A 113,719-nucleotide genomic window follows, 5' to 3' on the forward strand; every position below is an offset into this window, starting at 1 on the left:
TTGCAGGTCGCGTAGCCGCCGGAGACCCGGTAGCCGAGGCCCGTCGCCCGCGCGGCCAGGCCGAACCGGCTCGCGAAGACGCCGCCCGCGTAATCCCGTACCTCGGTGGCGGTGGCCGCCAGCCCGTCGGGCTTCTCCCAGGTGGGCCGGTGAATCTGCTCGACGCGCTGCACGATGCCGAGTTCGGCCGCGAAGTCCCGTACGTCGTCCAGGTCGGGCAGCAGCACCGGGTGCGGCAGGGTCACCGTGCGCGGGGAGAGCCGTACGGTCTCACCGTCGAGGTTGACCACCTTCAGCTCCCCGGACGCGGTGGCGTCCCGCAGGAAGCCCACCTCGTCCGGGTCCTCGCCGACGACGGCCATGTCGCGCAGGGCGCTCTGCCAGGCCTCGTCCGGCCAGACCCGGGCGAGCAGCGCCGTCGGCACGGGCAGCGAGGAGACCATCCAGGTGTCCACCTGGGCGATGCAGGCGGCCTCGTGCCGGTCCAGCCATTCGGCGAGCCGGCGCAGCCGGTCCACCTCGGGATGGTCGCGCAGGGCCTTGGGCAGCGTCTTCAACTGCCGTCCCGCCGAGCGGCCGGTGGCGGACCGCGCCGCCACCTTCCCTTCCACCAGGGCGATCTCGTACCCCTCGCCCGCCGCCAGCCATGCCATCAGTACGTGCCCCTCCGCCTGCCCGATCCCGGATGCGCGCAGCGTCGACCAGGGGGACGAAGCCCCCTGAGCTGCGGTATGTCGGGAGACTAGCGAGAGCCACTGACAACGCCCGCCGAGGGGGCCCCGCTCGGCGGCCGGTCCGGCGGCCCGCGCCGCGCCCGGCTCGACGGTGGCGTGTCCGCGGCGGGTCGACTGTCCGGTTGAATGTCCGGTTCTGGGTAGTCTTTCCGGGACAGCGTGCGGTGCGGGACCGGCTCGGGGTGGGTTCATGGGACGTCAGATACGTGTCCGGGATGCGGTCCTGGCGGCGGCGGTGCTGCTGGCCGTGGCCGGGTGCTCGGGTACCGGCACCGCGCCGGGCAAGGACGCGAAGCCCTCGGCGGCCGGTACGTCGCCCTCCGCTCCGGGGGGCGCGGACGCCAAACCGGCCTCGGGGGACGTACTGCCCGGCATGGTCGGCGTGCAGGCGGCCCGTACCCAGCTGGCCGCGCTGAAGGTCGCCCCGCCCGGGACCATGGCCGGTTACAGCCGGGCCAAGTTCACCCACTGGGCGGAGCAGGGCAACAAGTGCGACACCCGCGAGGTCGTCCTCAAGCGGGACGGCAAGGACGTCGCCCAGGACGCCGAGTGCAAGGCCGTCTCCGGCACCTGGAAGAGCCTGTACGACGGGGTCGTGGTCACCGAGGCGTCGAAGATGGACATCGACCACATCGTGCCGCTCGCCGAGGGCTGGCGCTCGGGCGCGGCCGGCTGGGACGCCGCGCGGCGCAAGGCATTCGCGAACGACCTGACCCACCCTCAGCTGCTGTCGGTGACGGCGGCCACGAACCGCTCGAAGGGCGACCAGAGCCCCGACCTGTGGCAGCCGCCGGACAAATCGAGCTGGTGCCAGTACGGGCGGGCCTGGACCACCGTGAAATCCACGTACGGACTGACCGTGACCGAACCGGAGAAGAAGATGCTCGGGACGATGCTGGACAGCTGCGTGGCATGAGCGGCATGAGAGGCATGAGAGGACGACAGATCATGGCCGGACGGCAGCAGTGGTGCGACGAGGTCCTGGCCGGGCCCGGCGGGGCGATGACGGACGAGGTCGGCGTCATCACGGGCCCGCTGACGCTGCGCACGACGGCGCTGCCGGACGGCGGATCGGTCCGGATCGAGGTCCAGTACAAGGACGCGGAGGAGTGGTACACGCTGACCGGCAGCCCGGTCCCCCACCACGGCGACCCGGCGGCCGTCCACACCGCCGCCCTCGCCGCGATCCGCGCGGGCCACGCCGCCGAAGCCCCGGCCCTGCCACCGCCCACGCCCCCGGGCCCGCCCCCGGCCTGACCCGCTGCGGCAGGCCCGGCCGGTGATCAGCATCATGATCCCCATGACACCGATATCCACACCGACACCGATCACGGGCATGGACCTCACCGGCTTCACCGAGCGCGAGCAAGGTCTCTGGACCGACGAGAACGGCCTCGTCCTCTCCGTCCACTTCTTCCCCCTGGTCCCGGACCTGCCGGCGCCGCTGCACGAGACCGACCGGCTCCGGCACGGCCTCGCCCGGTCCGTGGCCCGGGCGGGCGGAGGGCTGATCGAGGCCGTGCCCGGCGAGGTGGACTCCGTCCCGGCCGTACGGCAACTGGTCAAGATCCGGCGGCCGAACACCGAGCACGGGCTGGTGTTCCTCGCCTCCTGGACCGTGCCGAAGGCGGGCTGCAGCACGGTGATCAAGGTGCAGGCGGGTGAACAGGGCACGACCGGGATGCGGGAGGCCCTCGTCGGCGCCCGCGTGGGCCACGAGAACTACTTCCGCCCGCACCCGTACGGGCCGGACGTCTCGGGCGGCCTGCCGTACCACGTCGCCGACCTCGAGGAGTGGGACGCGGAGTTCCCCGAGCACCCGCTGACGCTGGCCCGCGGCGCGCTGCGGCGCATCGCCCCGACGGTGACCCTGGACGAGCGCTTCAAGGCCCTCCCGCCGTTCGGCCCGCCGGCCGCCCCGCGGCGCCGCTGGTTCCGCCGGCCCTGAGGCACGGGCTGCGGAAGGCGCCCTCGGGGCGGGCCTCGTGTCAGGCCTCGTATTCCGTCAGGTCGATGCTGTGGACCTGGAGCAGGTGGCCGTGCTCCGGGTCCGTGGTGTCGAGGTCCAGCACCATGCCCAGCTTGCGGATCACGTTCTCGGACTCCTCGTGGCCCGACCGGTTGACCGCGATCACCCGGTCGAGGCCGCGGTCCTGGAGGGCGAACTCCAGCGTGGCCTGCGCGGCCTCGGAGGCGTAGCCCTGGCCCCAGTACGGGCGGCCGAGCCGCCAGCTGACCGCCACGAAGTCCCGTACCTCCGACGGGGACTGCGCCACGGTCAGCCCGACCGCCCCGATCAGCTCGCCCGAAGCCAGGAGCTCGACGGCGAAGAGGCCGAAGCCCTCCTCATCCCACTCCTCCTCCCAGCGCTCGATCTCCTCGGCGGTCTCCTCCAGGTCGAGGGTGGAGCCGTCGCCGATCCAGCGCATCACGTCCGGGTCGGCATTGATCTCCGACAGGGGGACGAGGTCGTCGTCGGTCCAGCGGCGCAGGAGCAGGCGGGGGGTGCGGATCTCGGTCATGCCCCCATCCTGCCGAACACCGCCGACCAGCGGTAATCGGGTCCGCCCGGGCGGACGCCGCGGACCCGGTCACCGCCCCGGCCGCGGGTCACGGGGTGTGGAAGCGGACCTCCGGAGCCTGGGGGTCCGGGCCGTCGAGCAGCGGCTGCGGGACGCCCTTCAGGTGCTGGTCGAAGAAGGCACCGACGTAGCGCCGGGTCAGGTCGACCGAACGGGCGCCGGGCAGCGGCGTCAGCGGGGGCAGCCCCAGCTGGTCGCTCATGGTCGGCCAGTCGGTGAAGGTGAAGTGGTGGGAGGCGTCGAGGGTGATCCAGCGCTTCCAGCCGTCGAGCCGCTTCCAGTTGGGGTCCCAGCTCGCCGCTCCGGTCCCGGTGTTGCCGGGGCGGGACTCCTCCGCGCCGAGCAGCATGAAGGGCCTGCCGCCGAGTCCGCCCTCCGGGACCGGCGAGAACACCCCGCCGTCCATGTCGATCCCGGCGCGGATCCGCGGGTCGGCCGCCATGGCGGCGACCGCGGCGGAGCCTCCGATGGAGTGCCCGGCCATGCCGATCCGGCCCGGGTCGATGAGGCCGGCGTTGCGCCAGGCCGGGTGGCGGCCGGTGAGCCGGTCCAGCAGGAAGGACACGTCGCGGGCCCGGTTGTCGGTGACCAGCTTGGCGCCCTCCTCACTGTTGGCCTTGTCACAGGCCAGGCAGGTCAGGACGCGCCCGCCGGGGAAGGCCGTACCGGAGGTCTCGTACGCGTGGTCCACGGCGGCGACCACATGGCCGCGGGAGGCGAGCTCCTCGGCGAGGGAGGTGAGGGTGGCGCGCGGGACGGTGAATCCGGGCGACAGGACGATCAGGGGGTACCGGCCGGCCACGGGACGGGCGTCCGAGCGGGCGTGGGCCTTGGTTCCCACCAGGCTCTCGACCGCGACGGCCTCGCCCAGGTCGCGGTCGGCCAGCAGCAGCCGGGCCTCCTCGTGGGTGAGCCAGGGCGGGGCGGGCTTCCCGGTGCCGCGGTGGGCCGGGTAGCGCATGGTCACCATCAGCTCGCGCGGTCCGGACCCCGCCCAGGGGTCGGTCCGGCTGCGGTCCACCAGGTGCAGGGTCTCCTGGCCGACCGCGAACGGGCCGGTGGGGCGCGGCAGTTGCGGCAGCACCACGCGGGTGTCCGAGGCGGCCGGGGCGCCCGCCGGCGGCGGGGCGGCCGCGGCGGGGCCTGCGACCGCCACCGGCAGCAGGAGGACGAGTAACGCGAGGGATGCGGCGGTCATGCGTCGATTCATGACGTCGAACGTATGCGACGAACCGTCCGTGATCGTCACCTCGCAGGAGGAGCGGGCCTCCCCCTGCGGGTCATCCCCGGCTCACCCTCCAGGAGGAGGATCAGGACACGGTGATCGCGTCCAGCTTCGCCCGCAGGTAGGCGTGGGAGTCCACCGGGGCGTGGACCACCCGGCCGACCGGGGCCGGGAGGGACTCGACCCGGGTGTGCGGGTCGCATTCGTAGAAGTAGACCAGTGAGACGAGCTCCTCGGCCGGTGCGTCCGCGGGTGGCGGCAGCACGCGGTGGCGGCCGGCGCGCCAGCGGTCCCCGGTCCAGCGGGCCATCAGGTCGCCGATGTTCACGGTGAGCGCGGCCGGGTCGTACGGGGCGTCCTGCCAGCCGTCGGCGTCGGTGTGGATCTGGAGCCCGCCCGAGCCCGGCTCGCGGTCGAGGACCGTGACCGTCCCGAAGTCCGTGTGCGCCCCGATGCGGAACTGGCCCGGCAGGGGTTCGCCGAGCACCTCCGTGCCCGGGTACCAGTTGAGGTTGAACCCCCAGGTGGGGTGCCCGGTGTGGCGGGTGAAGTGGTCGGCGGCGAGGCCGAGTGCGGTGGCGAGGAGCTCCAGCAGTTCGTCGGACAGGGCCCGCATCCGGGCGATGTACTCGACGGCCAGTGGCGCCAGCGCCGGTACCTCGGCCGGCCAGGCGTTCGGCCGGAACCACTCGGCGTCCACGGACGGGTTCCCGGTGGGCTCGTCCGCCGCGCAGGACCAGGACTCCTTGAGGTCGGGCGGCGAGGCCGCCCCCTCCGCGTAGCTGTTGGCCTCGGCGCCCGGTCCGAGCCAGCCGCGGCCGCCGACCGCGACCGCGTACGGCTCCTTCGCCTCGGCCGGCAGCCGGAAGAACTCCTTGGCGGCCTCCCGGATCCGCGCGGGCAGCCCGGGATCCACCCCGTGCCCGGTGATCAGCAGGAATCCGGCGGCCTGGAGGGCCTCGTCGACGCGGGCGGCGATCCGCTCCCGCGCCCCGGCCTCACCGGACCGCCACGGACCGAGGTCGATCACGGGAACCCGGGACCGGGCGGAGGCGGAGGAAGTCGGAGAAGGAGAAGAACTCGGTACATCGGCTGAACTCGCCATCGGGACCTGCCTTCCGAGCCGGTGTCGGGCGTCCACCCGAGGCTATCGCCACCGGTCCCCACCCCGCCCTGACGACGCTGCTCCAGCCCGCTGCACGGCGGCGAGTACGCGACGTACGGCAGGTGCGCGGACCACTGGGCGCGGGTGATCCGGGGTCCGGTGTGCGCGCAGGCGTCGGCGATGACCCGCGCCTCGTCGGTCCCCGCCAGCCGGACGGTGGCGTCGAAACCCCCGGAGGCCAGCACCGTGCCGTCGGGGCTGAAGGCGACCGAGCTGACGGCGGTGAGGTGGCCGGTGAGCGTGCTCAGCAGACCGGGGTGGGCCGGGCGGGCCACGCTCCACACCCGCACCGTGCGGTCGTCGCTCGCGCTGGCCAGGGTCCGCCCGTCGGGGCTGAACACCACCGAGCCGACGACGTCGGTGTGGCCGGTGAGGACGGCGAGCGGGGCGGGACGGCGCAGGTCGGTGATGTTCCACAGGCGGATCGCCGTACGTCCGCCGCTGGCTGCGGCGAGCGTGTGCCCGTCGGGTCCGAAGGCCACCGAGAACACGGCGCTGTCGTGGCCCTCCAGGACGGCCAGCGGCTGCGGCCGCCGCGGGTCCGCCACGTCGGTGAGCCGTACGGTCCGGTCCTCGCCGGCGCTGGCGAGCGTACGGCCGTCCGGGCTGAAGGCGACGGAGCGGACGGCGTCCCGGTGTCCGTCGAGCCGGGCGAGCGGGGCGGGGCGGGCGGCGTCGGCCACGTCCCACAGCCCGACGCTGCCGTCGGTCCCGGAGGTGGCGAGCGTACGGCCGTCCGGACTGTAGGCCAGGGAGCGGACGTCGCCGCCCTGCCCGGTCAGCGAGGCCAGCACGGCCGGCCGGGACGGGTCCGCCGTGTCCCACAGCCGGACGCTCCCGTCGGCGGACCCGGTGGCGAGGGTGCGGCCGTCCGGACGGTAGGACACGGTGCGGACGTCGCCGCCGTGACCGCTCAGCGTGGCCTCGGCGACGGGACCGTCGGTGCCGTGCATCCGCCACAGCCGGGCGGTGTGGTCGCCGCTCGCGGTGGCCAGCTGGCCACCGTCGGGGCGGTAGGCGAGCGCGAGGACCTCCTTGGCGTGCGCGGGTGTGGCGGTCATCAGGGTGCTGGCCAGGCCGTCGCGCGTTTTGGCGGTGGGCGAGAGGCGGTACGCCGTCAGGCCCAGCTGTACGGCCAGCCCCGGCTCGGTGTTGGCGAGGTCCGTCGCGCTGTCGGCGAGGTTCTGCGCGACGGCGTCGTTGCGCTGCCGGGTGACCTCGTCCTCGGCGCGCACCGCGTTGGAGGTGGCGACCCCGGCCACCACCACGAGGGCGGCGAGCAGCGCCACGAGGATGCGCAGCCGGCGGGCGCGGCGCCGGGCGGTGTTCCCGGCGGCGGCTTCGGCCGCCGTGCTCGCTTCGAGGAAGGCCCGTTCGCCGGCGGTGAGTCCGATCGGCCGGCCGGCGGCCAGGTCGCGGGCGAGGTCGAGCCGGGTGCCGCGGTAGAGGGCTCCGGAGTCCCGGCCGAGGGCCTCCCAGGTGCGGGCGGCGTCGGTGAGGCGGCGGTGCAGGCGTAAGCGCTCGCGGTCGTCGGTGAGCCAGCCGCGCAGCCGCGGCCAGGCGCGGATGAGGGCTTCGTGGGTGACTTCGACCCGTCCGTCGTCGAGGGTGAGCAGGCGCAGCCGCGCGGCCCGGGCGAGGACGGTCGCGGTGTCGGCGTCCTGGTTCAGCTCTTCGCGGGCCACGGGGCGTTTGGTGTCCTCCGTGCCCTCGCCGAGGGCGATGAGGTGGACGAAGATCTGCTGGGCGAGCCGCTGCTGAGGTGCGGAGAGCGAGGCGTGGAGGGTTTCCGCGGACTGGGCGAGCGCTCCCTCGAAGCCGCCCGCCGCGTGGAAGCCGTCCAGGGTCAGGGCAGCGCCGCGGCGGCGCCGCCAGGTCTCCAGGAGCGCGTGGGACAGCAGGGGCAGGACGCCGACCTGTCCGTGGGCGTGGGCGACGAGCGTCGCCTGGAGTGCGCCTTCGACGGTGAGGCCGGCCCGGCGGGCCGGTTCGACGACGGCGCGGCGCAGTTCGGCCGCGCTCATCGGTCCGACGAGGACCTGGGCGTCGCGCAGGACCTCGACGAGGGCGTCGTAGCGGGTGCAGTGGGCGTAGAAGTCGGCGCGTACGCCGAGGACGACGCGGCAGCGGGAACCGGGCCGCCGGGCCTCCTCGACGAGCGCGGTGATGCAGCGGGCGCGCTCGTCGGGGTCGGCGCAGACCGTGAAGACCTCCTCGAACTGGTCGACCACGAGGACGAGTTCGCCGCCGTCGGCCGGGTGTGCGGCGAAGGCCTGCCGTACGCGGCCGAGCGGGTGCGGCCCGGGGGTCAGGACGTGCACCGCCCGGGGCGGGGCCTGCGCGCACAGCCGGGGCAGCAGACCGGCGTGCAGGAGGGAGGACTTGCCGGCTCCGGAGGCGCCGACGAGTGCGACGACGCGCTGCCGGGTGAGGGTGGCGAGGAGGTCCTCGACCAGCCGCTCCCGGCCGAAGAACAGGCCCGCGTCCTCGGTCCGGAAGGCCGCGAGGCCGACGTACGGGGTCCCGTGCGCCCCGGTCTCCCCCGGATCCTCCTCGGGATCCGGCTCCGGCGCCTGCGCCGACAGCTGCGCGGCGACGCCGTGCCAGCGGCGTTCCCACTCCTGCGCCTCGCCGCCGCAGGCGCGGACGTAGGACAGCGTCACGTCGAGGCTCGGCAGCCTCCGGCCGGACGCGGCCCCGGACAACGTCGCCACCGAGTAGTGGGCGCGCGCCGCCAGGTCCCGGTACGGCGGGGATCCGGCCTCGTGGCGCAGGCGGCGCAAGGCGGCGGCGAACTGCCGCAGCGGTCCGTCCTCCCCCTCCAGCGGACGCTCCTTGCGAGCCATGGCCTCCCCTTTCCCACCTGGTGAGTTTGCCGCCCTCTGGGGTGGATTGTTCAGCAATTGTTTGTTCACTGCCACCACGCCGACGCCGAACAACGGATCGCCGCTAGACCTGAGTTCGCCGCACCACCGCCGCCGTCGCCGTGAGAGGAGGGAGCACACCGATGCAACGACACGACCCCGGCCGGGCCACGGCCGCCGCCCTGGCGGCCTTCCTGCTCCTGGGAGGATGCGGATCGGCCACCGGGACCCCGGCCGGCCCGGCGCCCGAGGCCACAGCGGGTCCGGCCGCAGCGGCCGCGCCGGCCGCCCCGCCCGCCCCCGCCCGCGAGCCGAGCCCCGCGGACACCCGCCTGCTGGAGCGGGCCGAGCAGATCCTGATCAGCCGCTGCATGGACGGGCGGGGCTTCCCGTACGCGGTCACCGAGGCCCCGGACGACACCGCGCGGTCCTTCCCGTACGGGGTGGACGACATCGAGTGGGCGCGGGCCCACGGCTACGGCGGCCGGGACCAGCGCGCCGCCGCGCAGGCGCGGGAGGCCGACCCCAACCAGCGGTACTTCCGCGGCCTTTCGGCATCCGGGCGGGCGGCCGCCCGTACCGCGCTCATGGGTTCCACACCCGTGGGGCTCTCGGCCACCGCCCCCACCGGGATGACGATCACCGCCTCCGCCGAGGGCTGCATCGCGGACGCCGAGCGCACACTCTACGGGGATCTGGCGACCTGGTTCCGCGTCAAAGTCGTCACGATGAACCTGGGGCCGGTGCGGGAGGCGCGCGTACACGAGGACGGGCAGTACGCGCAGGCCGTCGGGCAGTGGGCCGCGTGCATGCGGGCGGCGGGCCGCCCGTACGCGAACCCCGACGCCTCCCGGCAGGCCGCGGCCCGGTTCGGCGAGAGCATGCCGCCGGCCGAGGCGGACGCGGCCGAGGCCGAACTGGCCGTCGTCGAAGCGACCTGCGCGGCCGGCACTCCGCTGGCCCGGGTCTCCCAGGCTCTGGACCACACCTACGGCGAACGACTCCGTGCCCAGCACCAGGAGGAGATCGCGCTCAGGTGGCGGCTCCAGAACGGCGCGCTGCCGAAGGCGCGCCAAGTATCCGAAAAACACAGTTCCGAACAACACGACACGGCACCGAACTCACGACCCTCCGGAGGATCCCATGCGTAAGTTCCGCACCCTGCTGCTCGCCGGCGCGCTCGCCGTACCGCTGCTGGCCGTTCCCGCGACCGTGACCGCCGCCGGCGCCGCCACGGCCGACGCCTCCGGCGCGGCCGCGGACGGCAACTACTGGGTCTGGGAGGACACCAACCGCGGCGGCCACGCCTGCGGCTGGAGCGGCAACGACTCCGACTGGCGCACCTGTGGGGCCGGCGGCAACTTCAACATGAACGACCGGGCCTCGTCCTGGTGGAACAACGGGTACGCCGGCTCTTTCGGGGACGTGCGCGTCTACGAGAACATCGGCTACGGCGGTGCGTCGACCTGCGCCCCGAACGGCTCGGCCGGCAACATCCCGTGGGAGTGGAACGACCGCATCTCCTCCCACAAGTGGGTCACCAACTGCGGTTACTGAGCGGCGGCTACCGGCCGGCCGCCCGCAGGGTGTAACGGGCTCCGCCGTCCTCGGTGGAGCCCGTCCGCTCGAAGCCCGCCCGGACGAGCACGCCGTGGGAGGGCGCGTTGTCCGCGTCCACCCTGGCGTGCAACGCGGTCACGCCGGGCTGCTCGAAGGCCCAGGCGACCAGGCCCTTCAGCGCCTCGGTGACGTAGCCGTTGCCGCGGGCCGACGGTACGAGGTCGTAGCCGACCTCCGCGTTCCCCTCGGCGTCGGGGGCGCCGTGGAAGCCGATCCCGCCGATCGCGCGCCGGTCCTGCGTACGGACGACGGCGTACGCGCCCCACCCCGGGCGGAACGTACCCTCCTCCCGCGCCTTGGCCACCATCCCGGAGGCGACCCGGGTGCCCTCGCCGGGGCCGTCCTCGGCCCAGGCGAAGCCGCCGGTGCCGCCGTCGCGGAGGTCGCCGGCGACGAGCGGGGAGATCTCGCAGAGCACGACGCGTTCCGCGATGATGGGTTCGGCGTACCAGCGCCACGCCGTGCGGCGCGGCAGGCCCGGGAGTTCATCCCGGCCGGTCACCCACAGCAGCGTCGGCCACGGGGCGGCGATGTCGCGCGGCACCTGTGGGAAGAGCCGGTCGAGGACCTGCTCGCAGAGGTCCGCGTCGGGTTCCCAGTCGTGGACGCCGAGAGCGGTCAGGATGTCGTGGGTGTGCAGCAGCGTCTCGACGACGCCCATCGCGGCGAATCCGTCCGGGCCCGCCATGCCGTACGGGTGCCAGGCCCGGACCTCCGGGTCGGTCACGGCCACGGCGGCGGACAGCAGGCCTCCGGTGGCCTCGATGACCTGGATCAGGCCGTCGGGGGTGGTGCCGGGGGCGGCGCTGATGGCGAAGGGGGCGTACCCGCTGGTCGAGCGCCCGGTGAGCTGGGTGGCGTACCCGGCGAAATCGCTCGCCACGTGGACGGCGGTGTCGTAACAGCTCCACTCCAGGCCGGCGGCGGGGACGGACCAGTCCAGGTGCGCCACCCTGCGCAGGGCCTGTGCGGTGAGGGACACGGATCGGTCTACGGCTTCGGAGCCCATGATCGTCATGGCTCGCACCCTAGGACCGCCGGCCGGGCCCGGGCCACCGGATATCGGGTGGCCCGAGCGCGTCCGGCCGCGCGTCCGGCCGATGAATGCGCGGCGCTGCGGGAGTCTGTGGGAGGCAGGCATCCGGAGCGGGATCGGGAGAGGTGGAGTGATGAGCGACCTGCGCGACATCCTGGAACGGCACGTGAGCAGCGGATCGCTGCCCGGGGCGGTGGGCCTGGTGGCCCGCGGCGACCGGGTGGAGGTGGAGGCCGTCGGCTCGGCCGACATCGAGGGCACGGCTCCGATGGTCCGGGACTCAATCTTCCGGATCGCCTCGATGACCAAACCCGTGACGGCCGCGGCCGCCATGACACTGGTCGAGGAGCGCCTGCTGGCCCTGGAGGACGAGATCGCGCCGTGGCTGCCGGAGCTGGCCTCGCCCCTCGTCGCCCGTACGCCCGCGAGCCCGCTCGACGACGTGGTGCCCGCCGACCGCCCGATCACCGTGTTCGACCTGCTCACCTCCCGCGCCGGGTACGGGTTCCCGTCCGACTTCTCGCTGCCCGCGGTCGCGCCGCTGGTCGGCGAGTTGAAGCAGGGGCCGCCGCAGCCGCAGCACACCGCGGCGCCGGACGCCTGGCTGAAGACGCTGTCGGGCATTCCGATGCTGTACCAGCCGGGCGAGGCCTACCTGTACAACACCTGCTCCGACATCCTGGGCGTGCTGATCGCCCGGGTCTCGGGGCAGTCCCTGCCCGAGTTCATGGCGGAGCGGATCTTCGAGCCGCTGGGCATGGCGGACACCGGGTTCTTCGTCCCGGCCGCCGACCTGGGCCGGTTCACGAGCTACTACCGCGAGGGCGAGGGCGGCCTCGAAGCGGCCGACGCCCCGCACGGGCAGTGGAGCAGCCTCCCGGCCTTCCCCTCCGGCGCCGGCGGCCTGGTCTCGACCGCCGACGACTGGTGCGCGTTCGGCCGGATGCTGCTCGCGGAGGGGGCGCTGGACGGGGGCCGGGGCCGGCTCCTGTCGGCCAAGTCGGTGCGGAAGATGACCACCGACTGGCTGACCCCGGCCCAGCGGGCCGCCGGCGAGCTGTTCCTGGAGGGCCAGGGCTGGGGGTTCGGCGGCTCGGTGGACGTCACGACCCGCGATCCGTGGAACGTGCCGGGGCGGTACGGCTGGGTCGGCGGCACCGGAACCGCCGGCCACATCACCCCGTCCACCGGCGCCGTCTCCGTCCTGCTCACCCAGCGGGAGATGAACAGCCCGGCCCCGCACGCCGTGATGCGCGAATTCTGGACGTACGCGGCCGGGGCCTGAACCCTGCACGCAGCGCCGGGTGCAGCCCCGCGTGCAGGGGAACTACAGGCGGACGCTCCAGTCGACCGTGGACTTCAGGGTGCGGGCGATCTTCGGGTCGCGGACCGAGGGGGTGCGGTCCTCGGCCGTGACCGACAGCTTGTGCGTGCGCAGGTCGAAGAGCCACAGTTCGGCGACCGCGACCTCGGTGCGGCCCGCGAACCGCTTCAGCTCGCGGCCGTCGAGGTACCAGCGCACGTCGACCTGCCGGCCGTCCGCTCCGGCCAGCCGGGGTACGGAGACCTTCGCCGTGTTGCGCAGCCGCAGGGTGCGGCCGGTCGGGGTGAGCGGGGCGGCGGGCTTCGCGTGCTGGTAGAAGCCGGCGATCATCGCCTCGGTGCCGGGCAGGTTGAAGGGCTTGCCGAGCACGCGCATGATCGAGCCGTCGGTGGGCCGGTACAGGCCGGTGACGTAGTAGCCGCCGCCCTCGTACGCGCCGACCGTGCCGCCGTCGGGCGACTGCGCGCCGAGCCAGCGGTACCACTTGGCGCGCTCGGCGGCCATCCGGTCGGCGGGCAGCGTGGAGGTGTTGGAGTCGGCGGGCTCGGGGCCCTCGTACTTCTCGTAGCCCGGGGTGTCCGGGTAGAAGTACTCGTCGGCGAGCTTGCCCAGGGAGTGGCCCGTCTCGTGGATGGCCACCTGGCCGGATTTCGCGTTGCCCGCGGAGGCGGTCGATATCCCCTCGTAGCCGAGGGTGGCGCTGGGCTCGTTGTACCCGGCCCCGCCGTACTTGGTGCTGTTGGAGAGGACCAGGACCAGATCGGCCGCCGGGGCCTTCGCCACGTAGGCGTCCACCTTCGGCTGGTCGATGCAGAGCAGCCGCTCGATGTCCTCGCACCAGAAGTAGGAGCCGAGGGCGGTGTCGCGGACGGTGGCCGGCGTGGGGTCGCCGGAGACGCCGGAGTCGTGGGAGACGGCGTCGACCGTCCAGACGTTGAAGAGGTTCCGGTACGTGGAGTACGGCTCGACGGCCGTGATCTCGGCCCATTTGGCCCGCGCGTCGGCGTGGAACCGGTCCTGCTCGGCGGCGGTGTACCCGTCGCCGATGACGACGATGTCGAGGCGGTCGGCGGTCGAACCGTTGTCGACCAGCTTGGCGACCTCGCCGTCGGCCGCCCGCTCGGCTTCGGAGAGCTGCGGGGCCTTCTTCGCCTGCCCGGCGGCGGGGACGCGGACGTGGCCGGATCCGGCGGCCGTGCCGTCCTCGGGCCCGGGTACCTCCACCTCGGTCCCGGTCCCTGTCCCTGTCCCGGCCTTCGCCGGTGACGGTATCGGCGGTGGTGCCGCGGCGGCCGTGCCGAGCGGGCCCGCGGCCAGCAGCAGGGCCGTCGTACAGGCCGCGGCCAAGGCGGCGCGCAGCGTCAGGCGGAGGGACGCGTCCATGGAGTTCTCCCCGTACGGAAGCCGGAAGTCACCGGAAGTTAAGCGGCGCGATAAGTGCGCTGAACCAGTTGCTTAAACTAGGGGGCGCACGGGACGTGCGCAATGGCCAGCCACCCCTGCACCATGGGGAGTTGGAGCAACCAGGGGGTCTTCATGGACGAACCGGCCGAGATCGGCCGCAGGGTTCAGCGCATGCGCGCCGAACGCGGGCTGACCCAAAGGGCATTGGCGGAGCCCTCCTACACCCCCGCCTACATCTCGACCCTGGAGTCGGGCAAGGTCCGGCCCTCCGAGACGGCGCTGCGCTTCCTCGCCGAGCGGCTCGGCACCTCGTACGAGGAGCTCGCCACCGGGCGCCCCGCCCACCTCGCCACCGAGCTGCGCCTCGCCCTCACCGACGCCCAGCAGACGCTGGCCACGGGGGCCGCCGCCGAGGCGGCCGTACGCTACCGGCGGCTGCTGGCGGACGCGGAACGGCTCGGCCTCGACGCCGAACGGGCGGAGGCGCTGCTCGGCCTCGGCGACTGCGCGCTGGAAGCGGGGGAACTGCCGGACGCCATCGGCCACTTCGAGGCGGCCGAGCGGCTGCTGGCCGACGAGCCGCTCCCCCGCCGGGCCCGCCCGATCCGCGGCCGGGCCGTCGCGCACCTGCTCGCCGGGGAGCTCCGCTACGCCTGCTACCTGCTCGAATCCGCCATCGACGGGCTGAACGCGGGCGGGCTGGCCGATCCGGAGGCACTGGTGCTGTTGTACGCCGCCGTGATCGGCCCGTACATCGACATGGGCGCCCACGCCCGGGCCGCGCACGCGGCCGAGCTGGCCCTGGCGCTGGCTCCGCAGGTGGCCGATCCGGCGCTGGTGGCGGGGATGCACCGGCAGGTCGCGCGTACGTTCCTCGCCGCGGGGCGCCCGGCGGACGCCGATGCCTCCCTCGCCAAGGCACAGGCGATCTACCGGCAGCTGCGGCTGCGGACCGATCTGGCGCACTGCCACTGGATGCGCGGCTACGTACAGGCGCAGAACGGCGATCTGGCGGGGGCGGAGGCGGAGTTGCGCACGGCGCGGGACATCCTCGCGGCCCGGCGGGCAGCCTTGTACACGGCGCAGGTCGAGGTGGAACTCGCCGACGTACTGCGCCGGCTGGGCCGCTGCGAGGAGGCCGCCGAGCTGCTCTCCGGGCTGCTGGAACTGGGCGACAGACACGGCGCCGTGCATGCGGGCGGGGCGCACCGGCTGCTCGGGCTGATGGCAGAGGAGCGCGGGGAGACCGAGTCCGCCGAGGAGCACTACGTCCAGGCGCTGACCCTGCTGGAACGCAGCGGGGCCAGTGGGGATCTGGCCGATCTGTGCCGGCTGCTGGGCGACCTGCTGCGGCGTACGGGCCGGATCGAGGCCGCGCTGGATGCGTACCGTACGGGGCTGGGCCACCGCGCGGCGCCGGGCACCACCACGCTGGGCCCGGCGCCCGCGTCACCGCTGCGGCGGTGACGCGGGCGCCTGGGCGCGGCCGTGTCAGTGGTTCTCGGTGGGCCGGAGGTCGCGCGGGATCATGGTCCACGTCGTGGCCGCCGCGGCCACGGCGAGGAGGCCCGCGATGAGGAAGGCCGGTGTGATGGCGAGGGTGTAGGCCTGGGAGGCCGCCTCGATCAGGCCCTTGCCCACCGTGCCGCCCAGCCGTTCGGCGATGTGGGCGGCTTCGCCCACGGACTCGCGGACGGCCGCGGCGGTGGCGCCGTCCAGGTCGAGGGCCGGCAGGTTGCCGCGGTACAGGACGGCGGCGGTGCTGCCGAGGACGGCGACGCCCATGGCCGAGCCGAGTTCGTAGCAGGTCTCCTCGATGGCGGCCGCGCTGGAGACCTCGTCCGCGGGCGCGGCCGAGATCAGCGTGACCGAGGCGACGGTGGTGGCGAGGCCCGCGCCCAGGCCCATGACCGTGAGGGCCACGGCGAACGCCGGGTAACCGAGCTCGGCGAACTGCTGGAAGGTCCAGGGCAGGGCCATGCCGGCGGCCAGGACCACCAGTCCCGCGCCCAGCACGTGCCGGATCGCGAAGCGCTGCATCAGCGTGGGGGCCACCATCGAGGCGCAGATCAGGGCGAGCGGGGCGGGCAGCAGGCGCAGGCCCGCTTCGAGCGGGGTGTAGCCCTGTCCGTACTGGAACCACTGCGTGACGAGGAAGAGGATCGCGCCCATGCCCACCATGGGCAGGAAGATCGCGGTGGCGGCGACGCTGAAGGCGGGCTTGGTGAACAGCCGGACCTGGAGCAGCGGGTTGTCCACGCGCAGCTGGCGGCGTACGAAGACGGTCAGCGCGACGGCGGCCAGGGCGAGCAGGGCCCACGGGAGCGGAGCGGCGATCCCGCTCTTGCCGAGCTGCTTGATGCCGCCCGCGAGGGCGAGCATGCCGACGATCGACTGGCCGACGCCCCACCAGTCCCAGCGGCCGCTGCTGCGCGGGGAGCGGGATTCGGGGAGGTAGCGCAGGCCGGCCGCGACGATGACCGCGGCGACGGGGAGGTTCAGGAGGAAGGCGGAGTGCCAGCCGTAGTCCTGGACGAGGAGCCCGCCGACGACCGGGCCGAACGCCATGCCGCCGCCGAAGACGGCCGCCCAGACGGCGAGCGCGAAGGCCCGCTCCTTGGCGTCGGTGAACACGCTGCGCAGGATCGACAGGGTGGACGGCATGATCGCGGCGCCGCCGACGCCGAGGAGGGCGCGGGCCGCGATCACGTGCCAGGCCTCGGTGGAGAAGACGGCGATCAGGGAGGCGACGGAGAAGATCGCGAAGCCCGCCATGAGCAGCCGCTTGCGGCCCCAGCGGTCGCCGAGGGCGCCGGCGGTGACGAGCAGGCCGGACAGGGCGAGCGCGTAGACGTCGATGATCCACAGCTGCTGTACGGCACCGGGCCGGAGGTCGCCGACGAGGGAGGGGAAGGCCACGTTGAGGATCGTGGTGTCCATCGAGATCAGCAGCAGGCTGCCGGAAAGGATGGCGAGGACGATCCACCGGCGCGGGTCGAGTGGAGTGGTGGGGCGGCGGGCGTGCATGGGGTTCCGTTCACGTGAGCGGGCGGGGAGGCCCACCGCTTCGCACAGCGATGAGCCTCCTTCGCCTCGAATGATACATCAACGTCTCATTCGAGGCGATGAGTGCTCACTCCCCGGGCACACCCGTACGCTGTTTCACGGGCCACCGGCCCACGCTCACCCCCAGATCCACGCCCGCCAGCGCCCCCGCCCCGCACTCGAAACGGAGATCCGCCGTGTCGGACCAGACCGAGGATTCCGCCGCCGCGGCCGCGCAGCGCGAGAGGTGGAAGGAGAAGGGCGTCGCACTGCGCGCGTTCTTCTACATCTTCGGGACGCACGTGTTCGCCGGGTTCATCTGGCTGCTGTTCTACCTGGGCGAGCACGCCAAGAAGTGAGGGTGAGGCCCGTACGGCCTGCGCACCCCCTCAGCCCTCGCCGCTCCGGGCGCGCGCACCCGACCGGGTCCGCCCCGGCGTCTGGGCGCGCTGAGGGTGCCGGCGTACGTACTCGTGCTCCAGCTCGTTCATCCGCTGCGTGTGGGTGACCAGCGCCTCGTCCGACCCGTACAGCAGGGTCTCGTGGCGGGTCCGGTGGATGGCCTCCAGCTCCTTGAGCAGCTTGCCTTCCTCCAGGTTCGCCGCCGAAGGGCCGCCGTCATGCTCCGCCATGGCCCGTACACCTCCTCCCCTCCATCATCCCCTCCGGTGCCCCATTCGTCCCGGCCGCGCCGGTTTCGCCCCTCCTTCCCCCGGACTGCGGGCCGTGGTATTGCGGCTACCCTTGCGCCATGACGATGCGAGCGGCCGTCCATGTGAGTGTGGATGCGATGATCGAGGACCTCAGGACACTCGTCGAGATCGAGTCCCCCTCGCGGGACCTCGACGCGCTGGGGGTATCGGCCAAAACCGTCGCCGCCGTCATCGAGAACCGCCTCGGCGGCGAGGCCGTCCTCATCGAGAGCGAGACCGGACCGCACGTCCACTGGTCGGGCGGCGGCGAGCCCCGGGTGCTGATCCTCGGCCACCACGACACGGTGTTCCCTCTCGGGACCCTCGAACGCCGCCCCTTCGCGGTCGAGGACGGGCGCGCGACCGGCCCCGGCGTCTTCGACATGCTCGGCGGTCTGGTGCAGGCCGTCCACGGGCTCGCACTGCTCGACGACCTGTCGGGCGTCGAGATCCTGGTCACCGCCGATGAGGAGATCGGCTCCCCTTCCTCCCGGGCCCTCATCGAGGAACGCGCCCTCGCCTGCGGCGCGGTGCTGGTGTTCGAAGGCGCCGCCGACGGCGGCGCCCTGAAGACCGGACGCAAGGGCTGCGGCTCGTTCCACGTCTCCGTCGCGGGCCGGGCCTCGCACGCCGGCCTCGAACCCGAGGCCGGGGTCAACGCCCTGATCGAGGCGGCCCACCTCGTACTGGACATCGCCGCGCTCGGCCGGCCGGAGATCGGCACGACCGTCACCCCGACCGTCGCCTCCGCGGGAGGGGTGGACAACGTCGTTCCCGCCGAGGCGACCGTCACCGCCGACGTACGGGTCGAGTCGGCCCGCGAACAGGCGCGCATCGAGTCCGCGTTCGCGGCGCTCGCCCCGCACCTCGAAGACGCGGAGATCTCGGTCCACGGGTCCATCGGCCGGCCCCCGATGCCGGAGTCGGCGTCGGCCGATCTCTTCGCGGTGGCCCAGCGGCTGCTCCCCGGCCTCGAAGGCCGGTCGGTCGGCGGCGGCAGCGACGGCAACTTCACGGCAGCGGTGGGAGTGCCGACCCTCGACGGCCTCGGCGCGGTCGGCGGCGGCGCCCACGCCGACCACGAGTACGTGGTGGTCGAGGCCATGGCCGAGCGGGCCAACCTCGTCGCCGGACTGGTGCGGGCGATCCGGAACACGCGGGAGGGCGCGAGCGCGTAGCGCCTGCGCGGCCGAGCGGCGAGTAGACAGCGTCTACGCATCCTGGTAGACACTGTCCATGGATCCGCACAGCCCGCTCCGGGAACGTCTGATCGACGTCGGCGTCGACCTCGTACTGACCGAGGGCACCGCCGCCCTCGGCCTGCGTGAGATCGCCCGCCGCGCAGGGGTGTCGCACGGCGCACCCCGGCGCCACTTCCCCACCCACCACTCCCTGCTCTCGGCGATCGCCAGGCGCGGATTCACCGACCTCGGCGCCCGGTTCGCGGCGGCGACCGCTCACGCGTCCTCGCCGCGCGAGCAGGTGCGGGCGCTCGGGTGCGCGTACGTCGGCTACGCGCTGGAGCACCGCGGGATGTTCGAGCTGATGTTCCGCCACGACCTGCTCGACAGCGAGGGACAGGAGAACACCGGCGCGGAAGCCGCCGGGGAGGAAGGCGCCGGGCAGCAGCCGCCGAGACTGCGCGAGTCCACGATCCCGCTCTTCCAGCTCCTCGTCGGGCTCGTCTCCCGCTGCCGGACCGACGGGGATCCCGAGGTGACCGCCGCCGCCCTCTGGGCCAACCTGCACGGCGTGGCCCAACTGTGGGCCTGGGGCAGCCTGCCCCTGATCCTCGGCGACGCCGCCGAACCCCGGATCGGCGTCGAACGGCTCGTCGACGCCGCGCTCGACGCCCACCTCGGGGCGGACCGCGCATGACCCGCCCGAGGCAGCGGATCGCGCTGCTCGTCAGCGTCGGCGGCGCGATGCTCGTCGCCCTCGACGGCACCGTCCTCAGCGTGGCGCAGCCCAGCCTGCGCCACGACCTCGGGGCGAGCGTGGCCCAGGTCCAGTGGACCAGCACCGCATACCTCCTCGCCGTGGCCGCCCTCCTCGTCATCGCCGGCCGCCTCGGCGACCGGTACGGGCATCCACGGCTGTTCCTCATCGGTGTGCTCGGCTTCGCCGCGACCTCCGCCGGGGTCGCGCTCGCTCCCGGGGTCGGCTGGGTCATCGCGCTGCGCGCCGCCCAGGGGGTGTTCGGGGCCCTGCTGCAACCGGCGACCCTCGCGCTGCTGCGCCTCGCGTACCCGCCCGACCGGCTCTCCACCGCGGTGGCGGTCCGGACCGGTGCCATCGGCGCGGCCGCCGCGGCCGGTCCGCTGCTCGGGGGCGTGCTGGTCGCGCAGTCGGGCTGGCGTTCCGTGTTCGTGCTGAACGTGCCGATCGCTCTCGCGATCGCCGCGCTCGCCCTCGCCGTACGGGTGCCCGATCCGGCCCGGGCCGGATCGCAGGGGGCCGGGTCCGAGGCGCGCGGGTCCGGCAGGCCCGCGCTGACCGGCGCGGCGCTGCTGGCCGCGGCCCTGGCCGTGTTCGTCCATGCGCTGGCCGGCGTACCCGCCCACGGCTGGGCCGCGCCGCCGACGCTGCTCGGGCTCTGCGGGGCCGCCGCCCTCGCGGCCGTGCTCGTACGGTACGAACGGCGGGCCGCGCAGCCCCTCGTACCGGCCGCCGTGGCGCGGTCCCGGCCGGTCGCGGCCTCGATGGCGCTGCTGCTGGCCGTCTCCGGCGGCATGTTCGGGGCGCTGTTCGCGGCGACCTTCCTGCTCCAGGACGTACGGGGGCAGGGCCCGCTCGCCACCGGCCTGCTGGTGCTCCCGCTGACCGGCTGCATGGTCGCGGGCGCGCCGCTGGCGGGCCTCGCACTGCGCCGGTACGGGCCGCGCCGGACCGCGCTCGCCGGTACGGGTCTGGTCGTCCTCGGGGTCTGCGGGCTGGGCGCGGGGGCGGGCCCGGCGGTCGTGGCGGCCTTCGCGGTGCTCGGCGCCGGGTTCGCCGCGGTCATGGTGACCGCCACCGGCACGGTGGTCGGTGACGCACCGGCCGGGTACGCGGGGGTCGTCGGCGGGCTCAAGCAGACGGCGATGAACGTCGGTCCGACCCTGGGCATCGCCATCGCGGCGGGCGGGGGCGCGGGCGCCGGGGCCTCGCCGACCGCGCTGTTCGCCCTGGCGGCGCTTGCGGCCGTGGGACTGCTGCCGGCGTCACTCCTGCCGCGCGGCGCGGGCCGTGCAGCTGCGGGCCACGTCGTCGGCGAAGACGCGGGCCAGCGGGGACAGGGCCGCCCAGCGGCGGACCGCCCAGCCGACCTGGAGCGGCGGCAGGGCCGGGACCGGGACGAGGCGCAGCGGGCCCTCTGATCCGGGGACCCGCCAGCCGGGCAGGGCGGGCACGAGGGCATGGCCGAGGCCCAGTTCGGCCAGCAGCAGGGCGGTGTCCCAGTCGGCCACGCTGGTGTCGGACCGTATCCGGATGCCGGATTCCGCGAAGGCGGCGTCGAGGTGGGCGCGGGAGGCGGAGTTCTCCGGGAGCCGGATGTGGCGGATGCCGGTGAGGTCGGCCGGCTCGATGCGGGGGCGGGCGGCGAGGGGGTCGTCGGCGCAGACCGCGAGCACCCAGGGCAGCTCCATCACCGGGCGCTGCTCGATGCCGCGCACGGGCCGGCCGATGGTGATCCAGGCGAGGTCCAGGTCGTCGGCGGCGAGCGCGTCGAAGCAGCTGCGGCTGGAGTTCTCGGTCTGGAACTCCAGGCTGACCTGCGGGTGGCGGCGCCGGAAGCCGACGACGGCCTCGGACATGAAGTGCCGTACGGTCGTCGCGCCCGTGGTGATGCGCACCGATCCGCTGTCGCCGCGGACGAGTTCGTCGAGGCGGCGCAGGGCTCCGTCGAGCCCGGCGATGCCGTCCGCGGCGGCCGTCTGGAGGATGCGCCCGGCCTCGGTGGGGACGACGCCGCGGGCGTGCCGCTCCAGCAGCTCGGTGCCGGTCTGCTTTTCGAGGCGGCGGACGTGCTGGCTGACGGCCGACTGCGTACAGCCGAGGTCGCGGGCGACTGCGCTGAGGCTGCCGGCCCGGCAGACGGCCACGAAGACGCGGAGATCGTCGAGAGTCACGCGGTCCACGCTACTCCAAGCCACAGCTTGGGTCTTGATAGGGAATCAGAGGATTGACTTGGATCTGCGGGTGGACAACGATCAATTCGGGGCCCCCGGGCGGCAACCCGTCCCCGCTCGCGCCACGGTCCGGACCCCGGCGCGAGCCGGGACGGGTGTCGACCCACCCATCTGACCGAGGTACGCGGGAAAGGAGCACGCCCATGCCGCCACCGGCACCGACACCGACCGAGGGCGAGCGCCGGGAGGCACGCGCCCTCGCGCTGCTGCGCGAACTCGGCGCCGGGGAGCTGGATCACCCCGGTGGCACCCTGCTCGCGCATCTGGAACGCGTCCACGCGCGGCTCGGGGCCTGGGGAGCCCGGCCGGCGCTCCGGCTCGCGGGCCTGTGCCACGCGTTCTACGGGACGGACGGCTTCGCCACCGCCCTGCTGCCGGTCGGCCGGCGGGCCGAACTGGCCGCGGTGATCGGGGCCGAGGCCGAGGAGATCGTCTACTTCTACGCCAGTTGCGACCGCGCGGCCTCCTATCCGACGCTCGCCTCCGACGTCCCCTGCGGCGCCGACGCCGACGCAGCCGGCGCCGCCGACAACGAGGCGGTGTCGTCGGTGGCGCCGGCGTTCCGCGACCGGTTCACCGGCCACGTGCACTGCCCCGACCGGCAGTCCCGGCGGGACTTCGCCGAGCTGTCGGCGGCGAACGAGCTGGACCTCGCCCGGATCGACCCGGCGTTCCGCGCGGCCCACGGACCGGGCCTCCTGGCCCTGTTCACCCGGCTCCGGGAGCTGCTGACCGAGCCGGCCCGGCGGGAGTGCCAGGCCGTGCTCGGCGGCGGTGCGCTCTGACGGCCGGCGCCGTCAGGGCGTGAAGGTCCAGCGTTGCGCGGGGCTGCCGTCGCAGGCCGCGCGGGTGAGCCCGGTGCCGTTCGCGGTGCCCGCGCCGACCGGGGCCAGGCACTGTCCGAGCGTACGGAGACTGCCGTCCGGCCCCGGCTGCCAGCTCTGGCCGGCGGCTGCGCCGCACGTCTCGACGGTGACCGCGGAGGCGCTCGTACCGTCGAGGCAGACCCCGCCCAGGCCGGTGACCCGGCCGTCGGCCGTCAGGCTCCAGCGCTGGTTGGGGCCGCCGTGGCAGGTGTACAGGGTCGGTTGGGTGCCCGGCGCGGTGGCGCTGTGCGGCAGGTCGGCGCAGCGGGCCGAGGCCGCGCCGACGAGGGTGGCGTCGGCCGGGAGCGGGGCGGCCCGCCCGGTCAGGCTGATCTCGGCGGCGCTGGTCCAGGGGCCGCGGCCGCCGGCTTCGGTCAGGGCCCGCAGGCGCAGGTAGCGGCCCGTCTTCGCGGACAGGGAGACCGACTTGGCGGCGGCGGTGTCGGCGAAGGTGCCGGTCGCCACCGGTGAGCCCCAGTCGGTGGTGCTGTCGGAGACGTACACCTCGTAGCCGCCGATCCGGCCGTTGACGCCGCCGTCCTGGCGGGGCAGGTAGCCGAGGCCGTCGACCGCGTAGCGGGCGCCGAGGTCGATGCGGATCTCGTGCGGCAGCGCGGCCGGGGTGCCCGAGGACCAGGCGGTGTGCCAGAGGGTGGCCGGGTTGCCGTCGAAGGCGTTCTTGGCCGCGCCGTTCTCGGCGGCGGTCTCCTGGCTGTCGGCGGAGACCAGGGTCCACGCCGACTGCGGGACGGGGGCGGAGGTCGCCGGGATGGGGTCGGCCGCCGGGACGGAGGTGCCGGTGACAGTGATGCCGAACGCGCCCGGCTTCGTACCGGACTTGACCCACAGGATGCCGCCGCGGTCGGCGGGGTCGAAGAACCAGCCGGACGCGGCGGCGTCGTACGCCGCCTTGGACGTGTGGCGGGCCAGGGCGGCGCCGTCCGCGGCGACCGTGCCCGGGGCGGAGGCCACGTGGAGGCTGAACTCGTACCCCCGGGCGGCCGGTTTGCCGGCGTAGCTGCCGGTGGGGGCGCCGACGGAGACGGTGACCGTGCCGGAGCCCGCGGCCGGGGCCGTGACGTCCACCTGCTGGCGGGCGTACGCGCCGGACTGGTAGGCGCGGGTGAGCCCGTCGTCCTCGTAGAGGCTGAAGGAGGAGTTCCCGCGCGGGTGGATGTCGTAGGTGAGGGTGGAGAGGGGCTTCTCGCCCGTGTAATTCATCTGCGGCCACATCGGCACGATCGCGCCGCCCTTGACGAACAGCGGCAGGGTGTCGAGCGGCGCCTGGTAGTTGTTCAGCCAGCCCGGTCCCGCGTACGTCTTCCCGCTCCAGTAGTCCGTCCAGGTCCCGGCGGGCAGGTAGATGCCGTCGCGTACGGAGGTGTCGGAGACCACCGGCGCGACGAGGAAGGAATCGCCGGCCATGAACTGGCCGCTGGTGAGGTTGCCGCGGGCCACCGGGTCCTCCGGGTACTCCAGGACCATGGCGCGGGTGCTCGGCACACCGCTTTCGTGCGCGGTGCGGCTCATGGTGTACAGGTACGGCATCAGCCGCATCTTGAGCTGGAGGTACTTGCGGTTGATGGAGAGGTACGGCTCGGCGAAGCGCCAGGGCTGCTTGTCCTGGTAGCCGGCGGCCGGGTTGGTCGCGCCCCAGCCCGACATGGTCATGAAGGCGGGGGTGAAGGCCTTCCACTGGAGGTCGCGGGTGTAGGTCTTGGGGCTGCCGCCGAAGATGCCGTCGACGTCGCCGGAGGCGTAGTTGAGGGCGGACAGGCCGGCGCCGGCGATGGCGGGGACGTGCCAGCGCATGTCGTCCCAGGTGCCGTTGGTGTCTCCGGTCCAGACGACGGCGTTGCGCTGGGTGCCGGCCCAGCCGTCGACGGTCCAGACGTAGCGGCGGGCGTCGGAGTTCTTCTCGATGCCGTCGACGGCCTGCTGGACGCCGGTGAAGGCGGTCTTGTAGCCGCCGCCGATCCAGGCCACGTCCGTCTTCACCCCGCGGGTGCCGGCCGTACCGACCTCGTCGGCGATGGAGCCGAGGCCGGTGGAGGTCCACAGTCCGGTCTGGAAGCCCTTGGCCTTCAGGGCGTCGACGGTCGATTTGAGCGGCGCGGTGTAGCCGCAGCCGTAGCCGTCGTTGGGCAGGAACCAGCCCGAGGGCATGTCGGCGGCGCGGGCGTCGGTGGCGTATCCGACCACGTCGGGGGTGGTCTGGTGGCGCAGGCGGTTGTGGTCGCCCTGGTATGCGGGGTTGGAGGCGTTGAAACAGTCGGCGTTGCCCAGTTCCAGGCCCCACATCGGTGCCATGAACGGCTTGCCGCTCACATCGGTATAGCCGTCGAGTACGGATTTAAGCGAATCGCCGGTGAAGTACCAGGCGTCGAAGCGCTTCTCGTCGTGGGTGAGGGTGGTGGGGGCGTTGAAACCGTATGAGCCGGAGGCCCAGGTGTTGCGCATGACGCCGTAGCCGTTGGTTGACATGTAGAAGGGCGCCGGGCTGGCGTTGTTGTTCTCGCGCCACTTGTTGTCGACGGCCACGGGGACGGTCTTGCCGCGCAGCGCCCATTCGCCGAGGCGCAGGCCGGTTCCGTAGAACTGCTCGTCGGCGCCGCGGGCCAGGTACTGGGTGGTCTGGGTGCCGGTCCAGGAGGTGGGCTGGGTCTCCTGCCAGACCAGGGTGGCGTTGTCGGCGCGGTAGACGGAGAACTGCAGGGGCGTCTTGTTGACGCGGATGTTCAGGGCGCCGGTGGTGATGCGGTAGTACGCGCCCGCGTCGGTGAAGGAGGCGTCGACGGGACCGAAGTCGGTGGTCGGGGCGAGGTCGGAGCCGGCCGGGTCGTTGGTGAAGGCACCGTCGGGCGAGAGCCAGAGCCGGAAGATGTCGGCGCGGGCGATGACGACACGGGCCTTCGCGCCGGCGGAGGTGCTGACGGTGAAGGTGTTCCCGGACCGGGTGAGGCCGGTGGCGTTGCCCGCCGTGGCGGGGGCCGGGGCGGCGGCGGCCGCCCCGGTCATCGGCCCGGCGGCGGCCAGGCCGGCGACGGCGAGGGCCCCGGCGAGCAGCGCGGCGAGGGGCGCGCGCTGCCGCTTGGCCTTCTTGCGCGTGCGGGTGGGGATGCGGCTGTGCGTGCGCCTGGGGATGCGAATGAGTCTCATGGGGCAGCTCCTCGTGCGGTCCGGATTGCGGACACACCGCTTTGGCATGCGCCTGGCAAGATAGCGGCCCACGGAGATCACTTGAAGGATGCTGCTCGAAATCGTCTCCAATCAAGCATCTTTGAGCATCCGTCAGCTCAATTGCATGCCCCGGGTGTCGTGTCGTTTCTGCGGTGAACCGGGCCGTCCGATCGGGTGACCGCGGGGCGACGCCCTTCCGGCGGGAAGAGCCAGAGCGCTACAAACCCGTGCCGTGACCGTGAACCTGAAGAATCACGCCCTGGCCGCGCTCGCCGCGGCCGTCCTGCCCCTGCTCATGACCTCCGCCCCGGCCCACGGGGCGCAGGCCGCAACGCTGCCGCCGGGCGGCCCGACCAAGCTCGTGAACAGGAACTCGTCAAAGTGCGCCGAGGTCGAGAGGTGTTCCAAGGACGACGGGGGCAACGTCCACCAGTGGCGGTTCTTCACCGCCACGTAGGAAGTCTCTCGCGGCACGGGACCGGGGCATTGTCAGACCCCTGCGCGACGATCGGGTCATGACGATCACCACCGCCGCTCCTGCCGGTTCCGCCCTCACCACCCGCGACGAGTACGCCGACGCGATCGGTACGGCCATCAGGGCCGCCGCGTACTACGGGTCCGGGGATTCGCCGCTCGACGACGCCTCGTTCGACCTCCTCGTCTCCCTGATACAGGCGTACGAGGAGCGGTACCCGGAGCACACCGACCCGGCCTCGCCGACCGGGAAGGTGGCCGGGGGCGCGGTGCCGGCCGGGGAGGTGGCGCACACGGCGGCGATGCTCTCGCTGGCGAACGCGTTCGGCCCGCAGGACCTGCTCGACTGGGAGGCCTCGGTGGTGCGCCGGCTGGGCGGGCCGGTTTCGGGCGGTTTCGTGGTGGAGCCGAAGCTGGACGGGGCCTCGCTGGCGGCCCGCTACCAGGACGGCGCCTGGACCGACCGCCGCTGCGAGCTGCGAACAGGAGCACGCACTGCGCGAGAAGGCTTGCGGCGCCGCACATCCTGGCCTGGCTGGAGAGCTTCCCCGGGGAGCCCTGGCACCAGCGATGGTCGGCGAGCTCGGCCCACAGAATGGGCCCGCGCTGGAGAACGGAAGCGCTCGCTTGGCTTCATGCCCGCAACGTCAACGTTCGGGAGGAAGAACTGTGGAGCGGCCTGCTCGCGCTGCTCTGCGCGGACGTAATCCGGCCTGACCTTGGCTGGCTCTCGGAGAACTGCCGCCGGCTCCATTGGCGCATCGCGATGACCGCCCATCGGGATCCAGACGGCTTCCGCCGGCTTGAGGACTCGCCGGCTCAGGGCTCTGGGACGCCACACTCGGGCTTCGGCTCGCAACCAACTCGCGATCCTGCTCACGGCCAAGGGCGGCGTGATCAACGGCATCACCGTCGGCGACTGCCTGGAGCTTCGCTAGATCAAGACCCTGAGCCTGAAGGGCCGCGGTCACTCGCTCTTCTACTCCCCGCTCAAGGGGCTGGGGACGTTCCCTGGGGACGCGCCCGCCACGCTCCGCGGCATTACCGTGCATACCGGCCAAGTCGGGGTGGGACGCTACTCGCTTCAGTTCGGGCCTGCCCGTGACGTCATCGTCGATTACCTCTCCGAACGCCAGCCGGTCATGGACTACACCTCGCTGGAAGATCTGTCCCGGATGCTCGCGCTGCACTTCTGGAAAAACCTTGAGCTCCACAGCCCCGGCATCGAGTCCTTCCATCTCACGCCTGAAGTCGCCGCAGCCTGGAAACAGCGGATCCAGACAAAGACGGCCCAGCGTAAGGAATCGGACGGGGCAGTGATCGATGTCGCCAGTCCCCGCCGCACCGTCGTTCAGCTGATCAGCCTGGTCAGAGCGTTCTACTCGACACTGCCCAGTCGGCGGCCGAAGACCCAAGCCGCTGGGTGTTTGGGCCGCACCTTGCCCGATCAGCCAAGGGGAATGCACCCACAAGAAGCACATTAGCCACCGCAAGGCCCGGATGGACCAGCGGACCAGGGAACGCCTGCCGACCCTGAGCACGAGCACAGCTGCGTTCGAAGCCCACTGCTTCGCGTTGATCGCTCAGATGCCCCGCCTGCAAGAGATTCAAAGACAATCTGACCGCCCGGATCCTCGAAGCTGAACGTGAAAGGCTGGCTTGGCAAAGCAGGTGGCCTCCGGGTGAGCCTCGTGGCTACCAACGCCATCTCGCCCAGCTCGGCATTCCCACTTTCCGAGAAATCGTGTGCTGCATCGCGACCCTGCCTGCCGCCAGGGTTCCACCGGAGCACTACCGAAAATCACCAAACTAGCCTCGATCTTTTGTGACGGTCCGCGAGTTAACTGGCGGACCGTCACAAAGGCTCGAGGCAAGCGGATTGGGAAACCGGCCTCACGTTCGGGCCGCGCGCAGCCATCGCCGCGGCCGGAACGGCCTCAGCCCGGGTGGATCCAGGCGGTACACCTCTTTTGCCTTACGGATTTCAAGAATCAACTCATTTGCATCTTGGATCGCCCTGTCGCGGAGGGCTGCTGGCGAACTGACACCCTGGGCGATTAGCAGGTAAAGCATTTCGGGATCATTCAGGTCTGGATGGACCTGAGCCAGCAGGGCAATTTCCTTCAGCTGGTCGATAACCACTCGGGAGACGCCCAGGTGAGCCGCCAGCTGATCCTGCTGATTATCATTCTGGGTCCGGCGGACGAGGTCGAGGGCGCAATTGATGCCGACCTTGACCAGAGAGTCCCTGTGCGGAGCAAGCGCCGGGAGGCCCAAGAAGTGGCTTGGTGGGACTCCCACCAGCTGCCTGAAGCGACTCTTGGAGACCAACCGCTCGAAACAGGGATCTGCCGCGGCGGCACTCTTGTCCTCGTCGGTGGCAGCAGCGAACTCCAGATCCTCGATTGCCTGGCCAAGTCGCATCTCAGCCTCCGAACTTCCGACATCTGCGAGAAAGCAGTCCAGGCACGCATGGTCCCAGGTCAGTTTCGGCGACGGATTATACTTCTGGTGGGGGTGTAGCACGCTATCCGGCGGGCGGACTCCTTCTTTTCGAAGAGCCTTGATGCAGTATTCCAGATTTTCGGCGAAATCACCCATCCGAATTGCTTGCTCACGCAACTGCTGGGGACCCCATTTCACCGCACACAATTCCTTTAGTTTTTCGACTGATTTTTCTGCGTTCTCTAGTAGAGCGTCGTCGCTCTTACCCCCGTTCACATAGCCGTTGATCCATTGTGTTGCACTGCTGTACTTGACCCGGATCCGAAGCGGCGCCCAGCTCCTGTCCTTGACTTCTTTGTGCGATAGTGATCTTTCGTACTGTTCGTCGAGGGACTGCGCGAACGCTGCATAGAGGGTCTGGTCATCCGGAATATTCCTGTAGACCGCCCACATATACTCGAAGCGCGCCAGTGCGTATTTAGGATCCTCATCCATGGCGCGGCTCAGCAATTCCACGCGCTTGGCACCAGAATCTTCGCTGTCACCGATCAGAGAGCGGCTCGTCGCGATGACTTGCAGTGCAACGCTCTGCCAGCGCTCGGCTTCATACAGATCGTTCTGGAGCGCCAGGTGCGCCTTGCTGAGCCGAAGGAGGATGAAGGCAGCAGCTCCTGTGAGCAGCTGTGCACGGGCTCGATCTTGCGCAACAGTCCTGTCGGCTTCCCCGAGCCCGGTCGGGATGGGGGGGAGTCCGAGGTCTGGTCTGCTGAACACGGCACTCTCGGCATGTCGGCCGTTGCGGGACAAGGTCATCGCAACTCGGTCTTCATCCACGAGCGTAACCCGCGCACGCCACGTCAGGTCCGGTCTGATAGCAAAGAACAGGCGCGAGAGTGCCCCGGCGACCTTGCCTGCGGGCAGCGCACTCAGTTCCTCACTGGTGATCCTGCTCAGCGGTGTGGTGGCCAGGACGGAAGTGGCGCCATCAAGCGCTTTAGGCGATTCCGTTCCCAGACCTTTCATCCTGGCCAGCAGGTAATCCGTAGAGCCAGCGCTCACTGTGCCATCAGGCTTCTGCACCTCGACCTGCAGCCGTAGGTTCTGCCCCAATGTCGCGGCCGTCAGCACAACACCGACCACTGCTAGGAAGATGTAGGCGGCCATCAGTCGTCCCGCGTCCTGCAAGGGAACCAGGAGGAGGGGCCATGCCACCATGACCGCGGCGCCTAGGGGGGAGAACATCATTGCCGATTTTCGGAAGCGCAAGTCACCGGGGTCAGTCGACACGATGGCAGTCACAGCCACCACCGTCAGCCCAAGCACCGCCACCACCAGGGCCGCTTCCACGTTTAGCGACTTCGGAGCCAGGACCAGGGCCCCCGCCACCACGACTGCGACGCCCAGGACAACCAACAAGGCCAGCCATTCCTTCCAGCGCTTGCGGGTCGCTGCGCAGACGATCAGACCGATCACCCCCAGCCCGATCACCACCACGATCACACGCGCCGCCCAGGCAACGGGCGGTGCAGGCGAGAACGGCCTAAACATTGCGTAGAGCGGAAGCATCACCGCCGTGCCGAAAATGAGGAGGAAGCCTAGGGTCCCCGCGGTCAATCTGTAATTAGGGGGCCAAGCGACCGAATCAACCCTGACGAACAAGCGCGTAGACAGGCCAGCCAATGCATAAAGGACTGCCAACCCGACCGCACTGAACAGCAGCATTCTACCAATCGGCTGGACCCAGGATTTATAGAAACGATCCCAGTTGGATGACGCGTCGGAACGGCCTTGGGCATTGTTCACTTGCGCGACACCCACCACGGCGTCGGAATTACTCCGATCCATTGCGAGTGCAGAGCGGAATGCACGTTCGGCCTTGTCTAGATCTCCGGCACGGATCAGCTGTTGTCCGGCGGTGACCGTTGCCGCTGCCCGTTCACGTTGCTCAGCGACACTCTTCAAACCTGCGACAGAGCAGGTGCGTTCCGCGTCACCTTCCCTCACGGCAGCGCGGGTATAGAGGTCGTGCGCGAGATCGAGCGCTCCGGCTTGCTGATGTCCTTTCGCTCTGTCGCAGATGGCTTCCTTCGCAGGATCGAACGCCGCCGCCGGGGACACCTCTCGTGCAGGTGCGAAGACTGCCAGAGCAGTTAGCAGAGCGGCGGCACTGCCCCTTGCCAAGTATTGCCACACGCCAAACACCTCGAATGTCGGCCAACGCCCCGCGTCGACGACGACCCTAAGGCCCTATCCCGTGCCACGCACGCCGCACCGCCTGCGACGGAGCCGCACGGAGTAGGGGAAAGAAGAAGTGTCTCTGCCACTTGGCGGCACCCGGCCCCGCAGGCACGTTGACCGACCCACCCGTCATCGCCATCACCTGCGGCGTCCAACTCCACCTCCTCGTTCTCGGCCTGGAACCCACACATCCCCGCTGGCCAGAGACCTGAACGAACTGCCTGCGAAGTACGGAACTAGTCAGAGAAGACGTGTCCCACGCCATCGGGACCATCGTCGGGCTGCCGCAGCGGCTGGCCGCGGACGTCTCCTTCGAGGTGCGCGGCGAAGTGCTGCTGACCACGGCCCAGTTCGAGCGGGCCAATGAGATGCGCGCCGCGCACGGCGCCGGGCCGTTCTCCAACGCGCGAAACGGCGCGGCCGGAACGCTGCGGGCCAAGGGCCGCCCGTACACGGTGGAGATGACGTTCTGGGCGTTCGGCGCGGTCGAGCTCGACGGCCCCGCCGTGCTGCCCGGCACCTCCCACGCTGAGGTGATGGCCTTCGTCGCCGCCGCGGGCGTCCAGACGGCCGCCGCCACGCCCGCGGGGCTGACGGTGGTGGCGACGGCCGCCGAGGTGCAGGAGCAGGCCGACCGGATCGCGGCCCTGCGCACCCGGCTGCCGTTCGGGATCGACGGGGTGGTCGTCAAGCTGGACTCCCTGGCCGAGCAGGCCGCCGCCGGGACCGGTTCGCGCCACCCGCACTGGGCGACCGCGTACAAGCTGGCGGCGGTGGAGCGGCGCACCCGGCTCCTCGACGTGACCTGGGCGGTGGGCCGCACCGGGGTGCTGGCGCCCACCGCGGTGCTGGAGCCGGTGGAGTTGGACGGCTCGGTGGTCCGGCACGCCACCCTGCACAACCCGGCCGACATCGAGCGCCGCGGCCTGCGGCTCGGCGACACCGTGACCGTCTACAAGGCGGGTGACATCATCCCGCGCATCGAGGCCCCGGTGGTGGAGCTGCGCACCGGCGAGGAGCGGCCGATCGAGCTGCCGGCCCTCTGCCCGGGCTGCCAGGGGGAGATAGACCGGAGCCAGGAGCGGTGGCGGTGCGCGCAGCCGGCCGACTGCGGGCGGATCGCCGCGATCCTGTACGCGGCCGGGCGCGACCAGCTGGACATCGACGGCCTGGGTGAGACGTACGTACGGGCGCTGGTCGAGGCAGGCCGGGTCAGGGACGTGGCCGACCTGTTCGCGCTGGACCACGCGGCGCTGGCGGAGGCCGCGGGGAGCGAGAAGCGGGCCGCGAAGCTGCTGGAGCAGGTCGAGGCCGCGAAGGGCAGGCCGCTGGCGCGGGTGTTCTGCGCGCTCGGGGTCGTCGGCACCGGGCGGGGCATGTCCCGGCGGATCGCCCGCCACTTCGGGACGATGGAGGCGATCCGGGCCGCCGATGCCGCTGCCATGACGGAGGTCGAGCTGGTCGGGGAGACCAAGGCGGCCGGGATCGTCGCCCAGGTCGCATCGCTCGGACCGGTCATCGACAAGCTGGCCGCGGCCGGGGTCAACCTGACCGAGCCGCGGGTGGAGCGCCCTGCCGGCGGCGAGGGCGCGGAGGGTGGCGAGGGTGCCGAGGGGCCGCTCGCCGGTCAGACCGTGGTGGTCACGGGCAAGATGACGGGCGCTCTGGCGGCGTACGACACGCGCGACCGGGTGCGCGAGCTGATCGAGCGGGCGGGCGGGAAGTCCGCGAGCGGCATATCGGGGCGGACGACGCTGCTCGTGGCGGGGGCGAAGGCGGGCGGCAAGGTGGCCAAGGCCGAGGAGGCGGGCATCGCGATCCTCGGCGAGGAGGCGTTCGCCGAGCGGATCGCCGCGTTCCTCAGCCGCTGAGCGGTACGGGCATCCCCGGAAACCCCAGCGGTACGGTCGGTACGGGCGGCACCGGCGGCGGGGTGACGGCCAGGATCGGCGCGGCCTGCGAGGCGTACCGGTGGCCGCAGGGGTCGAAGACCAGCAGCACCGGACGGCCCGGGCACTGACGCCAGGAGATCCGTTCCGGCGCGCTCCCGCACACGGGGCAGCGCGGCAGCGGGCTCGGCTCTGCCGCAGGGGCACCGGGGGCGGCCGCGAGCCGGGGCACGGGGTGCGGATCGCGCATGGGGGCTCCCTGGTCCGGCGGTGGTGTCCCACGCACTGTGCCATGGCCCGCCCCTTCGCGGCACGGGCCCGATCCTCCAGGATCCCGGCTGGTCAGGGGTGCGTTCCCGGTGCGGACCCGCCGCACCGTCCGTCCGCCCGGGCGGACGAAGGCGCCGGCGGTCGGTGGAGACGTACGCTCCACCGACCGCCGGCGCCTTCACCGCCGTGCCGCGATCACGCGGCCTTCGCGACCTCCGGGTGCTCCTTCAGCCAGCCGCGGACGGCCTGCTGCTCCTTGCCCTTGCCCGCCTCCTGGATCTTCGCCTCCAGGCCGGTCAGCTGGGCCTCGGTCAGCTTGAACGAGCGCAGCCAGGAGGCCACTTCGGGCTCGTCCGCCGCGAAGCCCTTGCGGGCCAGGGTGTGGATGCCGTCGCCCTTGCCCCAGGCCCCCTTGGGGTCCTCGAGCTTCTTCAGGTCGTACGAGGCGTACGCCCAGTGCGGCGACCAGAGCACGACCGCCACCGGCTCCTGCTTCTCGTAGGCCCGCTTCAACTCGGCGAGCATGCCGGGGGTCGATCCGTCGACGACCTGGTACTCGCCCTCCAGGCCGTACTCCTTGAGCAGCTTGCCCTTCAGGATCCCCATCGCGCCGGCGCTCGGCTCGATGCCGATGATCCGGCCCTTGAACCGGTCGCCCTTGCCCTTGAGGTCGGCGAGGGAGGTGACGTCCTTCATGTAGGAGGGGACGGACAGCTCGATGGAGGTGGGCCCGTACCAGGAGCCCAGGTCGTCCAGCTTGTTCCCGTACTTCTCCCAGTACTGGGCCTGTGTGACCGGCAGCCAGGCGTCGGTCTGGAAGTCGACCTGGCCGCCCGCGAGCCCGGTGAACAGGGCGCCGAGCTCCAGCTGCTTCGCCTCCACCTGGAAGCCGCGGCGCTCCAGGAGCTCCTTCCACAGGTAGGTCGAGGCGATGCCCTCGTCCCAGGGGATGTAGCCGATGCTGATCTTGCGGCCCTTGCCGACGGCGTCGGCCCCGGCTCCGCCGGCGGCCGGCTGCCCGGAGCCGCCGAAGGTGTTCAGGCCGCCCGCGACGAGGGCGAGGACCACGGCGCCGGTGACGGCGTAGGCGGGCTGGGGGCGGTGGTTCCACAGCTTGGCGGCGCCGCTCGCGGCGGCTTGCGCCTTGGCGAGCGTCCGCCGGCCGATCGGGGAGACCTGGCGGCCCAGCGCCCCGGTCATCCGGTCCAGGTACATGGCGAGGATGACGATGGAGATGCCCGCCTCGAAGCCGAGGCCGATGTCGACGTTGCCGATGGCCCGGTAGACGGCGCCGCCGAGCCCGCCGCCGCCGACCATGCCGGCGATGACGACCATGGACAGGCCCAGCATGATGACCTGGTTGATGCCCGCCATGATGGTGGGCAGGGCCAGCGGCAGCTGGACGCGCACGAGGGTGTCGCGCGGGGTGGTCCCGAAGGCGTCGGCGGCCTCGACGAGTTCCGCGTCGACCTGGCGGATGCCGAGCTCGGTCATCCGTACGCCGGGCGGCAGCGAGAAGATGATGGTCGCGATGATGCCCGGCACCACGCCCACGCCGAAGAAGATGATGCCGGGGATCAGGTAGACCATGGCCGGCATGGTCTGCATGAAGTCCAGGACGGGCCGCAGGACGGCGCTGACCCGGTCGGACCGGGAGGCCCAGATCCCGAGCGGGACCGCGAACACGAGGGTGACGAGGGTCGCGACGAGGACCAGCGAGAGCGTGGACATCGCGTCGGACCACAGGTCGACGGAGTCGACGAGTGCGAAGCCCGCGAAGGCGAGGAGCCCGGCGAGCAGCCCGCGCAGCCACCAGGCGCCGACGGCGAGGATGCCGGCGAACAGCAGCGGGGCGGGCGCGTCGAGCACGGCGTGGATGCCGTCGTACAGGCCGGTGACGAGCGCGCTGATGGCGTCGAAGAGCCAGGACAGGTGGCGCTGGAGGAAGTCGACACCGCTGTCGACCCAGGCGCCGAGGTGCAGGCGGGGCATCAGGCGGCCACCTCCGCGCAGCGCACCCGGTCGCGCTGTTCGTCGCCGATGAAGGCGACGAGGCGGTCCTGCGGTACGGAGCCCACGACGACCCCGGCGCCGTCGGTGACGGCGACGGGGTGCGGGACGCGGGCGCTGACCGCGCACAGGTCGGCGATCGGGGTGTCGGCGGTGACGCTGGGGCAGCCGCAGGCGCGGGCGGCGCCGGCCGCGGGCTCGGTCATCACGGCGTCGGCCGTGAGCACGCGCGAGCGGTCGACGTCCTGGATGAAGGAGGCGACGTAGTCGTCGGCGGGGCGGGTCAGGATGTCCTCCGCGGTGCCCTGCTGGACGATGCGGCCGTCGCGCATGACGGCGATGCCGTCGCCGAGGCGCATGGCCTCGTTGAGGTCGTGGGTGATGAACACGATGGTCTTCTTGAGCCGCTGCTGGAGCTCCAGCAGCTGGTCCTGCATGTCGCGGCGGATCAGCGGGTCCAGCGCGCTGAAGGACTCGTCCATCAGGAGCAGGTCGGCGTCCGTGGCCAGGGCGCGGGCCAGGCCGACACGCTGCTGCATGCCGCCGGAGAGCTCGTCGGGCCAGGAGGCCTCCCAGCCGGCGAGCCCGCACAGCTCCAGCGCCTCGGCGGCGCGGCGCAGGCGCTCGTCGCGGGCGACGCCCTGCACCTCCAGCCCGTAGGCGGCGTTCTCGAGCACGCTGCGGTGCGGGAAGAGCGCGAAGTGCTGGAAGACCATGCTGATCTTGGTGGAGCGGACGTGGCGCAGCTCACGCCTGGAGAGGGAGGTGAGGTCCTGGCCGTCGAAGAGGATGCGCCCCTCGGTGGGTTCGAGCAGTCCGTTCAGCATGCGCAGCAGCGTGGACTTGCCGGACCCCGACAGACCCATGACGACGAAGATCTCGCCGGGCTCGACGCGGAATGAGGCGTCGATCACAGCGGCCGTCGTACCGTCTGCGCGCAGCTCGTCGCGGTCGGCGCCGGCTCGGAGCGCGCGGACCGCGGTGGCGGCGTCGCCGGGTCGTCTTCCGAACACCTTGTAAACGTGCTCGGCCTGGAGCGTGGACACATACACCTCGCGGGTCGTACCGGGAACGGCCTGCGCCCGGCCGGTGGGGCCGGGCGCAGGCCGTGGAGCGGTACGGGATCCGCCCGCACCCGGGCCGGCCGCGTGACGGCCGGCGGAAGGGTCCGCTCCGGATCCGCGGGTGCCCAGGCTCCTCCGGGGTAAACGCCGAGGTGATCCACCTCACGCCGGAGGTCCGGGGAGGGCGCAGCACGGTGTCCGGGTCAGGCCTGGGGTGTGTCCGGCTCCGGGTCCTCCAGCATGGAGGCGCGCAGGTGGGCGAGGATGCGGGTCAGCAGGCGCGAGACCTGCATCTGCGAGATGCCGAGCGCGGCGCCGATCTGCGCCTGGGTGAGCTCCTCGCCGAAGCGCATCCGCAGCATCCGGCGTTCCCGGTCCGAGAGCTGTTCGAGCAGCGGCGCGAGGGTCTGGATGTCCTCGACCCGCTCCAGGGCAGGCTCCTCCTCGCCCATGACGTCGGCGAGGGTGTGGCCGTCGGTCGAGCCGTCGCCGCGCTCCGTGTGAGGGGCGTCCAGGGAGCCGGTGGTGTGGCCGTTGGCGGCGACGAGACCCTCTATGACCTCCTCCTCCGTGAGGTCGAGGTGGCCGGCGAGGTCCGCGACCGTCGGCGCGCGGTCGAGGGCGGTGGTCAGCTGCTCCTTCGCCTGGGCGATGTCGATGCGCAGCTCCTGGAGCCGGCGCGGGACGCGCACCGCCCAGGAGGTGTCACGGAAGTGCCGTTTGATCTCGCCTGTGATGTACGGCATGGCGAGGGTGGCGAATTCGTTCTCGAGAGCCGGGTCGAACCGGTCGATGGCCTTGATCAGGCCGATGGCGCCGACCTGGACGAGGTCCTCGATGTCGCCTCCGTCACCCCGGCCGCGGAAACGGCGGACGGCGTACTGGACGAGTGAGGCGTTCATCTCTATGAGCGCGTTCCGGACGTACTGGTGTTCCGGCGTGCCCTCGGGCAGTTCGCGCAGCCGCCGGAAGAACACCCGTGACAGCTCCCTCGCATCTGCGGGAGCCACCTCCCTGGGCTCCTCGATCCGCGGCAGGTCCGCGATCCGGGCGGCGTGGCTGTCGCGGCGCGGACGGGGAACGACTGCGGCGGTTTCGGAACTGGAGGACGGGGCAAAGGCGGGCATGGGGTTCGCTCCTTGGGCTTGTCGGCTTGCGGCGCGGGACCTTGACTGCCGTAGATGGTGGTCTCTTTCAGCTTGTACGTCAAGAATTGCCGGAAATGCGGCCGTCCGCTTACACGCGCGCACGCGCGCGACCGGCGGGTCTGGTCCTCCTGTGTGAACAGCCTTGTGCGGGGCCCCTGGGCGCCCCCAGTCTGAGCGGACGGCTCAAGGGGGGATTCGACCCGAATGCTCAAGACATGGCATGGATCACAGGGGTTGCGCAGATCACATGGATTGCGCAGATCACACGGGTTACATGGGTCACATGGATTACGGCGGTCGGGATTGCGGCGGTGCGGGGCCGTCCTGGCCCTCGCCGCGGCACTCGCCCTCGGCGCGAACACCGGGGCCTCGGCCGCGAGTCCGCCCGAAGGGACCGTCCGGTACGCCGGAGCGCCAGGAGCCGTCGCCGGCAGCTACCTCGTCCTGTTGGACCCGGCCCGCGCCGGCGCCCGTACGGCACAGGGCCGGTCCGTGGTCACACGCTTCGGCGGCACGATCCGCCGGACCTACGACGCCGCCCTCAACGGCTACTCCGTCGAACTGTCGGAGCGCCAAGCCCGCCGGCTCGCCGCGGACCCCGCCGTCGCCGAGGTCGCGCAGAACCGGAGACTGCGGCTCGACGCCACCCAGCCGGAGCCGCCGTCCTGGGGCGTCGACCGGATCGACCGGCGCAGGCTCCCGCTCGACGGGAGCTACACGTATCCGGATTCGGCCGGGCAGGGTGTGACCGCGTACGTCATCGACACCGGCGTCAACATCAGCCACCAGGACTTCGGCGGGCGCGCCTCGTACGGGTACGACGCCATCGACGACGACTACGAGGCCGACGACCTGCACGGGCACGGCACGCACGTCGCCGGGACCCTCGCGGGCACGACGTACGGCGTCGCGAAGAAGGCGAAGCTCGTGTCCGTCCGGGTGCTCGACTGGTCGGGCCAGGGCACCACGGAGCAGGTGGTCGCCGGGATCGACTGGGTCACCCGCAATGCCGTGAAGCCCGCCGTAGCCAACATGAGCCTGGGCGGCGACCCCGACGACGTGCTGGACGCCGCCGTACGGAACTCCATCGCCTCCGGCATCACCTACGCGGTCGCAGCGGGCAACCAGAGCGCGGACGCCTCCACCCACTCCCCCGCCCGGGTGCCCGCGGCGCTCACGGTCGGGGCGACCAACGACCGCGACGCGCGCGCCTCGTACTCCAACCACGGGCCCCTGGTGGACCTGTTCGCCCCGGGCGACTCGATCACCTCGGCGGTCTTCTGGGGAGACGACTGGAGCACCGCCATGTCCGGCACCTCGATGGCCTCCCCGCACGTGGCGGGCGCGGCCGCGCTCTACCTCGCCGACCACCGTACGGCCACGTCCGCCCAGGTCGCGGGAGCCCTGACGGCGGCGGCCACGACCGGATCGGTGATCGACCCCGGACCGGGCTCGCCCGACCGGCTCCTGTACGTGGGGACGGCGCCGAACCGGGTGCCCGGGCCGCGCTTCGCGAACACCTCGGACTACCCGGTCGAGGACCTGGAACCGGTCGAATCCCCGCTCACGGTCAGCGGGATCCCCGGGCACGCGCCCGCGCAGCTGGACGTGGAGCTCGACATCAGGCACCCGGACTCCGGCACCCTCCAGGTCGATGTGGTCGCGCCCGACGGCACGGTGTACCAGATCAAGGACAGCTACACCGGCTGGGGCGAGGCCGACTTGCGAGGGGTGTACGCGATCGACGCCTCGTCGGAGACCGCCAACGGCGTGTGGAAACTGCGGGTGTACGACGCCTTCGCGGGCTACACCGGCTACGTCGACGCATGGGCCCTGCGCTTCTGAAGGTCCGGCTCCGGGTGACGGCCCAGGGGTGTCCGGCGGATCAGGGCCGGGCCTGATCCACCGGACGCCCCTGTCCCCGCAGCGGGTTCGGGAGGGGGACGTAGCGGGCGGCCGCGCCGTCGGCGCGGGTCCAGCGGAGCAGCAGATTCGTTTTGGCCGGGAGGGAGGGGGCCGAGAGGAGCTCCGCGATCTCGGGCAGGCCGTGCTCCGCGTCGTAGCGCAGGAACTCCTCGCGCACCGCAGGCCACACCCCGGCGGCCGTGCCCGGATGCGCCTCGGCGAGGGCCCCCGCGACCTCCGTGAGGTGGTTGACGACCAGGCAGTAGACCAGCCGCTGCCAGGCGGCCGCGCGCTCCGTCTCCGGCAGCAGCTTCACCCCCTCCGCGTCCCGGAACAGCGCCTGTACCGGGACGCCCTGGGCGTCGACCGCCACGAGGGTGTTCTGCAGGTGCGCCTCCAGTACGACGCCGTGCCGGGCGAACAAGTCCAGTACGGGCGGCACGACATGGCGCAGGTACGCCCGCCACCAGCCGGCCGGATCGGCCGTCGCGGCCAGCGGACTGCCGGCGAACCCCTCCGCGAGCGCGGCGGACGCGAGCGGCGTGGCCCCCGGCTCCAGCTGCGCGTGGAGTCCGTCGCGGACCAGGACGGCGAGTTCCTCGAAGGCGAAGGACGCGGTCCGGTAGCCGCGGTCGGCGAGCCAGACCGCGTTCGACCCGCGGCGCCGCAGATCGGCGAATCCGGCCGCGACCGCGGCGTCCGTACGGCGCAGCTTCAGCAGGTCGTGCCGCCACAGCCGGCGCACGTCGTTGGTGATCCGGACATCCAGGCTGAACTTGACGAAGAGGTCCGCCTCACCCGGCACGTACAGCGTGCGGATCGATGCCGTCGGCCGGACCGTCCGGCGGCCCGGGCCCAGGCGCAGCAGCCGCCCGTCGGCGAAGGCCGTGCGCAGGGCCGCCGAGCCGCCGGCCAGGTCCAGCTGCCAGGGATGCGCGGGCAGCAGCCGGTATCCGGCCGGCGGGCGCGGCCCGTCGAGCAGCCCGGCCAGCGCGTCGATCGCGTCGGCGGCGGCCGGCCCGCCCTCCTCGGCCACCTGGTCCTCGCGCAGCCCCAGGAAGACCAGCGGGTGGCGGGCGTACGCCTCCGGCGCGTACGGAAGCCAGCTCGCGGCGGGCGCGCCGCCCCGCGCCTTGGGGGCGGGGTGGTACGGGTGTCCCATGACCAGGGACTGCTCGGAGAGGACGTACGGGTCCTGCGGGGGCGCGGCCGCGGCGCGGGCGGCCAGCAGCGCGGCGACGGCCTCGCGGCTGTCGGCGATCTCGACCGGGAGCTCGTCGTTCGGGACGCCCGTGTACCGGTGCAGTTCGTCGGCGGTCAGTTTGACCAGCTCGGTGTGGCTGAGCGGATGCCAGCCGTCCGCCGTGGGCAGCTCGGGGCGCAGCGCCCGGCGCGGGCCCCGTACGCGCAGGAGCCGGCCGCTGCCGCGCAGCCGGTGGACCGACCAGCCGTCGTCCGGCGCGGTGGAGAGCTCCTCGGCGGGGTCGGCCGCTTCCCGCAGCAGGCAGTTCAGCAGGGGGGTGGCGGCGTACGCGTCGGCTGCGGCGTTGAGGTCCACGGATTCCATTCGGTCCATCCCAAGTGCCGGGGTCGCGGGGCGTACCTCCGGCCGTGATCTTCAGTATCCGCGATGATGACGTGATCATCACGTCACCCTTGAGAGACCCGTGAGAGTCCCGTGAGAGGAACAGGGCCCTGCACCCCAGCATGAACCTCCCCGCCTCCCCGGCCGAAGAGGCCGTGTCCGCCGAACTGGCCGAGGTGCGCCCAGCCCTCGGTTCCGCTTACGGCGCCGCGCTCGACGGCGCCCGGGCCGCCGTGCTGACCCGGCTCTGGCGGGCGCTGGCCTTCGAGCCGCTGCCGTGGGTGGAGCGCCGCGAGCGCGGGCCCGGCGGCCTGACGCTCCGGCTCTCCGGCGGCAGCCGCCTGGAGGGCCCGCCGCCGGACCCGTACGCCACCGACCCGTACGTCCACGAGGTGCTGCTCGACGGCATCCCGTACCGGCAGGCCGGGCGGCTCGTGGCGGCGCTGGGGGTGCCGCACGGGGACGCCTTCGCCGCCGAGCTGGACGACAGCACGGCCTCGCTCGCGCTGTCCCGGGCCGGGCAGCCGGCCGCGCAGGAGGCGCCTGCGCAGGCCGCCTGGGAGTGGGAGCAGCGGGTGGTCGACGGCCATCCGTACCACCCCAACTGCCGCTCCCGTCCCGGATTCTCGGTGGCGGAGCAGCTGGCGTACGCGCCGGAGCACCGGCCGCTGGTCGAGCTCGGGCTGGTCGCCGTACGGGCCGAGGAGTGCCTGGTCACGGGCGCGTGGCCGGCCGGGCTGCGGGACGGTGGCCGGCTGCTGCTGCCGGTGCACCCGTGGCAGGCGGAACACGTCCTGAAACAGACGGGCCGGGGTGCGGCCGGGGCGATGCGCCCCGGCTTCGCGGCGCATCCCCTGATGGCCCTGCGCACCCTCGCCCCCGCGGCGGGCGGCGCACACGTCAAGACGGCGCTGAGCACCCGGCTGACCTCCTCCGTGCGGGACATCTCGGAGTACTCGATCGAGACGGCCGCCGCGGTCTCCGCCTTCGCGCAGGCCCTGTCGGAGCGGCTCGACGGGCAGCTGCACATCACCCGCACCCTGGGCGCCGCGAACGCGCACAGCCCCGACCTGGCGGCGGTGCTGCGCGAGCCGCCCGAGGTGTACGCGGACGCTGCGGCGGGCGAGCGGGTCGTACCGGTGGCGGCGCTGGGCGGGGCGCCGTTCGCGCGTTCGGCGGCCTGGCGGGCCGAGTTCGCCCGCCTCGCGCTCTCGGTGTGCCTGCGGGTGCTGGACCTCGGGGTGGCGCTGGAGGCGCACGGCCAGAACCTGCTCGTCGTGCTGTCCGCGACGGGGGCCCCGCTGCGGCTGGTCTACCGCGATCTCGCCGACATCCGGATCAGCCCGGAGCGGCTCGCCCGGCACGGCCTGCCGGTGCCGACGCTCTCGGGCAGGCTGGTCACCGACGACGTGACCGTGCTGCGGCGCAAGCTGTTCGGTTCCCTGCTGACCGGGACCCTGGGGGCCACGGCGGGCTCGGCGGCGGCCTTCGGCGAGGCGCTGGCCGAGGCCGCCGGGCTCCCGGCCACCGCCGACACCGAGGCCCTGCTGACGGCGCCGCTGCCGACCAAGGCCCTGACGCTGATGCGGCTGAGCCCCGGAATCCCGGGCGACCAGTGGGCGGAGCTGGACAATCCGCTGGCCGGGGCCGACGGGCGGGGGCGGGCGGGATAGGGTCCGAGGGCATGAAGGAGACTTCGGACCTGAACTCCGTACGGGCGTCGTACGACGCCGTCGCCGTCGACTACGCCCGGCTCCTGGGCACGGAGCTGGCGCACAAGCCGCTGGACCGGGCCATGTTGGCGGCCTTCGCCGAGTGCGTGCGCGGCGACGCGGGCGGCGCGGCCCGGGCCGTCGCGGACCTGGGCTGCGGCCCGGGGCGGGTGACGGCCCATCTGGACGGGCTCGGCGTACGGGCCTTCGGCGTCGACCTGTCCCCGGCGATGGTCGCGGTGGCCCGGCGGACCTATCCGGGGCTGCGCTTCGAGGTGGGCTCGATGGCGGCGCTTGACGTGGCGGACGGGGTGCTCGGCGGGGTGCTCGCCTGGTACTCGACGGTGCACACCCCGCCGGGGGAACTGCCGCCGCTGTTCGCGGAGTTCGCCCGCGTACTGGCGCCGGGCGGCCACCTGCTCATCGCGTTCAAGGCGGGCGACGAGAAGATCCGGCTGGAGCACGCGTACGGACACCCCGTCGAGCTGGACGTGTACTGGACCCCGCCGGAGCTGATCGCCGGCCTGCTCGCCGGGGCGGGCCTGGAGGAAGTGGCCCGCCTGGTGCGGCAGCCCGCGGACCAGGAGAAGTCCCCCCAGGCCTTCCTCCTGGCCCGCAAGCGCTCCTGAAGCGTCCGGCCAGCGGCTCTGGGCAGCCCGGCTAGCGGCTGCCCTCCAGCACCTCCAGCCGCTGCTGGGTCAGCCGCAGGAGCCTCGGTTCGAGGCTCGGCAGGGCGCGCAGCAGGCGGACGAGTTCGGGGCCGGAATCGCGGGCCGCCGCCTGGTCCTTGAGCTGGGTCCAGCAGTACAGGGCGCCCGCCGCGGCCGCGAGGACCTCGGGGGCGTCCGGCGCCTGGTGTTCCAGGCGGGTGTGCCCGGCGTTGATCCAGAGCTGGGTCGCCGAGCGGTAGTTTCCGGCCATCCGGGCGAGGTCGGCCCGGATCTCGGCCCAGTGGGTGGCCTCGGGCGAGGTGTGGCCGTGGGTCTGGAGTACGTGCTGCTCCCAGGCCTGGGCGAGGGTGGCCGCCTCCTGGTGCCGGCCGCCGGAGGCGAGGGCGTGGATGTGCGGGCGCGGGTCGGGAACCTGCTCCTGCGGCGCCTGCTGGGCTGCGGACGCGCTGAGTTCGCGCGTGGCGGGCAGGACGAGGGTGCCGGGCGGCAGGGCGGCGGCTCCGACGGCGAAGGCGTGCAGTTGCAGGTTGGCGGGGCGGGTGGGACTGCGGCGCAGCTGGTCGATCCAGTGCCGGGTGTACGCGCTCACCTGCTGCGGCCCGCCGGCGAAGGCGGGCGGCACGACCACCCCGTACACCTCGGCGGAGGGTGATGCGGGCAGGCTCCCGTACTCCTGGAGCACCGGCCAGGCGGACTTGTCCGCGACGAGGTCGAGCACCACCGTGGTCGGGCCGGTGGGGCGGGCCGCGAGCTCGGTCCCCAGCCAGTCCCACGGCAGGGCCGTGTAGCGGACGGTGGAGGCCGTGGTTCCCGCGAGCGCGAGGTGCAGGCCGTGCCCGCGGCGGTCGAGCGTGAGCCGGCCGGAGAGGTAGACGAGCAGCGGCCCGGGGGTCGCCGCGGCGGCGCGCAGCCGCATCAGCACGGTGTTGGGATCCCTGACCCCGTCGAGGTACGTGGTGTCACTGGGGACGTGGCTGTTCAACAGCGCGGACGCCGGCAGCACTCCGAGCGCGGCCAGATTCGCACTGGGCGCGACCTGAACGGCCCGCCGCCGTACGGCGGCGTCGCCCGCTATGAGAAGAACATGCCCCCGCTGCTGCCTGCCGGCTCCGTCGATCTGCATGGGCAGACCGTACTCACCTCACGGCCCCGTCGCAGCCCAGGGGTTCGAACCGTACCCTTGCGCTCCCCCGCCACCCGTCTCGTCGGGCACCTCCCGAGTACCCCCGGACCCGCCGCCCGTCGGCAGTCGAACCACACGACGAGACGCACGCCCTCGTCGCGTGGGCCGTTCGGGGGGCAGCGCAGTCCCCCTGGGCCCGCCTTCGCCGCGATCGGGCCGGGCGATGGCAGGAAGGAGGGATGAGCCTCCACCGCCGCCAGTTGCTCGGCAGCGCTCCCGCAGCCGTGCTGGCCGCCTTCACCGTCGCGGCGGCGCCCGCCCGCGGCCCCGACTGGGCGGCGCTCGCCCGCGGGATCGACGGGCGGGTGGTGCTGCCGGGCGACCCCGACTACCCGGAGGCCCGGCAGCTGTTCCAGCCCCGCTACGACACGGTCGCGCCGGGCGCGGTGGCCTACCCCGCGCACGCCGCCGACGTGGCCGTATGCCTGGACTTCGCCCGTCGCTCCGCCGTCCCCGTCGTACCGCGCGGCGGCGGCCACAGCTACGCCGGCTGGTCCACCTGCGCCGGCGGGCTCGTCGTCGACGTCGGCGCCATGGCCAAACTCGCCGTCGATGGGGCGGCCGGCGTGCGGATCGGCGCCGGAGCCCGGCTCGGCGACGTCAACCGGACCCTCGCCGCGCAGCGCCTCGCCGTCCCGACCGGCCTGTGCCCCACCGTCGGGATCGCCGGACTCACCCTGGGCGGCGGGCTCGGCCTCGCCTCCCGCGCCCACGGGACCACCTCCGACGCCCTCACCGGCGCCACCGTCGTCACCCCCGACGCCGTCGTGCGCGAGGTCGACGCCACCCGTGACCCGGGGCTGTTCTGGGCCCTGCGCGGCGGCGGGGGCGGCAACTTCGGCGTGGTCACCGAGTTCCGCTTCCGCACCCACCCGGCCGCCGACTGCGCCTACGCCGAACTCCACTGGCCCGAAGCCGACTCCGCAGCCCTCCTGCGCGGCTGGCAGCGCTGGCTGGCCGGCCTCCCCGACCCGTTCTGGAGCCAGGTCGAGTTCCTGATCGAAGCCGGCCCGGCCCCGGCCCCCGCCGTACGCGTCCTGTGCTTCGACGGGCGCGCCGAGCTGGACCGGCAGCTGACCCGCCTGTCCGACCTGGTCGGCAGGCCGCTGCGGGACAGCTGGACCGTCGTACGCAGCTACGAGGAGACCCTGCGGGCCATGTCGGGGTGCCTGGAGCAGAGCGCCGCGCAGTGCCATCTGCCCGGCACCCTGCCCGGCCGCACCCCCGAGGGCCGGACCGGCCGGGACTCCTACGCCGGTCGCTCCGACTTCTGGGGCGGCGCCGGGCTGCCCGACGCGGGCGTCGCCGCCGTGCTGGCCGCCGTACGGGGCTACGGGCGGACCGTGCCGGCCGGCGGGCTCGGAGTCGTCCAGTTCACCGGCGAATGCGGCGGGGCGGTGAACCGGCCGGCGGCGGCCGACACCGCGTTCGTGCACCGCGACAGCGCCTTCCTCACGCAGTACCTCGCCTACTGGCCCGCCTCCGCGACGCCCGCGCAGGTGGCCGCGCACCAGCGCTGGCTCGACGGGCTGTGGCAGGACCTGCGCCCCTGGGCGGGCGGCCGCGCGTACCAGAACTACATCGATCCCAAACTGCCCGCCTGGCGCGAGGCGTACTACGGGCCGAACCTCGCCCGCCTCGAAGAGGTCCGGCGCGCCTACGACCCGGACCGGCTGTTCCGCTTCCCGCAGGCCATCTAGAGGAGCTCGACATGCGACGTACGTTGACCGTGGCGGCGGCGACGGCCGCCCTGCTGCTGCCGGCCGGACCGCTGCCGGTGGCCGAGGCCGGGAGCGCCCTGCCACCGCCCGGCCGGTGGTCCGCCAGCGAGGCGGAGACCTTCTGGACGGCCGACCGGATGGCGTCAGCGGCCCCCATGACCCCTGCGTCGGCGGTCGCGGCCACGGACCCCGGCACCGGCCAGGACTTCGACGGGATCCCGGTCGTCGGCCGGATGTTCGTGATGAAGGGCGGCGGCGCGTACTTCTGCACCGCGAGCGTGGTCGCCTCCCCCGGCCGCGACCTGGTGCTCAGCGCGGCGCACTGCCTGCTCGGCACCGACGCCCGCCAGGTGGCCTTCGTACCGCTGTACACGGCGGACAATCCGCAGCCGTACGGGATGTTCCCGGTGCTGCGGGCCGCCGACGGAAAGTCCAAGGTGTGGATCGACCCCCGCTACAAGAGCCTGGGCGCCGACAAGGGAGCCACGCTCGACGTGGCCTTCGCACAGGTCGGGCCGGACGCCGACGGGTTCCCCGTCGAGGACGTGGTCGGCGGCAACCGCCTGGTCACCGGCGCCGGTTACGAGCACGCGAAGGTGTCGCTGATCGGCTATCCGGCATCGGCCGCACGCCCGCGGCTGTGCGTGAACCGTACGACCAAGTTCACCAGCAGCGATCCGGGGATCCCCGGATCGTTCCTGCGGATCGACTGCACCGGGTACCCGGGCGGGACCAGCGGCGGCCCCTTCCTGAAGAACTACGACAAGGTGACCGAGACCGGGGACGTCGTCGGGGTCATCGGCGGCTGGAAGACGGGCGGGGACACCGCCGACACCTCGTACAGCTCGTACTTCGGCCCGGAGATCAAGAAGTTGTACGAGCAGGCGGTTGCCGGGGCAAAGGCGGCGTGAGCACCCGCACCCAGCGGGTGCGGCGGGGGTTGCCCACCGAGCGCGGGGTCGCCGGGATCCCGTCGGCGGTCAGCTGGTCGGCGGGCGGCAGCCCGAGCTGGCGGCGCAGGTCGGCGAGGGCGGCGTGGACCGGGGCCAGGAGGACCTCGGCGCGCGGATGGGCGTGCGCGAGCGCGTGCGCGGTGGTCTCGATGGTCTCGGCGGCGTCCTCGGCCGCCGTACGGCTCCACCCGCCGGGCTCGGCGGAGCTCCAGGGGGCGACGGCGTCGTAGAGGTGGCAGGCGGCATCGGCCGCGGCGTCGGCCCGTTCACCGACGCCCGGCGCCGCGATGGTCGGCAGCAGCTCCATGCCGGGTCAACGACCGAAGCCCCCGCGGGGAACGGAACGTACGGCGGGCCGCCGGTTCGGCTCTGCCTTTCGGCTTCGGCTCCGGCTCCGGCTCCGTCAGCCGGCCACCGTCTGCAGCCAGAGCGGGAGCAGCAGCAGGGAGACCACCGAACTCTTGATCACCAGTGAGGCGGAGAGGTCCACGCCCACGTCGTAGCGCTGGGCGAAGACGAACAGGTTCTGCGGGGTGGGCATCGCGGCGATCAGGACGAGGTACGTCAGCCACTCCCCCCGCACGCCGAACAGCACCCCGCACACCGCCCAGGCCAGCAGCGGGAAGGCCAGGCACTTGAAGGCGATGAGGGCCATCTCCTCGCGGGAGGTGCCCCGGACGTCCAGCCCCACGCCGCCGAGGTGGAGGCCGAGGGCGAACAGGGCGATCGGCGAGGCGCTGTCGCCGACGAAGGAGGCCCCGTCCAGGACCACCTTCGGGAGGTGCACCGAGAGGAGGTTGAGTACGATCCCGGCGTTGCAGGCCAGGACCACCGGGGTGGCGAGCGAGGCGCCGACGGCCCGCGAGAGCCGCTGCCCGGGGCCGCCCGCGGCAGGGCCGGCGCGGCCCAGCTCCATGATGGAGATGACGACGAGGGAGAGCACGCAGACCTGGAAGAGCAGGACGGGGAAGATCGGCGCGGCCGTCCCGAAGAAGGTGATGAACACGGGGACGGCGAAGTAGGCGGTGTTCACCTGGACTCCGGCCATCACGCGCAGCGCGACGTCGCGGGGATCCCGTATGCCCCGGGCGCCCGAGGCGAAGGATATGACGAGTACGGCGAGTGCGGCGGCCGCGGCGTAGGCGCCGATCGCGTGCCAGTTGAACAGGGCGCCGAGGTCGCTGCCGTAGATGTTGCCGAAGAGGTAGCAGGGGACCGCGAAGAGGAAGGCGTAGTCGGCGAAGGCCTTGGAGGCCTCGGCCGGGACGGCTTTGCGGCGGGCGAGCAGTACGCCTCCGCCGAAGGCCAGCAGCACCGGTACGAGCTTCTCTAGTGCTGCTGCCGTGCCCATGCGTACCGGCTCCCCCGTGATCGACCGTGAGCAGCGTACTCCTGCCTTCCTGGAGCGCCCGCGGAGCATAGGCTGGTCCGATCATGAGCGATCGCGACGAAGCCCGCCCCCGTACGCCGGCCCCCGCGAAGGGGTCCCGGGCGCCGATGCGGTTCACGGTGGTGCTGCGCACCCCCGCGCGGGCGGCGGAGCCGCTGTTCGCGCAGGCGCCGAAGGCCTGGCAGCGGATGCTGCCGTACGCGGTCGTCGGCATCTTCGTGGTGTCGCTGCTGCCGACGACCATCGCCGTGCTGACCAACGACTACAAGGCGGGCGGCGGCTGGGCGGGGGCGCTGGGCGTGGCCCAGACCGTGCCGTTGCTGCTGGCGGTGACACGGCCGCTGCCCGCGTGGGCCCTGGTCCTGGTCGCGGACACGGTCGGGGCGGTGGTGCTGGCGCACGCCGACGAGGTGGCCGGGCACGCCTGGCCGTGGACCCCGATGTGCATCGTCGGCTACCTGGTGCTGATGGTGTGCCTGGGGCTGCGCGAGTCGATCCGGACGCTGATCGGGGTGTGGCTGGTGACGGGCGCCGTCGGGGTGGTGCTCGGCTTCTTCGAACCCGACGGGGTGACCACCACGGTCGCGCTGCTCTTCGTACTGAGCGGGAGCTTCCTCGCCGTGACGGGGGCGCTGCGCGGGATCGGCGACGCGCAGCAGCGGATCGCCGAGCAGGAGAGCATCAGCGAGGCCGAGCGGGCCCGGCGGACCCTGCTGGAGGAACGGGCGCGGATCGCCCGGGAGCTGCACGACGTGGTGGCCCACCACATGTCGGTGATCACCGTGCAGGCGGACTCCGCGCCGTACCGGCTGCCCGGCATGCCGGAGCCGGTGCAGGAGGAGTTCGCCGCGATCGCGGCCAGTGCGCGCGAGTCGCTGGGCGAGATGCGGCGGCTGCTGACGGTGCTGCGCAGCGACGGGACGAACGGCGGGATCGGCGGGAACGGGGACGGCGGAGCGCCCGGCGGCGCGGGCGAGCTGGGCCCGCAGCCGGGGATCGGCCGGATCCAGCAGCTGGTGGAGGCGACCGTACGGGCCGGGCAGCCGGTGGAGTTGTCGCTCGCGGCGGGGGCGGAGCGGGCGGCGCCGCCGGCCGTGGACCTGTCGGCGTACCGGATCGTGCAGGAGGCCCTGGCGAACGTGGTGCGGCACGCGCCGGGCGCCGGGACCCGGGTCTCGGTGACGCACGACGCCGAGGAGGTCCTGGTGCTGGTGGTGAACGGCCCGGCGGCCCGGGACGCCGTGGTGGAGCCGGGGAGTCCGGGCACCGGACACGGCCTGGTCGGCATGCAGGAGCGCGTACGGTTGACGGGCGGGACGCTGGACACCGGTCCGCTGCCCGACGGCGGTTTCCGGGTCGCGGCCCGCCTGCCCCTGGCCGAACCGACGAACGACCCGACGAACGAGCCGACGAACGACCCGACCGAGGAAGCCAGTTGACCATCCGTGTGATCATCGTCGACGACCAGGCCATGGTGCGGGCGGGGTTCGCCGCCCTGCTGTCGGCGCAGGCCGACATCGACGTGGTGGGCGAGGCACCCGACGGGCGGCAGGGGGTGCAGGTCTCGCGCACCGTGCATCCCGACGTGGTGCTGATGGACGTGCGCATGCCGGAGATGGACGGGCTGTCGGCGGCCCGGGAGCTGCTCAGCCCGCCGCCGGGGGTGGTCCACCGGCCGAAGGTGCTGATGCTGACCACCTTCGACATCGACGACTACGTGTACGAGGCACTGCGCGCGGGCGCCTCGGGCTTCCTGCTGAAGGACGCCCCGCCGGCCGATCTGATCGCCGCGGTCCGGGTGGTCGCGTCGGGCGAGGCGCTGCTCGCGCCCTCGGTCACCCGGCGGCTGATCGCGGACTTCGTCCAGCAGCGGCCGGCCCCGCGCAAGGACCCGGCGCTGCGGCTGAAGGGGTTGACCCCGCGGGAGACCGAGGTGCTGGAGCTGATCGCGCGCGGGCTGTCGAACCAGGAGATCGCCGGGCACCTGGTGCTGGCCGAGCAGACGGTGAAGACGCACATCGGTCGGGTGCTGGCCAAGCTGGACCTGCGCGACCGCGCCCAGGCAGTGATCTTCGCGTACGAGGCGGGACTGGTACGGCCGGGCGACTCCGGCTGACGCCGTCACCAGCCGACTGCCGAGTTCCCCTGGTCGGCAACCGGTCAGTTCTGGACAGCCTCGTTCCTCAATCCCGCACGGGGCTCTGGCTGCGTGCAAGGGGAACGACCAGGGCGGTTTCTGAACAACGGGCTGCACTGAGCCCCCTCCTGCGGCCGTGTCAACGAGGCCGAATTCGTTCGCGCAAGACGCACAGCGGGGCATCGAGTCGCCACACATGCTGGATACTCCCACGCACGTGATCGGCGAAATCCAGAAGGACGGGTAGATGAGCAGTGGGGCTGGGGGCACTGGAGGCAGCGGCGGCGGAGCTGGGCCCGCCGGTGGGAGCCTTTCACCCAAAGCTAAGTGGATCATCGGAGCAATCGTCATCCCTCTCGTGGCAGCAGTGATCGCGGCACTGGCCAGCGTGCTTTCAGGCTCGGGCGACGAGACCACCACGACGTGCAGCGGCCAGGCCCAATGCGGGAACGGAAACAGTCGAGTTGAGCGGTAGGGGCGCCCGGGTGCACGCGAGGAAGAAGGCCCGCTGCGTCGCGGCAGCACTGACCATGCTCTCCCTCTGCTCCATTCAGGCATGCTCTCAGCAAAAAGTGCAGTGCAGCGGGGAGGCCCAGTGCGGGGACGGCAACGGACGTAACGCGGATGCCAAAAAGGCTGCCGAACTGGAAGTGGCGACCGTAACTGCCGAGATCAAGGCAGGCGTCTCCGGCGAGCAAGGCCGTGTCGGCGAGACGCCGGAAAAAGAAAGCGGTCTTCGAGCGGTCCACATCTACCTCACCGCGGGAAACCTGGGCGACCGTCCCGCATTGATCTCAAAAGCCACGATCACCTTCGAGAAGTCCGGCTACCTGAAGCCATGTTACGGAATTGGCGGGGATCTCCTCTCCACCGCGACGTACAGCTTCACCATCCCCGACGATCAGCCCCGCGGAGAAGGCGGATTGCTGCACAAGACGCCGTTCTCCATGACAAAGGACCTGACCCACGAAATCCCGCCCAACAAGTACGAGAAGTTCACCCTGACCGTGGGGCCGAAGACCATTCCTGACGGGGGGAGCCCCTGGTTCGGGGTCACCTATGTCACCCTCCATCGCGACACGGGTGAAGAAGTGAAGGTAGGACCGATTGCCGTGGTCAACTCGGGCGGAAACCCGGCATTCTATCCGGAGTTCGACAAGAACGCGTGGCACATCGAACAGGAAACCTTCTCCGGATGCACGAAGGAGAACGCGGACCTGGTTGCGTCGGTGATGAAGATTCCGAAACTGACACCCTCGACAGAATTCGCAAGCCTTCACAAGGCTTTGCAGGAATACCGATGACCCACGATTGAGGCACGGCCGCGGAGGATCCGTCTCCTCCACCCCCTACCGGGGTATGACATCCGGCTTGGCTCCACGGTCCGACGTGCGGTGCGGTACCTCCTTCCTACCTTCCTCCTCGTCACGAGGAGAGGAGAAGGGGCATGCGCCGCTTCGGAAGGACCCTGGTCACCGCCGCACTGGCCGTGGCCGTGGTCGGGGGGACCGCGGGCTGGGCCTCGGGCGACAGCCAGCGGGCGGTCACCGGGCCGCCGCCCGGCACCGCCGCCTGGCGGGCCGACACCGCGTCCGGCCGGTCGCTGCCCGACCCGGCGAACGCCTCGCCGTACGACGTGGCCCGGTTCTTCGCCGGGCTGGACGACGCCGAGCGCCGGGAGCTCGTACGCCGCCACCCGCTGGTGGTGGGCAACCTCGACGGTGCCCCGCTCACCCTCAGGTACGAGGCCAACCGGCTGGCCGTCCTCGCGACCGGCGAGGCGCGCTACGCCTCGCTCGCCTCGCCGGGGCGGCAGATCCTCGCCTTCGATCCGCGCGGGCGCGGCCAGGTCGTCGAGGTGTTCGGGGATCCGGGGCGGGCGGCGCACGTCTCGGTGGTCGTGCCGGGTTCGGACAGCGACGCCACCACGTACGACGCGAAGCGCGCGCCGCACACCGGGCCGGCCGGGATGGCCCGGTCGCTGCGCACCGCGGCCGGCGGGGACACCGCGGTGGTGGCCTGGGCCGGCTACACCACCCCCGTCGGGGTCGGTCTGGACGCGGCCTCCGGGCGGCTCGCCGAGGCGGGCGCGGACCGGCTGGCCCGGTTCACGGCGGGGCTCGACGCGGTCGGCGCGCCGGACCCGGTGCTGTTCTGCCACAGCTACGGCTCGGTGGTCGGGGGCCTGGCGGCCGGGCGTACGGACGCCAGCGACATCGTCGTGTTCGGCTCCCCCGGCATGCGCGCCGACACCGCCGCCGACCTGCACACCCGCGCCCGCATCTGGGCGGCCCGCGGGCCCTCCGACTGGATCGGCGACGTGCCGAACGTGGAGCTGGCCGGAATCGGCCACGGCGCCGACCCGACCTCCGCCTCCTTCGGCGCCCGCAAGGTGCCGGCCGCCGACGTGCACGGCCACACGGGCTACCTCGTACCCGGCACCCAGTCCCTGGCGGCCTTCGCCGCGATCGCGAAGGGAGAGGTCCGATGAGCACGCCGACCCGGCTCAGGAAGGCCGCCGACCGGATCGAGCGGCAGACCCCCGCCCACCGCGACCGGGCCGTCGACGGGTTGCGCGCCCTCGCCCTGCTGGCCGTGCCGACCGGGCACTGGCTGCTCGGCGGATTCACCCGCGACGCGGAGGGCGGCCTGCACAACGCCAGCCCGCTCTCCGCGTTCGGTGGTCTGGCCCCCGCCGGCTGGGTGCTCCAGATGCTCGGCATCTTCTTCCTCGTCGGCGGCTACGCCTCGGTGCTCTCCTACCACCGCCGCCCCGGGTCCGCCGGGGCCTGGCTGAAGGGCCGGATCGCCCGGCTGGGGCGGCCGGTGCTCGGGGTCACGGCGGTGTGGGCGCTGGCCGCGCCGGTGCTGTACGCGGCGGGGGTGCCGGAGGCCACGCTGCGGACGGGCGCCACGCTGGTCATCCAGCCGCTGTGGTTCGTCGGGGTGTACGTGGTGGTCACCGCGCTGACCCCGTACTGCGTACGGGCGGCGCACCGGCTCGGCGGCTGGGCGGCGGCCCCGTTGCTCGCCTCGGTCGCGGTGGTGGACTTCCTTCGGTACGGGCCGCCGGCCGACTCCGTTCCCTCCTGGCTGGCGGTGGTGAACATCCTGCCGGGCTGGTTGTTCGCGTACCAGCTGGGCGTGTCCTGGGGTGAGGGGCGCATCGGGCGGCGCGGGGCCTGGCTGCTGCTGGCGGGCGGGACCGTGCTGTTCGCGGCGCTGCTGGCGGTGTTCCACTACCCGGCGTCGATGGTGGGCGTACCGGGCGAGGCGCGGACCAATTCGCATCCGCCGTCGCTGCTGGTGCTGGCCCTGGCCGCGGCGCAGTCGGGGGCGGCGATATTGCTGCGCGACCGGCTCGCGAGGCTGCTGGCCCGGCCGGCGGTGTGGGCCCCGGTGGTCGTGATCAACCTGTGCGCGATGACGATCCTGTGCTGGCACCAGACGGCCATGCTGGCGGCGGCCGTCCCCGGTTCGTTCGCGGGTGGGCTGACGGGTCTGACGACGGCGCCGGACAGTGCGCTCTGGATCGCGGCGCGGCTGGCGTGGATGCCGGTGTTCGCGGTGCTGCTGGTGGGCATCGCCCGGTACGCCCGCCGGTTCGAGGAACCGTGGCGGGGGGCGACGGCGGTGCGGCGCACGCTCGCAGGGGTGCTGGCGGCCGGGTTCGCGGTGTTCGCGCTGGGTCTTGCCTAGCACCGGTCGCAGCACCGGTACAGGCCGAGGTGACGAGAGCGCCGCTCCCTCCGGGGAGCGGCGCTCTCGTCACCTCGGCGCGACGCGCGGGCGGGTCAGGCGATCGAGGCGGCCACGATGGCGGCCACCGCCAGGTTGCAGGAGGCCGTGACCCAGACCGCCGGGTGCGGCTCCGGGTCGACGACGATGGCGCCGAGCTTGCCGGGGGTCACCCAGTCCAGCACCAGGAAGGCGAGGCCCATCAGGACCAGGCCGAGCACCCCGAACGCGGCGGTGGACAGCAGCCCCTTGCCGAAGTCGTCGTACGTGGTCCAGATCGAGGTGAAGACGATCCCGCCGACGCCCAGGAGCGCGGAGCTCAGCATGACGGCCGCGTTCCGGTTGCGCTCCTCCCAGATCTGCTTCGGGAGCTTCCCGGGCGTCAGCACGTCCACGAGGACGATGCCGAGGATCAGCAGGACCAGGCCGAGGGCGCCGTAAGCGCTGGTGCGGCCAAGTCCGTTGATGATGTCGCTCATGGGGAAGCCGTTCTCCGCGGGGGTAGGAAGGACCTGCCGTACGTGACGGGGCACCTCCCGTCAGGGGGGTCAGGGTGGCCGAATCTATCGCACGGTCTCGCGGCGGGCCATGGGGAGGTCAGGAAATGGTAAAGCTCAGAGCGGCGCGGCCCGGTGAGGCGGACGAACTCACCGCTCTCGTGCTCCGCTCCAAGGCGTACTGGGGGTACGACGCCGCGTTCCTGGTCTCGTGCGCGCCGGAACTGCGGATCCCGGCCGGGGAGGTGGCGGGCCGCCGGATCGTGGTCGCAGAGGACGCGTCCGGCGGCGGGGTGCTGGGGCTCGCCTCCCTGGAGGGCGCGCCGCCGGTGGCCCGGCTGGGACTGCTGTTCGTGGAGCCGGAGGCCATCGGGCGGGGCGTGGGGCGGCGGCTGTACCGGGACGCGCTGCGCCGGGCCGCCGAACTGGGGTTCCGCAGGCTGCTGATCGACGCCGATCCGCATGCGGCCGGGTTCTACCGGGCGATGGGCGCGCTGGTTTCGCCGGAGTCCCGCGCGGCCGGTGGCGAGGACGAACCGCCCGCCGGGCTGGTGCGGTTCGAGGCGGAGCCCGCGCCGCTCGCCGACTGGGCGCGGGCCTGGACGGGCGGCGGGCCCGCCGTGCACGTGGGCAATGTCGCCGAGTTCAACGCCCAGTTCGCCGATGCGTCGCTGGCCCGCGAGCAGCGGGCCGCGCACCACTACGCCTGCCTGGCGGCGTTCTACAGCCCGTGGCCGGGGGCGCTGGTACTGCCCGGGGCGGTGCCGCCGGGCTGGATCGAGCGGGTCGGACGCCTCCTGGAATGGGAGGGGGTGGAGGTCTACGACGGCCTGGCGGCCGGCGGTCCCGGGCTGCCGCCGAATGCCGGGCTGTCGGACGCCGTACGGGCCCGGCCGGCGCTGGCCGGGCGGCTGGCCTCGGCCGGGCTGCCCCTCGTACCGTGGGGGCGGACGGCGGCCTTCGCGCGGCTGGCCGGGCTGCCGTGGCGGCCCCGCGAGCTGCGGTACGAGTCCAAGTCGGCGGCGCACGGCCTGTTCGGGCGGATCCTGGCGGGCGGCGGCCACCCCCTGATCCTGCTCCCCGGGCAGTGGCCGGCCCCCACCCGGCGGGTGGCGGCCAGGCTGCTGGCCGCCCGGGCCGGGGCGGGCGAGAGCACGGTGCTGAAGTCGGAGCACGGGGTCGGCGGTTCGGGCACCACCGTGGTGACGCCCGACCGGGTCCGGGCCGCGGGCGGCGCCCGCGCGGTGCTGCGCGCCCTGCCGCGCGGGCCCCTGCTGGTGGAGGAGTACGTGTCCGGCCCGGCCGAACCGGACGAGCCGCGGGATCTGACGTACGACGGGTTCGTGGACGGGGCGGGCCGGGTGCACGAGGCGGGCGGCGCGGTGATGGACGTGGCGGACGGCGAGTACCGCGGCGCGACGGCGGGCCCCGGGGTGGTGCCCGCGTGGGCGGAGAAACCGCTGCTCGCGTTCGGGGAGGCGGTGGGCCGGGAGCTGTCCGCCGCCGGCTACCGGGGCTGGTTCGACGTGGACTTCGTTGCCGACGGGGCGGGGCGGCTGGCGCCGACGGAGACGAACCTGCGGCTCACCGGTCCGTCGATCGCCTTCATGGTGGCGGCTCGGCTCGACGCGCTGCGCGGCGCCGGGCATCTCGTCCGGATCGCGGACCGGGTGGGGCTGGGGGCCAGGCTGCCCGGGGCCGCGCTCGACGAGCTGTGCGAGACGCTGGAGCGGGGCTGCGCGGAGCTCGGGGCGGTGTTCCTGCCCGCGATCCCGACGGGCGCCTTCGACCCGGCCCCCTGGCTGGGCGTGCTGGTGGCCGCGCACAGCAGAGAGGTGCTGGACGCGGCCGAGGCACTGGTACGGGCGGAGGCGCTCGCCGTGGGAGCGGGGTTCACGGAGGGTCAGCCGACGGAGTGGCCCGGGACGTCGGTGTCGGCGTCGGTGGGTGACGACGGCGTCCCCGTGACGTAGGCGGCGAGGACGCCGGCCGCGATCATCAGCGGAATGTTGAAGGCGTAGACGAGGGCTGCCTGGACCGGCCAGTCCTGCTTGGCCGCGAGCCGGTAGCAGTTGTCCTGCGGCCACCAGGCGACGAGCAGGTAGACCACCGCGAGATGGGCGGCCGTGGTGACGCCCTGGCTGTGGCCGTGGCCCCGCATCCGGGCACGGCCTGCGCAGAGGAACAGCAGCCCGGCTGCGAAGGCGGCCCCTTCGAACAGGTAGAGCACGAAGAAGAGGAAGGCCCACGGGGCCGGCACACCGCCCAGGTCGGTCGCGCCCGGCCAGACGACCTTCGAGAGGACGAAGAAGAAGAGCCCGGTGAAGACCACGAACCCGGCGCAGAGGGCGATCAGGGTGAACGGGTCGGCGGAAGGGAGGCCGGCGGCCGCGTACTTTCCACCTCCGCTCGCGCCCGGCTTCGTCGTGAGCACGGGCTGGGCCAGGGCGTCCCGGTTCTCCTGGCCCGCCCGGTTGCGGGGCAGGGCGCGCAGCCGGACCACGGCCTGCGGAATCTCCACCCGTTGCACCTTCCCCGCGAGGTGGTCGCGGAGCCGCCCGCTGTCCGGCAGGTCCGCGGCCGGGGGCCAGGCCTGCGCATCGGCGGGCGGGGCCAGGTAGGCGACCAGTCGGCGCGCACCGCTCGTGCCGTCCGGGACTTCGGCCACGAGGGCGGCGCCGATGTCCGGGTGGCTGCGGATGGCGGCTTCGACGGTGTGCGGGTCGAGTGCGCCGTCCGCCGTGGTGATCCGGTCCCGGATCCGTCCCTGGAACTCCAGCAGTCCGTCCGGGCGCAGCTCTGCCAGATCGCCGGTGGGGATCGGGTCGCCGCCGTCGGGCGGGGTGAGGCGGATCTGCCCGCCCGGGAGCTCCACCCGGCAGCCGGGGAACGAGGTGCCGATCAGGGAGAGCTGCTCGGGGTCGTCCAACGGGCCGGGCAGCTGTGGCAGTTCGAACCAGGTGCCGGTACCCGCGGTTTCGGTGGGTCCGTACACGTTGAGCAGCCGGGTGCCGGCGCGGAGCCTGCCCTGCAAGGCGGCCTGCTCGTCGAGGAAGAGCCGGTCGCCCGTGACCGTGACCAGGCGCAGCGACCGCAGTGCCGGGTCGGGGTCGCGGCGGCGCACGGCGTCGGAGCCGGGGCGCTCGGCGCCGCGTATGAGCAGCCGGGTCGCGCCGGCCGGGTCGGTGTGCAGCACGCTGACGCGCTCGGTCTCGACGGCCCGGCGGATCCCCTCGGGTGTCCAGGGCGTGCGCTCGGGCACGACGAGGGCGCCGCCCGAGCACAGCGCCCGGGTCCAGCCGGCCGTGAACGGGGTGAGGTCGGGGCCGTGGGTGATCAGGTGGCGGTCCTCTGGGACCGGCCGGATGACCTGGGCCCAGCCCTCGTGGGCGGCGAGCAGCCGTTCGTGGCCGAGGGGCACGGCGCGCGGGGACTCCGCTCCGGTGAACAGGACGGCGGCCGTCGCACCCGGCTCGGGCCGCTGCGGCGCTGCGGTGGGCCGGCCGGATATCGTGCTCGCCTCCGCGCCGAGCCGGATCACCCGCAGCCCGCCTCCGTCGTCCAGCCGGGCGTGGTGCGCGGCGTCGGTGAGCAGGACGTACGGCGTGAGGGCGGCGAGCTGCCGCTGCCCGGTGAGCGGGACTTCGACGTCGAGGACGGCGTACGCCCCGCCGGCCTTGAGGACGGCCAGGAGGGCGACGACGATCTCGGTCCGGCGGGCGGTCCCGATGGCCACGACGGCGCCGGGCGGCAGCCCCTCCGCCAGGAGGTGGTGCGCCAGCTGGTTGGCACGGACGTCCAGTTGCCCGTAGGTGAGGCTGTCCGCGCCGGCGATGACGGCGTAGCCCCGCGGGGTGTCGCGCGCCTGTTGCTCGAACAGGCGCAAGGCGGTGTCGGCGGTCGTCCGACCGGAGCGATCGGACCCTGGTTCCTGCGTCGATCCCTGGGTCATTCCCCGATGATGGCACCCCCCACCGACAGTCCGCAGGATGCTGAACATCCCTCGTACGAGCGGGGGTTCGGCACCGATCCGGCCGATCCATTGACCTCAAGCTTGGTTGAGGTCTTAGCGTTCCCCGCATGGACATGGAAGTCACAGCCTGGACATCGCTGCACAGCGCGATGAACGCCCAGCAGGACCGGCGCCCGCTCTCCCGGGCGAGCCTGCGCCGGGTCGCCGCCTTCGCCCGCCCGCACCGCCGCGGGCTCACCCTCTTCCTGCTGCTCAGCGTGGTGACCGCGCTGCTCGCGGTCGCCACCCCGGTGCTCGCCAGCCGGGTGGTCACCGCCATCGTGGACGGCAAGGACAGCGGTACGGTCACCCGGCTCGCCCTGTTCATCGCCGTGATCGCGGTGGCGGAGGCGGCGCTCGGGCTGCTCACCCGCAAGCTGTCGGCCACCCTCGGGGAGGGGCTGATCCTGGACCTTCGGACGGCCGTCTTCGACCACGTGCAGCGGATGCCGGTCGCCTTCTTCACGCGGACCCGCACCGGCGCGCTCGTCAGCCGGCTCAACAACGACGTGATCGGCGCCCAGCGGGCGTTCAGCAACACCCTGTCCGGGGTGGTCGCCAACACGGTGACCCTGCTGCTGACGCTCGCCGTGATGCTGGGCATCTCCTGGCAGATCACCCTGCTGGCCCTCGTCCTGCTGCCGGTGTTCGTGCTCCCGGCCCGCCGCATGGGGACGCGGATGGCCGCGATGCAGCGGGAGGCGTCGACCCTGAACGCGGCGATGGGCACGCAGATGACGGAGCGTTTCTCCGCCCCCGGCGCCACCCTCGTCAAGCTCTTCGGGCGGCCCGCCGACGAGTCCGCCGAGTTCGCGGCGCGGGCGGCGCGCGTACGGGACATCGGGATCCGTTCGGCGATGGCCCAGTCCGCGTTCATCACCGCGCTCACCCTCGTCTCGGCCCTCGCGCTCGCGCTCGTCTACGGGCTCGGCGGGTACTACGCCCTGCGCGGGACCCTGGACGCAGGGAACGTCGTCGCGCTCGCCCTGCTGCTGACCCGGCTGTACGCCCCGCTGACCTCCCTCGCCGGCGCCCGCGTCGAGGTGATGAGCGCCCTGGTGAGCTTCGAGCGGGTCTTCGAGATCCTCGACCTGAAGCCGCTGATCGCCCAGAAGCCGGACGCCGGCCGGGTGCCGGAGGGGCCGGTGGCCGTGGAGTTCGACCGGGTCTCCTTCGGCTACCCCTCCCCCGACAAGGTCTCGCTCGCCTCGCTGGAGGAGGTCGCGGTCCTCGACTCCCGGGGCGGTACACAGGTCCTGCACGAGGTGTCGTTCCGCGCCGAGCCCGGGCAGATGGTCGCGCTCGTCGGCTCGTCCGGCGCCGGCAAGTCCACCATCGCGCAGCTGCTGCCCCGGCTCTACGACGCCGACGCGGGCGCCGTCCGCCTGGGCGGGGTCGACGTACGGGACCTCACGGCCGACTCGATCCGGGAGACGCTCGGCATGGTCACCCAGGACGGGCACCTCTTCCACGAGTCGGTGCGGTCCAACCTGCTGCTGGCGCGGCCGGGGGCGAGCGAGGAGGAGATCTGGGAGGCCCTGCGCCGCTCGCGGCTGGACGGGCTGGTCGCCTCGTTGCCGGACGGCCTGGACACGGTGGTCGGCGAGCGCGGCTACCGCCTCTCGGGCGGCGAGCGCCAGCGGCTCACCATCGCGCGGCTGCTGCTGGCCCGGCAGCGGGTGGTGATCCTGGACGAGGCGACGGCGCACCTGGACTCCACCTCGGAGGCGGCGGTGCAGGAGGCCCTGGGCGAGGCCCTGGCGGGCCGGACCGCGGTGGTGATCGCGCACCGGCTGTCGACCGTACAGGCGGCCGACCTGATCCTGGTGGTCGAGGACGGCCGGATCGTGGAGCGCGGTACGCACCCGGAGCTGCTGGCCGCGGGCGGGCGGTACGAGGAGCTGTACCGGACCCAGTTCGCGGCGGCGGAGACCGCCGCTCCGGGCGGCGCCGTACCGGCTGCGGGAGCATGATGCCGGGAGGCCCGCGCGCGGCGGGCCTCCGCCGAGCACCGGCCGTGGAGCACGTGGAGCACGTGGAGCACCGATGGACATCAAGCTGGAGCTGGTCGCCGTCCCCGTCACCGACGTCGACCGGGCCAAGGCCTTCTACGAGCGGATCGGCTTCCACGCCGACCACGACGTCACCGTGAGCGAGGACATCCGCTTCGTGCAGCTGACCCCGCCGGGGTCGGCCTGCTCGATCGCCCTGGGCAAGGGGCTCACCCGGATGGCCCCGGGGTCGCTGGACAACATGCAGGTCGTCGTCACCGACATCGAGGAGGCGTACGAGGACCTGCGCGGCCGGGGCATCGAGGTGACGGAGATCCAGGACATGCCGTGGGGCTCGTTCGTGTACTTCTCCGACCCGGACGGCAACGGCTGGGCGGTCCAGCAGACGACCCCGCGCACGGCGGCGGCCGAGGGCTAGAGTCACGAGGGGCCGCGCCCGGGTGCGCCGGGCGTGGGATGACCCGCCGGGCGGGGTGCGGCGCCGAGACTGGACGGACTGGACGTATCCGGAAGGGAAGTGACGCCGTGAACACTGTCGCACTGCTGGGCACCGGGACCATGGGCTCGGGGATGGCACGGAACCTGCTGCGGGCCGGGCTGGGGCTGCGGGTGTGGAACCGGACCCGGGACAAGGCCGAACCGCTGGCCGCGGATGGCGCGGTGGTCGTGGACACGCCGGCCGAGGCGGTCGCCGGGGCCGACGTGGTACTGACCATGCTGACGGACGGCGCGGCCGTGGCGCAGGCGATGGCCGCCGCCGTGCCGGGGCTGCGCGCGGGGCAGGTGTGGGCGCAGATGAGCACGGTCGGCGTGGCCGCGCTCGACGAACTGGCCGGCTTCGCCCGCGAGCACGGCCTGGTGTTCGTGGACGCCCCGGTGCAGGGCACCCGGCAGCCCGCCGAGGCCGGGACGCTGGTCGTACTGGCCTCCGGACCGGCGGATCCGCGGCTGGACCCGGTGTTCGACGCGGTGGGCGCCAAGACGCTGTGGGCCGGGTCCGAGGCGGGGGCCGCGACCCGGCTGAAGCTGACCACGGTCGGGTACGCGATCACGTTGACGGCGGCGGTCGGCGAGGCCCTCGCGCTGGCGGAGGGGCTGGGGGTGGACCCGGGCCTGTTCGCGCAGGCGCTGACCGGCGGCCCGATGGACAACCCGTACCTCCAGGCGAAGATGAAGGCCGTCCTGGAACGGGACTTCGCGCCCAGCTTCACGGTGCACGGCGCCGAGAAGGACACCGGCCTGATCGCGGAGGCGGCGGACGGGGCGGGTATCGCGGTCGACCTGGCCCGGGCCACGGGAGCCCGCATGCACCGCGCCGCGGCCGGCGGCCACGCCGAAGAGGACATGGCCGCCGCCTACTACGCCGGCTTCGAGAACGTGCCCGTGGGGAACGTGTCCTGAACCCGGTGTGCCAGAAGGCGGTTTAGGGGCGCCTCAGGCGCGCTTCAGGGGCCGGTCACGGGGAGGTGGGCGCCGGGGCGAGGACGTCGAGCTCCTCCAGGGCGCCCACCGCGATCTGCCGGGTCAGGGACTCGGCGCGGGCCGCGTCGCCCTCCCGTACGGCCTCGGCGACCTGGACGTGGAGGGTGACGGCGGCCGGGTCGGGGTCGGGGAACATCACGACGTGCTGCGTACGGCCGGTCAGGACCTCGGCGACGACGTCGCCGAGGCGGGCGAACATCTCGTTGCCGGAGGCGTTCAGCACGATCCGGTGGAAGTCGATGTCGTGGCGCAGGTACGCGTCGAGCTGGTGGCCGCGCGAGGTGCTGACCATGCCGAGGGCGGCCTCGGTGAGCGCGGCGCACTGGCCGGGGGTGGCCCGGTCTGCGGCGAGGCCGGCCGCGACCGGCTCGATCGCGGAGCGCAGCACGGTCAGGGAGCGCAGCTGGCGGGGGCGGTCGGCGCCGGCGAGGCGCCAGCGGATGACGCGCGGGTCGTAGACGTTCCACTCCTCGGCGGGGCGCACGGTGACGCCGACCCGGCGCCGGGACTCGACCAGTTGCATGGACTCCAGGACGCGCACGACCTCGCGGACCACGGTGCGCGAGGCGTCGAAGCGCTCCGCGATCTCGTCGGTGCGCAGGACGCTGCCCGGCGGGTGCTCGCCCGCGGTGATCGCGAGGCCGAGGGTGTCCAGCACGTGGGAGTGGAGTCCCTGGCCTTCGGTGGTCATGGCGTAAGCGTACGGCGACCCCTCAGCAGCCAAAAGATGTGATGTTTTGCCATCCGACTCTTGAATAAGTACTACTTAATGGGCTTCAGTGAGGGCGCACGAACCGATGTCGACGAGGACAGCGAGGTACGAAGTGAGCGGCACCCAGCGCGTGCTGGTGGTGATGGGCGTGGCCGGCACGGGCAAGACGACCGTGGGCAGGCTGCTCGCGGACGCGCTCGGCCTCCCGTACGTGGAGGGCGACGCGTTCCACCCGGCGGCCAATGTCGCCAAGATGTCCGCCGGGATTCCGCTGGACGACGCCGACCGGCGGCCCTGGCTGGACGCCATCGGCGCGTGGATCACCGCCCGGCCGGCCGGGCGGGGCGCGGTGGTGGCCTCGTCGGCGCTCAAGCGCGCGTACCGCGACCGGCTGCGCGGCGCCGCGCCCGACGCGGTGTTCGTGCACCTGACCGGCGAGCGCCCGCTGATCGAGCGTCGCATGGCGGCGCGTACGGGCCACTTCATGCCGACCGCGCTGCTGGACTCGCAGTTCGCCACGCTCGAGCCGCTCCGGCGGGACGAACTCGGCGTCGTCGTCGACGTGTCCGGATCACCCGAGGAGATCACCGAACGGGCCCTGGGGGCGCTGTCCGCGCTGCCCGGCATCTGCCCGACCGCCGCTCCCTCCCGAGAAAGCTAAGGAACCCCCACCGTGACAGGTCTCAGCGTCGAGATACTGGCAGCGGCCGCGCCCGCCCCGATCACCTCGGCCGGGAACACCCAGCTGGGCGTGGCCGTCCTCGCGGGTATCGCCGCCATCGTCCTGCTCATCACCCGCCTCAAGCTGCACGCCTTCCTGGCGCTGACGATCGGCTCGCTCGCCCTCGGGGTGTTCGCGGGCGCCCCGCTGGACAAGACCATCGTGAGTTTCACGGCCGGGCTCGGCGCCACGGTCGCGGGGGTCGGCGTACTGATCGCGCTCGGCGCGATCCTCGGCCGGCTGCTCGCGGACTCGGGCGGCGCGGACGAGATCGTCGACACCATCCTCGCCAAGGCCAAGGGCCGGGCGATGCCCTGGGCCATGGTGCTGATCGCCTCGGTGATCGGGCTGCCGCTCTTCTTCGAGGTCGGCATCGTGCTGCTGATCCCGGTGGTGCTGCTGGTGGCCAAGCGCGGCAACTACTCCCTGATGCGGATCGGCATCCCGGCGCTGGCCGGCCTGTCCGTGATGCACGGGCTGATCCCGCCGCACCCCGGCCCGCTCGTCGCCATCGACGCGCTGCACGCCAACCTCGGCGTGACGCTCGCGCTCGGCGTGGTGGTCGCGATCCCGACCGTGATCATCGCCGGGCCGCTGTTCTCCCGGTACGCGGCCCGCTGGGTGGACATCCCGGCGCCCGAGCAGATGATCCCGCAGCGGACCTCCGCGGAGCCGGAACACCGTCCCCGGTTCGGGGCGACGGTCTTCACCGTGCTGCTGCCCGTGGCGCTGATGCTGGTCAAGGCGCTTGTTGACATCGTTGTCGACGATCCGGAGAACGGCGTGCAGCGGGTCACGGACGTCGCGGGCTCCCCGCTGATCGCGCTGCTCGCGGCGGTGCTCGTGGGCATGTTCACCCTCGGCCGGGCGGCCGGGTTCACGAAGGAACGGCTCTCGACGACGGTGGAGAAGTCGCTGGCCCCGATCGCGGGCATCCTGCTCATCGTGGGCGCGGGCGGCGGCTTCAAGCAGACCCTGATCGACGCGGGCGTCGGCCGGATGATCCTGGACCTGTCGGAGGGCTGGTCGATCCCGGCCCTGCTGCTGGCGTGGCTGATCGCCGTGGCCATCCGGCTCGCGACGGGCTCGGCGACGGTCGCCACGATCTCGGCTGCCGGGCTGGTGGCTCCGCTCGCCGCGGGCATGTCGACCACGGAGACGGCACTGCTGGTGCTGGCGATCGGGTCGGGCTCGCTGTTCTTCAGCCACGTCAACGACGCCGGGTTCTGGCTCGTCAAGGAGTACTTCGGGATGACGGTCGGGCAGACGGTCAAGACCTGGTCGGTGATGGAGACCATCATCTCGGTGGTCGGCCTGGGCTTCGTCCTGCTGCTGTCACTCGTCCTCTAGCTGCGCGGCCGCCACGGCGAGGCCGTTCGCGGCCGTGGCGCAGCGGTCGGCCAGGGCGGCGACCTCGGCGCGGAACGCGTCAGCCTGCGGGCCCTGCCAGTCCAGCGCTTCGGCTGCCGCGTGCAGCCGGAGCGCATGGGCGCGCAGGGCGGCGGAGTGGCCGCGCAGGCCGTCGGCCGGGTCCGGCGGGCCGGGCCGGAGCCGGGTGGCGGGGCTCACCGGCTGCGCCAGGGCTGGACGAGGAGGATGCCGCCGGTGCCGAGCAGGCCGATGGTGTGGACGCAGCCTTTGTGCGGGGCGGCCGGGGCGGGGCGTTGCCCCTGGTCCCGGCTCCGATCCCGGCCCTGATCCCGGCCCTGATCCCTGTTCCGGTCCCGGTCACGGTCGAAGAACGCCCGGACGGCGGCGCCCAGTCCGAGCAGCGGCTGCGCGGGCACGGCCCGGCCGGTGGCCACCTGCCAGCCGGCGTGGTCGTTGAAGGGGTTCGCGTCGGTCAGGGCGTTCCAGGCGAACAGGTCGGCGAAGGACGGGGACAGCAGCGCGAACGCCCGCTCGGCGCCCCGGTCCCGCATCAGCCGGCGGAACACCCGGACGGCCGCCGCCTGTCGGTCCTCGTCCACGGCCCGGAGGATCGCCGCGCAGTCGGGGTCGTCCAGCAGGTCGGGCCGTTCCGCGCTCGCCGCCCGGATCCGGGCCTTGAGTCCGCAGACGGCGAGGCTGACGGCGAGGCTCTCGCGGCCGGTGAGGATCCCGGCGAACCAGCCGGCCCGCGCCACCCCCCTGCCGCGCGGTGCCCAGCCCAGGCCCGCCGGGTCGGTGAGGGTGTGCAGGAGGGTGCGCCAGCCGTGCCGGGAGCGGGTGCGGCGGCGCCCGAGGGCGGCGGCCGGGAGCCGGGTGCCGAGGGCCAGTTCGGAGGCGTGCCGGGCGGCTTCGCCGACGGCGTCGGCGGCCTCGGCGAGCTCGCGGCACAGGGCGTCGAGCAGCTCGGCGTCCGGGTCGGTGGGCGCGGAGGTCGCGGCGTCGGACATGGAATCCTCGCGGGATGTCGGTGGGGAGGGTGGCGTCGGCGACTGGTGGTTGTCGACGACGGGTGGTGTCAGCGACGGGTGAGGGTGAGCCGGATGCCGCGCGGGTCCAGTGCCAGGGGCAGCGGTCCGTGCGGGTCGAGTACCGGCCGGGTGGCCGTGATCCGGCGGCGGCGCAGGACCTCGGCACACAGCGCGGTGGTGATCAGCAGGCCCAGCCGGTCGCCCGGGCAGCGGCCGGGGCCGTGGCCGAACGGGGCCATCCGGATGTCCTCGTCCGCCCCGGGGGTCTTCCAGCGGCCCGGTACGAAGACGTGCGCGGCCGGCACCTGCTCCGGGTCGCGCTGGTGGAAGTGGGCGGGCAGCAGGACGGTCGTGCCGGCGGGGTGGCGTACGCCCCGCCACTCGGTCTCGGTACGGGTGACGCGGATCAGGTCCGGCACCGCCGGGTACAGGCGCAGGCACTCCCGTACGCAGGCCCGCAGCCGGGGCAACTCCTCGGGGGCGCCGCGTCCGGCGGCTTCGGCGGCCGCGGCGTCCTGTTCGGCGGGGTGGGTGCCGAGCAGGAGCAGGGTGCGCAGCATCGTGGCGGGGATGCCGTCCATGGCCCGCAGGGTCTGTTCCTCGCGGTCGGCGTACGCGGCGGGGTGGCCGAGCATGCCGTGGCCGGGCATGCCCTGGCCGAGCAGGGTGTGCCCGTCGGCACCCGCGGCGCGCTCGCGGCCGCGGCGGCGGAGCCGGCCGAGCAGCCCGGGGAGTTGCTCGGCTCCCGCGGCCGCGCCGTCGCCGAGCACGATCCGGCGGGCGGCGCGGGCCACGGTGTGCCGGGTGCGGGCCAGGTCGAGGGTGGCGGCGGCGGTCAGGTGCCGGGCCTCTTCGGCGATGACGGCGCGGACGGCGGCGCAGGAGCGCACCCCGCCGGGGCCGGGCGACAGCACGGCGGCGGGTTCGGCTTCGTAGAACTGCCGGAGTTCCTGCCGGTCGAGCAGGACGAGTACGGCTCCGGACAGCCCGCGCAGGAGCACGGGCGCCCCGCCGTGGCGGGCCCGCAGGGCGCGGAGCGCGTCGGCGGAGAAGGCCGGACGGGCGCCGCCGGAGCGGCCCCGGACGAGGAGCGGCAGGGCCCGGCCGGCCGCGAAGCGGACGGCACCGGCGCGGCCGGTCCGTGCCTGCTGCCCTCGTGAGACGGCGGACTGGGTCGTACCGGGACCGGTCATGGCCGCACCACCTCCCTGCGATCCGGCCGCTGGGGTGAGGTCCTCCGGCAGGACGCCCAGGGCGGCCTCGTGAAGCGTGCGCATCCGGGTACCTCCGCGCGCGGCCGGAAACCAACGGTCGGTGACATCGCCCTCACCGTACGTCCCCGACGCCACCCCCGCGCCCCGAGCGCGACCCGGCCGGATCCGGACCTCGGGACCCGGCCGCTAGGGAATCGGCGTGAAGGCCGCTTCGCGGAAGGCCGTGCGGAGGGGGCCCGGGGGGTGGGTGGGGAGGAGGAGTGCCCAGCGGTGGAGGCGCGGGGAGAGCCAGAGCGTCTGGGACTCGCCGTAGGCCCAGGTGCCGTGCGGGGCCGGGTGCCAGAGGAGGCCGCGGGCCGGGGTCAGTTCGCCGGTGCGGATGCGGAGGGATTCGGTGATCCATGCGCGGGTGAGGGGGTGCTCCGCCGCTGAGAGGAGGTGGCTCAGGAAGCGGCCGAGGTCGGCCGGGGGTGCGTGCAGGGCGCCGTCGGCGAAGCCGGTGCCGGTCATGCCGAGGGGGTGCCAGATCCGGGTGGCGGCGAGCTCGGCGAGGGGGCTGCCGGTGAGGTGCTCGGCGAGGCGGGTGAGGGCGGTGTGGGCGGCGGGGCCGGTGGAGTGGCTCAGGAGGTGGTGCGCGGTGGTCCCCGCGGCGGCTTCGACCCCATATGCCGTGAGGGGGGTGTGCAGCCGCAGCGCCTCTTCCGCGACGAGGCTCCCGATCACGGGCCACAGGGCGAGCACGGGCATCAGCCCGTCGACGTCGAGGGGCGCGCCGTCCCCCGCCGACCCGGCGTACGGCCCGTCCGGCCCCCCGACGGCCCATGTCGCCTCGGGATCCGCGGCCTGCAGCACGCCTCGGATCCGGTCGGCCGCCTCGGCCGCGCCGGGCACTTCGGGCACGTCGGTCCGGTCGCTTTGGAGCGTCATGGGCCCCACGCTAGCCATCGGGTGGGTGGGCGCACAGGCGCGGCGCCCGGAGTCGGCGCGTATGCGCTCGCGGCCACCCGAATGGCACCGGGAGGGGCGGGGCGCCCTTCGGCGCCCCGCCCCCTATCGCCTCTCCGGCTGTCCGCCGGTGCCCGTCAGCTCTTGTCGGGTCGGTCCGTCACCCGCAGGGAGTTCAGCAGCGGTTTGCCGTACCCCCCGTGCGCGACGAAGCGGACGTTGAGCACGCCGTCCGTGACCGTGACCGTGTACGTCCGGGTCAGGGCCGTGTACGTGCCCGCCTCCAGCGCGATGTCCAGCGAGGGCAGCACCTGCGTGCCCTCGGCCATCACGTCGAAGACCCGCTTGTTCGGCTTCGTCGACGACAGCTCCGCGAAGCCGAGCTCCACGGTGTACGTGCCGTTCGGGACGTTGTCGAAGCGGTACTCGTACATGCCCTCACGGGCGTTGCGGAACAGCTTCTGATCGGCCGTACCGGCGATCGTGCGCCCGGTGGAGTGCGTCGAGGAGCTGCCCTGGTAGCCGTACGAGCCGGCCGTGTACTTGCGGTCCGGGGACCAGCCGTCCCCGAGCGTGTCCGTGGCCGCGGAGTCGGATCCCGCGTCCAGGGCCACCTGGTAGCGGGGGACCACGACCTTGACCGGGACGGTGAGGACCGGGCTGCGGCCGCTGCGCGAACTGATCCGCAGGTTCGCCGTGAGGACCGAGCCGGCGGCCAGGCCCGTGGTGTCGACGGCCAGGTTCACGGTGGCCTTGCCGCCGATCGCCAGGTTCCCGGCGTCGGGGGTGGCCGTCAGCCAGGCCGCGTCCTCGGCCACGGTGAACTGCGAGTCGAGGGTGCCCGAGTTGGTCAGTTCGAGGGTGCGGGTGCGCTTCTGGCCCGCCGGGAGGACGAGCTCCAGGGAGGGCTGGGACGCGGTGACCCGCGCCGTCCACAGGGACTGGTTCACGGCCGTGACGCCGCCCTGCTCCACGGTGAAGGCGTTGGTCACCCCCGTGTACCAGTCGGCCAGGATCGTGTAGGAATTCTTGCCTGAGCCGGCCTGCAGGAGGTAGCCGCCGTCCGCCGCCGTGGTGGCCGTGACGGCCTCGGCGCCGAAGCCGACGGTCACCGTGGCTCCCGCGACGCCCTTGCCGTCGTTCGCGTCGAGGATCCGGCCCGCGACCACGCCGCTCTTGGTGGTCTTGAAGGCGATGGCGAGTCCGTCGGTGATGACGGCCTGGTTGAAGGAGTACTTGAAGGCGTCGGTGCCCGTCGCGTTCTCCACGCCGACCGTGGCCGTGGAGCCGCCCTTGATGCCGGTGCCTCCCGTCCCCTTGTACGTGTAGACGACGGTGCCGTCCTCACTGATCGCCGCCGAGAACGAGAACTTGTCGGCCTGCGCCGACCAGTGGGACACCTCGCGCCACTCGATCACGTACGTCCGGTGCGGGGCGGTGCCGGTGACGCCGGTGAAGACGCCCGACCCGCTGCCGGCCGCGCCGACGACCAGGTCGTCCCAGAACGGGTAGAGCGCCGCGTTGGGCGTGGCCGTGCTCGGGAGGTCCCCGTTGATGTCACCGGTGTTGTTGCCGCCGAAGCTGACCGTGCCGTTCGTCCCGATCCAGGCCTGGCCGTACGTCTTGCCGTACATCGGGACCGGGAACGGCAGGTCGACGCGCTCGGTGGTGTTGTCGCCGGTCAGCGCGAGCTGCCGGTCGCCGGCCGCGTACGGGCGGCCGCCCGGGGTGGCGCAGGCGTAGCCGTAGCCGTCGGTGCGCTCGGGCAGCGTGACCGCGACCGTCGTGTCGCCGGCGACGGTGGTCTGGGCGCTGCCGCCGCTGACGCAGCGGGAGGAGTGCGCGGCCCGTACCTCGTAGGTGCCGTGCGGCAGGGTGACCTCGAAGCGGCCCTGCTCGTCGGCGGTCGCGGTCACCGGGGTGTCCGTGACGGTGACGGTGGCGCCCGCGGCGGGTCCGGCGGCCGAGGTGACCGTGCCGGTGAGCTTGCCGGAGGGGGCCTGGGTGAGGGTGAAGTCGCCGGTGGCGGTGGCGTTCTCGGTCACCGTCGCCGTCGAGGTCTGCTGGCCGTAGCCGAACTTGGAGACGGTGAGCGTGTAGTCGCCGACCGACAGGGAGCGGAAGGTGTAGGTGCCGTCGGCCGCGGTGGTCGTCGTACGGCCGATCGGCCCGGCGGCGGTGACCTTGGCGCCCGCGACCGGTGCGCCGGCGGAGCGGACCGTGCCGGAGACGGCGCCGATGGCGCCGCGCGGGGCGCCCGAGACGGCGGCGAACGCGTCGAGCTTGCCCTCGCCGAACACGTTGTTGTCGGCGGCGTTGCCGCCGCACTGGCCGTTGTCGGTGTCCTGGGCGGTGCCGTTGAGCAGCTGCTCGGTCTGCGCGACGTCGCCTTCGAGGGCGGGGGCGGCGGACCAGAGCAGGGCCACGGTGGCCGCGGTGTGCGGTGAGGCCATGGAGGTGCCGGAGAAGGCCTCGTACGCGCCGCCGGGAACGGAGGAGCGGACGTTCACGCCGGGGGCCGCGATGTTCGGCTTGACGATGCCGCCGGGGCCCGCGCCGCGCGAGGAGAACGGCGCGATCGTGCCGTTGATGTCGAAGGCGCCGGAGCTGTAGGAGCTCGCGTAGTCGCCGGGCGAACCGCTGGTGGCGCAGCCGGGGCCGGAGTTCCCGTTGGAGAAGGCGGGGAAGATGCCGGCGGCGCGCCAGGCGTCGACGATCTGCTGGTACCACTCGTCGTGCGTGGCGCTGCCCCAGGAGTTGTTGACGACGTGCGGGGCGAGGTCGGGGCGCGGGTTATGGCCGTTGAGGTCGGTCGGGGCGACGATCCACTGGCCGGCGGCGAGGAGGGAGGCCTCGGAGCAGGAGTTGGTCTCGCAGCCCTTGGCGGCGATCCACTTGGCCCCGGGGGCCACGCCGATCTTGTTGGCGCCGCCGTCGTCACCGACCATGGTGCCCATGGTGTGGGTGCCGTGGTCGTTGTTGTCGCAGGGGGCCGCGGTGGGGCAGACGCCGGCCGGATCGAACCAGTTGTAGTTGTGGTCGTAGGACCCGTCGGCGTTCTTGCCGCGGTACTGGCCGTTCACGGCCGGGTGGGTGTAGTCGACGCCGCTGTCGATGTTGGCGACGACGATTCCTTCGCCGCGCACGCCGAGCTGGTCCCAGACCTGCGGGGCCTTGATGCGGTCGATGTTCCACTCGACGGCGTCGGCGGCGGCCTTCTCCCGCTTGCCCTCGGCGGGCTTGGGGAGGGTGACCTTGTCGTCGGCGTCGATCCGGGAGACCTCGGGGCGCTGCGCGAGGGTGCCGGCGAGTTTCTGGCTGCCGACGACGCGGACGGCGTTCACGATCCAGTACGAGGTGTACTCGGCCTTGGCGCCGTCCAAGGCCTTGATCACCTCGGCCTGGCTGCGCACGGCGTGTTCCTGCTTGGCGTGCAGAACCGTTTCAGCTTTGGCGGCGCGGGTCTTCTGCCGCCCCGCCGCCGTGAGGTCGGCGGCGCTGTCCAGGTAGACCCAGAAGACGGCTTTGCCCGTGTCGTCGAGCTGGGTGCGGAGTTTCGGCTCGATCTTGCGCTCGGCCGCTGCGGGGGTGGGGCCGGGTTCCGGCGCGGCCGCCGCCACGCCTGCCCCTACCGGCAGGAGCAGGGCCGCGGTGAGAGCGGCGAGCGCCGCGCGTAACGATCGTCGCCTGTTGCGTTGGGCCACGTGTGGTCCTCCTCGGACGCCGTGTGCAGGTTGTGCGGGAAGGGCGTGCGCGACGTGCGCGGTCATGGTGAAGGAGAGGTCATGGACATTACAAGAGGGCCTAATGAGCCGTATGCTGCGCGCCTGGGGTGGCCATCGCGGCCCCGGCGGGCCAGCCTGAAGACATGAGCGATCCAGCGCCGGGTACGGAAGAGCACGCTCCGGCCGGGCCCGGCGTGCCGCTCGCGTCCGCCCGGGGCCGGTGGATCGTGCTGACCACCGTGCTCGGGTCGACCATGGCCCTGCTCGACTCGACCGTCGTCAACGTCGCCCTCCCCACCATCGGGGTGGACCTCGACGCCGACATGGCCGTGCTCCAGTGGACCGCCAACGCCTATCTGGTCACCCTGGCCGGACTGATCCTGGTCGGCGGAGCGCTCGGGGACCGGTTCGGGCGGCGCCGGATCTTCGTCCTCGGGGTGGTGTGGTTCGCAGGCGCCTCGCTGCTGTGCGGAATCGCGCCGAACACGGGGGTCCTGATCGCCGCGCGGGCCCTTCAGGGCGTCGGCGGCGCCCTGCTGACCCCCGGCTCGCTCGCGCTGATCCAGGGCTCGATCGCCGCCGAGGACCGGGCCCGGGCCGTCGGGCTGTGGTCGGGGTTCGGCGGGGTCGGCGCGGCCGTGGGACCGTTCCTCGGCGGCTGGCTGGTGGACGGGCCCGGCTGGCGCTGGGTGTTCCTGCTGAACGTGCCGGTGGCCGCGGTGTGCGTGCCGATCGCCCTGCGGCACGTACCGGAATCGCGTGACCCGCAGGCGCACGGGCGGTTCGACGTGCTCGGCGCCGCCCTGGGGGCCGCGGCCCTCGCCCTGCTGACGTACGCCCTGATCGAGGCCCGTTCCGGTTCCCCGCTGGTGATCGCCTCGGCCGTCGGGGGCGTGCTGCTGTCCGCCGTGTTCGTGTACGTGGAGCGCCACCGGGCCGATCCGATGCTGCCGCCCGACATCTTCGCCTCCCGGCAGTTCACCGCCGTCAACGTGGTCACCCTGTTCGTGTACGCGGCCTTCAGCGGGTTCTTCTTCCTCGTCGTTCTCCAGCTCCAGGTGGTCTCCGGCTACTCGGCGCTGGGCGCGGGGGCGGCGCTGCTGCCGACGACCGCGCTGATGCTGCTGCTCTCGGCCCGGTCGGGGGCGCTCGGAGAGAAGATCGGGCCGCGGATCCCGCTCACGGTGGGGCCGCTGTTGTGCGCGGCCGCACTGCTGCTGATGCTGCGGGTGGGGCCGGACGCCTCGTACGTACGGGACGTGCTGCCGGCGCTGATCGTGATGGGCATGGGCATGGTGGCCCTGGTGGCTCCGCTGACGGCGACCGTGCTGTCATCCGTGGACCCCGGCCGGGCGGGCCTGGCCAGCGGCATCAACAACGCGGCCGCGCGGGCTGCCGGGCTGCTGGCGGTGGCGGCGCTGCCGCTGCTGTCCGGCATGGGGCCGGACGCGTACCGCTCGGCGTCCGAGTTCGACGCCGCGTTCGGGCGGGCCATGCTGTGGTGCGCGGGGCTGCTGGTCGTGGGCGCCGCCGTGGCCTGGACCACCGTACGCAAGCCCGTGCCCGGAGCGGGGTGCCACCCGGAGTGCCACACCTTCTGCGCGACGACCTCCCCGCCGCTCGAACCCCCGCGGGCGGCGAAGCCCTGACCGGCGCGCCATGTGCTGGAACGCCACGGCCGATCTGACGGCGGGTGCGGTCGTCACCGCCGTCGGGATCGTGTGCGTGGCGCGCGTACGACGGGCCCGCGATCTGCCCGTCGCCGCACTGCCGTTGCTGCTGGGCGCCCACCAGCTGGTGGAGGCGGCCGTATGGCGCTCGGGCGGCGGCTGCGGCCCGGCCACGACGGCCTGGGTGGCGATCGCCCTTCCGGTGCTGCCGGTCTGGGTGCCGCTCGGGGTCCTGCTCGCGGCCGCTCCGGTGGACCGGCGCCGCCTGTGGGCGCCGGCGGCCGTCGGGCTCGCCACCGCCGCCGTGCTCTCGTACTGCCTCGCGACCCGGCCGGCCGTCGCCGAGATCCGCGGCCACACCCTCGGCTACGGCGTGAAGGTTCCGTGGACACCGCTCGTCCTCGCGGGCTACCTCTTCGCCACGCTGGGCGCCCTGCTGCTCTCCGGCGACCGGCGGCTGCGGCTCCTCGGCGCGGTGCTCGCGGTCGGGGCATTGGCCTGCTCAGCGCTGTGGCGGCTGGAATTCGCCTCCACCTGGTGCGCCTTCGCGGCGGTCGCCTCGCTGCTGGTCCTGGGGTGGGTCCGGCGCCCCCGGCCCGGCTCCCCTGTGACGTGACAGGCCGAAAGTTACCTAGACGTGTGTAGTGACTTCCCATGCGCCCGGCAGTAGAACTCGTTCCCATTCCGCCGAGAGTGAGGAACGTCACATGAGTGACAAAGGCCTGCACAAATCCGGCTCCAAGGGAATCTCCCGTCGTGGATTCATCGCGAGAACAAGTTCTATTCTCGGGGCAGCGGCCCTCGCCGGTCAGATCACCCCGGCCCACGCGCAGACCACCGCCTCGGCGGAAGCGGCCGCCGGCCCCATCGACAACGGCGCGCACGTCCCGGCCCTGGTGATCGGCACCGGCTACGGGGGCTCGGTGGCCGCATTGCGGCTCGCCCAGGCCGGCGTCGACGTCCACATGATCGAGATGGGCATGGCCTGGGACACCCCGGGCCCGGACGGCAAGATCTTCTGCAACACGACCACGCCCGACCAGCGCTCCTACTGGCTGCGGACCAGGACCAAGCAGCCCCTGAGCAACTTCCTCGGCTTCCCGATCGACAAGGACATCCCCCGCTACACCGGGATCCTGGACGCCGAGGAGATGGGCGGCATCATCGTCTACCAGGGCCGCGGCGTCGGCGGCGGCTCCCTGGTCAACGGCGGTATGGCGGTCACCCCGAAGCGCGCGAACTTCGGCGCCATCCTCCCGTCGGTTGACGCGGAGGAGATGTACGGCACCTACTACCCGCGGGCCAACGCCGGACTCGGGGTCGGCCTGGTCGACCCGGCCTGGTTCGACACCGTCGACTGCTACCAGTTCGCCCGAGTCGGCCGCAAGCACGCCCAGCGCTCCGGATTCCCGTTCGTCTTCGTCCCGGACGTGTACGACTGGGACTACATGAAGCAGGAGGCGGCCGGGACCGCCCCCAAGTCCGCGGTCGCCGGGGAGATCCTCTACGGCAACAACTACGGCAAGAAGTCGCTGCAGAAGACCTATCTCGCGCAGGCCAGGGCCACCGGCAAGGTCACCATCTCCGCCCTGCACAAGGTCACTTCCGTCTCCCCCGCGCCGGGCGGCGGCTACACCGTCGTCATCGACCAGATCAACACCACCGGCGCCACCACCGCCACCAAGACCGTGGTCGCCGACAAGGTGTTCTTCGCGGCCGGCAGCGTCGGCACCAGCAAGCTGCTCGTGAGGCTCAAGGCCACCGGGGCGCTGCCCGCCCTGAACGGCGAGATCGGCAAGGGCTGGGGCGACAACGGCAACGTCATGTGCGGCCGGGCCAACCACCTGTGGGACCCCACCGGCAAGGTGCAGGCCTCCATCCCCTGCGGCGGCATCGACAACTGGGACGCGGGCGGGGCGTTCGCCGAGGTGGCACCGCTGCCGACGGGGATCGAGACGTACGCCTCGTTCTACCTGTCGATCACCAAGAACCCGAACCGCGCCGAGTTCACGTACAACGCGGCCTCGGGCAACGTCGAGCTGAACTGGCAGACGGCGTGGAAGCAGCCGTCCATCGACATGGCCAAGAGCATCTTCGACAAGATCAATTCCAAGGAGGGGACGATCTACCGGACGGACCTGTTCGGCACCAACAAGATCTGGGGCGACCACCTCACCTACCACCCGCTCGGCGGCGCGGTCCTGAACAAGGCCACCGACAACTACGGCCGCCTGCACGGCTACACCGGCCTGTACGTGATCGACGGCGCGCTGATCCCCGGCAACACCAGCGTCAACCCGTTCGTCACCATCACGGCGCTCGCCGAGCGCAACATCGAGAAGATCATCGCCACCGATCTGTAGGCGGTCCGTGGAGCCGTGCGTCCGTGGAGCCGTGCACCCGTGCACCCGTGCACCCGTGGAGCCGTGCACCCGTGGAGCCGCAGAGCCGCACACAGAGCAGAACCGGGGCCGTCGGACACACCGACCGGCCCCGGACCCGTCGCCCCGACCGGCCTCAGTGCCCCGGCAGCACGCACACGCTGTCGAGGCCGAGCACGTGGTTGAGCCGGCCGAAGGCCAGCCAGGACCCGATGCTCATCGTCAGCTCCACGATCTCCAGCTGGCTGTAGCGCGCGGTCATCCGCTCCCAGAACTCCTCGTCGAGGTTGTGGTGGTCGAGCGTGTAGCGCTCCGCGTACTCCGCCGCCAGCCGGGTCCGTTCGTCGAAGCGGTCCGTGGTGCGCCAGTCGGTCACGGCGTCCGAGAACTCCTCCTCGACCTTCTCCCCGTCCCGCTCGGTCCGCCAGTCGAGGCAGAACACGCATCCGTTGATCTGCGCCACGCGCAGCCGCGCGGCCTCGAACTCGCGCAGGCCCAGGGTGGTGTGGGCGTACACCGACAGGGAGAAGTTCGCGGCGGCCATCCCGATCCCGGGGACCATGTCGCCCCACACGTACTCGATCGGGTGCTGGCCTTCGGGTATGTCGATCCTCATGGCTGTTTCCTTCCGAGCTTGCCGATGGCGGGGCGCAGGGGGACGTCGAGGGCGTCGTAGAGGCCCGGTTCGGCCTCCACCAGCCAGTCGATGGCGCCGACCAGGCGGCCGACGGCGGTGGCGTTGCCGCCCGCCGAGCGGTTCTCGCCCTCGTCGGTGGCCTCGACGGTGACCTCGATGTGCGGGCGGCCCTCGATGATCACGCGGTGGGCGCCGTCGCCGCCGTCGGGCGGCGACGGCCAGTCGGGGGCGCAGGAGGCGTGGATGCGGGTGACGTGCTCGATGACGAGGCGGGGTTCGCCCTCGACGATGCCCTGCACCTCGAAGCGGATGGCGCCCTGGGTGCCGGCCGCGAACTCGCCCATGGTGCGGGTGGTGACGGTGGTGTCGAGGGCGCGGCGGTCCACGGTCTCGCGGATCTCGTCGAGTTCGACGCCCAGGGCCCGGGCCATCATGCGGATCTGGCCGCCCCACACCATGGTGGGGACGGACGGCATGAGCATCATCGGCTCGAAGTCCATGGGCTGGCCCATGCCGACGAGGTAGCGGACCGAGCCGGGCTGGTCGTAGGTGGAGTAGTCGAATATCTCCTGGCAGCGGATGGCGTCGATGGTGCTGCCGAGTCCGCTGAGCAGGAGCGGGAGTACGTCGTTGCCCCAGCCGGGGTCGACGCCGGAGGCGAACAGCGAGCCGCCGCCCTCCGCGACGGCGGCGGCCACCGGATCGCGGAACTCGGGCGGGGCGTTGCGGTGGTCGTAGAGCGGGTAGAGGGCGGGGCTGACGACGACCGCGCCGGACCGGACGGCCCGGGTGATGTCGGCCAGCGCGTCGTCGGGGCGGGTGTCGCCGGAGGCCGCGTAGACGACGGCCTGCGGCCGGGCGGCGAGGACCGCTTCGATGTCGTCGGTGGCCAGGACCCCGGTGTCGTGGTCGAGTTCACCGAGCCGGCCCGCGTCGCGGCCGATTTTGTCGGGATGGTGGACGATGACGGCGGCCAGTTTCAGCGCCGGATGGGCCTCTACGGCACGGATGGCCAAACGGCCGACGTTGCCGGTACCCCAGACAACCGTGGAAATCATGCGCGGAGGGTAGCGACAGGACCTGCACGTTTCCAGAGTCGCGGACCCCGGCCTTCGGTTACTGGTTCTGGCCGCCCAGGACGAAGAGGAGGTAGACGAAGAAGGCGAAGAGGTGGCCGACGAACAAGTAGGCGACCAGCCGAATCACCAGACCGCGCGGGAACTTGGACTGGAGCTTCATGGTGGGACTCCTGGGCTGGGACGAGTTGGAGGGTTGGAGGGGTTGGAGGGGTCAACGGTGCTGTGCGGGCGCGCCGGAGGCACCGCCGCCGAGGCACAGACCGGCGAGGCTGCTCTGCAGCAGGGTGTGGACGAACAGCAGGTCTGCTCCGCCCTGGGTGGCCGCGCCGATCCGGTGCGGGGTGAGGGAGTCGAAGTGCGCGCTGTCCCCGGGCTCCAGCAGGTACTCGGCCTCGGCCAGGTGCAGCCGCAGCCGCCCGCCCAGGACGTACAGCCACTCCTCGCCGGGATGTACGCGGACCAGGTCACCCTGGCTGCGCCCGTGGGGGACGTGCACGCGCAGCGCCTGCATCCCGCGGCCGGAGCCGCCGGCCTGCCAGTACGTCCACCCGTCGGCCTCGCGGGCACCCGGACCGCCCGCCCGTACGATGGGATCGGCGACGGCGGGGGTCTCGCCGAGCAGTTCCGAGACCGTCGTACCGTAGGTGCGGGCGAGTCCGAGCAGCAGCGGCAGCGAGGGCTGGCGCCGCCCGGTCTCCAGCCGGGACAGGTGCGCGGGCGAGAGCCTGGCCCGCGCGGCGGCGGCCTCCAGGGTGAGCCCGGCTCGGCGTCGCAGGTCACGCAGCTGCGGTGCCACGGAGGGAAGCTCTTCGGGGCCGGGGCCGGGGCCGGGGGCAGGACCGGATGTCATACCCCGATTGAGCCAGAATCCTGCCTCCCTGGCAATTTCCCTTGCCTCCGAGGCAAAACCCGGTCGGCCCCCGCGCCTCATCCTCCGCCGAGCACCGTCTCGACCGTGTCCGCCTCGTCCGCGCTCTTGTCCGGGCGGTGCCGCAGCACCCGTGCGAAGCGCAGCGCGACTCCGGCCGGGTAGCGCGGGGAGCGCTGGAGGCCGTCGTACGCGATCTCCACCACCAGCTCGGGCCGCACCCGCACGGTGTAGCCGTCGTCCTCCACCGCCAGCTCCCGCAGCCGGTCCGTCTGCCAGCGCAGCATCTCGTCGGTGAGCCCCTTGAAGGTCTTGCCGAGCATGGCGAACGAGCCGTCGGCGGCCCGCGCCCCGAGGTGCAGGTTCGACAGCAGCCCGGTGCGCCGGCCGTGGCCCCGTTCGACGGCGAGCACCACCAGGTCGAGGGTGTGCACCGGTTTCACCTTGAGCCAGTGTTTGCCGCGCCGCCCGGCCGCGTACGTGGAGTCGAGGGCCTTGACCATGACCCCCTCGTGGCCGCGGCGCAGGGTCTCGGTCCAGAACTCCTCGGCGGCCGCCACCTGCTCCTGCGCGTCCTCGACGACGAGCCGGCGGACCCGGGACTCCTCCGGCACCAGGGCGGCGAGCGCCGCGTACCGCTCGCGCACCGGGAGGTCGAGGAGCACCTCGTCCCCCGCCGCCAGGACGTCGAAGAAGTACGGGACGACGGGCAGCGTCCGCCGGGCGGCCTCGACGTCGACCCGCGATCCGACCCGGCTCGCGACCTCCTGGAACGGCACCGGGCGGCCGTCCGGGGCCTGGCCGATCACCTCGCCGTCGAGGATGAACCGCTCCCCCGGCAGCGCCCGCGCCAGCTGCGCCACCTCCGGCAGCCGGCCGGTGATGTCGTCCAGGGAGCGCGTGTACACCCGTACGTCGTCCCCGTCCCGGTGCACCTGCACCCGGATCCCGTCGAGCTTTTCCTCGACCGCGCAGGGCCCGAGCGCGGCCAGGGCCCCGGCCACCGACGTGGCGGTGTTCGCCAGCATCGGCTGTACGGGCCGGCCGACGCGCAGGGTGACCCCGCGCAGGGCCGCCGCGCCGTCGGCCAGTACCGCCGCGGCCACCCGGGGCAGCGAGCCGTCGAGCATCGCGGCGCGGCGCAGTTCGGCGGCGGGCACCCCGGCGGCCGCGGCGACCCCTTCCAGGGCGACCGCGTCGAGGGCGCCCTGGCGGACCTCGCCGGAGAGCAGGCTGCGCAGGAACCGCTGCTCGGGCCCGGTGGCCGCGCCGAGCAGGGCGTCGAGGATCCGGCGCCGCTCGGCCTGCACGCCCGTTCCCCGGGCGGCGGCGAGCTCGGTCACCGCCGCGTCGACGGCGCTGACGGTCAGGGTGGGCGCGGCGGCGGGCTCGACCTCCGGGGCGAGCGCCCGCCAGCCGATGCCCGGCCGGCCCTGCGGGAGGCGCCCGGAGAGGTACGAGATGACCAGGCCGGCCTCCTCGGGCGGCGCGGCGGCGAACAGCTCCGCGAGCAGGGCGGTCTTGCGGGAGCGGGCGGAGGTCTCGGCGACCTCCCGGGACACGCGCGCGACCTCGGCGAGCAGCATGCCGTCATCCTCCCGCCGCTCGGCGCGGGCCGCAGGTCGGTTCCGGGTACCGCGGGTGCGGTATGCCGGGCCGCCCGGGTACTCCTTGAGGAGGTGGGCGGTTCCACCTGGGGGTGCTCAGGGCGCCGTGGCCCGGCGTCTAGGGTTCCCGTATGAAGCTCCGACTGCCGAAGCTCCGGATGCCACGGCGCCGCCGCACCCGCCTGCTCGCGGGGGCCGCCGCGCTCGCCGTCGTCGCGGGGGCCGGTACGTGGACCGCCGCCGCGTCCGGCGGGGCGCCCGCCGTGCACCGCCAGGACCGCATGGTGGAGATGCCCGGCGCGGCCGTCGACACCTCGTACTTCACGGCCGGCGGCGGGCAGAAGCGGCCCGCCGTACTGCTCGGGCACGGGTTCGGCGGCAGCAAGGACGACGTCCGCGCGCAGGCCGAGCGGCTGGCCCGGGACGGGTACGCCGTCCTGACCTGGTCGGCGCGCGGCTTCGGCCGCTCCGGCGGGCAGATCGGGCTGAACGATCCCGAGCACGAGGTCAAGGACGTGTCCCGGCTCGTCGACTGGCTCGCGCTCCAGCCCGAGGTGCGGCTCGACGGGGACGGCGATCCGCGCGTCGGCGTCGCGGGCGCCTCGTACGGCGGGGCGATCTCGCTGCTCGCCGCCGGATACGACCGGCGGGTCGACGCGATCGCCCCGCAGATCACGTACTGGAACCTCGCGGACTCCCTCTTCCCGCAGGGCGTGTTCAAGAAGCTGTGGGCGGGGTTGTTCTTCACCACCGGTTCGGCCGACGGGCTGCAGCCCGGGGCGCCGGCGACGGGCGGCCCCGGTGCGGCGGCCGCCCCCGCCCCCTCCGCCCCCGCCCCCTCCGGCGCCGCCACCGCCTGCGGGCGGTTCCAGCCCGAGCTGTGCGCCATGTACGAGCGCATCGCCGTGGCCGGGAAGCCCGATGCCGAGGCCCGCGCCCTGCTGGAGCAGCGCAGTCCGTCGGCGGTCGGGGACCGGATCAAGGTGCCGACCCTGATCGTGCAGGGCCAGGAAGACTCCCTCTTCCCGCTGGACCAGGCCGACGCGATGGCGAAGGCGATCGCGGCGAACGGCGCACCCGTCTCGGTGGACTGGGCGGCCGGCGGGCACGACGGCGGCGTGCGCGAGTCGGGCCGGGTCGAGGACCGGGTGGCCGCCTGGTTCGACCGCTACCTCAAGGACGAGCAGGGTGTCGACACCGGTCCGGCCTTCCGCGTCTCGCGCTCCGGAGGCATCGATTCCACCGACGGGGCGGTCCAGCTGCGCGGCGCGAGCGGCGAGCGCTATCCGGGGCTGACCTCCGCTCCCCGGGAGTTCGCCCTGAGCGGGCGGGAGCAGAGCTTCGCCAATCCGGCGGGCGGCGCGCCGCCCGCGCTGTCCTCCCTGCCCGGGATCGGCGGGCAGCTCGCCGCCGTCGGGGCCGGGCTGGCGCTGGACTTCCCCGGGCAGAACGCCCGGTTCGAGTCGGAGCCGCTGACCGAGGAGGTACGGGTCACCGGGACCCCGGCCGTCACCCTGAACGTGAGGTCGACGGCTGCGGACGGTTCGGCCGTCCTGTTCGGCAAGGTGTACGACGTCGGGCCCGACGGGCGCCAGCAGGTGCTGCCGAGTCAGCTGGTCGCCCCGGTGCGGGTGGAGAACGCGCAGCAGGGCGCGACGGTGGAGCTGCGGCTGCCCGCCGTCGACCACGCCGTGGAGGCCGGGCACCGGTTGCGGCTCGTGGTCGCCGCCACCGACCTCGGCTACGCGTCTCCGGCCGCGCCGGCCACGTACACGGTCGCGGTGCGGGGCGCCCTGGCCGTGCCGGTGGCCGACGGGGTGCGGACGGCCTCGGCGGCTCTGCCCGCGTGGACCTGGGGGCTGCCGCTGGCTGCGGCGCTGCTGGCCGCGGCGCTGCTGGGGATCCGGAGGACCGGTCGGGAGAGTGCGGGGGTGCGGGCTTCGGTAGCGCAGCCCGACCCGGCGCTGGCCGGCGTACCGCTGGAAATCACGGGTCTGACGAAGCGGTACGCGAGGGCACAGGACCGGTACGCGGTGCGGGACCTGTCGTTCCGGGTGGAGCAGGGGCAGGTCCTGGGCCTGCTCGGGCCCAACGGCGCCGGGAAGACGACCACGCTGCGGATGCTGATGGGCCTCATCTCGCCGGACGCGGGCGAGATCAGGGTGTTCGGGCACGCGGTACGGGCGGGGGCGCCGGTGCTGTCGCGCGTCGGGGCGTTCGTCGAGGGGGCCGGCTTCCTGCCGCACCTGACGGGGCGGGCCAACCTGGAGCTGTACTGGCAGGCCACCGGGCGTCCGGCCGAGGACGCGCACATGGCGGAGGCCCTGGAGATCGCCGGGCTCGGCGACGCGCTGGAGCGCGCGGTGCGCACGTACTCGCAGGGCATGCGGCAGCGCCTGGCGATCGCGCAGGCCATGCTCGGGATGCCGGACCTGCTGATCCTCGACGAACCGACGAACGGTCTGGACCCGCCGCAGATCCGGGAGATGCGGGACGTGATGATCCGCTACGCGGCGGGCGGGCGGACGGTCATCGTCTCCAGCCACCTGCTGTCGGAGGTCGAACAGTCGTGCACGCACCTGGTGGTCATGGACCGCGGGCGGCTGGTGCGGGCGGGCGAGGTCGCCGAGATCACGGGTGGCGGGGACACGCTGCTGGTGGCGCTGGCCGGGCCGGTGGACGAAGGGACCGTGGCGAAGGTGGCCGCGCTGGAGGGAGTGGGTGCGGTGACGGCCGCCGATGACGGGCTGCTCGTACGGCTGGAAGGCGCGACGGCATCCGGGCTGATCGCCGAGCTGGTACGGCTGGAGGTGCCGGTGTCCGCAGTGGGTCCGCACCGCCGGCTGGAGGACGCGTTCCTCACGCTGATCGGAGGTGCGGCATGAGCGCCGTGACGGAGGTGGCCCCCGGCTACCGGCCGAGCCGTACGCTGCCGCTGCGCGTGGAGGCGCTGCGGCAGTGGCGCCGGCGCCGGACGCTGGTGATGGGCGGGGTGCTGGCCGCGCTGCCGTTCGTCATGATCATCGCGTTCGCGGTGGGCGGCGGGCAGGACGGCGGCCGGGGCGGCGGGGACGGCCGGATCACGCTCATCGACACGGCCACGGCCTCGGGCGCGAATTTCGCGGCCACCTGTCTGTTCGTGTCCGCCGGCTTCCTGCTGGTGGTGCCGGTGGCCCTGTTCTGCGGGGACACGGTGGCCTCGGAGGCCAGCTGGTCCTCGCTGCGCTACCTGCTCGCCTCGCCGGTGCCGCGGGCCCGGCTGCTGTGGAGCAAGCTGGTGGTGGCGCTGGGCTTCAGCCTGGCGGCGATGGTGCTGCTGCCGGTGGTGGCGCTGGCGGCGGGGACGGCCGCGTACGGCTGGGGGCCGCTGAAGCTGCCGACGGGCGGCTCGCTGGCGGCCGGGGAGAGCGTGCCGCGCCTCGCGCTGGTGGTGGCGTTCGTCTTCGTGTCGCAGCTGGTCACGGCCGGGCTGGCGTTCTGGCTGTCGACGCGGACGGACGCGCCGCTGGGCGCGGTGGGCGGGGCGGTCGGCCTGACGATCGTCGGCAACGTGCTGGACGCGGTGACGGCGCTCGGCTCCTGGCGGGAGTTCCTGCCCGCGCACTGGCAGTTCGCGTGGGCGGACGCGCTGCAGCCGCAGCTGGAGTGGGGCGGGATGATCAAGGGGACCGCGGTGTCGGTGTCGTACGCCCTGGTGCTGTTCGCGCTCGCCTTCCGCGGGTTCTCCCGCAAGGACATCGTGTCCTGAGCGTGGGCCGTCTGTGCCAATCGGGGCGGCGGGCGTGTGCGCCTGCCGCCCCGTCGCCCCCGGCGCGCTGAACAATCGCGGTCGTCACGACGTACGGACGCGTCTGCGCGGCACCGAGGGGTACGACCGATGCACACAGCAGGACTTCCGGCTCGCAGGGCCGTGCTGACCGGCGGCCTCGCGGCCGTCGCCGTCGCCCTGTCGGGGTGCTCCTCCGCCCCTCCCCCGAAGGTGGCGACCGCCGCCCCGCAGCCGCGGCCGGCCACCCCGCAGGCCGCGTTCGCCCGCCTGATGGAGGGCAACAAGCGCTGGGTGAGCGGCAACCTCGACCACCCCGACCGGGATCCGGAGCGGCGCGAGCTGGTCGCCGAGGCACAGGACCCCTTCGGGGTGGTCCTCTCGTGCATCGACTCCCGGGTGGCGCCCGAGCTGATCTTCGACACCGGGCTCGGCGACCTGTACGTGCTGCGCACGGGCGGGCAGGCGGTCGGCCCGGTGGTGACCGGCTCGGTCGAGTACGGGCCCATGACGGGCGGGACTCCGCTGGTCGTCGTGCTCGGCCACCAGCGGTGCGGGGCCGTCGAGGCCGCGTACAAGTCGCTGAAGGCGGGCAAGCCGCTGCCCGGCAATCTGGAGGCGCTCGCCAAGGCGATGGCGCCGGCGTACGAGCTGACGGCGAAGAACCCCGGCGCCGACCCCGTCGACACCATGACCCACCACCAGATCAAGGTGACCGCGGACGATCTGCGGGCCAACTCCGACCTGGGGCCCCTCGTGGAGAAGGGCTCCCTGGGCGTCGTCGGTGCCTACTACTCGCTGGACACGGGAAAGGTGGAGGTCCTGACGGGTGCGCCCGTCTGAGCGCCGGGCTCACGGCGGGGATCAGGGCGCGGCTCACGGATCGGCTCAGGGCGCGGCTCACGGCTCGGCTCACGCCCCCGTGATCGCGTCGATCTCCGCCAGCAGTTCGGGCTCCAGGGGGCGGTCGGCGACGGCCGCGTTGGCCCGCACCTGCTCGGGGGAGGTGGCGCCGGCGATGACGGAGGAGCAGCCGGGCCGGGCGGAGAGCCAGCCGATGGCGAGTTCGAGGATGCTGCGGCCGTGCTTGTCGGCGACGGCGGCCAGCGCCTCGACCGTGTCGAGCCGCTCCTCGGTGACGTAGCCGTCGCGGCCCTCCAGCCGGGAGCCGGCCGGGACTGCGGCGCCCCGGCGGATCTTGCCGGTCAGCAGGCCGTTGGCGAGGGGGAAGTACGGGAGCACCCCCAGCCCGTAGTGCACGGCCGCCGGAACGAGCTCCTGCTCCGCGGACCGCTGGAGCAGCGACCATTCGTTCTGCGCCGATACGAAGGGCACCGCACCGGTTTCGCGGGCGACGTGGGCGGCTTCGGCGAGCTGCCAGCCGCTGAAGTTGGAGTGGCCGATGTAGCGGACCTTGCCCTCGGCGACGAGCTCGGTGAGCGCGGCGAGGGTCTCGGCGATGGGGGTCGCCGGGTCGGGGCTGTGGAGCTGGTAGAGGTCGATGTGGTCGGTGTCCAGGCGGCGCAGGGACTCCTCGACGGCCCGCCGGACGTACGCGCGCCCGCCGCGGGATCCGGCGGCGGGCCCGTACTCCATGGACATGCCCGCGAAGCCGAACTTGGTGGCGAGGACGACCTGATCGCGGCGGCCCTTGAGGGCCTGCCCGAGATGGCGCTCGGAGCCGCCGCGCCCGCCGTAGATGTCGGCGGTGTCGAGGAGGGTGATCCCCGCGTCGAGGGCGGCGTCGACGACGGCGCGGGTGGCCCGGGCGTCGAGGCGGCCGCCGAAGTTGTTGCAGCCGAGGCCGACGGCGGAGACCTGGAGACCTGAACTGCCCAGCGGGATGTAGCGCATGCGATTCGTTCCTCCGAACGTCAGAAGGGATCGGCGAGAGTCTTGCCGATGGCCCGACCCTCGTCCACCGGGGCTGAATCAGTCGGCCGACGCGTCACAGCGTGCGTTCGGCCCCGGCGGCCGGGGCCGCCGCCGTCACGCGCGGCGGCTTGAACCCGGCCGCGGCGAAGGCCTCCGTGACCGCCCGGGTCACGGCCGCCTCGGCCTCCGCGTCGATCAGGGCCAGGGCCGAGCCGCCGAAGCCGCCGCCCGTCATCCGGGCCCCGTACGCGCCCGCCGCGTTGGCGGTGGCGACGGCCAGGTCGAGCTCCGGGCAGGAGACCTCGAAGTCGTCGCGCAGCGAGGCATGGCCCTCGGTCAGCAGCGGGCCGCTCTCGCGCAGCCGTCCGGCGCGGAGCAGTTCCTCCACCCGTACGACCCGCTCGTTCTCGGTGACGACGTGCCGGACCCGTCGGCGCCGGACCGGATCGTCGAGGCGGGCCAGGGCCCGGTCCAGGTCCTCGTACGGGAGGTCGCGCAGGGCGGGCAGCCCGAGCGCGGCGGCGGCGCCGTGGCAGGAGGCGAGGCGCTGGGCGTACTCCCCGTCGCCGAGGTCGTGTTTGACGCGGGTGTCGATGACCAGGAGGCGCAGTCCGGCCGCCGCGCAGTCGAAGGGGATGTGCCGCTGTTCGAGGGTGCGGGTGTCGAGGTGGAGGGCGTGGCCTTCGGTGGCGCAGGCGGATGCCATCTGGTCCATCACCCCGCAGGGCACGCCGACGTAGGCGTTTTCGGCGCGGCGGGCGAGCGCGGCCAGTTCGGGCCGGGTGAGCGGGATCCCGTACAGGTCGGTGAGCGCCAGGGCGGCGGCCACCTCCAGGGCGGCGGAGGAGGAGAGTCCGGCTCCGGTGGGCACGTCGGAGCGGATGTGCAGGTCCGCGCCGCCGACGGGCAGGCCCGCGTCCAGCAGCGCCCACGCGGCTCCGGCCGGGTAGGCGGCCCAGCTCTCCGCGCCCTCGGGCGGGCGGGCCGGGTCGAGGCGGTCCAGGTGGAGGGTGACGACGCCCGACGGGACGTCGGCGGAGTGGAGCCGCAGCGTCCGGTCGGGGCGGCGGGCCGCTGCCACCTCCGTGCGGTGCGGGAGGGCGAAGGGCAGGGCGAAGCCGTCGTTGTAGTCGGTGTGTTCGCCGATCAGGTTGACCCGGCCAGGCGCCGCCCAGACCCCCTCGGGCGGGGACCCGTACAGCCGGTGGAATCCGTCCGCGGCCCGGCTGCTCATCGGCTCGCCACCTCCCGCAGCCGCGCGGCCGCGTCCTCGGGCCGGACGTCGTTCATGTAGGCCTCCATCCCGGATTCGGTACCCGCCAGGTACTTGAGCTTGTCAGCGGTGCGGCGGACCGTGAAGAGCTCCAGGTGGAGCGCGAAGTCGGCCCGGCCCTCGCCGGAGACCGGCGCCTGGTGCCAGGCCGAGATGTACGGGGTGGGCGCGGCCGTTCCGAACAGCCGGTCGAAGCGGCGCAGCAGCTCCAGGTAGAGGCCGGGGAACTCGGCGCGGGCCGCGTCGTCCAGGGTGGTCAGGTCGGGGGTGCGGCGGTGCGGGTAGAGGTGGACCTCGTACGGCCAGCGCGCGGCGTACGGCACGAAGGCGGTCCAGTGCTCCCCTTCGAGGACGACCCTGGTGGCCTCGGCGGGTTCGGCGCGTTCGGCGGCGAGGACCTCCTCGAAGAGGTTGCCGCCGGTGCGGGCGCGGTGGGCGGCGACGGTGGCGAGCATGCGCGTGGTGCGCGGGGTGATGAAGGGGAATGCGTAGATCTGGCCGTGCGGGTGCGCGAGGGTCACGCCGATCTCGGCGCCGCGGTTCTCGAAGCAGTAGACCTGCCGGACCCCGGCGCGGGCGGAGAGTTCGGCGGTGCGGTCGGTCCACGCGGCCAGGACGAGCGCGGCGCGTTCCTCGTCGAGCTCGGCGAAGGAGGTCCGGTGGTCGGGGGTGAAGCAGATGACCTCGCAGCGGCCGGTGTCGCCGGCGAGGGAGGGGAAGCGGTTCTCGAAGACGACCACGTCGTAGTCGGGGGCCGGGACCTCGCTCGCGCGCCCCTCGGAGGAGGGGCAGAGCGGGCAGGCGTCGGCGGGCGGGTGGTAGGTGCGGCCCTGGCGGTGGGAGGCGATGACGACGGCGTCGCCGAGCAGCGGGTCGCGGCGTACCTCGGAGGAGGTGGCGGAGGCGTCGAGGGGGCGGGTGTCGGGGACGGCGCGGGCCGCGCCGTCGTCGGCGTCGTAGTACAGGATCTCGCGGCCGTCGGCCAGGCGGGTGCTCGTTCGCTTCACGGGAAGAGCTTCTCTCAGGGGAAGGTCGGGCGCGTGTGCGGGGGTTCGCCGGTTCGGTGGGTACGCGGGTTCACTCGAGGGTGACGACGGTGGGGCGGCCGAGGTCGGGGCGGTCGCGCAGCGGCAGATCGGCGCCGGGGCGCTCCAGTTCGAGGAGGACGATCTCGTTCCGGCCGGTCCGCCAGAGGGGCGCGGGGGCGTAGAGGGTGCGCTGCGGGCCGCGCGGGGTGTCGTAGTGGCCGAGGAGGAAGCCGTTCAGCCAGACGAGGCCGGTGCCCCAGCCGGAGACGTCGACGAATCCGTCGGCGGGGTCGCCCGGGAGGGTGTGCGTGAAGCGGTGGAAGGCCGGGCGGCCCGTGTCCTCCGCGGTTTCCCCGGTTTCTTCCGATTCCCCGGGCTTCCTGTTTTCCCCGGGCTTCCTGTTCTCCCCGGGCTCCCCGTTTTCCCCGGGCTCCCTGATTTCCCCGGGCTCCCTGATTTCCCCGGGCTCCCCCGATTCCGACGACCAGCCGAGCCCGGTGAGGTCGGTGAGCGGGAGCGGCCGGATCTCCCACTCGAACAGCTGCTGGTGGCCGTGCCGGACGCCGCGCCAGATGCCCTTGCGGTCGTCGAGGAGCGGGCCGTAGTTGACCCGGCCCTGGGCCCGGACGAGGACGTCGAGGACCGCCCCGGCCTCGCCGACGGCCAGGTCGAGCCCCTCGTCGGGCCGGTTGCGGTCGAGGATGCCGAGGGGCTCGCCGTCGGCGAAGACGTACGCGCGGTCGCCGAGGCCGTCGATCCGGACGGGCATCGCGGGGCGCGGCCCGGTGACGGTGGTGCGGTAGTGGATCAGTCCGTGGGACTGGCCCAGCTTCTCCATGGACTCGGGCGCGGGGCGCAGCACGGGCTCCCCGCCGAGCACGTCGAGGTGGTCCAGGAACGGGGCGGTGCCGGCGGGGACGGCCAGGGCCGGGGTGATGCGGGGCGGCGGCTCGGGCAGCGGGCCGTCGGGCAGGGGCACGTACTTGCCGATGACCTCGCGGAACGCGTGGAACTTGGGGGTGAGTTCGCCGGCCTCGCCGATGGGGGCGTCGTAGTCGTAGCTGGTGACCGTGGGCTGGTAGCCGGGGTCGCCGGGGCGGGACCCGGTGTGGTTGGCGCCGGCCCAGAAGCCGAAGTTGGTGCCGCCGTGGGCCATGTAGAGGTTGACGGAGGCGCCGGTGGCGAGGAGTTCGTCGAGGGACCGCGCCGCGTCCTCGACGGCGCGGACGTGGTGGTCCTCGCCCCAGTGGTCGAACCAGCCGATCCAGAACTCCATCGCGGCGAGCGGGCCGGTCCGCTGATAGCGGCGCAGGTGGGCGAGGCGTTCGGCGGGCCGCGCGCCGAAGGTGGCGGTGGCGAGCCGGCCGGGGAGCATGCCTCCCTGGAGCATGGCGTCCTCGGGCCCGTCGGCGGTGAACAGGAGGCAGTCCACGCCGCGTTCGACCAGGGCCCGTTCCACATGGGCGCGGTAGCGGGTGTCGTCGCCGTACGAGCCGTACTCGTTCTCGATCTGGACGGCGACGACCGGGCCGCCGCGGCTCGCGAGCAGGGGCAGCAGCTCGGGGGCGACGAGGTCGAACCAGCCGTCGACCTCGGCCTCGAAGCGCGGGTCCGAGCAGCGCAGGTGAAGGCCGTCGACGGCGAGGAGCCGGGCGGGCAGGCCGCCGAAGTCCCATTCGGCGCAGATGTACGGGCCGGGGCGGACGATGGCGTCGAGGCCGAGGTCCCGGGCGGTGCGCAGGAAGCGGCCGAGGTCGCGCGGGCCGGTGAAGTCGGCCTTGCCCGGGGCGCTCTCGTGGAAGTTCCAGGGGACGTACGTGTCGACCGTGTTGGCGCCGAGGGCGCGCAGCCGCCGCAGCCGGTCCTCCCACAGGTCCGGATGGACCCGGAAGTAGTGCAGGGCCCCCGAGACGATGCGGTGGGGGCGCCCTGCGCGCCGGAATCCGTCCTGGTCGTACGTGAGCATGCGCTGACTCCCGAGAGAGGTCGTGATGCCGTGAGGTGCGGGACGCCGCCGAATATATGAACGCGGCGTCCGCGCCGTCAATGACCGGTTGATCGGAAACGATCGAATCGATCGGTTCGGTTCTCTATGATGGCGATGCAGGCACGGATGCAGGCACGGATGGGGGTAGGGAAACCTTGAGACCACATGTGGACCAGCGCCAGGCGCAGGTGCTCGCGCTCGTCCGGGCGCGGGGCAGTGTGCGCGTGGCGGACCTGGCGCAGGAGCTGGGCGTCTCACCGGTCACCCTGCGGCGCGACATCGAGGCGATGGCGGCCCGGGGCGAGATCCACCGGATGCACGGGGTGATCAGCCGGGTGGAGACCGGGCGGCCGGGCGGCGCGCCGGCGGCCCGGGCGACGGCGGCGGTGGCGGCCTCGGCCGGGGACCGGGCGGCGGCCCCGGCGGGTGCCGAGGGGCTGGTGATCGGGATGGTGGTGCCGACCACGGAGTACTACTACGCCGATGTCGTACGCGGAGCCCGCGAGGTGGTCGAGGCGCGCGGCGCGCGGCTGACCGTGGGCCTGACCCGGTACCTGCCCGGAGAGGACCGGACACAGGCGGACCGGCTGCTGTCCACCGGGGCGGACGGGCTGCTGCTCACCCCGAATTGGGACGCGGGCTCGCCCGGCCCCGGCGAGGGGGCGTGGACCGCGGAACTGCCTGTTCCGACGGTGCTGGTGGAGCGCTGGGCCCCGCCCGGACATCCGGCGGCGGCGCTGGACCGGGTGGCCTCCGACCATGCGCACGGCGCGGCGACGGCGGTGCAGCACCTGGTGGAGCGGGGGCACCGGCGGATCGCGCTGGCCAGCCGTGCGACGCCGACGACGCCGCGGCTGCGGGCCGGGTACGAGGCGGCGGTGACCGCGCTCGGCCTGGAGCCGGCGCCGCCGTGGCCTGCGGCCGGGCCGGGCCCGCTCTCGGACGCGGACCTGTTCGCGCGGACGCTGGACTACTTGTGCGAGGCGGTGACGGCGGGCGGGGTGAGCGCCGCGCTGATCCACAGCGACACCGACGCGATCATGCTGATCCCGCGGCTCCAGGCTCGCGGGGTACGGGTGCCGGAGGACCTCGCGGTGATCACGTACGACGACGAGGTGGCGGGGCTGGCCGACGTACCGCTCTCGGCGGTGGCACCGGCCAAGCGCGAGGTGGGGGCGCGGGCGGCGGGGCTGCTGCTCGACCGGCTGACGGCGCCGGGTGACGGTGGCGGTGTCGGTGGCGGTGACGGTCCGCGGCAGCACGTGGAGCTGCTCCCCCGGCTGACGATCCGCTCATAAGGAACAGGAAGGGACTCCCCGGGCGATCATTTCGATCGAGTTGCGCATTCGCTCTTGACGGTGTGCGTGTTCGCACAAAAGATGGGCCGCGTTCTCCCATCCGCCGCTGTCCGCGGTCGTCCGTAGGAGCCACTCCATGTCGCGCAGCCTCCGTTCTTCCCGCATGCCCCGACTCGTCCTGACCGCCTCGGTCGCCTCCCTGGCCCTGCTCGCCACCGCCTGCGGCGGGGAGGCGAAGCCGGGCGGGGCGGGGGCGGCCGGCGGTTCGCCGCAGCAGCCGGTCACCGTCACCTACTGGTCCTCGTCCGCGGGTGCGCAGCAGACGGCCGAAGCGTTCAACAAGACGCACCCGAACATCCAGGTGCGGTTCTCGGCGGTGCCGGGCGGGCCGGACGGGGCGGCGAAGCTGGCCAACGCGGTCAAGGGCGGCAACGCGCCGGACATCGCGACGATGGACTACTCGGCGCTCCCGGAGTTCGCGAGCGGCGGCAATCTGGAGGACCTGAGCGGGACTTCCGGGAAGCTCGTCTCGGAGAAGTTCCCGGAGGCGGTCCAGTCGCTGGTGAAGCTGGGCGGCAAGACGTGGGCCGTGCCGTTCGACGTCACCCCGCTCGAACTCTTCTACCGGAAGGACATCTTCGAGAAGCACGGGGTGGCCGTGCCGAAGACGTGGGACGAGTACAAGGCGGCCGCGGAGAAGATCCACCAGGCCGACCCGTCGGTGAAGATCACCAACCTCGGCGGCGGCGACCCGGCGGTGCTGGCCGGCCTCTCCTGGCAGGCGGGCGCACGGTGGTACGGGACCGAGGGCGAGAAGTGGAAGGTGGCGATCAACGATCCCGCCTCGAAGAAGGTGGCGGAGTACTGGAACGGCCTGATGGCCTCCGGGGTGGCGTCGAAGACCCCGCTGTGGGGCGAGGGTGAGGCGAAGGAACGTTCGTCCGGGCAGGTCGCGACCGTCATCGGCGCCGCCTGGACGGCCGGCACGTTCCTCGCGAACTACCCCGACCTCAAGGGGAAGTGGGGCATAGCACCGCTGCCGACCTGGGACGGCAAGCCCGCCACCGGCATGTACGGCGGCACCTCGTACATCGTGCCGAAGGGCAGCAAGCAGACCAAGGCCGCGGCGGAGTTCATCACGTGGGTCACCACCGACCCGGAGGCGATCAAGGCGCGGCTCAGCTCGCTCAAGTCGCCGAGCAGCGCCCTGCCGGCCAATGCCGAGATGCGGGCCGAGGCCGCGAAGCTCTTCGACACGACGTACTTCGAGGGGCAGGACCCTTACGGCCTGGCCGACGCGGCCGCGGCGACCATCGTGCCCGGCTGGACCTGGGGCCCGGTCCACCTCCAGGTCAACTCGGCGCAGAGCGCGACCGGCCCGGACCTGGTCAAGGCCCTGAGCGAGGGCCAGGCGGCCGCCGAGAAGGCCATCAAGGACCGCGGCCTGGGCCTGGCCGGCTGATGCCCACCCCCGAGACCCGACAGCCCGAGACCCCGGACACGACCGCCCCGGCGGCGGGCACCGACCCTGGCGCAGGCACCGACCCTGGCGCGGGCACCAGCCCGGGCGCAGGCACCGACCCGGGCGCAGGCGCCAGCCCGGGCGCAGACACCAGCCCGGGCGCAGGCACCGACCCTGGCGCAGACACCGACCCTGGCGCGGCGCCCCGACCTGCGGACGCATCCCGCTCGGCGCAACCACCACCCGGCCCCCGCCGGACCACCGGAGGTACCGGCGCGGCCGCCGCCGGGTTCATGGCGCCCTTCTTCCTCCTCTTCGCGCTCGTGACCGTCGCCCCCATCGGGTACGCCGCCTGGCTCAGCCTCTTCCGCGAGGAGCAGTCCGGCCTCGGATTCGGCGGAGCCCAGCGGGTCTTCAGCGGAATCGGGAACTACACCAAGGCCCTGGCCGATCCCCTCTTCCTCGCCTCGTTCCGCCACGTCGCCGTCTACTGCCTGCTCTACATCCCCGTCATGGTCGGCGGCGCCCTGGTCCTCGCCCTGCTCCTGGACTCCGCCCTCGCCCGCGCCCGGCGGTTCTTCCAGATCGCCTTCTACCTGCCGCACGCCGTCCCCGGCCTGATCGCCGCGATGGTCTGGCTCTACCTGTACACACCCGGTCTCAGCCCCGTCCTCGACGTCCTCGATTCGGCCGGGATCTCCTGGAACTTCTTCGGCCGCGACGAGGCCCTGCTGTCCGTGGTCAACATCTCGGCCTGGCAGTGGATGGGCTACAACATGATCATCTTCTTCGCCGGGCTCCAGGCCATCCCCCGCGAGACCCTGGAGGCCGCCACCATGGACGGTGCCGGAGCCGTCCGCACCGCGTTCCAGGTCAAGGTGCCGAGCATCCGGCCCACCCTCGTCCTGACCGTCCTGTTCACCTGCGTCGGCGCCGTCCAGCTCTTCGACGCCCCGCAGTTGCTCCAGCTCCGGGCCACCGAGATGGGCGAGTCCTGGTCCCCGACCATGTACGTCTTCAGCGCCGCGTTCAAGGGCCACGACTACGGGCTGGCGGCCGCGAGCGCGCTGCTCCTCGCCCTGGCCGCCGGAGCCGCCTCGTACGTCGTCACCAAGCTCGGCAACCGCTGGAGGTCCGCATGACCGCCTCACTCGCCGCTGCCGGGGCAGCGGGCACAGCCCCGGGCCCGGGACCGGGACCTGCCCCGGCACGCGCCACCGCGACCCCGCCCGCGACCCCGGCCCCGGCCCCGGCCCGCGGTGCGCGCGGTGCGCGCGGGAGCGCCCTGCTCTCCCGTACCGCCGTCAACGCCGTTCTCCTCCTCGTCGCCGCCTACGCGCTGATGCCCCTCGCCTGGCTGGTCCTGGCCGCCACCAAGAACCGTCGGGACCTCTTCGCCACCGACCCCTACGCGCTGGGCGACTTCAGCCTCCTCGGCAACCTCGGCGAGGTCTTCACGTACAACGACGGCATCTTCGGCCGCTGGCTCGCCAACAGCCTCCTCTACACCGTCGTGGGCTCCACCCTCTCCGCCCTCATCAGCGTGGCCTGCGGCTACGCCTTCCACGCCTACGAGTTCCGGCATAAGGAGAAGCTCTTCGGTGTCGTCCTCGCCGGGATCCTGGTCCCCGCCACCGTGCTCCAGCTGCCGCTGTACCTGATGGCCTCGGCCGCCGGCGCCGTGAACACGTACTGGTCCTACCTGGTGCCCGCCCTGGTCAACCCCTTCGGCGTCTACCTCGCCCGGGTGTTCGCCGAGGGCTACGTCCCCGACGAGGTGCTGGCCGCCGGCCGCGTCGACGGCGCGGGTGAACTGCGGCTCTTCGCGCACGTGTCGTTCCCGATGCTGTGGCCGGGGTTTGTGACCATCTTCCTGTTCACCTTCACGGCCATCTGGAACAACTTCTACGGTGCGCTGACCATGCTGAACGACGAGCGGCTCTACCCCGTCAGTCTGGGCCTGTTCATGTGGAACCGCAGCGTCTACCAGCAGCCCGAGCTCTATCCCCTGGTGATCACCGGTTCACTCGTCGCCGTCGTCCCGCTCGTGCTGGCCTTCCTCGGCCTGCAGCGGTTCTGGCGCTCGGGTCTCACCGCAGGAGCCGTCAAGTGACCCACCGCCTCCTTCCCGCCGGGGCCGGCGCGCGGCGCCGCCCCGCCACCGTGCTCGCCATGAGCCCCGGCACCCGGGCCGCCGTCCTCAGCGGCCGCATGCTGCCCGAGCTGGTCCGGGTCGCCGATGTGGACACCGACCTGCTGCTGACCGGCTTCGAGCCCGAAGAGCCCGAGCTCCTGCGCCGCCTCGCGGACGCCGAGGTGCTGTTGACCGGGTGGGGCTGCCCGCCGCTCGACGCCGAGGCGCTGGAGCGGATGCCGCGGCTGCGCGCCGTGGTGCATGCCGCGGGCAGCGTCAAACACCATGTCACGGAGGCCTGCTGGGAGCGCGGGCTGCTGGTCTCCAGCGCGGCCGCCGCCAATGCCGTGCCGGTCGCCGAGTACACGCTCGCCGCCATCCTGTTCGCCAACAAGCGGGTCCTGGAATCCGCCCACGCCTACCGGGCGGCGCGCGCCCCGATCGACCTGCTGCGCCGCTACCCGGCGGTCGGCAACTACCACCGCACCGTCGGCATCGTCGGCGCCTCGCTCATCGGCCGACGCGTGATGGAGCTGCTGCGCCCCTTCGACCTGCGGGTACTCGTCCACGATCCGTACGCCGACCCCGGCGAGCTCGCCGCGCTGGGCGGAGAGTCCTGCACGCTCGACGAACTGCTGCGCCGCAGCGACGTGGTGAGCCTGCACGCGCCGGCTCTTCCCCGGACCCGCCATCTGCTGGACGCGTCCCGGCTGGCGCTGATGCCGGACGGCGCCACGCTCGTCAACACCGCGCGGGGCTCGCTCGTCGACACCGCGGCGCTGAGCGAGGAACTGGTCGCGGGACGGCTGCACGCCGTACTCGACCACACCGAGCCCGAGGTGCTGCCCGCCGGCTCCCCGCTGTACAACCTTCCGAACGTGCTGCTCACCCCGCACGTGGCGGGTTCGCTGGGCGGCGAGCTGGACCGGCTCGCGGCAACGGCGGTCGAGGAACTGGAGCGGTACGCCCTGGGGCTGGACTTCCGCTACGCCGTCGACCGCGGCCGGCTCGCCTACTCGGCCTGAGCCCCCGTTCCGCCCGTTCCCGCTCCCCTCGCCACCAGCTGTTCCAGGTACTCCCGGCCCCGCGCGAGCTGACCGGGCAGCTCGGCGGCGCCGGGATACCAGCGTTTCTCGTACTCCCAGCAGAGCCAGCCGTCCGGCGCCGCGGCGGCCACGGCCTCGGCGAGCGGCAGCACCCCGGCGCCGAGCCCGAGGGGGGTGAGCTCCTGCGCCGACGCCACGTCCTTCACCTGTACGTAGCCCAGGTGCCGGTCCAGCGCCCGCCGCGACCGCGTCGGGGACTCGCCGCCGAGCCAGGTGTGCAGTACGTCCCACAGCGCGCCCGCGCCGCCGTGCCCGACCCGGTCCAGCACCCGCGCGGCGGCGGCTCCGGTCCGGTGCGAATCGTGCGTCTCGAGCAGGATCCGCACCCCGTGCCGCTCGGCGAACGGTGCGGCGGCGGCCAGCCGACGCACGGCATGGGCGTCGGCGGCGGACTCGGGCTGCTCGGCGCCTCCCGGGAACACCCGGACGTACGGGGCTTCGAGGTCGGCGGCGAGCCGGACCAGGGTGTGCAGTTCGGCCAGGACCGGCTCGTCGGCGCCGGGGGCGGCCACCCGGGCATAACCCGCCACCCCGAGGACCGCGACCCCGGCGGCGGCGAGGGTGCGCAGGGCCGCCGCCCGGTCCGCCGGCGGGCTGTCGGGGTGCAGGGGCTCCTCGGGGTGGGCGCGCAGTTCGAGGGCGTCATAGCCGTGGGCGGCGGCGAGGGCGGCGCTGCGGTCGAGCGGTGCCCCGGGCAGGCCGAGCGTGGAGAAGGCGTACTTCACGGACGGCTCCCCTCGGGCGGGGGTGGCGCGGTGGAGCCGCGCACCATGAGTTCGGTGGGCAGGGTGGTGATGCCGCCCGGCGGCAGTGGCTTGCGGCCGGTGACCAGCTGGGCGGCGAGTATGCCGGCCTCCCGCAGCGGTACGCGGACGGTGGTGAGCGCGGGGGCCGTGTCCACGCAGACCGGGAGGTCGTCGAAGCCGGCGACGGAGACGTCCCCGGGGATGCGCAGGCCGGCCTCGCGCAGGGCCGCGGCCACTCCGGTGGCGACGGTGTCGTTGGCCGCGGCGACGGCGGTGAACGGGGCCCCGCGGCGCAGCAGCTCGCGGGTGGCGTCGTAGCCCGCGGAGCGCTCGAATCCGGCGTGCACGGTGAGCGGGTCGCAGGCCTCCGGCAGGCCGGGATCGTGTCGTCGCAGCGCCTCGCGGTGGCCGCCGAGCCGCTCCCGGGTGGTGCTCCGCCCCGGCGGGCCGGCGACGTACGCGATGCGCCGGTGGCCGAGCGACAGCAGGTGTTCGGCGAGGCGGAAGGCGCCGCCGCGGTCGTCGAACATGACGGTGGCGACGGGCAGGGCGGGGGGTACGGGCAGCGGGGGCCGCCCGCACAGGACGACGGGGGAGCCGGCGTCCGCCATTCGGGTGATGCGGGCGGTGAGGGCGGCGGTGTGCCCGGGCTCCTCGACGGCGCCGCCGGTCAGGACGACCCCGCCGGCGCGCTGGCCCTCCAGCAGGGTGAGATAGGCGAGTTCGGCCGCGGGGGCGCCCTCGGTGTTGCAGACGACGGCGAGGCGGCGGGGGTCGCCGTGGCCGGTCGGGGCCAGCGCGCTCTGCAGGGATCCGGCGAGGATGCCGAAGAAGCTGTCCGCCACGTCGTGGACGAGGACGCCGACCAGGTCCGAGGTGGCGGCCGCCAGGGCGCGGGCGGGGCCGTTGGCCACGTAGCCGAGCTCTTCGACGGCCTGTTCCACGCGGGTCCGCGTGCCGCCGGCCACCGGGTATCCGCCGTTGAGCACGCGCGAGACCGTCGCCGGCGACACGCCCGCGTGCGCCGCGACTTCGGCGAGAGTCACCGCCATGTTGCACCCCTCCTGCTCATCCCGGTCATCGTCTCATCCGGGTGTGGATCTCCATACTCCCCGATTGAGAAAGCGCTTTCCATCACTCGAACGAGTGTTGCGCGGCTGCCGTTCCCGGCCCTAGCCTGATGAGAGTGAAAGCGCTTTCTATCGGACCTTCCCTCGCGCTTTCCGCCAGGCACGACGAACGAGCACGAAGGAGGGGACACCGTGGAGCGCAGGACGATCAAGATCGCCATGAACGGCGTGACCGGGCGGATGGGATACCGCCAGCATCTGGTCCGCTCGCTGCTCGCCCTGCGCGAGCAGGGCGGGCTGGATCTGGGCGACGGCCGGGTGCTGTGGCCCGAGCCGGTGCTGGTCGGGCGCCGGGAGCCGGCGCTGCGGGCCATCGCCGAGGAGCACGGGCTGGGGCAGTTCAGTACGGACCTGGCGGCCGTGCTCGCCGACCCCGAGGTCGAGATCTACTTCGACGCTCAGGTCACCGGTGCCCGCGAGGCCGCGGTCCGGCAGGCCGTGGCGGCGGGCAAGCACGTGTACTGCGAGAAGCCGACGGCTCTGAGCTTCGCTTCCTCGCTGGAGCTGGCACGCCTGGCCGCGGAGGCCGGGGTCAAGCACGGGGTGGTCCAGGACAAGCTGTTCCTGCCGGGGCTGCTGAAGCTGAAGCGGCTGATCGAAGGCGGCTTCTTCGGCGAGATCCTGTCCGTGCGCGGGGAGTTCGGGTACTGGGTGTTCGAGGGGGACTGGCAGCCGGCCCAGCGGCCGTCCTGGAACTACCGGGCGCAGGACGGCGGGGGCATCGTCGCCGACATGTTCCCGCACTGGGAGTACCTGCTGCACGAGCTGTTCGGCCGGGTCCGCACGGTGCAGGCCCTGGCCCGTACGCACATCGGCCGCCGCTGGGACGAGGAGGGCAAACCGTACGAGGCGACGGCGGACGACGCGGCGTACGGGGTCTTCGAGCTGGAGGGCGGCGCCGTCGCGCAGATCAACTCCTCCTGGGCGGTGCGGGTCCACCGTGACGAGCTGGTGGAGTTCCAGGTGGACGGGACGCACGGGTCGGCGGTCGCCGGACTGCGCGGATGCCGCATCCAGCACCGGGGGGCGACGCCCAAGCCGGTGTGGAATCCCGATCTGCCGCAGACGGAGGCCTTCCGCGCCCAGTGGCAGGAGGTCCCGGACAACGGCCCGTTCGACAACGGCTTCAAAGCCCAGTGGGAGCTGTTCCTGCGCCACGTCGTGCTCGACGAGCCCTGGCAGTGGGACCTGCTGGCCGGCGCGCGCGGGGTACAGCTCGCCGAGCTGGGGCTGCGGTCCTCGGTGGAAGGCCGGCGGCTGCCGGTGCCGGAGGTGGTCCTGTGAGCATCCGGCTCCCTGATGCGGACGGCGGATACCGTCTGCACCGGCCCTGTAGCGATCCGCTCGCGTCTCTGGTCTGCGGTCCGGCGCGCAGCCGCAGGTTCTACGCGGCGGCGCACGTGGTGGCGGATCCGCTCGCCGCCTGCGCCGGCGGCCCGGCCTCCCAGGCCGGCCCGGCCGTGGACTGGGAGGCGACGCTGGCCTTCCGGCACCGGCTGTGGGCGCAGGGCCTCGGGGTAGCGGAGGCCATGGACACGGCGCAGCGCGGGATGGGTCTGGACTGGCCGGCTGCGGCGGAGCTGATCCGCCGGTCGGCCGCCGAGGCCCGGGCGGTGGGCGGCCGGATCGTCTGCGGCGCGGGCACCGACCAGCTCCCCCCGGGCGGCGGGCACGCTCTGGCCGCGATCACCGCCGCGTACGAGGACCAGCTCGCGCACGTCGAGGCGTGCGGGGCGGGGGCCGTACTGATGGCCTCCCGCGCCCTGGCGGCCGCGGCGCGCGACGCGGAGGACTATCTGGAGGTGTACGGGAAACTGCTGCGGCAGAGCGCCCGCCCGGTCGTACTGCACTGGCTGGGCCCGATGTTCGACCCCGAGCTGGCGGGCTACTGGGGGCACGCCGATCTCGACGCGGCCACCGAGGTGTTCCTGAAGGTCGTCGCGGACTGCCCGGAGAAGGTGGACGGGGTCAAGGTCTCGCTCCTGGACGCGGGGCGGGAGAAGGACATCCGGCGCAGACTGCCGCCGGGCGTGCGCTGCTACACGGGCGACGACTACCACTATCCCGAACTGATCGCCGGGGAGGGGGCCGGGGATCCGGCGAGCGATGCGCTGCTGGGCGTCTTCGACCCGATCGCCCCGCTGGCCGCCCGGGCCGGGCTCGCGCTGGACCGGGACGACCCCGCCGGTTTCCGCGCGTTGCTGGATCCGACGGTGGCGCTGTCCCGGCACCTGTTCGGCCCGCCGACCCGCTACTACAAGACGGGGGTGGTGCTGCTGGCCTGGCTCGCGGGGTACCAGGAGCAATTCACGATGCTGGGCGGGCTCCAGTCGGCCCGGCCGCTGCCCCATCTGGCCTCCGCGTACGAACAGGCCGATCTGCTGGGCCTGTTTCCCGATCCGGAGCTCGCCGAGTCCCGGATGCGGCAGCTCCTCGCGGTGTACGGGGTGGCGTCGTGAGCCGGGGGCCGGCCCCGGCCCGGTTCAGCCTCAACCAGGAGACGGTCCGGCAGTGGTCGATGCCCGAGCTGGTCGACGGGTGTGTCGCGGCCGGGGTGAGCACGGTCGGGCTGTGGCGGGATCCGGTGCGGGAGTTCGGGGTGCGCGAGACGGCGAAGCTGGTCGCCGGGGCCGGGCTGCGGGTCAGCTCGCTGTGTCGCGGAGGGTTCTTCACCGCCTCCGATCCGGCGGGGCGGGCGGCGGCCCTCGAGGACAACCGCCGGGCCGTGGAGGAGGCCGCCGAGCTGGGTGCCGACGTGCTGGTCCTGGTCTCGGGGGGCCTGCCCGACGGTGACCGGGACCTCGTGGGGGCGCGGCGGCGGATCGTCGACGTCCTGGGCGAGCTCGCCCCGTGGGCGGCCTCACACGGGATACGGCTGGGGATCGAGCCCCTGCATCCGATGTTCGCCTCGGACCGCTGCGTGGTCTCCACGCTCGGCCAGGCCCTGGACATCGCCGAGCAGTTCCCGGCGCGACAGGTGGGGGTGGTCGTCGACTCCTACCACCTGTGGTGGGACGAGCGGCTGCCGGCCGATCTGCGCCGGGCGGGTGCGGGCGGGCGGATCGTGTCGGTCCAGGTGGCCGACTGGGTGACCCCGCTCCCCCAAGGGGTGCTGCTGGGGCGGGGGCAGTTGGGCGACGGCTGCATCGATCTGCGGGCGTTCCGGGAGCTGGCCGAATCGGCCGGCTATCGGGGCCCGGTGGAGGTGGAGATCTTCCATCCGGGGCTGTGGGCGCGGGACGGTGCCGAGGTGCTGCGGGAGGTGATCGACCGATACCGCGAGCACGTGGCCTGAGGCGCGTGGCATGAGGCATTGCGAGTGGGGCAAGTGACGGGCCGGCGGGGGCCGGTACGGGATCGGGCAAGGAGCATGCGATGACAGACGTGTGGAGTCGGCGCGCCTTCCTCTCCGCCGCGGGCGGGGGTGCGCTCCTGCTGGGAGCGCCCGCCGCGCGGGCGGGAGCCGCGCCGGCGGACGAGGTCCACGACGCCATGCGGGCGGTGTGGCGCGGCCTCTTCCTGGGCGGTGACATCCCCGCCGCGGCCGAGCCGTTCCGTTCGAGACTCGCCGATCTCGGCGTCCTGGCCGGGGGGTGGCGCTCCGCCATGGCTCCGGCGGCCGGCTCGCTCTGGCCCGACCTGGGGTACGGCAGCGACCCCGAGATGATGATGCAGAGCTACTACCGGCTGCGGACGATGGCCGAGGCCTATGTCCGGCCCGGGACCGGGCTCACCGGGGATACCGGGTTGCGCTCGGCCCTGCTGACCGGGCTGGACCATCTGCACACGGACGTCTACCACGCCGGCCAGGTGCGGTACGGCAACTGGTACTGCTGGCAGATCGGCGCCCCGCAGGCCCTGCTCGACCTGTGCGTACTGTTGTACGAGGAGCTGCCTGCCGCCCGGATCGCCGACTCCTGCGCGGCCGTCGACCATTTCGTCCCGGACTCGGTCGTCGGCTCGTACTCCGGGACCAGTACGGGGGCGAACCGGGTCGACCTGTGCCGGGTGCTGGCGCTGCGCGGGGTGGTCGGCGGGGACTCGGCGAAGATCGCCCTGGCCCGGGACGCGCTCGCGCCGGTGTTCCCGTACGTCACCTCGGGCGACGGGCTCTACCGGGACGGGTCGTTCGTCCAGCACACCTGGGTGCCGTACGCGGGGACGTACGGGGCGGTGCTGCTCGGCGGGCTGGGCATGCTGTTCGCTCTTCTGAAGGGCACTGCGTGGGAAGTCACGGACCCCGGGGCGCAGATCGCCTTCGACGCGGTGGAGCGGGCCTGGGCGCCGTTCCTGTTCAACGGGCTGGTCATGGACGCCGTGTCGGGGCGGGCGGTGAGCCGGGGTCTGATGGTCGCCGATCCTCGGCAGGTCCAGCAGGACGACCATGCCCGGGGGCATGCGGTGCTCGCCGCGATCCTGCTCCTCGCGGAGGGTGCGAGCGCCGTCGAGCGGGCGCGCTGGCGGGGGTTGGTGAAGGGCTGGATGGCCCGGGACTACTACAGCCGTCCCCTCGCGGACACGGCGCTCGCCCTGTCCTCGCTCGCCCGCCTGGCTCAGGTCGAGTCCGACGCTTCGGTCGCGGCACTGCCCGAGCCGGTCGGGCACCGCCTGTTCGCGTCCATGGACCGGGCCACGCACCGGCGGCCCGGCTGGGCGGCCTCGCTGTCCATGGCCTCGAAACGGATCGCCCACTACGAGACGGGCAACGGGGAGAACCTGCGCGGCTGGCACACCGGCAGCGGAATGCTCTCCTGGTGGGGGGCCACGTACGGCAACGGCCAGTACTCGGACGCCTTCTGGCCCACGGTGGACCCGTACAGGCTGCCGGGAACCACGGTGTCGCGGAAGGTGCTCGCCGACGGGGCGGGCGGTGACTGGGGGGCGTCCCGGCCCGACGCGGCCTGGGTGGGCGGGACGACCGACGGGGAGTTCGCCTCGCTGGGCCAGCACCTGCGGGGCCTGGACAGCACGCTCACGGCCCGTAAGTCCTGGTTCTTCCTGGACGGCACGATCGTCTGTCTGGGGGCCGGGATCCGCTGCTCGGACGGGACCGTGGTCGAGACGGTGGTCGACAACCGCAATCTGGGCGCCGCCGGCGCCCATCCCCTCACCGTGGGCGGCACCGTCCAGCCGGCCGCCCTCGGCTGGACGGCGGCCTTCCCCTCCCCCGGCTGGGCCCATCTGGCGGGCTTCGGCGGGTACGTGATGTCGGGCTCGGGCTCGTTCAAGGCCCTGCGGGAGGCGCGCACCGGCCGGTGGAGCGAGATCAACCGGGGCGGCTCCGCCACGGCCCTGACCCGGCGCTACCTCACCCTCTGGTACGACCACGGCAAGGACCCGGCCGGCGCCGGTTACGTCCACCAGGTGCTGCCGGGGGCGACGGTGGCGCAGACCGCCGCCAGAGCCGCCGCCGCGGGGTGGCTCTCCGTACTCGCCAACTCGGAAACGGCGCAAGGCGTCTCGGTGCCCTCGCTGGGCTTCACCGGGGTCAATTTCTGGCAGGCCGGATCGGCCGGTCCGCTGGAGGCGGGAGCACCCTGTTCGGTGACGGTCCGGGAGAGGGCGGACGGCACGGCCGCGGTCTGCGTGGCGGACCCGGCCCGGGCGCTGACCTCGCTGACGCTGGTGTGGAACCGCCCCGTCGCCGCGGTGCTGTCCCGCCCGCCGAGCCTGGTCTCGGAGGCCACGGGCGCTCGGCTTCGGCTCGACTTCGGGAACCTCACCACGGCGGCGGGGGCCGGCCAGCAGGTGGTGGTCCGGCTGGGGTGAGCCGTCAAGGGTGACATAGCGTGCCCTTCATGGATCATGAGCACATAACCGGGGCCGGGGACGGCGACGGCGCGGGCAGGCGGCGGTTCCTGGCGATCGCGACGGGAGCGGCCACCGCCGCCGGGCTCGGGGCCGTGGCCGGCTGCGCCAACGGAGCGGCCGGCGGGGCGGCCGGGAAGGGGGAGGGCAAGGGTGACGGCAAGGGTGACGGCAAGGGGGCGGCGCCCGGCGCGGCGGCGGGGAAGGGCGGACCGGCCGGTTTCGACGTCAAGGCCGAGAACGCCAAGCCGGGGCATGCCGATTGGCGTGTGACCAGGGCCGGGGCGGCCCGGGCCATCGAGGGCTTCGCCGACAAGGTCAGCGTCCTGCCCGGCGAGTCCTTCGGCCTCCACGTGTCCACCACGGCGCCCCGGTTCACCGTCTCCGCCTACCGGATGGGCTGGTACGGCGGCGCCCGGGCCCGGCTGGTGTGGCGGTCCGAAGCGCTGCCCGGCGTGCGCCAGCCCGAGCACACGGTGGATTCCGCGACCCGGATGGTCCGTACCCGGTGGCCCCGTACGACCACCGTCGACACCAAGGACTGGCCCGAGGGGTGCTACCTGCTGCGGCTCGACGCACAGGGCGCCGAGGGCCAGCGCTTCGTCCCGGTCACGGTCCGCTCGGCGGCGAGCGCCGGCCGTACGGTCGTGGTGAACGCGGTGGCGACCTGGCAGGCGTACAACCGGTGGGGCGGCTACGGCAGCTACGACGGCCCCAGCGGCGGCTACGCCTCACGCTCCCTCTCGGTCACCTTCGACCGTCCGTACGAGTACGACGACGGCGCCGGCCTGTTCCTCGTGTACGAGGCCCCGCTGCTCGCCCTCGCCGAGCGGCTCGGCATACCCCTGGCCTACGCGACGACCACCGACGTGGCGCGGGAGAAGCGGTTGCTGGAGGGGGCCGCGGCGGTGCTCTCCCTCGGCCACGACGAGTACTGGTCGCCAGAGCAGCGGGCCCACTTCACCGCCGCCCGGGACGCCGGGACCAACATCGCGGTCCTCGGCGCGAACTGCTGCTTCCGCCGGATCCGGCTGGAGCCCTCCGATCTCGGTCCGGACCGTACGGTGGTCTGCTACAAGTCCGCCTACGACCAGGACCCCGGATTCAAGCGCGGCCAGCCGGCCACCGTCGACTTCCGCTCGGCGCCCGGCGCCGATCCGGAGAGCTCGCTGCTCGGTGTGATCTATGACGGCTACCCGGTGGACGCCCCGTACGTGGTGACCCACCCCGGCCACTGGCTGTTCGAGGGCACCGGCGTGCAGGCCGGCGACCGGTTCGCGCACCTGGTGGGGGTGGAGTACGACAAGGTCAACACCGGGTTCCCGACGCCCCGGCCGATCGAGATCCTGGCTCACTCCCCCGTGGTGTGCGAGGGCCGGCCCAGCCACCAGGACACGGCGTACTACACCGTGCCGAGCGGCGCGGGCGTCTTCGCGACCGGGACCATGCGGTGGGTGGAGGCCCTGGACGCGACGGGCGACGGCCGCAGCGGCGCCAACCACGGCCTCGACGCCAAGGCGGGCGCGCTGACCACCCGGGTGACGGAGAACCTGCTGCGGGCGTTCGCGGCCGGCCCGGCGGGCCGCGCGCACCCCGCGCAGGACAATGTGAAGGCGGTGTACGGGGGCACGGCCTAGGATCGTGATCACGGCATCGCGTGTCGGTCACCGACCGGGTGAGGCATGGAGGTGCCGTGATGTGCCTTGCGGAGGCATTCACTCATGTCAGTACAGCTGAACCACACGATCATCCACTCCCGGGACAACCGGGAGGCCGCCGAATTCCTGGCGGACGTCCTCGGCCTTGAGGTCGGGACCGAGTGGGGCCCGTTCGTCCCCGTCGAGACAGCCAACGGCGTCACCCTCGACTTCGCCACCGTGCCCGCCGACTCCCTCGCCACCCAGCACTACGCGTTCCTCGTCTCCGAGGAGGAATTCGACGCGTCGTTCGGGAAGATCCGGGCGGGCGGGATCCCGTACTTCGCCGACCCCCACATGAAGCGGGCCGGCGAGATCAACCACAACGACGGCGGCCGCGGCGTCTACTTCCTGGACCCGTCGGGCCACGGGATGGAGATCATCACCCGCCCGTACGGCTACCAGGAGCCCACGGCCGGATAGCCGGCCGGCCGGCCCGACCGATGCGTCGGCCTCCCGCTCCCTCCCCGGCGAGCGGGAGGTAGACGATGTTCGGGGCGGCGGTGACCGGGTGGGTGGTGATGCGGGTGCGGACCCCGTACACCTCGGCCAGCAGGTCCTCGGTCAGCACCTGTGAGGGTGTCCCCGAGGCCGCCACCCGGCCGCCCGCCAGCACGTACAGGCGATCGCAGTACGAGGCCGCCAGGTTGAGGTCGTGCAGCACGAGCAGCGCGGTGGCCGGCAGGGCACGGACCAGGGCGAGGACCTCCAGCTGGTAGCGGATGTCCAGGTGGTTCGTCGGCTCGTCGAGGGCGAGCAGGCCCGGCTCCTGGACGAGGGCGCGGGCCACCAGGGCGCGCTGCCGTTCGCCGCCGGAGAGCCCGTCGTACCGCCGGCCCGCGAGGCTGCTCGCGCCGACGGTCTCCAGTGCCTCGGCGACGCGCCGGACGTCGTCCGGGCCGTCCTGCTCCCAGAACCGCTTGTGCGGGCTGCGCCCCATCGCGACCACCTCGCGGACCGTCAGCCCGAAGGTCCCCGCCGCGTCCTGCGGGACGACCGCGACCCGCCGGGCCCGGTCCTTGGCGCCCAGCCCCGCCGCGTCCGCGCCGTCCAGGAGCACCCGGCCGGCCGTGGGCCGCAGGGTGCCGTAGACGCAGCGCAGCAGCGTGGTCTTGCCGCTGCCGTTGGGGCCGACCACGCCGACCGTCTCGCCGGGCCGGGCGGTGAGGTCGATCCCGTGGAGCAGCGTGTGCCCATCGGTCTCGTAACGCACGGCCTCGACGGCGAGTTCCACCGGCTGCCGCCCGCTCATCCCGCCACCCCCTCGACCCGTGTGGAGCGGCGCAGCATCCACAGGAAGAACGGTCCGCCGACGAGCGCGGTGACCACGCCGACCGGTATCTCCTCGGGCGCCGCGGCCGTACGGGCGATCAGGTCGGCCAGGGTCAGGAACACGGCCCCGCCCAGTGCGGCGACCGGCAGCAGGGCCCGGTGCCCGGCGCCGACGACCATCCGGGCGGCGTGCGGAACCATCAGCCCGACGAACCCGATGGCGCCGCTGTAGGCGACGAGCACGCCGATCACGAGGGAGGTGAGGACGAAGACGGCTGCGCGGAAGCGCCCGGTGTCCAGACCGAGGGTCCGCGCACCCTCCTCCCCCGCGAGGAGCAGGTCGAGCGGCCGGGCGAGCGCGGTGAGCAGGGCGGTGCCGACGAGCAGCGCGGCGGCGGGCAGGGCGAGTTCGTCCCAGCGGGCCCCGCCCAGGCCGCCCAGGGTCCAGAACAGGACGGAGCGGATCTGGTCGGGGTGCGCGGCGAGCACCAGCACCAGGCTGGTGAGCGCGGACAGGATGTACTGGACGGCGACCCCGGCGAGGATCAGCCGCCCGGTGGTCATCGTGCCGCCGCGCCGGGCCATGGCGTAGACGGCGACGAGCGCCCCCATCGATCCGGCGAACGCGGCGGCCGGCACGCCCAGGGCGCCGATCCCGCCGAGGGCTCCGGTCGTTCCCGCCGCTCCCGCGACGCCCGCCGCTCCCGCGCCGAAGACGATGACGAGGACGGCGCCCAGCGAAGCCCCGGAGGAGGCTCCCAGCAGGAACGGGTCGGCGAGCTGATTGCGGACGAGGGCCTGCAGGACGGTGCCGGCGACGGCGAGCCCGGCTCCGACGACCGCCCCGAGCAGCACCCGCGGCATCCGCACGTCCCACACGATGGAGGCGAACGCCCCGCTGCGCTGCTCTGGGCCGCCGAGCACGATGTCGAGGACCCGGCCGGGAGCGATCCGTACCGGCCCCAGGGCCAGGCCCGCGACGGCGGACGCGAGGAGCGCCGCGGCGAGGAGCGCGAGGACGGCCGGCGTACGGGGGCGCCTCACGCGGCGTCGGGGTGGAGCTGGCGGCCCAGGGACTCGACGGCGTCGGCGACGCGGACGCCGAGGACGGCCGAGGACAGGGGCAGCACCACGAACCGCTTGTTCTTGACGGCGGGAACCTCCGCGAGCGCCGGGTCGTTCAACAGGCGCTGCTTCTTGGCTTCGACGGTGGTGCCGCCGTAGTCGTAGATGAGGACGACCTCGGGCCGCCGCTCGATGACCTTCTCCCACGACACGTCACCGAAGGTGTCCTTGAGGTCGGCGAAGGTGTTCGTCCCGCCCCCCAGCGAGACGATCTCGTTGCCGATGCCGCCTCCTCCGGAGGTGAAGGCGGTGCCCTCGCCGGAGTCGTAGACGAAGACGGTCGGCTTGGCCCTGTCCTTGACCCGGGCGCTGACGGCGTCGATGCGGCGCTGCTCGTCCTCGATGAGGCGCGCGCCGCGCTCGGGCACGCCGAAGGTGAGCGCGACCTCGGTGATCTCGGTCTTCAGCTGTTCGAGGCCGACCGGGCCGGTGCTGCAGTACTCCACGCTGAGCCGGGAGTTGATGCCGGCCTTGGCGAGTCCCTCGCGGTCGCGCCCCTGCGCCTTGTCGAAGGCGCTCGCGTACCCGCCGTAGACGAAGTCCGGGTCGGCGCCGAGGAGGACCTCCTTCGAGGGGTACTCCTTGGCCAGCACCTTGATCTTGTCGTAGGCGGGCCGGTAGGCGGGCAGTACGGAGTCGTCGAGGTAGGCCGTCGCGGCCATCCGGTCCTGGAGGCCGAGGGCGAGCAGGATCTCGGTGGCGTGCTGGTTCATGGTGACGGCCCGCTGCGGCGGGGCCTGGTAGGTGCTGCTGACACCGCAGTTGGTGACGGTGTACGGGAACCCCGGCGCGGGCGCCGCGTCCGCGGCCCCGCCTCCCGCCGAGGACGGACCGCCGCATGCGGCCAGGGGTATCAGGAGCGCGATCGGGACAAGGGCGCGCAGAACGGCGCGGGAACGCGGCATGGCGAAGCCTCTCCGGGGGATCCTCGTCCCCTGGTCGACGTGAAGAGGCGATGCGTCAGTGTCTGACTCCCGGTCCCCGCACGGGGACCGGTCACAGTGGCGGGACCGCACCGGATTCGCACCGGTTTCCTGTCCTGCACCGCCTGGGGTGGTTCGTCGCAGTCTGCCAGACGGCCCTGAAACGCCGTCGGGCCCGCCCCCATGGAGGGGACGGGCCCGACGCCGCGTACTTCTTGCAGGGGCGGCAGGATTCGAACCTGCGGCATCTGGTTTTGGAGACCAGCGCTCTGACCAGCTGAGCTACACCCCTTCGCTGAGGAAACTCTGACATGGAGCGCCGCGGAGATCCAAATGGATTAGTGGGTCAAGCGGGTGGAAGTTCGGCCCGCGTGTGGGCGCCGACGGTCCGGAGCCAGTCGATCAGCGCGTCGTTTCCGCTGGTCAGGGCGGCGTTCAGCGGGGTCGTGTCGCCGTATCCGATCCGGTCGACGTCCATGCGATCGGACAGGAGGTACCGGGCGGCGGCCAGTTGACCCCCGTGGCAGGCGACCAGAAGGCGCCGGCGAGTTCGGCGGCGGGCGGGAAACCCGCGGCGAGGAACTCCGTGACGCGGTCGAGCAGTCCGAGGGCTGCGGCCTCGTGGAGGCCGGGGCGGGCGCCGGCCGAGTTTCGTACGCCCCCTTGACCCGTCTGGTCCAGACCAATAGTTTCCGGCATGCACCGCGTACGCGTCCCGCACCGCTCCCGCCTCCGCAAAGGAAGCCCATGCGCCGCAGCATGCCCGGCAGGCTGGCCGTCGCCGCCTGTTCCCTCTCCCTGCTCACCGCCCTCGCACCCGCCGCCGCCGCGCAGGCCGACACCGGGCACGACCGCTCGTACAAGCGGGTCGGGTACTTCACCCAGTGGGGCGTCTACGGACGGGACTTCCAGGTCCAGGACCTGGAGACGAGCGGCACCGCCGGCAAGCTCACCCACATCAACTACGCCTTCGGCAACATCAGCGCGGAGGGCAAGTGCTTCACCGGCAACGTGCCGGGTGAGGCGGACGCCTGGGCCGATTACGTACGCCCGCTCGACGCCGCGAATTCCGTCGACGGGGTCGCCGACAGCGCCGAGCAGCCGCTCGCCGGGAACTTCAACCAGCTGCGGGAGCTCAAGGCCAGGCACCCGGGCCTCAAGGTCCTCCTCTCGCTGGGCGGTTGGAGCTGGTCCACGCACTTCTCGGACGCCGCGCTCACTCCCGCCTCCCGCAAGGCCCTCGTCCAGTCCTGCATCGACCTCTACATCAAGGGCAACCTGCCGCAGGACGGCGCCCGCGGCGGCGCGGGCGCGGCGGCCGGCCTCTTCGACGGGATCGACCTCGACTGGGAGTGGCCCGGCTCGGCAGGTGACACGGACACCACGTACCGCCCGGAGGACAAGCAGAACTTCGCGGCGCTGGTGAAGGAGTTCCGCACGCAGCTCGACGCGTACGCGCGCGGCCAGAAGCGGAAGGAGAAGTACGAGCTGACGGCGTTCGTCCCGACCGCCCCCGCCAAGATCGACGCGGGCTTCGACGTCCGCCGCATCATGCGCGACCTCGACTTCGTGACCCTCCAGGGCTACGACTTCCACGTCTCCGGCGAACCGACCACCGCCCAGCAGTCCGCGCTCCACGCCCGCGGCGACTTCAGCGCGGCCGGCACCGTGGAGGCCTGGCGCCACCGCGGGGCGCCGGCGCAGAAGCTGGTGATGGGCATGCCGTTCTACGGGCAGGGCTGGACCGGCGTCAGCGGTGGCGGGGACGGCATGGGCCAACCGGCGACGGGCCCGGCGCCGGCGACCTGGGCGGCCGGGTACGAGGACTACAAGGCGCTGAAGAAGCTCGCCGATTCGGGCACGTACGAGATCTACCGCGACCGCCGGGGCGGCCACGCCTGGCTCTTCGACGGCAGCACGCTGTGGACGTACGACGACCCCCAGGTGCTGCGGACCAAGACGGAGTACATCCGCGAGAACGGCCTGGGCGGCGCGATGTTCTGGTCCCTGGACGCGGACACCGCCGACGGCGAGCTGATGACGGCCGTCGACCGGGGCCTGCACGGCCGCTGACGGGCCGACCGGCCGAGAGACCGGCGCCGCCGGGCCGCGGAAAACGACCCGGCCCGGCGGCGTCCCACCACGTACGCTCCCGGCCATGGAGATCACGACGGTACGGGCGGTCAACCAACTCACCACACGCTGGGCCCGGCAGGCGGTGACGGGCGAGAAGGGCACCGTCCTCACGGCGGCCGGGATCTGGCCCCTGCTGGCCTTCCTCGCCGACGGCGCGGGCGGCCCGGCCCGCGCCGAGCTCGCCGAAGCTCTCGGCATACCCGCCGGGTCCGCGGCCGACGCCGCCCGGAAGCTGCTGACCGCCCTGACCGGCGTACGAGGCCTCCAGGCGGCCACCGGACTGTGGACCAAGGCGGACCTCCCCCTGCACGAACCCTGGCTGGCCGGCCTCCCGGACGGCGTCCGCGCCACCCTGACCGGCGACGAGGGCGCCGACCGCAAGGCCCTCGACGGGTGGGCGGCGGAGCGGACCGGCGGGCTGATCGAGCGGATGCCCGTACCCGTCGACCGGGACACCTTGCTGGTCCTCGCCTCGGCGCTCGCGCTGCGGCTGAAGTGGATCCGGCCGTTCCGAACCGGCTCCGTCGATCTGTCCGAGGGCCCGTGGGCCGGGCGGTCGGCGCTCGCGCTGTACCGCGATACCTCCCTCCTGGACCGCGCCCGGGTGGCGCACACGCCGACCGGCCCGGTGACTGTGCTCGAAGTGGTCGGCGACGGCGGGGTGGACGTCCACCTGGTGCTGGGCGAGAGCGCCGCCCGCCCGTGGGAGGTCCTCGCGGCCGGCACCTCCGTCGTCACCCGGACCGTGCCGTCGACGGGTGCGAGCCTGCTTCCCGAGGGAAACCCGGGGCCGGGGCTGCGCATCGGGACGGTCCGTTCGACGGATCGTGCACCCCACCTGTGGGTCAAGGCGGTGGCTTTCGATGTCGGCGCGGACCACGATCTCCTCGACCATGCCCGGCTGTTCGGCCTGCACACCGCCACGGACACCGGCTCCGGGCACTTCCCCGGGATCAGCGCCGACCCACTGGCCGTCAAGTCGGCCCGGCAGTCGGCGATGGCCCGCTTCCACGCCGAAGGCTTCGAAGCCGCGGCCGTGACCGCCGTCGATGCGGCCGTGGGCTGCGCCCTCCCCCGCTACCGGTACCGGGTCCGCCAGGCCGAGGTCGCCTTCCACCGGCCCTTCGGCTTCCTCGCCGTCCACCGCACCTCCCGCCTGGTGCTCGCCGCGGGCTGGGTCGCCGAGCCGGTTACCCTCGCGCCATGACCTCCGAAACGATCACCGCGGCGGCATCCGGCACCTGGCGGCTCGGCGACCTCGCCGTCCGCCGGATGGGCTTCGGCGCCATGCGCCTGACGCACCTCGCCGACGGCTCCCCCACCGACCGCGAGCGGGTGGTCTGCGTACTGCGGCGGGCCGTCGAGCTCGGCGTGAACCACATCGACACCGCCTCCTTCTACTTCTCGCCCACGCGCTCCGCCAACGAGCTGATCAACCGCGCGCTGGCCCCCTACCCCGAAGACCTCGTCATCACCACCAAGGTCGGACCGGGCCGCGACTACGCCGGCGAGTGGTGGTGGGCCACGCCCGAGCAGCTGCGCGGGCAGGTCGAGGAGAACCTGCGCCAGCTGGGCCGGGACCACCTGGACGTGGTCAACCTGCGGATCCCGCGCCGGGAGACCACGGGATCGATCGCCGAGCACTTCGGCGCGCTCGCCGAACTGCGCACGGCCGGGCTCATCCGCCACCTCGGCGTGTCCAACGTACGGCCCGACCACCTGGCCGAGGCCCGGGCCATCGCCCCCGTCGTCTGCGTACAGAACCCGTACGGGGTCGGCTCCCCGGCCGAGGACCACGCCTTCCTCGACGCGTGCGGGCAGCAGGGCATCGCCTTCGTGCCGTTCTTCGCTATCGCCGGCGCGGGCAAGGAGGCCGGGGTGGTCACGCAGGAGGCCGGGCCGGTGCGGGCCGTCGCCGGGGCCCACGGCGTGACGGAGGCGCAGGTGCGGCTCGCCTGGACCCTGAACCGCGGCCCGCACGTACTGGCGATCCCGGGTACCGGCAACCCCGACCACCTCGTGGAGAACATCGCCACCGGGGCGCTGCGGCTGTCCCCGGAGGAGATCGCCCTGCTCTCGGCCGTCTAGCCACGGCCGCGCCCGCGGTGGGCGGCGGCCAGGGCCGCCGTTTCGGGGAACGCCGGGACGCGGCCCGTGCCGCCGCGGCCGGAGACCGAGAGGCAGGCCGCCGCCATGCCGTACGCGACGGCGTCGGCGAGGCCGTCCCCGAGGGCGAGCCGGGCGGTGGCGGTGCCGGTGAAACAGTCCCCGGCGCCGGTCGCGTCCACCGGATCCGGGTTGACCGGTACGGGGTGGTACTCGGCCCGCGTGCCGTCGTCGAGCAGCAGCCGGTCGGCGCCCGCGGTGACCACGACCGTACGGGCGCCCAGGGCCCGGTAGCGGGCGGCGGCGGCGCGCGGATCGGCGGTGCCGACCAGGGCCTCGGCGTCGGCGGGGCAGGAGGTCTTGAGCAGCCCGGTCAGCGGGGCGATGCGGGCCAGCAGCTCGCGGGCCTCGTCCCGACCGGTCAGGCGGGGGCGGAAGTTGGGA

The 113,719-nt window shown here is 73.2% G+C and carries 95 protein-coding genes, 1 tRNA gene, 1 pseudogene and 1 riboswitch (2 of these 98 running past the window's edge); of the genes and pseudogenes, 52 read left to right on the plus strand and 45 right to left on the minus strand.

Annotated features, from left to right (window positions below; genetic code table 11):
* On the minus strand, positions 1-653 hold the 5' portion of the coding sequence (locus IF02_RS0104740; protein WP_030153962.1) for a DUF4132 domain-containing protein. 217 nt of this gene lie to the left of the window's left edge; only the first 653 of its 870 coding nucleotides appear in the window; its start codon is at positions 651-653; its stop codon lies beyond the left edge, outside the window.
* Between the two features lie 271 nt (positions 654-924).
* On the opposite strand from IF02_RS0104740, the gene IF02_RS0104745 reads away from it, so the two are divergent.
* The 3 genes from IF02_RS0104745 to IF02_RS0104755 are packed head-to-tail and all read left to right on the plus strand — an operon-like array spanning position 925 to position 2,682.
* Positions 925-1,650 (plus strand): HNH endonuclease family protein, encoded by a 726-nt coding sequence (locus tag IF02_RS0104745; protein ID WP_106977210.1) that lies wholly within the window; start codon positions 925-927, stop codon positions 1,648-1,650.
* 14 nt (positions 1,651-1,664) lie between these two features.
* The gene (locus IF02_RS0104750; protein ID WP_051695766.1) at positions 1,665-1,991 is read left to right on the plus strand and encodes a hypothetical protein; all 327 of its coding nucleotides are present in this window, start codon (positions 1,665-1,667) and stop codon (positions 1,989-1,991) included.
* Between the two features lie 43 nt (positions 1,992-2,034).
* Entirely contained in the window at positions 2,035-2,682 is a 648-nt protein-coding gene (locus IF02_RS0104755) for a hypothetical protein (RefSeq protein ID WP_234318089.1), read from the plus strand.
* A gap of 40 nt (positions 2,683-2,722) precedes the next feature.
* On the opposite strand, the gene IF02_RS0104760 is transcribed toward IF02_RS0104755, so the two are convergent.
* From IF02_RS0104760 to IF02_RS0104775, 4 genes are all read right to left on the minus strand, one after another.
* Positions 2,723-3,256, minus strand: coding sequence for a GNAT family N-acetyltransferase (locus tag IF02_RS0104760; RefSeq protein ID WP_030153966.1), 534 nt, complete (start codon positions 3,254-3,256; stop codon positions 2,723-2,725).
* 88 nt (positions 3,257-3,344) lie between these two features.
* Positions 3,345-4,526: an alpha/beta hydrolase family protein gene (locus IF02_RS0104765; protein WP_030153967.1), complete on the minus strand. Its 1,182-nt coding sequence runs from the start codon at positions 4,524-4,526 to the stop codon at positions 3,345-3,347.
* 100 nt (positions 4,527-4,626) lie between these two features.
* Positions 4,627-5,646 carry an isopenicillin N synthase family dioxygenase gene (locus IF02_RS0104770; RefSeq protein WP_078621873.1) on the minus strand — a complete coding sequence of 340 codons (1,020 nt, stop codon included), beginning with the start codon at positions 5,644-5,646 and terminating at the stop codon, positions 4,627-4,629.
* Entirely contained in the window at positions 5,568-8,552 is a 2,985-nt protein-coding gene (locus tag IF02_RS0104775) for a hypothetical protein (RefSeq protein WP_051695769.1), read from the minus strand. Before IF02_RS0104775 ends, IF02_RS0104770 begins: the two co-directional genes overlap by 79 nt.
* 161 nt (positions 8,553-8,713) lie before the next feature.
* On the opposite strand from IF02_RS0104775, the gene IF02_RS0104780 reads away from it, so the two are divergent.
* Together IF02_RS0104780 and IF02_RS0104785 are read left to right on the plus strand one after the other, a co-directional pair.
* Entirely contained in the window at positions 8,714-9,721 is a 1,008-nt protein-coding gene (locus IF02_RS0104780) for a hypothetical protein (RefSeq protein ID WP_051695773.1), read from the plus strand.
* Entirely contained in the window at positions 9,714-10,127 is a 414-nt protein-coding gene (locus IF02_RS0104785; protein ID WP_030153971.1) for a peptidase inhibitor family I36 protein, read from the plus strand. The genes IF02_RS0104780 and IF02_RS0104785 overlap by 8 nt, the downstream gene beginning before the upstream one ends.
* Positions 10,128-10,134: 7 nt before the next feature.
* On the opposite strand, the gene IF02_RS0104790 is transcribed toward IF02_RS0104785, so the two are convergent.
* The gene (locus tag IF02_RS0104790; RefSeq protein ID WP_030153972.1) at positions 10,135-11,208 is read right to left on the minus strand and encodes a GNAT family N-acetyltransferase; all 1,074 of its coding nucleotides are present in this window, start codon (positions 11,206-11,208) and stop codon (positions 10,135-10,137) included.
* Positions 11,209-11,359: 151 nt separating this feature from the next.
* Here IF02_RS0104790 and IF02_RS0104795 point away from each other — a divergent pair, with 151 nt between their 5' ends.
* A complete protein-coding gene (locus IF02_RS0104795) occupies positions 11,360-12,511 on the plus strand; it encodes a serine hydrolase domain-containing protein (protein ID WP_030153973.1) in 1,152 nt (383 codons plus the stop codon).
* 42 nt (positions 12,512-12,553) lie between these two features.
* Here the strand turns inward: IF02_RS0104795 and IF02_RS0104800 are convergent, their stop codons facing one another.
* On the minus strand, positions 12,554-13,933 hold the full coding sequence (locus IF02_RS0104800; protein ID WP_030153974.1) for a M64 family metallopeptidase: 1,380 nt from the start codon (positions 13,931-13,933) through the stop codon (positions 12,554-12,556).
* 153 nt (positions 13,934-14,086) lie between these two features.
* Between IF02_RS0104800 and IF02_RS0104805 the strand changes: the two genes are divergently transcribed.
* Positions 14,087-15,421: a tetratricopeptide repeat protein gene (locus tag IF02_RS0104805; RefSeq protein ID WP_030153975.1), complete on the plus strand. Its 1,335-nt coding sequence runs from the start codon at positions 14,087-14,089 to the stop codon at positions 15,419-15,421.
* 24 nt (positions 15,422-15,445) lie between these two features.
* Here IF02_RS0104805 and IF02_RS0104810 read toward each other — a convergent pair whose 3' ends face one another.
* Entirely contained in the window at positions 15,446-16,981 is a 1,536-nt protein-coding gene (locus IF02_RS0104810) for an MFS transporter (protein WP_030153976.1), read from the minus strand.
* Between the two features lie 215 nt (positions 16,982-17,196).
* Here IF02_RS0104810 and IF02_RS35080 point away from each other — a divergent pair, with 215 nt between their 5' ends.
* The gene (locus tag IF02_RS35080) at positions 17,197-17,358 is read left to right on the plus strand and encodes a DUF6126 family protein (protein ID WP_199809176.1); all 162 of its coding nucleotides are present in this window, start codon (positions 17,197-17,199) and stop codon (positions 17,356-17,358) included.
* 30 nt (positions 17,359-17,388) lie between these two features.
* Here the strand turns inward: IF02_RS35080 and IF02_RS0104820 are convergent, their stop codons facing one another.
* Positions 17,389-17,631, minus strand: a complete 243-nt coding sequence (locus IF02_RS0104820) for a DUF6158 family protein (RefSeq protein ID WP_030153977.1) — start codon at positions 17,629-17,631, stop codon at positions 17,389-17,391.
* 119 nt (positions 17,632-17,750) lie between these two features.
* Here IF02_RS0104820 and IF02_RS0104825 point away from each other — a divergent pair, with 119 nt between their 5' ends.
* From IF02_RS0104825 to IF02_RS0104835, 3 genes and pseudogenes are all read left to right on the plus strand, one after another.
* Positions 17,751-18,869 carry a M20 family metallopeptidase gene (locus tag IF02_RS0104825; RefSeq protein WP_030153978.1) on the plus strand — a complete coding sequence of 373 codons (1,119 nt, stop codon included), beginning with the start codon at positions 17,751-17,753 and terminating at the stop codon, positions 18,867-18,869.
* Positions 18,870-18,927: 58 nt separating this feature from the next.
* Positions 18,928-19,569, plus strand: coding sequence for a TetR/AcrR family transcriptional regulator (locus IF02_RS0104830; RefSeq protein ID WP_030153979.1), 642 nt, complete (start codon positions 18,928-18,930; stop codon positions 19,567-19,569).
* Positions 19,566-20,945, plus strand: a pseudogene (locus tag IF02_RS0104835) (MFS transporter); the annotation flags it as partial. The gene IF02_RS0104830 and the pseudogene IF02_RS0104835, both read left to right, overlap by 4 nt.
* On the opposite strand, the gene IF02_RS0104840 reads toward IF02_RS0104835, so the two are convergent.
* Positions 20,895-21,803 (minus strand): LysR family transcriptional regulator, encoded by a 909-nt coding sequence (locus tag IF02_RS0104840; protein ID WP_030153981.1) that lies wholly within the window; start codon positions 21,801-21,803, stop codon positions 20,895-20,897. The pseudogene IF02_RS0104835 and the gene IF02_RS0104840 overlap by 51 nt on opposite strands.
* Before the next feature lie 203 nt (positions 21,804-22,006).
* Between IF02_RS0104840 and IF02_RS0104845 the strand changes: the two genes are divergently transcribed.
* Complete coding sequence (locus IF02_RS0104845) at positions 22,007-22,648, plus strand: DUF6817 domain-containing protein (protein WP_030153982.1); 642 nt, start codon at positions 22,007-22,009, stop codon at positions 22,646-22,648.
* Positions 22,649-22,660: 12 nt separating this feature from the next.
* Here the strand turns inward: IF02_RS0104845 and IF02_RS0104850 are convergent, their stop codons facing one another.
* On the minus strand, positions 22,661-25,888 hold the full coding sequence (locus tag IF02_RS0104850) for a TIM-barrel domain-containing protein (RefSeq protein WP_078621874.1): 3,228 nt from the start codon (positions 25,886-25,888) through the stop codon (positions 22,661-22,663).
* Positions 25,889-26,141: 253 nt separating this feature from the next.
* Between IF02_RS0104850 and IF02_RS0104855 the strand changes: the two genes are divergently transcribed.
* The 3 genes from IF02_RS0104855 (at position 26,142) to IF02_RS32980 (ending at position 27,867) form a co-directional block, all read left to right on the plus strand.
* Positions 26,142-26,366 (plus strand): RICIN domain-containing protein, encoded by a 225-nt coding sequence (locus tag IF02_RS0104855; protein WP_030153984.1) that lies wholly within the window; start codon positions 26,142-26,144, stop codon positions 26,364-26,366.
* Positions 26,367-26,424: 58 nt separating this feature from the next.
* Complete coding sequence (locus tag IF02_RS32975; RefSeq protein WP_030153985.1) at positions 26,425-27,090, plus strand: hypothetical protein; 666 nt, start codon at positions 26,425-26,427, stop codon at positions 27,088-27,090.
* A gap of 339 nt (positions 27,091-27,429) precedes the next feature.
* Positions 27,430-27,867 (plus strand): hypothetical protein, encoded by a 438-nt coding sequence (locus IF02_RS32980; protein WP_051695775.1) that lies wholly within the window; start codon positions 27,430-27,432, stop codon positions 27,865-27,867.
* A 409-nt stretch (positions 27,868-28,276) separates the two neighbouring features.
* Here the strand turns inward: IF02_RS32980 and IF02_RS0104870 are convergent, their stop codons facing one another.
* On the minus strand, positions 28,277-31,021 hold the full coding sequence (locus IF02_RS0104870) for a DUF4332 domain-containing protein (RefSeq protein WP_158708454.1): 2,745 nt from the start codon (positions 31,019-31,021) through the stop codon (positions 28,277-28,279).
* Positions 31,022-31,317: 296 nt separating this feature from the next.
* Between IF02_RS0104870 and ligA the strand changes: the two genes are divergently transcribed.
* Positions 31,318-32,937: an NAD-dependent DNA ligase LigA gene (gene ligA, locus IF02_RS0104875; RefSeq protein WP_324603751.1), complete on the plus strand. Its 1,620-nt coding sequence runs from the start codon at positions 31,318-31,320 to the stop codon at positions 32,935-32,937.
* Here the strand turns inward: ligA and IF02_RS34710 are convergent.
* The 4 genes from IF02_RS34710 to IF02_RS0104895 form a co-directional block, all read right to left on the minus strand.
* Complete coding sequence (locus tag IF02_RS34710) at positions 32,927-33,205, minus strand: hypothetical protein (protein ID WP_158708455.1); 279 nt, start codon at positions 33,203-33,205, stop codon at positions 32,927-32,929. The genes ligA and IF02_RS34710 overlap by 11 nt on opposite strands.
* A 215-nt stretch (positions 33,206-33,420) precedes the next feature.
* Complete coding sequence (locus IF02_RS0104885; RefSeq protein ID WP_030153988.1) at positions 33,421-35,217, minus strand: ABC transporter permease/substrate binding protein; 1,797 nt, start codon at positions 35,215-35,217, stop codon at positions 33,421-33,423.
* Positions 35,217-36,281, minus strand: a complete 1,065-nt coding sequence (locus IF02_RS0104890) for a quaternary amine ABC transporter ATP-binding protein (protein WP_037835502.1) — start codon at positions 36,279-36,281, stop codon at positions 35,217-35,219. Before IF02_RS0104890 ends, IF02_RS0104885 begins: the two co-directional genes overlap by 1 nt.
* Before the next feature lie 221 nt (positions 36,282-36,502).
* Positions 36,503-37,426, minus strand: a complete 924-nt coding sequence (locus tag IF02_RS0104895; RefSeq protein WP_078621876.1) for a SigB/SigF/SigG family RNA polymerase sigma factor — start codon at positions 37,424-37,426, stop codon at positions 36,503-36,505.
* Between the two features lie 225 nt (positions 37,427-37,651).
* On the opposite strand from IF02_RS0104895, the gene IF02_RS0104900 reads away from it, so the two are divergent.
* Positions 37,652-39,292: a S8 family serine peptidase gene (locus tag IF02_RS0104900; RefSeq protein ID WP_078621877.1), complete on the plus strand. Its 1,641-nt coding sequence runs from the start codon at positions 37,652-37,654 to the stop codon at positions 39,290-39,292.
* Positions 39,293-39,332: 40 nt separating this feature from the next.
* Here IF02_RS0104900 and IF02_RS32160 read toward each other — a convergent pair whose 3' ends face one another.
* Positions 39,333-40,928, minus strand: a complete 1,596-nt coding sequence (locus tag IF02_RS32160; protein ID WP_037835504.1) for an IucA/IucC family protein — start codon at positions 40,926-40,928, stop codon at positions 39,333-39,335.
* 131 nt (positions 40,929-41,059) lie between these two features.
* Here IF02_RS32160 and IF02_RS0104910 point away from each other — a divergent pair, with 131 nt between their 5' ends.
* A complete protein-coding gene (locus tag IF02_RS0104910; RefSeq protein WP_030153993.1) occupies positions 41,060-42,610 on the plus strand; it encodes an IucA/IucC family protein in 1,551 nt (516 codons plus the stop codon).
* Between the two features lie 11 nt (positions 42,611-42,621).
* Positions 42,622-43,278 carry a class I SAM-dependent DNA methyltransferase gene (locus IF02_RS0104915; protein ID WP_030153994.1) on the plus strand — a complete coding sequence of 219 codons (657 nt, stop codon included), beginning with the start codon at positions 42,622-42,624 and terminating at the stop codon, positions 43,276-43,278.
* 31 nt (positions 43,279-43,309) lie between these two features.
* Here the strand turns inward: IF02_RS0104915 and IF02_RS0104920 are convergent, their stop codons facing one another.
* On the minus strand, positions 43,310-44,443 hold the full coding sequence (locus IF02_RS0104920) for a hypothetical protein (protein ID WP_030153995.1): 1,134 nt from the start codon (positions 44,441-44,443) through the stop codon (positions 43,310-43,312).
* Between the two features lie 239 nt (positions 44,444-44,682).
* Here IF02_RS0104920 and IF02_RS0104925 point away from each other — a divergent pair, with 239 nt between their 5' ends.
* A complete protein-coding gene (locus tag IF02_RS0104925) occupies positions 44,683-46,203 on the plus strand; it encodes an FAD-binding oxidoreductase (RefSeq protein WP_030153996.1) in 1,521 nt (506 codons plus the stop codon).
* 11 nt (positions 46,204-46,214) lie between these two features.
* Complete coding sequence (locus IF02_RS0104930; protein ID WP_030153997.1) at positions 46,215-47,135, plus strand: S1 family peptidase; 921 nt, start codon at positions 46,215-46,217, stop codon at positions 47,133-47,135.
* On the opposite strand, the gene IF02_RS0104935 is transcribed toward IF02_RS0104930, so the two are convergent.
* The gene (locus IF02_RS0104935) at positions 47,089-47,484 is read right to left on the minus strand and encodes a hypothetical protein (RefSeq protein WP_051695781.1); all 396 of its coding nucleotides are present in this window, start codon (positions 47,482-47,484) and stop codon (positions 47,089-47,091) included. The two genes, IF02_RS0104930 and IF02_RS0104935, sit on opposite strands and share 47 nt — an antisense overlap.
* Before the next feature lie 96 nt (positions 47,485-47,580).
* Positions 47,581-48,528, minus strand: coding sequence for an AEC family transporter (locus tag IF02_RS0104940; RefSeq protein WP_030153999.1), 948 nt, complete (start codon positions 48,526-48,528; stop codon positions 47,581-47,583).
* Between the two features lie 83 nt (positions 48,529-48,611).
* Here IF02_RS0104940 and IF02_RS0104945 point away from each other — a divergent pair, with 83 nt between their 5' ends.
* The 5 genes from IF02_RS0104945 to IF02_RS0104965 all read left to right on the plus strand — a co-directional run bounded on the left by IF02_RS0104945 (position 48,612) and on the right by IF02_RS0104965 (position 54,403).
* The gene (locus IF02_RS0104945; protein ID WP_051695784.1) at positions 48,612-50,006 is read left to right on the plus strand and encodes a histidine kinase; all 1,395 of its coding nucleotides are present in this window, start codon (positions 48,612-48,614) and stop codon (positions 50,004-50,006) included.
* Positions 50,003-50,683 carry a response regulator gene (locus tag IF02_RS0104950; RefSeq protein WP_030154001.1) on the plus strand — a complete coding sequence of 227 codons (681 nt, stop codon included), beginning with the start codon at positions 50,003-50,005 and terminating at the stop codon, positions 50,681-50,683. Before IF02_RS0104945 ends, IF02_RS0104950 begins: the two co-directional genes overlap by 4 nt.
* A 506-nt stretch (positions 50,684-51,189) precedes the next feature.
* Positions 51,190-52,008, plus strand: a complete 819-nt coding sequence (locus IF02_RS0104955) for a hypothetical protein (RefSeq protein WP_158708456.1) — start codon at positions 51,190-51,192, stop codon at positions 52,006-52,008.
* 143 nt (positions 52,009-52,151) lie between these two features.
* Entirely contained in the window at positions 52,152-53,195 is a 1,044-nt protein-coding gene (locus IF02_RS0104960; RefSeq protein ID WP_030154003.1) for an alpha/beta hydrolase, read from the plus strand.
* A complete protein-coding gene (locus IF02_RS0104965; RefSeq protein ID WP_030154004.1) occupies positions 53,192-54,403 on the plus strand; it encodes an acyltransferase family protein in 1,212 nt (403 codons plus the stop codon). Before IF02_RS0104960 ends, IF02_RS0104965 begins: the two co-directional genes overlap by 4 nt.
* Before the next feature lie 95 nt (positions 54,404-54,498).
* Here IF02_RS0104965 and IF02_RS0104970 read toward each other — a convergent pair whose 3' ends face one another.
* Entirely contained in the window at positions 54,499-54,921 is a 423-nt protein-coding gene (locus tag IF02_RS0104970) for a DUF350 domain-containing protein (RefSeq protein WP_030154005.1), read from the minus strand.
* Between the two features lie 125 nt (positions 54,922-55,046).
* Here IF02_RS0104970 and IF02_RS34230 point away from each other — a divergent pair, with 125 nt between their 5' ends.
* Positions 55,047-56,912, plus strand: coding sequence for a GNAT family N-acetyltransferase (locus IF02_RS34230; protein WP_106977211.1), 1,866 nt, complete (start codon positions 55,047-55,049; stop codon positions 56,910-56,912).
* Here the strand turns inward: IF02_RS34230 and IF02_RS0104980 are convergent.
* On the minus strand, positions 56,843-58,891 hold the full coding sequence (locus tag IF02_RS0104980; RefSeq protein ID WP_158708457.1) for an AMP-binding protein: 2,049 nt from the start codon (positions 58,889-58,891) through the stop codon (positions 56,843-56,845). The two genes, IF02_RS34230 and IF02_RS0104980, sit on opposite strands and share 70 nt — an antisense overlap.
* A gap of 128 nt (positions 58,892-59,019) precedes the next feature.
* On the opposite strand from IF02_RS0104980, the gene IF02_RS0104985 reads away from it, so the two are divergent.
* From IF02_RS0104985 to IF02_RS0104995, 3 genes are all read left to right on the plus strand, one after another.
* On the plus strand, positions 59,020-60,924 hold the full coding sequence (locus IF02_RS0104985) for an ABC transporter ATP-binding protein (protein WP_030154008.1): 1,905 nt from the start codon (positions 59,020-59,022) through the stop codon (positions 60,922-60,924).
* 73 nt (positions 60,925-60,997) lie between these two features.
* Positions 60,998-61,381 carry a VOC family protein gene (locus tag IF02_RS0104990; RefSeq protein ID WP_030154009.1) on the plus strand — a complete coding sequence of 128 codons (384 nt, stop codon included), beginning with the start codon at positions 60,998-61,000 and terminating at the stop codon, positions 61,379-61,381.
* A 107-nt stretch (positions 61,382-61,488) separates the two neighbouring features.
* Positions 61,489-62,364 (plus strand): NAD(P)-dependent oxidoreductase, encoded by an 876-nt coding sequence (locus IF02_RS0104995; RefSeq protein ID WP_267880906.1) that lies wholly within the window; start codon positions 61,489-61,491, stop codon positions 62,362-62,364.
* Between the two features lie 55 nt (positions 62,365-62,419).
* Here IF02_RS0104995 and IF02_RS0105000 read toward each other — a convergent pair whose 3' ends face one another.
* On the minus strand, positions 62,420-63,136 hold the full coding sequence (locus IF02_RS0105000; protein ID WP_030154011.1) for a FadR/GntR family transcriptional regulator: 717 nt from the start codon (positions 63,134-63,136) through the stop codon (positions 62,420-62,422).
* Between the two features lie 163 nt (positions 63,137-63,299).
* Here IF02_RS0105000 and IF02_RS0105005 point away from each other — a divergent pair, with 163 nt between their 5' ends.
* Positions 63,300-63,818, plus strand: coding sequence for a gluconokinase (locus IF02_RS0105005; RefSeq protein WP_234318108.1), 519 nt, complete (start codon positions 63,300-63,302; stop codon positions 63,816-63,818).
* Positions 63,819-63,830: 12 nt separating this feature from the next.
* Positions 63,831-65,228, plus strand: coding sequence for a gluconate:H+ symporter (locus tag IF02_RS0105010; RefSeq protein WP_030154013.1), 1,398 nt, complete (start codon positions 63,831-63,833; stop codon positions 65,226-65,228).
* Here IF02_RS0105010 and IF02_RS34715 read toward each other — a convergent pair.
* From IF02_RS34715 to IF02_RS0105035, 5 genes are all read right to left on the minus strand, one after another.
* Positions 65,214-65,447: a hypothetical protein gene (locus tag IF02_RS34715; protein ID WP_030154014.1), complete on the minus strand. Its 234-nt coding sequence runs from the start codon at positions 65,445-65,447 to the stop codon at positions 65,214-65,216. The two genes, IF02_RS0105010 and IF02_RS34715, sit on opposite strands and share 15 nt — an antisense overlap.
* Positions 65,444-66,256 (minus strand): hypothetical protein, encoded by an 813-nt coding sequence (locus IF02_RS0105020; RefSeq protein WP_051695792.1) that lies wholly within the window; start codon positions 66,254-66,256, stop codon positions 65,444-65,446. The genes IF02_RS34715 and IF02_RS0105020 overlap by 4 nt, the downstream gene beginning before the upstream one ends.
* A 68-nt stretch (positions 66,257-66,324) precedes the next feature.
* The gene (locus IF02_RS32985) at positions 66,325-67,554 is read right to left on the minus strand and encodes a cytochrome P450 (protein ID WP_030154016.1); all 1,230 of its coding nucleotides are present in this window, start codon (positions 67,552-67,554) and stop codon (positions 66,325-66,327) included.
* A 123-nt stretch (positions 67,555-67,677) separates the two neighbouring features.
* Entirely contained in the window at positions 67,678-68,418 is a 741-nt protein-coding gene (locus tag IF02_RS0105030) for a hypothetical protein (RefSeq protein ID WP_030154017.1), read from the minus strand.
* A gap of 155 nt (positions 68,419-68,573) precedes the next feature.
* Positions 68,574-72,206 (minus strand): S8 family serine peptidase, encoded by a 3,633-nt coding sequence (locus IF02_RS0105035; protein ID WP_078621879.1) that lies wholly within the window; start codon positions 72,204-72,206, stop codon positions 68,574-68,576.
* A 98-nt stretch (positions 72,207-72,304) separates the two neighbouring features.
* Here IF02_RS0105035 and IF02_RS0105040 point away from each other — a divergent pair, with 98 nt between their 5' ends.
* From IF02_RS0105040 to IF02_RS0105050, 3 genes are all read left to right on the plus strand, one after another.
* On the plus strand, positions 72,305-73,810 hold the full coding sequence (locus IF02_RS0105040; RefSeq protein WP_051695868.1) for an MFS transporter: 1,506 nt from the start codon (positions 72,305-72,307) through the stop codon (positions 73,808-73,810).
* Between the two features lie 10 nt (positions 73,811-73,820).
* Entirely contained in the window at positions 73,821-74,447 is a 627-nt protein-coding gene (locus IF02_RS0105045) for a DUF6629 family protein (RefSeq protein ID WP_030154020.1), read from the plus strand.
* Between the two features lie 91 nt (positions 74,448-74,538).
* Positions 74,539-76,194, plus strand: a complete 1,656-nt coding sequence (locus IF02_RS0105050) for a GMC oxidoreductase (protein WP_030154021.1) — start codon at positions 74,539-74,541, stop codon at positions 76,192-76,194.
* A 154-nt stretch (positions 76,195-76,348) separates the two neighbouring features.
* Here IF02_RS0105050 and IF02_RS0105055 read toward each other — a convergent pair whose 3' ends face one another.
* The 5 genes from IF02_RS0105055 to IF02_RS0105075 form a co-directional block, all read right to left on the minus strand.
* Positions 76,349-76,828, minus strand: coding sequence for a carboxymuconolactone decarboxylase family protein (locus IF02_RS0105055; protein ID WP_030154022.1), 480 nt, complete (start codon positions 76,826-76,828; stop codon positions 76,349-76,351).
* Positions 76,825-77,907: a dihydrodipicolinate reductase gene (locus IF02_RS0105060; RefSeq protein ID WP_030154023.1), complete on the minus strand. Its 1,083-nt coding sequence runs from the start codon at positions 77,905-77,907 to the stop codon at positions 76,825-76,827. The genes IF02_RS0105055 and IF02_RS0105060 overlap by 4 nt, the downstream gene beginning before the upstream one ends.
* A gap of 58 nt (positions 77,908-77,965) precedes the next feature.
* Positions 77,966-78,088, minus strand: a complete 123-nt coding sequence (locus IF02_RS32170) for a DUF6126 family protein (protein ID WP_037835509.1) — start codon at positions 78,086-78,088, stop codon at positions 77,966-77,968.
* Positions 78,089-78,139: 51 nt separating this feature from the next.
* Positions 78,140-78,778 (minus strand): helix-turn-helix domain-containing protein, encoded by a 639-nt coding sequence (locus IF02_RS0105070; protein WP_030154024.1) that lies wholly within the window; start codon positions 78,776-78,778, stop codon positions 78,140-78,142.
* A gap of 77 nt (positions 78,779-78,855) precedes the next feature.
* Positions 78,856-80,382: an ATP-dependent DNA ligase gene (locus IF02_RS0105075; RefSeq protein ID WP_030154025.1), complete on the minus strand. Its 1,527-nt coding sequence runs from the start codon at positions 80,380-80,382 to the stop codon at positions 78,856-78,858.
* 152 nt (positions 80,383-80,534) lie between these two features.
* Here IF02_RS0105075 and IF02_RS0105080 point away from each other — a divergent pair, with 152 nt between their 5' ends.
* The 3 genes from IF02_RS0105080 to IF02_RS32175 all read left to right on the plus strand — a co-directional run bounded on the left by IF02_RS0105080 (position 80,535) and on the right by IF02_RS32175 (position 85,012).
* Positions 80,535-83,288 carry an alpha/beta fold hydrolase gene (locus IF02_RS0105080; RefSeq protein ID WP_030154026.1) on the plus strand — a complete coding sequence of 918 codons (2,754 nt, stop codon included), beginning with the start codon at positions 80,535-80,537 and terminating at the stop codon, positions 83,286-83,288.
* On the plus strand, positions 83,285-84,151 hold the full coding sequence (locus IF02_RS0105085; RefSeq protein WP_030154027.1) for an ABC transporter permease: 867 nt from the start codon (positions 83,285-83,287) through the stop codon (positions 84,149-84,151). Before IF02_RS0105080 ends, IF02_RS0105085 begins: the two co-directional genes overlap by 4 nt.
* 129 nt (positions 84,152-84,280) lie before the next feature.
* Positions 84,281-85,012 (plus strand): carbonic anhydrase, encoded by a 732-nt coding sequence (locus IF02_RS32175; protein ID WP_030154028.1) that lies wholly within the window; start codon positions 84,281-84,283, stop codon positions 85,010-85,012.
* Between the two features lie 69 nt (positions 85,013-85,081).
* Here the strand turns inward: IF02_RS32175 and IF02_RS0105095 are convergent, their stop codons facing one another.
* The 4 genes from IF02_RS0105095 to IF02_RS0105110 form a co-directional block, all read right to left on the minus strand.
* Positions 85,082-86,023 (minus strand): aldo/keto reductase, encoded by a 942-nt coding sequence (locus IF02_RS0105095; RefSeq protein ID WP_030154029.1) that lies wholly within the window; start codon positions 86,021-86,023, stop codon positions 85,082-85,084.
* A 94-nt stretch (positions 86,024-86,117) separates the two neighbouring features.
* Positions 86,118-87,278, minus strand: a complete 1,161-nt coding sequence (gene galK, locus IF02_RS0105100) for a galactokinase (protein ID WP_030154030.1) — start codon at positions 87,276-87,278, stop codon at positions 86,118-86,120.
* Positions 87,275-88,324, minus strand: coding sequence for a galactose-1-phosphate uridylyltransferase (gene galT, locus IF02_RS0105105; protein WP_030154031.1), 1,050 nt, complete (start codon positions 88,322-88,324; stop codon positions 87,275-87,277). Before galT ends, galK begins: the two co-directional genes overlap by 4 nt.
* A gap of 70 nt (positions 88,325-88,394) precedes the next feature.
* On the minus strand, positions 88,395-90,311 hold the full coding sequence (locus IF02_RS0105110) for a glycoside hydrolase family 35 protein (RefSeq protein ID WP_030154032.1): 1,917 nt from the start codon (positions 90,309-90,311) through the stop codon (positions 88,395-88,397).
* Between the two features lie 176 nt (positions 90,312-90,487).
* Here IF02_RS0105110 and IF02_RS0105115 point away from each other — a divergent pair, with 176 nt between their 5' ends.
* The 5 genes from IF02_RS0105115 to IF02_RS0105135 all read left to right on the plus strand — a co-directional run bounded on the left by IF02_RS0105115 (position 90,488) and on the right by IF02_RS0105135 (position 96,251).
* Positions 90,488-91,630, plus strand: coding sequence for a substrate-binding domain-containing protein (locus tag IF02_RS0105115; protein WP_030154033.1), 1,143 nt, complete (start codon positions 90,488-90,490; stop codon positions 91,628-91,630).
* A 136-nt stretch (positions 91,631-91,766) separates the two neighbouring features.
* Positions 91,767-93,092: an ABC transporter substrate-binding protein gene (locus tag IF02_RS0105120; RefSeq protein WP_030154034.1), complete on the plus strand. Its 1,326-nt coding sequence runs from the start codon at positions 91,767-91,769 to the stop codon at positions 93,090-93,092.
* A gap of 293 nt (positions 93,093-93,385) precedes the next feature.
* Positions 93,386-94,234, plus strand: a complete 849-nt coding sequence (locus tag IF02_RS0105125) for a carbohydrate ABC transporter permease (protein WP_030154035.1) — start codon at positions 93,386-93,388, stop codon at positions 94,232-94,234.
* The gene (locus IF02_RS0105130; protein WP_078621880.1) at positions 94,231-95,205 is read left to right on the plus strand and encodes a carbohydrate ABC transporter permease; all 975 of its coding nucleotides are present in this window, start codon (positions 94,231-94,233) and stop codon (positions 95,203-95,205) included. The genes IF02_RS0105125 and IF02_RS0105130 overlap by 4 nt, the downstream gene beginning before the upstream one ends.
* On the plus strand, positions 95,202-96,251 hold the full coding sequence (locus IF02_RS0105135; RefSeq protein WP_420708095.1) for a hydroxyacid dehydrogenase: 1,050 nt from the start codon (positions 95,202-95,204) through the stop codon (positions 96,249-96,251). Before IF02_RS0105130 ends, IF02_RS0105135 begins: the two co-directional genes overlap by 4 nt.
* Here IF02_RS0105135 and IF02_RS0105140 read toward each other — a convergent pair.
* Together IF02_RS0105140 and IF02_RS0105145 are read right to left on the minus strand one after the other, a co-directional pair.
* Complete coding sequence (locus IF02_RS0105140) at positions 96,239-97,057, minus strand: sugar phosphate isomerase/epimerase family protein (protein ID WP_051695795.1); 819 nt, start codon at positions 97,055-97,057, stop codon at positions 96,239-96,241. The genes IF02_RS0105135 and IF02_RS0105140 overlap by 13 nt on opposite strands.
* A complete protein-coding gene (locus IF02_RS0105145) occupies positions 97,054-98,130 on the minus strand; it encodes a LacI family DNA-binding transcriptional regulator (protein ID WP_030154039.1) in 1,077 nt (358 codons plus the stop codon). Before IF02_RS0105145 ends, IF02_RS0105140 begins: the two co-directional genes overlap by 4 nt.
* 237 nt (positions 98,131-98,367) lie before the next feature.
* On the opposite strand from IF02_RS0105145, the gene IF02_RS0105150 reads away from it, so the two are divergent.
* The 6 genes from IF02_RS0105150 (at position 98,368) to IF02_RS0105175 (ending at position 106,136) form a co-directional block, all read left to right on the plus strand.
* The gene (locus IF02_RS0105150; RefSeq protein WP_078621908.1) at positions 98,368-99,492 is read left to right on the plus strand and encodes a Gfo/Idh/MocA family protein; all 1,125 of its coding nucleotides are present in this window, start codon (positions 98,368-98,370) and stop codon (positions 99,490-99,492) included.
* On the plus strand, positions 99,489-100,667 hold the full coding sequence (locus IF02_RS0105155) for a dihydrodipicolinate synthase family protein (protein WP_030154041.1): 1,179 nt from the start codon (positions 99,489-99,491) through the stop codon (positions 100,665-100,667). The genes IF02_RS0105150 and IF02_RS0105155 overlap by 4 nt, the downstream gene beginning before the upstream one ends.
* Positions 100,664-101,503: a sugar phosphate isomerase/epimerase family protein gene (locus tag IF02_RS0105160; protein ID WP_030154042.1), complete on the plus strand. Its 840-nt coding sequence runs from the start codon at positions 100,664-100,666 to the stop codon at positions 101,501-101,503. Before IF02_RS0105155 ends, IF02_RS0105160 begins: the two co-directional genes overlap by 4 nt.
* Before the next feature lie 80 nt (positions 101,504-101,583).
* Positions 101,584-103,977 carry a polysaccharide lyase 8 family protein gene (locus tag IF02_RS0105165; RefSeq protein ID WP_030154043.1) on the plus strand — a complete coding sequence of 798 codons (2,394 nt, stop codon included), beginning with the start codon at positions 101,584-101,586 and terminating at the stop codon, positions 103,975-103,977.
* 29 nt (positions 103,978-104,006) lie between these two features.
* On the plus strand, positions 104,007-105,653 hold the full coding sequence (locus IF02_RS0105170; protein WP_051695872.1) for a N,N-dimethylformamidase beta subunit family domain-containing protein: 1,647 nt from the start codon (positions 104,007-104,009) through the stop codon (positions 105,651-105,653).
* An 84-nt stretch (positions 105,654-105,737) separates the two neighbouring features.
* Positions 105,738-106,136: a VOC family protein gene (locus IF02_RS0105175; RefSeq protein WP_030154045.1), complete on the plus strand. Its 399-nt coding sequence runs from the start codon at positions 105,738-105,740 to the stop codon at positions 106,134-106,136.
* Here the strand turns inward: IF02_RS0105175 and IF02_RS0105180 are convergent.
* The 5 genes from IF02_RS0105180 to IF02_RS36065 form a co-directional block, all read right to left on the minus strand.
* Positions 106,096-106,965 (minus strand): ABC transporter ATP-binding protein, encoded by an 870-nt coding sequence (locus IF02_RS0105180; protein ID WP_078621881.1) that lies wholly within the window; start codon positions 106,963-106,965, stop codon positions 106,096-106,098. The genes IF02_RS0105175 and IF02_RS0105180 overlap by 41 nt on opposite strands.
* On the minus strand, positions 106,962-108,029 hold the full coding sequence (locus IF02_RS0105185; RefSeq protein WP_030154047.1) for a FecCD family ABC transporter permease: 1,068 nt from the start codon (positions 108,027-108,029) through the stop codon (positions 106,962-106,964). Before IF02_RS0105185 ends, IF02_RS0105180 begins: the two co-directional genes overlap by 4 nt.
* Positions 108,026-109,015 carry an ABC transporter substrate-binding protein gene (locus IF02_RS0105190; RefSeq protein WP_030154048.1) on the minus strand — a complete coding sequence of 330 codons (990 nt, stop codon included), beginning with the start codon at positions 109,013-109,015 and terminating at the stop codon, positions 108,026-108,028. The genes IF02_RS0105185 and IF02_RS0105190 overlap by 4 nt, the downstream gene beginning before the upstream one ends.
* Before the next feature lie 56 nt (positions 109,016-109,071).
* Positions 109,072-109,148, minus strand: a riboswitch (cobalamin riboswitch).
* A 103-nt stretch (positions 109,149-109,251) separates the two neighbouring features.
* Positions 109,252-109,325, minus strand: a tRNA-Trp gene (locus IF02_RS0105195).
* A gap of 54 nt (positions 109,326-109,379) precedes the next feature.
* Entirely contained in the window at positions 109,380-109,754 is a 375-nt protein-coding gene (locus IF02_RS36065; RefSeq protein ID WP_324603752.1) for an ankyrin repeat domain-containing protein, read from the minus strand.
* Positions 109,755-109,780: 26 nt separating this feature from the next.
* Between IF02_RS36065 and IF02_RS0105205 the strand changes: the two genes are divergently transcribed.
* From IF02_RS0105205 to IF02_RS0105215, 3 genes are all read left to right on the plus strand, one after another.
* The gene (locus tag IF02_RS0105205) at positions 109,781-111,106 is read left to right on the plus strand and encodes a glycoside hydrolase family 18 protein (protein WP_030154049.1); all 1,326 of its coding nucleotides are present in this window, start codon (positions 109,781-109,783) and stop codon (positions 111,104-111,106) included.
* An 85-nt stretch (positions 111,107-111,191) separates the two neighbouring features.
* Positions 111,192-112,376 (plus strand): serpin family protein, encoded by a 1,185-nt coding sequence (locus IF02_RS0105210; RefSeq protein WP_030154050.1) that lies wholly within the window; start codon positions 111,192-111,194, stop codon positions 112,374-112,376.
* Complete coding sequence (locus tag IF02_RS0105215; protein WP_030154051.1) at positions 112,373-113,257, plus strand: aldo/keto reductase; 885 nt, start codon at positions 112,373-112,375, stop codon at positions 113,255-113,257. Before IF02_RS0105210 ends, IF02_RS0105215 begins: the two co-directional genes overlap by 4 nt.
* Here the strand turns inward: IF02_RS0105215 and IF02_RS0105220 are convergent.
* Positions 113,254-113,719: the final stretch of a PfkB family carbohydrate kinase gene (locus IF02_RS0105220; protein ID WP_078621910.1), read on the minus strand. Its footprint extends 560 nt past the window's final position; 466 of the gene's 1,026 nt are visible here — the last part of the coding sequence; its start codon lies off the right edge, out of view; its stop codon occupies positions 113,254-113,256. The genes IF02_RS0105215 and IF02_RS0105220 overlap by 4 nt on opposite strands.

The organism is Streptomyces sp. NRRL S-244, from assembly GCF_000717915.1.
Classification (GTDB): domain Bacteria; phylum Actinomycetota; class Actinomycetes; order Streptomycetales; family Streptomycetaceae; genus Streptomyces.

Bases quoted from the DNA above. Each gene is read 5' to 3' on its own strand.
- IF02_RS0104745 (WP_106977210.1), top strand. From the start codon at position 925: ATGGGACGTCAGATACGTGTCCGGGATGCGGTCCTGGCGGCGGCGGTG.
- IF02_RS0104750 (WP_051695766.1), top strand. From the start codon at position 1,665: ATGAGAGGACGACAGATCATGGCCGGACGGCAGCAGTGGTGCGACGAG.
- IF02_RS0104755 (WP_234318089.1), top strand. From the start codon at position 2,035: ATGACACCGATATCCACACCGACACCGATCACGGGCATGGACCTCACC.
- IF02_RS0104760 (WP_030153966.1), bottom strand. From the start codon at position 3,256: ATGACCGAGATCCGCACCCCCCGCCTGCTCCTGCGCCGCTGGACCGAC.
- IF02_RS0104765 (WP_030153967.1), bottom strand. From the start codon at position 4,526: ATGAATCGACGCATGACCGCCGCATCCCTCGCGTTACTCGTCCTCCTG.
- IF02_RS0104770 (WP_078621873.1), bottom strand. From the start codon at position 5,646: ATGGCGAGTTCAGCCGATGTACCGAGTTCTTCTCCTTCTCCGACTTCC.
- IF02_RS0104775 (WP_051695769.1), bottom strand. From the start codon at position 8,552: ATGGCTCGCAAGGAGCGTCCGCTGGAGGGGGAGGACGGACCGCTGCGG.
- IF02_RS0104780 (WP_051695773.1), top strand. From the start codon at position 8,714: ATGCAACGACACGACCCCGGCCGGGCCACGGCCGCCGCCCTGGCGGCC.
- IF02_RS0104785 (WP_030153971.1), top strand. From the start codon at position 9,714: ATGCGTAAGTTCCGCACCCTGCTGCTCGCCGGCGCGCTCGCCGTACCG.
- IF02_RS0104790 (WP_030153972.1), bottom strand. From the start codon at position 11,208: ATGACGATCATGGGCTCCGAAGCCGTAGACCGATCCGTGTCCCTCACC.
- IF02_RS0104795 (WP_030153973.1), top strand. From the start codon at position 11,360: ATGAGCGACCTGCGCGACATCCTGGAACGGCACGTGAGCAGCGGATCG.
- IF02_RS0104800 (WP_030153974.1), bottom strand. From the start codon at position 13,933: ATGGACGCGTCCCTCCGCCTGACGCTGCGCGCCGCCTTGGCCGCGGCC.
- IF02_RS0104805 (WP_030153975.1), top strand. From the start codon at position 14,087: ATGGACGAACCGGCCGAGATCGGCCGCAGGGTTCAGCGCATGCGCGCC.
- IF02_RS0104810 (WP_030153976.1), bottom strand. From the start codon at position 16,981: ATGCACGCCCGCCGCCCCACCACTCCACTCGACCCGCGCCGGTGGATC.
- IF02_RS0104820 (WP_030153977.1), bottom strand. From the start codon at position 17,631: ATGGCGGAGCATGACGGCGGCCCTTCGGCGGCGAACCTGGAGGAAGGC.
- IF02_RS0104825 (WP_030153978.1), top strand. From the start codon at position 17,751: ATGACGATGCGAGCGGCCGTCCATGTGAGTGTGGATGCGATGATCGAG.
- IF02_RS0104830 (WP_030153979.1), top strand. From the start codon at position 18,928: ATGGATCCGCACAGCCCGCTCCGGGAACGTCTGATCGACGTCGGCGTC.
- IF02_RS0104845 (WP_030153982.1), top strand. From the start codon at position 22,007: ATGCCGCCACCGGCACCGACACCGACCGAGGGCGAGCGCCGGGAGGCA.
- IF02_RS0104850 (WP_078621874.1), bottom strand. From the start codon at position 25,888: ATGAGACTCATTCGCATCCCCAGGCGCACGCACAGCCGCATCCCCACC.
- IF02_RS32975 (WP_030153985.1), top strand. From the start codon at position 26,425: ATGACGATCACCACCGCCGCTCCTGCCGGTTCCGCCCTCACCACCCGC.
- IF02_RS34710 (WP_158708455.1), bottom strand. From the start codon at position 33,205: ATGCGCGATCCGCACCCCGTGCCCCGGCTCGCGGCCGCCCCCGGTGCC.
- IF02_RS0104885 (WP_030153988.1), bottom strand. From the start codon at position 35,217: ATGCCCCGCCTGCACCTCGGCGCCTGGGTCGACAGCGGTGTCGACTTC.
- IF02_RS0104895 (WP_078621876.1), bottom strand. From the start codon at position 37,426: ATGCCCGCCTTTGCCCCGTCCTCCAGTTCCGAAACCGCCGCAGTCGTT.
- IF02_RS0104900 (WP_078621877.1), top strand. From the start codon at position 37,652: ATGCTCAAGACATGGCATGGATCACAGGGGTTGCGCAGATCACATGGA.
- IF02_RS32160 (WP_037835504.1), bottom strand. From the start codon at position 40,928: ATGGACCGAATGGAATCCGTGGACCTCAACGCCGCAGCCGACGCGTAC.
- IF02_RS0104910 (WP_030153993.1), top strand. From the start codon at position 41,060: ATGAACCTCCCCGCCTCCCCGGCCGAAGAGGCCGTGTCCGCCGAACTG.
- IF02_RS0104915 (WP_030153994.1), top strand. From the start codon at position 42,622: ATGAAGGAGACTTCGGACCTGAACTCCGTACGGGCGTCGTACGACGCC.
- IF02_RS0104920 (WP_030153995.1), bottom strand. From the start codon at position 44,443: ATGCAGATCGACGGAGCCGGCAGGCAGCAGCGGGGGCATGTTCTTCTC.
- IF02_RS0104925 (WP_030153996.1), top strand. From the start codon at position 44,683: ATGAGCCTCCACCGCCGCCAGTTGCTCGGCAGCGCTCCCGCAGCCGTG.
- IF02_RS0104930 (WP_030153997.1), top strand. From the start codon at position 46,215: ATGCGACGTACGTTGACCGTGGCGGCGGCGACGGCCGCCCTGCTGCTG.
- IF02_RS0104935 (WP_051695781.1), bottom strand. From the start codon at position 47,484: ATGGAGCTGCTGCCGACCATCGCGGCGCCGGGCGTCGGTGAACGGGCC.
- IF02_RS0104940 (WP_030153999.1), bottom strand. From the start codon at position 48,528: ATGGGCACGGCAGCAGCACTAGAGAAGCTCGTACCGGTGCTGCTGGCC.
- IF02_RS0104945 (WP_051695784.1), top strand. From the start codon at position 48,612: ATGAGCGATCGCGACGAAGCCCGCCCCCGTACGCCGGCCCCCGCGAAG.
- IF02_RS0104960 (WP_030154003.1), top strand. From the start codon at position 52,152: ATGCGCCGCTTCGGAAGGACCCTGGTCACCGCCGCACTGGCCGTGGCC.
- IF02_RS0104965 (WP_030154004.1), top strand. From the start codon at position 53,192: ATGAGCACGCCGACCCGGCTCAGGAAGGCCGCCGACCGGATCGAGCGG.
- IF02_RS0104970 (WP_030154005.1), bottom strand. From the start codon at position 54,921: ATGAGCGACATCATCAACGGACTTGGCCGCACCAGCGCTTACGGCGCC.
- IF02_RS34230 (WP_106977211.1), top strand. From the start codon at position 55,047: ATGGTAAAGCTCAGAGCGGCGCGGCCCGGTGAGGCGGACGAACTCACC.
- IF02_RS0104980 (WP_158708457.1), bottom strand. From the start codon at position 58,891: ATGACCCAGGGATCGACGCAGGAACCAGGGTCCGATCGCTCCGGTCGG.
- IF02_RS0104985 (WP_030154008.1), top strand. From the start codon at position 59,020: ATGGACATGGAAGTCACAGCCTGGACATCGCTGCACAGCGCGATGAAC.
- IF02_RS0104990 (WP_030154009.1), top strand. From the start codon at position 60,998: ATGGACATCAAGCTGGAGCTGGTCGCCGTCCCCGTCACCGACGTCGAC.
- IF02_RS0105000 (WP_030154011.1), bottom strand. From the start codon at position 63,136: ATGACCACCGAAGGCCAGGGACTCCACTCCCACGTGCTGGACACCCTC.
- IF02_RS0105005 (WP_234318108.1), top strand. From the start codon at position 63,300: ATGGGCGTGGCCGGCACGGGCAAGACGACCGTGGGCAGGCTGCTCGCG.
- IF02_RS0105020 (WP_051695792.1), bottom strand. From the start codon at position 66,256: ATGTCCGACGCCGCGACCTCCGCGCCCACCGACCCGGACGCCGAGCTG.
- IF02_RS32985 (WP_030154016.1), bottom strand. From the start codon at position 67,554: ATGCGCACGCTTCACGAGGCCGCCCTGGGCGTCCTGCCGGAGGACCTC.
- IF02_RS0105030 (WP_030154017.1), bottom strand. From the start codon at position 68,418: ATGACGCTCCAAAGCGACCGGACCGACGTGCCCGAAGTGCCCGGCGCG.
- IF02_RS0105035 (WP_078621879.1), bottom strand. From the start codon at position 72,206: ATGACCGCGCACGTCGCGCACGCCCTTCCCGCACAACCTGCACACGGC.
- IF02_RS0105040 (WP_051695868.1), top strand. From the start codon at position 72,305: ATGAGCGATCCAGCGCCGGGTACGGAAGAGCACGCTCCGGCCGGGCCC.
- IF02_RS0105045 (WP_030154020.1), top strand. From the start codon at position 73,821: ATGTGCTGGAACGCCACGGCCGATCTGACGGCGGGTGCGGTCGTCACC.
- IF02_RS0105050 (WP_030154021.1), top strand. From the start codon at position 74,539: ATGAGTGACAAAGGCCTGCACAAATCCGGCTCCAAGGGAATCTCCCGT.
- IF02_RS0105055 (WP_030154022.1), bottom strand. From the start codon at position 76,828: ATGAGGATCGACATACCCGAAGGCCAGCACCCGATCGAGTACGTGTGG.
- IF02_RS0105060 (WP_030154023.1), bottom strand. From the start codon at position 77,907: ATGATTTCCACGGTTGTCTGGGGTACCGGCAACGTCGGCCGTTTGGCC.
- IF02_RS32170 (WP_037835509.1), bottom strand. From the start codon at position 78,088: ATGAAGCTCCAGTCCAAGTTCCCGCGCGGTCTGGTGATTCGGCTGGTC.
- IF02_RS0105070 (WP_030154024.1), bottom strand. From the start codon at position 78,778: ATGACATCCGGTCCTGCCCCCGGCCCCGGCCCCGGCCCCGAAGAGCTT.
- IF02_RS0105075 (WP_030154025.1), bottom strand. From the start codon at position 80,382: ATGCTGCTCGCCGAGGTCGCGCGCGTGTCCCGGGAGGTCGCCGAGACC.
- IF02_RS0105080 (WP_030154026.1), top strand. From the start codon at position 80,535: ATGAAGCTCCGACTGCCGAAGCTCCGGATGCCACGGCGCCGCCGCACC.
- IF02_RS0105085 (WP_030154027.1), top strand. From the start codon at position 83,285: ATGAGCGCCGTGACGGAGGTGGCCCCCGGCTACCGGCCGAGCCGTACG.
- IF02_RS32175 (WP_030154028.1), top strand. From the start codon at position 84,281: ATGCACACAGCAGGACTTCCGGCTCGCAGGGCCGTGCTGACCGGCGGC.
- IF02_RS0105095 (WP_030154029.1), bottom strand. From the start codon at position 86,023: ATGCGCTACATCCCGCTGGGCAGTTCAGGTCTCCAGGTCTCCGCCGTC.
- galK (WP_030154030.1), bottom strand. From the start codon at position 87,278: ATGAGCAGCCGGGCCGCGGACGGATTCCACCGGCTGTACGGGTCCCCG.
- IF02_RS0105110 (WP_030154032.1), bottom strand. From the start codon at position 90,311: ATGCTCACGTACGACCAGGACGGATTCCGGCGCGCAGGGCGCCCCCAC.
- IF02_RS0105120 (WP_030154034.1), top strand. From the start codon at position 91,767: ATGTCGCGCAGCCTCCGTTCTTCCCGCATGCCCCGACTCGTCCTGACC.
- IF02_RS0105125 (WP_030154035.1), top strand. From the start codon at position 93,386: ATGGCGCCCTTCTTCCTCCTCTTCGCGCTCGTGACCGTCGCCCCCATC.
- IF02_RS0105130 (WP_078621880.1), top strand. From the start codon at position 94,231: ATGACCGCCTCACTCGCCGCTGCCGGGGCAGCGGGCACAGCCCCGGGC.
- IF02_RS0105145 (WP_030154039.1), bottom strand. From the start codon at position 98,130: ATGGCGGTGACTCTCGCCGAAGTCGCGGCGCACGCGGGCGTGTCGCCG.
- IF02_RS0105150 (WP_078621908.1), top strand. From the start codon at position 98,368: ATGAACGGCGTGACCGGGCGGATGGGATACCGCCAGCATCTGGTCCGC.
- IF02_RS0105165 (WP_030154043.1), top strand. From the start codon at position 101,584: ATGACAGACGTGTGGAGTCGGCGCGCCTTCCTCTCCGCCGCGGGCGGG.
- IF02_RS0105170 (WP_051695872.1), top strand. From the start codon at position 104,007: ATGGATCATGAGCACATAACCGGGGCCGGGGACGGCGACGGCGCGGGC.
- IF02_RS0105175 (WP_030154045.1), top strand. From the start codon at position 105,738: ATGTCAGTACAGCTGAACCACACGATCATCCACTCCCGGGACAACCGG.
- IF02_RS0105180 (WP_078621881.1), bottom strand. From the start codon at position 106,965: ATGAGCGGGCGGCAGCCGGTGGAACTCGCCGTCGAGGCCGTGCGTTAC.
- IF02_RS0105190 (WP_030154048.1), bottom strand. From the start codon at position 109,015: ATGCCGCGTTCCCGCGCCGTTCTGCGCGCCCTTGTCCCGATCGCGCTC.
- IF02_RS0105205 (WP_030154049.1), top strand. From the start codon at position 109,781: ATGCGCCGCAGCATGCCCGGCAGGCTGGCCGTCGCCGCCTGTTCCCTC.
- IF02_RS0105210 (WP_030154050.1), top strand. From the start codon at position 111,192: ATGGAGATCACGACGGTACGGGCGGTCAACCAACTCACCACACGCTGG.
- IF02_RS0105215 (WP_030154051.1), top strand. From the start codon at position 112,373: ATGACCTCCGAAACGATCACCGCGGCGGCATCCGGCACCTGGCGGCTC.